Annotated in this window: 93 protein-coding genes, 3 rRNA genes and 5 pseudogenes (2 of these 101 running past the window's edge); 59 read left to right on the top strand and 42 right to left on the bottom strand. The window is 63.1% G+C overall.

The features are described from left to right. Both M1E01_RS14835 and M1E01_RS14830 read right to left on the bottom strand, forming a co-directional pair. Positions 1 to 214 carry the start of an ABC transporter permease gene (locus tag M1E01_RS14835; RefSeq protein WP_457972324.1) on the bottom strand. 653 nt of this gene lie to the left of the window's left edge, so the window shows 214 of its 867 coding nt (coding positions 1–214); the start codon lies at positions 212 to 214; its stop codon lies off the left edge, out of view. Next, positions 211 to 1,056: an ABC transporter ATP-binding protein gene (locus tag M1E01_RS14830; RefSeq protein ID WP_457972323.1), complete on the bottom strand. Its 846-nt coding sequence runs from the start codon at positions 1,054 to 1,056 to the stop codon at positions 211 to 213. Before M1E01_RS14830 ends, M1E01_RS14835 begins: the two co-directional genes overlap by 4 nt. Positions 1,057 to 1,197: 141 nt before the next feature. On the opposite strand from M1E01_RS14830, the gene M1E01_RS14825 reads away from it, so the two are divergent. From M1E01_RS14825 to M1E01_RS14800, 6 genes are all read left to right on the top strand, one after another. Beyond that, positions 1,198 to 1,989, top strand: a complete 792-nt coding sequence (locus M1E01_RS14825) for an IclR family transcriptional regulator (protein WP_457972322.1) — start codon at positions 1,198 to 1,200, stop codon at positions 1,987 to 1,989. Positions 1,990 to 2,113: 124 nt separating this feature from the next. Next, complete coding sequence (locus M1E01_RS14820; protein WP_457972321.1) at positions 2,114 to 3,433, top strand: CaiB/BaiF CoA transferase family protein; 1,320 nt, start codon at positions 2,114 to 2,116, stop codon at positions 3,431 to 3,433. Beyond that, complete coding sequence (locus tag M1E01_RS14815; RefSeq protein ID WP_457972320.1) at positions 3,433 to 4,350, top strand: hydroxymethylglutaryl-CoA lyase; 918 nt, start codon at positions 3,433 to 3,435, stop codon at positions 4,348 to 4,350. The genes M1E01_RS14820 and M1E01_RS14815 overlap by 1 nt, the downstream gene beginning before the upstream one ends. A gap of 237 nt (positions 4,351 to 4,587) precedes the next feature. Continuing rightward, the gene (locus M1E01_RS14810; protein WP_457972319.1) at positions 4,588 to 4,803 is read left to right on the top strand and encodes a hypothetical protein; all 216 of its coding nucleotides are present in this window, start codon (positions 4,588 to 4,590) and stop codon (positions 4,801 to 4,803) included. Between the two features lie 133 nt (positions 4,804 to 4,936). Next, positions 4,937 to 6,331 carry an OFA family MFS transporter gene (locus M1E01_RS14805; RefSeq protein WP_457972318.1) on the top strand — a complete coding sequence of 465 codons (1,395 nt, stop codon included), beginning with the start codon at positions 4,937 to 4,939 and terminating at the stop codon, positions 6,329 to 6,331. A gap of 1 nt (position 6,332) precedes the next feature. Beyond that, complete coding sequence (locus M1E01_RS14800) at positions 6,333 to 6,476, top strand: MFS transporter small subunit (RefSeq protein WP_457972317.1); 144 nt, start codon at positions 6,333 to 6,335, stop codon at positions 6,474 to 6,476. A gap of 42 nt (positions 6,477 to 6,518) precedes the next feature. On the opposite strand, the gene M1E01_RS14795 is transcribed toward M1E01_RS14800, so the two are convergent. Next, the gene (locus tag M1E01_RS14795; protein WP_457972316.1) at positions 6,519 to 6,836 is read right to left on the bottom strand and encodes a hypothetical protein; all 318 of its coding nucleotides are present in this window, start codon (positions 6,834 to 6,836) and stop codon (positions 6,519 to 6,521) included. Between the two features lie 242 nt (positions 6,837 to 7,078). Here M1E01_RS14795 and M1E01_RS14790 point away from each other — a divergent pair, with 242 nt between their 5' ends. After that, positions 7,079 to 7,399, top strand: a complete 321-nt coding sequence (locus tag M1E01_RS14790) for a GYD domain-containing protein (RefSeq protein WP_457972315.1) — start codon at positions 7,079 to 7,081, stop codon at positions 7,397 to 7,399. Between the two features lie 105 nt (positions 7,400 to 7,504). Here the strand turns inward: M1E01_RS14790 and M1E01_RS14785 are convergent. After that, positions 7,505 to 8,143 (bottom strand): annotated as a pseudogene (locus M1E01_RS14785) (bile acid:sodium symporter family protein); the annotation flags it as partial. Positions 8,144 to 8,342: 199 nt separating this feature from the next. On the opposite strand from M1E01_RS14785, the gene M1E01_RS14780 reads away from it, so the two are divergent. After that, entirely contained in the window at positions 8,343 to 9,005 is a 663-nt protein-coding gene (locus M1E01_RS14780) for a dihydrofolate reductase family protein (protein ID WP_457972314.1), read from the top strand. After that, positions 9,006 to 9,416: a nuclear transport factor 2 family protein gene (locus tag M1E01_RS14775; RefSeq protein ID WP_457972313.1), complete on the top strand. Its 411-nt coding sequence runs from the start codon at positions 9,006 to 9,008 to the stop codon at positions 9,414 to 9,416. Positions 9,417 to 9,556: 140 nt separating this feature from the next. Here M1E01_RS14775 and M1E01_RS14770 read toward each other — a convergent pair whose 3' ends face one another. Together M1E01_RS14770 and M1E01_RS14765 are read right to left on the bottom strand one after the other, a co-directional pair. Then, the gene (locus tag M1E01_RS14770) at positions 9,557 to 11,230 is read right to left on the bottom strand and encodes a thiamine pyrophosphate-binding protein (RefSeq protein ID WP_457972312.1); all 1,674 of its coding nucleotides are present in this window, start codon (positions 11,228 to 11,230) and stop codon (positions 9,557 to 9,559) included. Between the two features lie 120 nt (positions 11,231 to 11,350). After that, a complete protein-coding gene (locus tag M1E01_RS14765; protein WP_457972311.1) occupies positions 11,351 to 11,854 on the bottom strand; it encodes an Lrp/AsnC family transcriptional regulator in 504 nt (167 codons plus the stop codon). A gap of 93 nt (positions 11,855 to 11,947) precedes the next feature. Between M1E01_RS14765 and hisC the strand changes: the two genes are divergently transcribed. The 10 genes and pseudogenes from hisC to M1E01_RS14715 all read left to right on the top strand — a co-directional run bounded on the left by hisC (position 11,948) and on the right by M1E01_RS14715 (position 31,281). Then, positions 11,948 to 13,045: a histidinol-phosphate transaminase gene (gene hisC, locus M1E01_RS14760; RefSeq protein ID WP_457972310.1), complete on the top strand. Its 1,098-nt coding sequence runs from the start codon at positions 11,948 to 11,950 to the stop codon at positions 13,043 to 13,045. Between the two features lie 52 nt (positions 13,046 to 13,097). Beyond that, positions 13,098 to 14,514: pseudogene (locus M1E01_RS14755) on the top strand (amino acid permease). A 264-nt stretch (positions 14,515 to 14,778) separates the two neighbouring features. Continuing rightward, positions 14,779 to 15,627 (top strand): DUF3883 domain-containing protein, encoded by an 849-nt coding sequence (locus M1E01_RS14750; protein WP_457972309.1) that lies wholly within the window; start codon positions 14,779 to 14,781, stop codon positions 15,625 to 15,627. 254 nt (positions 15,628 to 15,881) lie between these two features. Beyond that, positions 15,882 to 20,594, top strand: coding sequence for a sacsin N-terminal ATP-binding-like domain-containing protein (locus M1E01_RS14745; protein WP_457972308.1), 4,713 nt, complete (start codon positions 15,882 to 15,884; stop codon positions 20,592 to 20,594). Beyond that, positions 20,591 to 22,108, top strand: coding sequence for an NERD domain-containing protein (locus M1E01_RS14740; protein ID WP_457972307.1), 1,518 nt, complete (start codon positions 20,591 to 20,593; stop codon positions 22,106 to 22,108). The genes M1E01_RS14745 and M1E01_RS14740 overlap by 4 nt, the downstream gene beginning before the upstream one ends. After that, positions 22,105 to 25,299 (top strand): helicase-related protein, encoded by a 3,195-nt coding sequence (locus M1E01_RS14735; RefSeq protein WP_457972306.1) that lies wholly within the window; start codon positions 22,105 to 22,107, stop codon positions 25,297 to 25,299. Before M1E01_RS14740 ends, M1E01_RS14735 begins: the two co-directional genes overlap by 4 nt. Then, complete coding sequence (gene drmB, locus M1E01_RS14730; RefSeq protein ID WP_457972305.1) at positions 25,238 to 27,097, top strand: DrmB family protein; 1,860 nt, start codon at positions 25,238 to 25,240, stop codon at positions 27,095 to 27,097. The genes M1E01_RS14735 and drmB overlap by 62 nt, the downstream gene beginning before the upstream one ends. 129 nt (positions 27,098 to 27,226) lie before the next feature. After that, the gene (locus M1E01_RS14725; RefSeq protein ID WP_457972304.1) at positions 27,227 to 28,864 is read left to right on the top strand and encodes a DNA cytosine methyltransferase; all 1,638 of its coding nucleotides are present in this window, start codon (positions 27,227 to 27,229) and stop codon (positions 28,862 to 28,864) included. Positions 28,865 to 29,246: 382 nt separating this feature from the next. Continuing rightward, entirely contained in the window at positions 29,247 to 30,377 is a 1,131-nt protein-coding gene (locus tag M1E01_RS14720) for a hypothetical protein (protein WP_457972303.1), read from the top strand. Beyond that, entirely contained in the window at positions 30,370 to 31,281 is a 912-nt protein-coding gene (locus tag M1E01_RS14715; protein WP_457972302.1) for a hypothetical protein, read from the top strand. Before M1E01_RS14720 ends, M1E01_RS14715 begins: the two co-directional genes overlap by 8 nt. 144 nt (positions 31,282 to 31,425) lie before the next feature. Here the strand turns inward: M1E01_RS14715 and M1E01_RS14710 are convergent, their stop codons facing one another. Continuing rightward, the gene (locus M1E01_RS14710) at positions 31,426 to 32,502 is read right to left on the bottom strand and encodes a restriction endonuclease, SacI family (protein WP_457972301.1); all 1,077 of its coding nucleotides are present in this window, start codon (positions 32,500 to 32,502) and stop codon (positions 31,426 to 31,428) included. 26 nt (positions 32,503 to 32,528) lie between these two features. After that, positions 32,529 to 33,686, bottom strand: coding sequence for a DNA cytosine methyltransferase (locus tag M1E01_RS14705; RefSeq protein WP_457972300.1), 1,158 nt, complete (start codon positions 33,684 to 33,686; stop codon positions 32,529 to 32,531). A 931-nt stretch (positions 33,687 to 34,617) separates the two neighbouring features. Between M1E01_RS14705 and M1E01_RS14700 the strand changes: the two are divergent. Further along, positions 34,618 to 35,013: pseudogene (locus M1E01_RS14700) on the top strand (zinc-binding dehydrogenase); the annotation flags it as partial. A gap of 63 nt (positions 35,014 to 35,076) precedes the next feature. Here the strand turns inward: M1E01_RS14700 and M1E01_RS14695 are convergent. Beyond that, positions 35,077 to 36,399: an ISL3 family transposase gene (locus M1E01_RS14695; RefSeq protein ID WP_457972299.1), complete on the bottom strand. Its 1,323-nt coding sequence runs from the start codon at positions 36,397 to 36,399 to the stop codon at positions 35,077 to 35,079. Positions 36,400 to 36,618: 219 nt separating this feature from the next. Here M1E01_RS14695 and M1E01_RS14690 point away from each other — a divergent pair, with 219 nt between their 5' ends. From M1E01_RS14690 to M1E01_RS14675, 4 genes and pseudogenes are all read left to right on the top strand, one after another. Next, positions 36,619 to 37,053 carry a transposase family protein gene (locus tag M1E01_RS14690; protein ID WP_457972298.1) on the top strand — a complete coding sequence of 145 codons (435 nt, stop codon included), beginning with the start codon at positions 36,619 to 36,621 and terminating at the stop codon, positions 37,051 to 37,053. 25 nt (positions 37,054 to 37,078) lie between these two features. Continuing rightward, entirely contained in the window at positions 37,079 to 37,348 is a 270-nt protein-coding gene (locus M1E01_RS14685; RefSeq protein ID WP_457972297.1) for a hypothetical protein, read from the top strand. A gap of 2 nt (positions 37,349 to 37,350) precedes the next feature. Next, a complete protein-coding gene (locus M1E01_RS14680; protein WP_457972296.1) occupies positions 37,351 to 37,908 on the top strand; it encodes an ISL3 family transposase in 558 nt (185 codons plus the stop codon). A 44-nt stretch (positions 37,909 to 37,952) separates the two neighbouring features. Then, positions 37,953 to 38,203: pseudogene (locus tag M1E01_RS14675) on the top strand (2,3-butanediol dehydrogenase); the annotation flags it as partial. A 271-nt stretch (positions 38,204 to 38,474) separates the two neighbouring features. Here the strand turns inward: M1E01_RS14675 and M1E01_RS14670 are convergent. Next, on the bottom strand, positions 38,475 to 39,347 hold the full coding sequence (locus M1E01_RS14670; protein WP_457972295.1) for a ribokinase: 873 nt from the start codon (positions 39,345 to 39,347) through the stop codon (positions 38,475 to 38,477). Between the two features lie 141 nt (positions 39,348 to 39,488). Between M1E01_RS14670 and M1E01_RS14665 the strand changes: the two are divergent. Together M1E01_RS14665 and M1E01_RS14660 are read left to right on the top strand one after the other, a co-directional pair. Next, positions 39,489 to 40,926: pseudogene (locus tag M1E01_RS14665) on the top strand (MFS transporter). A gap of 32 nt (positions 40,927 to 40,958) precedes the next feature. Next, the gene (locus M1E01_RS14660; protein ID WP_457972294.1) at positions 40,959 to 41,981 is read left to right on the top strand and encodes a nucleoside hydrolase; all 1,023 of its coding nucleotides are present in this window, start codon (positions 40,959 to 40,961) and stop codon (positions 41,979 to 41,981) included. A gap of 21 nt (positions 41,982 to 42,002) precedes the next feature. On the opposite strand, the gene M1E01_RS14655 is transcribed toward M1E01_RS14660, so the two are convergent. Further along, positions 42,003 to 43,163: an MFS transporter gene (locus tag M1E01_RS14655; RefSeq protein WP_457972293.1), complete on the bottom strand. Its 1,161-nt coding sequence runs from the start codon at positions 43,161 to 43,163 to the stop codon at positions 42,003 to 42,005. A gap of 129 nt (positions 43,164 to 43,292) precedes the next feature. Beyond that, a complete protein-coding gene (locus M1E01_RS14650; protein ID WP_457972292.1) occupies positions 43,293 to 44,990 on the bottom strand; it encodes an amidohydrolase in 1,698 nt (565 codons plus the stop codon). A 222-nt stretch (positions 44,991 to 45,212) separates the two neighbouring features. Here M1E01_RS14650 and M1E01_RS14645 point away from each other — a divergent pair, with 222 nt between their 5' ends. The 6 genes from M1E01_RS14645 (at position 45,213) to M1E01_RS14620 (ending at position 51,947) form a co-directional block, all read left to right on the top strand. Further along, entirely contained in the window at positions 45,213 to 46,247 is a 1,035-nt protein-coding gene (locus tag M1E01_RS14645) for a Gfo/Idh/MocA family protein (RefSeq protein WP_457972291.1), read from the top strand. 299 nt (positions 46,248 to 46,546) lie between these two features. Continuing rightward, positions 46,547 to 47,362, top strand: a complete 816-nt coding sequence (locus tag M1E01_RS14640; RefSeq protein ID WP_457972290.1) for an IclR family transcriptional regulator — start codon at positions 46,547 to 46,549, stop codon at positions 47,360 to 47,362. A 130-nt stretch (positions 47,363 to 47,492) separates the two neighbouring features. After that, entirely contained in the window at positions 47,493 to 48,833 is a 1,341-nt protein-coding gene (locus M1E01_RS14635; RefSeq protein ID WP_457972289.1) for an MFS transporter, read from the top strand. After that, entirely contained in the window at positions 48,833 to 49,879 is a 1,047-nt protein-coding gene (locus M1E01_RS14630) for a zinc-dependent alcohol dehydrogenase (protein ID WP_457972288.1), read from the top strand. Before M1E01_RS14635 ends, M1E01_RS14630 begins: the two co-directional genes overlap by 1 nt. Next, complete coding sequence (rhmD, locus tag M1E01_RS14625; RefSeq protein ID WP_457972287.1) at positions 49,876 to 51,057, top strand: L-rhamnonate dehydratase; 1,182 nt, start codon at positions 49,876 to 49,878, stop codon at positions 51,055 to 51,057. The genes M1E01_RS14630 and rhmD overlap by 4 nt, the downstream gene beginning before the upstream one ends. A 32-nt stretch (positions 51,058 to 51,089) precedes the next feature. Beyond that, on the top strand, positions 51,090 to 51,947 hold the full coding sequence (locus M1E01_RS14620) for a fumarylacetoacetate hydrolase family protein (RefSeq protein WP_457972286.1): 858 nt from the start codon (positions 51,090 to 51,092) through the stop codon (positions 51,945 to 51,947). A 363-nt stretch (positions 51,948 to 52,310) separates the two neighbouring features. On the opposite strand, the gene M1E01_RS14615 is transcribed toward M1E01_RS14620, so the two are convergent. The 4 genes from M1E01_RS14615 to M1E01_RS14600 all read right to left on the bottom strand — a co-directional run bounded on the left by M1E01_RS14615 (position 52,311) and on the right by M1E01_RS14600 (position 54,744). Then, positions 52,311 to 53,096 carry a GntR family transcriptional regulator gene (locus M1E01_RS14615; protein ID WP_457972285.1) on the bottom strand — a complete coding sequence of 262 codons (786 nt, stop codon included), beginning with the start codon at positions 53,094 to 53,096 and terminating at the stop codon, positions 52,311 to 52,313. A gap of 116 nt (positions 53,097 to 53,212) precedes the next feature. Next, the gene (locus M1E01_RS14610; protein WP_457972284.1) at positions 53,213 to 53,611 is read right to left on the bottom strand and encodes a type II toxin-antitoxin system VapC family toxin; all 399 of its coding nucleotides are present in this window, start codon (positions 53,609 to 53,611) and stop codon (positions 53,213 to 53,215) included. Then, positions 53,608 to 53,871 (bottom strand): type II toxin-antitoxin system Phd/YefM family antitoxin, encoded by a 264-nt coding sequence (locus M1E01_RS14605; RefSeq protein WP_457972283.1) that lies wholly within the window; start codon positions 53,869 to 53,871, stop codon positions 53,608 to 53,610. Before M1E01_RS14605 ends, M1E01_RS14610 begins: the two co-directional genes overlap by 4 nt. A 126-nt stretch (positions 53,872 to 53,997) precedes the next feature. Next, on the bottom strand, positions 53,998 to 54,744 hold the full coding sequence (locus tag M1E01_RS14600; RefSeq protein ID WP_457972282.1) for a haloacid dehalogenase type II: 747 nt from the start codon (positions 54,742 to 54,744) through the stop codon (positions 53,998 to 54,000). A gap of 44 nt (positions 54,745 to 54,788) precedes the next feature. Here M1E01_RS14600 and M1E01_RS14595 point away from each other — a divergent pair, with 44 nt between their 5' ends. After that, a complete protein-coding gene (locus M1E01_RS14595; RefSeq protein WP_457972281.1) occupies positions 54,789 to 55,409 on the top strand; it encodes a flavin reductase family protein in 621 nt (206 codons plus the stop codon). A gap of 79 nt (positions 55,410 to 55,488) precedes the next feature. Here M1E01_RS14595 and M1E01_RS14590 read toward each other — a convergent pair whose 3' ends face one another. Further along, positions 55,489 to 56,874 carry an SLC13 family permease gene (locus M1E01_RS14590; protein WP_457972280.1) on the bottom strand — a complete coding sequence of 462 codons (1,386 nt, stop codon included), beginning with the start codon at positions 56,872 to 56,874 and terminating at the stop codon, positions 55,489 to 55,491. A gap of 12 nt (positions 56,875 to 56,886) precedes the next feature. Then, positions 56,887 to 57,705 (bottom strand): maleate cis-trans isomerase family protein, encoded by an 819-nt coding sequence (locus tag M1E01_RS14585; RefSeq protein WP_457972279.1) that lies wholly within the window; start codon positions 57,703 to 57,705, stop codon positions 56,887 to 56,889. 177 nt (positions 57,706 to 57,882) lie between these two features. Between M1E01_RS14585 and M1E01_RS14580 the strand changes: the two genes are divergently transcribed. Continuing rightward, positions 57,883 to 58,668 (top strand): IclR family transcriptional regulator, encoded by a 786-nt coding sequence (locus M1E01_RS14580; protein ID WP_457972278.1) that lies wholly within the window; start codon positions 57,883 to 57,885, stop codon positions 58,666 to 58,668. 127 nt (positions 58,669 to 58,795) lie between these two features. Here M1E01_RS14580 and M1E01_RS14575 read toward each other — a convergent pair whose 3' ends face one another. The 6 genes from M1E01_RS14575 to M1E01_RS14550 form a co-directional block, all read right to left on the bottom strand. After that, positions 58,796 to 60,091, bottom strand: a complete 1,296-nt coding sequence (locus tag M1E01_RS14575; RefSeq protein ID WP_457972277.1) for a Wadjet anti-phage system protein JetD domain-containing protein — start codon at positions 60,089 to 60,091, stop codon at positions 58,796 to 58,798. Further along, complete coding sequence (locus tag M1E01_RS14570) at positions 60,081 to 63,488, bottom strand: ATP-binding protein (protein WP_457972276.1); 3,408 nt, start codon at positions 63,486 to 63,488, stop codon at positions 60,081 to 60,083. Before M1E01_RS14570 ends, M1E01_RS14575 begins: the two co-directional genes overlap by 11 nt. Continuing rightward, the gene (locus M1E01_RS14565) at positions 63,485 to 64,126 is read right to left on the bottom strand and encodes a DUF4194 domain-containing protein (RefSeq protein WP_457972275.1); all 642 of its coding nucleotides are present in this window, start codon (positions 64,124 to 64,126) and stop codon (positions 63,485 to 63,487) included. Before M1E01_RS14565 ends, M1E01_RS14570 begins: the two co-directional genes overlap by 4 nt. Then, on the bottom strand, positions 64,123 to 65,571 hold the full coding sequence (locus tag M1E01_RS14560; RefSeq protein WP_457972274.1) for a DUF3375 domain-containing protein: 1,449 nt from the start codon (positions 65,569 to 65,571) through the stop codon (positions 64,123 to 64,125). Before M1E01_RS14560 ends, M1E01_RS14565 begins: the two co-directional genes overlap by 4 nt. Positions 65,572 to 65,713: 142 nt before the next feature. After that, positions 65,714 to 66,289 (bottom strand): HNH endonuclease, encoded by a 576-nt coding sequence (locus tag M1E01_RS14555; protein ID WP_457972273.1) that lies wholly within the window; start codon positions 66,287 to 66,289, stop codon positions 65,714 to 65,716. A 395-nt stretch (positions 66,290 to 66,684) separates the two neighbouring features. After that, positions 66,685 to 67,059: a PH domain-containing protein gene (locus M1E01_RS14550; RefSeq protein ID WP_457972272.1), complete on the bottom strand. Its 375-nt coding sequence runs from the start codon at positions 67,057 to 67,059 to the stop codon at positions 66,685 to 66,687. 197 nt (positions 67,060 to 67,256) lie between these two features. Here M1E01_RS14550 and M1E01_RS14545 point away from each other — a divergent pair, with 197 nt between their 5' ends. From M1E01_RS14545 to M1E01_RS14530, 4 genes are all read left to right on the top strand, one after another. Beyond that, a complete protein-coding gene (locus M1E01_RS14545; protein WP_457972271.1) occupies positions 67,257 to 67,829 on the top strand; it encodes a hypothetical protein in 573 nt (190 codons plus the stop codon). Positions 67,830 to 67,916: 87 nt separating this feature from the next. Further along, positions 67,917 to 68,039, top strand: a complete 123-nt coding sequence (locus M1E01_RS14540; RefSeq protein WP_457972270.1) for a hypothetical protein — start codon at positions 67,917 to 67,919, stop codon at positions 68,037 to 68,039. Next, entirely contained in the window at positions 68,039 to 68,194 is a 156-nt protein-coding gene (locus tag M1E01_RS14535; protein WP_457972269.1) for a hypothetical protein, read from the top strand. The genes M1E01_RS14540 and M1E01_RS14535 overlap by 1 nt, the downstream gene beginning before the upstream one ends. 383 nt (positions 68,195 to 68,577) lie before the next feature. Further along, positions 68,578 to 70,074, top strand: coding sequence for a GntP family permease (locus M1E01_RS14530; protein ID WP_457972268.1), 1,497 nt, complete (start codon positions 68,578 to 68,580; stop codon positions 70,072 to 70,074). 131 nt (positions 70,075 to 70,205) lie between these two features. On the opposite strand, the gene xylB is transcribed toward M1E01_RS14530, so the two are convergent. Both xylB and M1E01_RS14520 read right to left on the bottom strand, forming a co-directional pair. Then, positions 70,206 to 71,606 (bottom strand): xylulokinase, encoded by a 1,401-nt coding sequence (gene xylB, locus M1E01_RS14525; protein ID WP_457972267.1) that lies wholly within the window; start codon positions 71,604 to 71,606, stop codon positions 70,206 to 70,208. After that, positions 71,603 to 72,556: a sugar-binding transcriptional regulator gene (locus tag M1E01_RS14520; protein ID WP_457972266.1), complete on the bottom strand. Its 954-nt coding sequence runs from the start codon at positions 72,554 to 72,556 to the stop codon at positions 71,603 to 71,605. Before M1E01_RS14520 ends, xylB begins: the two co-directional genes overlap by 4 nt. A gap of 223 nt (positions 72,557 to 72,779) precedes the next feature. Between M1E01_RS14520 and M1E01_RS14515 the strand changes: the two genes are divergently transcribed. From M1E01_RS14515 to M1E01_RS14495, 5 genes are read left to right on the top strand one after another with little or no spacing between them, the layout of a single operon-like run. Continuing rightward, positions 72,780 to 74,132 (top strand): ABC transporter substrate-binding protein, encoded by a 1,353-nt coding sequence (locus tag M1E01_RS14515; protein WP_457972265.1) that lies wholly within the window; start codon positions 72,780 to 72,782, stop codon positions 74,130 to 74,132. A gap of 20 nt (positions 74,133 to 74,152) precedes the next feature. Continuing rightward, a complete protein-coding gene (locus tag M1E01_RS14510) occupies positions 74,153 to 75,136 on the top strand; it encodes a carbohydrate ABC transporter permease (protein WP_457972264.1) in 984 nt (327 codons plus the stop codon). After that, positions 75,133 to 76,101 carry a carbohydrate ABC transporter permease gene (locus tag M1E01_RS14505; RefSeq protein ID WP_457972263.1) on the top strand — a complete coding sequence of 323 codons (969 nt, stop codon included), beginning with the start codon at positions 75,133 to 75,135 and terminating at the stop codon, positions 76,099 to 76,101. Before M1E01_RS14510 ends, M1E01_RS14505 begins: the two co-directional genes overlap by 4 nt. A gap of 50 nt (positions 76,102 to 76,151) precedes the next feature. Then, positions 76,152 to 77,213, top strand: a complete 1,062-nt coding sequence (locus M1E01_RS14500) for an NAD(P)-dependent alcohol dehydrogenase (RefSeq protein WP_457972262.1) — start codon at positions 76,152 to 76,154, stop codon at positions 77,211 to 77,213. Between the two features lie 26 nt (positions 77,214 to 77,239). Beyond that, a complete protein-coding gene (locus M1E01_RS14495; protein ID WP_457972261.1) occupies positions 77,240 to 78,706 on the top strand; it encodes a mannitol dehydrogenase family protein in 1,467 nt (488 codons plus the stop codon). Positions 78,707 to 78,812: 106 nt separating this feature from the next. On the opposite strand, the gene M1E01_RS14490 is transcribed toward M1E01_RS14495, so the two are convergent. Further along, the gene (locus M1E01_RS14490; protein WP_457972260.1) at positions 78,813 to 79,712 is read right to left on the bottom strand and encodes a LacI family DNA-binding transcriptional regulator; all 900 of its coding nucleotides are present in this window, start codon (positions 79,710 to 79,712) and stop codon (positions 78,813 to 78,815) included. Between the two features lie 387 nt (positions 79,713 to 80,099). Between M1E01_RS14490 and M1E01_RS14485 the strand changes: the two genes are divergently transcribed. The 4 genes from M1E01_RS14485 (at position 80,100) to M1E01_RS14470 (ending at position 84,245) form a co-directional block, all read left to right on the top strand. Further along, positions 80,100 to 81,374 (top strand): M20 family metallo-hydrolase, encoded by a 1,275-nt coding sequence (locus M1E01_RS14485; RefSeq protein ID WP_457972259.1) that lies wholly within the window; start codon positions 80,100 to 80,102, stop codon positions 81,372 to 81,374. A 76-nt stretch (positions 81,375 to 81,450) separates the two neighbouring features. Further along, complete coding sequence (locus M1E01_RS14480; RefSeq protein WP_457972258.1) at positions 81,451 to 82,206, top strand: DUF5058 family protein; 756 nt, start codon at positions 81,451 to 81,453, stop codon at positions 82,204 to 82,206. 32 nt (positions 82,207 to 82,238) lie between these two features. After that, entirely contained in the window at positions 82,239 to 82,967 is a 729-nt protein-coding gene (locus M1E01_RS14475) for a hypothetical protein (protein WP_457972257.1), read from the top strand. A gap of 48 nt (positions 82,968 to 83,015) precedes the next feature. After that, on the top strand, positions 83,016 to 84,245 hold the full coding sequence (locus tag M1E01_RS14470) for an amidohydrolase (protein WP_457972256.1): 1,230 nt from the start codon (positions 83,016 to 83,018) through the stop codon (positions 84,243 to 84,245). A 216-nt stretch (positions 84,246 to 84,461) separates the two neighbouring features. Here the strand turns inward: M1E01_RS14470 and M1E01_RS14465 are convergent, their stop codons facing one another. Both M1E01_RS14465 and M1E01_RS14460 read right to left on the bottom strand, forming a co-directional pair. Next, positions 84,462 to 85,037 (bottom strand): hypothetical protein, encoded by a 576-nt coding sequence (locus M1E01_RS14465; RefSeq protein WP_457972255.1) that lies wholly within the window; start codon positions 85,035 to 85,037, stop codon positions 84,462 to 84,464. Between the two features lie 2 nt (positions 85,038 to 85,039). Continuing rightward, positions 85,040 to 85,753 (bottom strand): hypothetical protein, encoded by a 714-nt coding sequence (locus tag M1E01_RS14460; protein WP_457972254.1) that lies wholly within the window; start codon positions 85,751 to 85,753, stop codon positions 85,040 to 85,042. A gap of 264 nt (positions 85,754 to 86,017) precedes the next feature. Here M1E01_RS14460 and M1E01_RS14455 point away from each other — a divergent pair, with 264 nt between their 5' ends. Beyond that, positions 86,018 to 86,767: a hypothetical protein gene (locus tag M1E01_RS14455; RefSeq protein WP_457972253.1), complete on the top strand. Its 750-nt coding sequence runs from the start codon at positions 86,018 to 86,020 to the stop codon at positions 86,765 to 86,767. Between the two features lie 81 nt (positions 86,768 to 86,848). On the opposite strand, the gene M1E01_RS14450 is transcribed toward M1E01_RS14455, so the two are convergent. Together M1E01_RS14450 and M1E01_RS14445 are read right to left on the bottom strand one after the other, a co-directional pair. Continuing rightward, the gene (locus tag M1E01_RS14450) at positions 86,849 to 88,438 is read right to left on the bottom strand and encodes an alkaline phosphatase D family protein (RefSeq protein WP_457972252.1); all 1,590 of its coding nucleotides are present in this window, start codon (positions 88,436 to 88,438) and stop codon (positions 86,849 to 86,851) included. Positions 88,439 to 88,537: 99 nt separating this feature from the next. Next, on the bottom strand, positions 88,538 to 88,942 hold the full coding sequence (locus M1E01_RS14445; protein ID WP_457972251.1) for a TfoX/Sxy family protein: 405 nt from the start codon (positions 88,940 to 88,942) through the stop codon (positions 88,538 to 88,540). 237 nt (positions 88,943 to 89,179) lie between these two features. Between M1E01_RS14445 and M1E01_RS14440 the strand changes: the two genes are divergently transcribed. Continuing rightward, positions 89,180 to 89,383: a cold-shock protein gene (locus M1E01_RS14440; protein ID WP_003806113.1), complete on the top strand. Its 204-nt coding sequence runs from the start codon at positions 89,180 to 89,182 to the stop codon at positions 89,381 to 89,383. Positions 89,384 to 89,527: 144 nt separating this feature from the next. Here the strand turns inward: M1E01_RS14440 and M1E01_RS14435 are convergent, their stop codons facing one another. After that, positions 89,528 to 90,028 (bottom strand): hypothetical protein, encoded by a 501-nt coding sequence (locus M1E01_RS14435; protein ID WP_457972250.1) that lies wholly within the window; start codon positions 90,026 to 90,028, stop codon positions 89,528 to 89,530. Positions 90,029 to 90,314: 286 nt separating this feature from the next. Further along, entirely contained in the window at positions 90,315 to 91,046 is a 732-nt protein-coding gene (locus M1E01_RS14430) for a FadR/GntR family transcriptional regulator (RefSeq protein WP_457972249.1), read from the bottom strand. A gap of 189 nt (positions 91,047 to 91,235) precedes the next feature. Here M1E01_RS14430 and M1E01_RS14425 point away from each other — a divergent pair, with 189 nt between their 5' ends. The 3 genes from M1E01_RS14425 (at position 91,236) to M1E01_RS14415 (ending at position 93,672) form a co-directional block, all read left to right on the top strand. Then, positions 91,236 to 91,799: a gluconokinase gene (locus M1E01_RS14425; RefSeq protein WP_457972248.1), complete on the top strand. Its 564-nt coding sequence runs from the start codon at positions 91,236 to 91,238 to the stop codon at positions 91,797 to 91,799. Between the two features lie 92 nt (positions 91,800 to 91,891). Further along, on the top strand, positions 91,892 to 93,295 hold the full coding sequence (locus tag M1E01_RS14420) for a GntP family permease (protein ID WP_457972247.1): 1,404 nt from the start codon (positions 91,892 to 91,894) through the stop codon (positions 93,293 to 93,295). A 110-nt stretch (positions 93,296 to 93,405) separates the two neighbouring features. Continuing rightward, a complete protein-coding gene (locus tag M1E01_RS14415; protein WP_457972246.1) occupies positions 93,406 to 93,672 on the top strand; it encodes a hypothetical protein in 267 nt (88 codons plus the stop codon). A gap of 27 nt (positions 93,673 to 93,699) precedes the next feature. Here M1E01_RS14415 and M1E01_RS14410 read toward each other — a convergent pair whose 3' ends face one another. Beyond that, positions 93,700 to 94,404 carry a type 1 glutamine amidotransferase domain-containing protein gene (locus tag M1E01_RS14410; protein WP_457972244.1) on the bottom strand — a complete coding sequence of 235 codons (705 nt, stop codon included), beginning with the start codon at positions 94,402 to 94,404 and terminating at the stop codon, positions 93,700 to 93,702. Positions 94,405 to 94,467: 63 nt separating this feature from the next. Further along, positions 94,468 to 95,757, bottom strand: a complete 1,290-nt coding sequence (locus tag M1E01_RS14405; protein ID WP_457972243.1) for a class I SAM-dependent methyltransferase — start codon at positions 95,755 to 95,757, stop codon at positions 94,468 to 94,470. A gap of 210 nt (positions 95,758 to 95,967) precedes the next feature. Between M1E01_RS14405 and M1E01_RS14400 the strand changes: the two genes are divergently transcribed. From M1E01_RS14400 to M1E01_RS14390, 3 genes are all read left to right on the top strand, one after another. Next, a complete protein-coding gene (locus M1E01_RS14400) occupies positions 95,968 to 96,435 on the top strand; it encodes a hypothetical protein (protein WP_457972242.1) in 468 nt (155 codons plus the stop codon). Between the two features lie 128 nt (positions 96,436 to 96,563). Further along, positions 96,564 to 98,195, top strand: coding sequence for an alkaline phosphatase D family protein (locus M1E01_RS14395; RefSeq protein ID WP_457972241.1), 1,632 nt, complete (start codon positions 96,564 to 96,566; stop codon positions 98,193 to 98,195). Between the two features lie 181 nt (positions 98,196 to 98,376). Then, positions 98,377 to 98,976, top strand: coding sequence for a hypothetical protein (locus tag M1E01_RS14390; protein WP_457972240.1), 600 nt, complete (start codon positions 98,377 to 98,379; stop codon positions 98,974 to 98,976). 7 nt (positions 98,977 to 98,983) lie between these two features. Here the strand turns inward: M1E01_RS14390 and M1E01_RS14385 are convergent, their stop codons facing one another. From M1E01_RS14385 to M1E01_RS14370, 4 genes are all read right to left on the bottom strand, one after another. Continuing rightward, the gene (locus tag M1E01_RS14385; RefSeq protein WP_400481117.1) at positions 98,984 to 99,166 is read right to left on the bottom strand and encodes a PspC domain-containing protein; all 183 of its coding nucleotides are present in this window, start codon (positions 99,164 to 99,166) and stop codon (positions 98,984 to 98,986) included. Positions 99,167 to 99,386: 220 nt separating this feature from the next. Beyond that, positions 99,387 to 101,729: a multicopper oxidase domain-containing protein gene (locus M1E01_RS14380; protein ID WP_457972239.1), complete on the bottom strand. Its 2,343-nt coding sequence runs from the start codon at positions 101,727 to 101,729 to the stop codon at positions 99,387 to 99,389. A 164-nt stretch (positions 101,730 to 101,893) separates the two neighbouring features. After that, positions 101,894 to 103,273 (bottom strand): GAF domain-containing serine/threonine-protein kinase, encoded by a 1,380-nt coding sequence (locus tag M1E01_RS14375; protein ID WP_457972238.1) that lies wholly within the window; start codon positions 103,271 to 103,273, stop codon positions 101,894 to 101,896. A gap of 116 nt (positions 103,274 to 103,389) precedes the next feature. Beyond that, complete coding sequence (locus M1E01_RS14370; RefSeq protein WP_457972237.1) at positions 103,390 to 103,647, bottom strand: hypothetical protein; 258 nt, start codon at positions 103,645 to 103,647, stop codon at positions 103,390 to 103,392. A 698-nt stretch (positions 103,648 to 104,345) separates the two neighbouring features. On the opposite strand from M1E01_RS14370, the gene M1E01_RS14365 reads away from it, so the two are divergent. From M1E01_RS14365 to M1E01_RS14350, 4 genes are all read left to right on the top strand, one after another. Continuing rightward, a 16S ribosomal RNA gene (locus tag M1E01_RS14365) occupies positions 104,346 to 105,871 on the top strand. Between the two features lie 531 nt (positions 105,872 to 106,402). Then, a 23S ribosomal RNA gene (locus M1E01_RS14360) occupies positions 106,403 to 109,541 on the top strand. Positions 109,542 to 109,775: 234 nt separating this feature from the next. Beyond that, positions 109,776 to 109,892 (top strand): 5S ribosomal RNA (rrf, locus tag M1E01_RS14355). Together the 16S, 23S and 5S rRNA genes form the textbook arrangement of a ribosomal RNA operon. 389 nt (positions 109,893 to 110,281) lie before the next feature. After that, a complete protein-coding gene (locus M1E01_RS14350) occupies positions 110,282 to 111,121 on the top strand; it encodes an SDR family NAD(P)-dependent oxidoreductase (protein ID WP_457972236.1) in 840 nt (279 codons plus the stop codon). A gap of 60 nt (positions 111,122 to 111,181) precedes the next feature. Here the strand turns inward: M1E01_RS14350 and M1E01_RS14345 are convergent, their stop codons facing one another. From M1E01_RS14345 to M1E01_RS14335, 3 genes are all read right to left on the bottom strand, one after another. Then, a complete protein-coding gene (locus M1E01_RS14345; protein ID WP_457972235.1) occupies positions 111,182 to 113,332 on the bottom strand; it encodes a putative bifunctional diguanylate cyclase/phosphodiesterase in 2,151 nt (716 codons plus the stop codon). A gap of 215 nt (positions 113,333 to 113,547) precedes the next feature. Next, entirely contained in the window at positions 113,548 to 114,984 is a 1,437-nt protein-coding gene (locus M1E01_RS14340; RefSeq protein WP_457972234.1) for a UDP-glucose dehydrogenase family protein, read from the bottom strand. After that, positions 114,981 to 115,343: the end of a glycosyltransferase family 4 protein gene (locus tag M1E01_RS14335; RefSeq protein WP_457972233.1), read on the bottom strand. 783 nt of this gene lie beyond the right edge of the window; only the last 363 of its 1,146 coding nucleotides appear in the window; the start codon falls outside the window, past its right edge; the stop codon is at positions 114,981 to 114,983. The genes M1E01_RS14340 and M1E01_RS14335 overlap by 4 nt, the downstream gene beginning before the upstream one ends.

The raw sequence follows: 115,343 nt of genomic DNA, 5'->3' as shown, positions 1-115,343 counted from the left end.
AGGGGAGGGGGAAGAAGAACGGGTCGATGACGCCGACGCGTCCCAGTAATTCCCATGCGCCGAGGACAACGGCGGCGAGGCCCAGTTGCCCCATCCGGATGGCGAAGTTCGACGTTTCGGGCCGCTTGCGCTTGGGGCGCTGGAGCGCCGCCGGACTCTGCTCCTTCCGGAGAGGAAAGCGTTGAGTTTTCTTTGAAGCTGGTGCCACGGTCATGCTGCGTCGCTCTCTTCTTCTTCCCGTGCTGATTCATAGGTCCTGGATACCTCGACCTTGAGGCGGCCCCAGATTTCCCTGTGGAGGTCGACGAACTTGGGATCGTCGCGGATGTCGAGGAGGTCCCGGGGGCGGGGGATGTCGATCTCGTAGCTGCCGACGACGGTGCTGCCCGGTCCGGCCCCGAGGATGATCACCTCGTCGGACAGGGCAATCGCCTCGTCCAGGTCGTGGGTGATGAACACGACGGCCTTGTCCGATTCCTGCCAGAGCTGGAGGAGTTCGTTCTCCATGATCTGGCGGGTCTGCACGTCGAGCGCGGAGAAGGGCTCGTCCATAAGCAGGATGTCCGGGTTGACGATCCAGGCCTGTGCAACTGCGGTGCGCTTGCGCATGCCGCCGGAGAGCTGGTGGGGGTACCGGTCGGCGAAGTTCTTCAATCCCACCTTCTCGAGCCAGCGGCGTGACTCGTCGTAGGCCTCAGCCTTGGAGACGCCGGCCATGGTGAGCCCAAGGCTGACGTTGTCGATGACCGATTTCCAGGGCAGCAGCGCGTCCTGCTGGAACATGTAGGACGCGCGGCGGTTTACTCCGTGGACCGGCTCGCCGAAGCTATGAACAGTGCCCGACGACGGATTCAACAGTCCCGCTGCCATGTTGAGGATCGTGGACTTACCCGATCCCGTCGGCCCAACGATGGAAACGAACCGTCCCGGCTCAACCTTGAGATCGATGTCCCGGACAGCGAAGTACGATCCACCGCCGGGAGTTGAAAACTCCTTGGTGCATGCGTTGAGTTCAACCGCATACTTCGAAGATTCAGGCTGTGAGGGCTGCGTCATTGCTATTCTCCCGCTAACCACATTGTGAGTTGATTATCATATAGTGAGCGCCATGCTAGCAGTAAGCTTCGTCACACTACAAGCGGTTTACAAACAGTCGGGCGCCCCGTCCTGAGAGAAGAAGGAACCTAGGATCGAGTCATGAGCCCTACCGAAAATGCCGCCGCCCCGTTGCTGGTGCTGAAGAAGATCACGTCCATCCTGGATGCCTTCTCGCTGGTGCGGCCTGAGATGAGCCTTGCCGAGATACGAGCGGAGACCGGGCTGCCGCACTCTACCGTGCAGCGCCTGGTGACCAATATGGTGCAGGAGGGAATGCTCGATCGACGTGATGACCAGTTCAGGATCGGAATACGTATGACCCACTGGGCAGCGCCCGCCCGGCAGGGCCTCGACTTCCTGGAATTGCTGACTCCCGTGGTGCGGCGGTTGCGGGATGAGCTGGGTGAAACGGTCTGCATCTTCAGGGAATCGCAAGGGAGCAGGGTGTGTGTCGCCTTGGCTGAGACCCGGCGGGTTCTTCGAAGGGCGGTCGACGTTGGCCATATTATGCCGCTCCATGCCGGTTCGGCGGGCCGGGTGTTGCTCGCCTGGAATCCCGACCTGGCGGAGAGGGTCTACGGGTCAGGGCTCCAGTCGATGACCGACCAGACCATCACGGACGCAGCAAGCCTTGATGCTGCCGTCGCGAAGACCCGTGCAGACGGTTTTGCCATCACCATCGGAGAGCGGGTTTCCGGGGCCAGCGGGTTGTCCGCTCCGATCTTCGGCCCGCAGGCTGAGCTCTACGGTGCGCTCACCGTGATGGGGCCGACCATGAGGATGCCCTACGACGTGTGCGCTTCCTGGATAGAGCCCGTGGTTGCTGCGGCTGCTGAGGCGACGCGGTTGATCGGAGGGAGTCTTCCCTCCGAAGCGGTACCCATATCGTGATTTGAGGTTCACAATATGAATCCGCGAGTGCATACTGGTTCCTGTACGACGGGGAGCTCTTCGACCTCGATAGGTGTGTACGGCGCCTGCTGGGTCCGCCGTCAGGAATCAGGAGTTGAGATTGATGAAGGTTTTCGAAACCGGCAAAATGAACCGTGGCAAGGACGCCGCGGACGAGAACGGCCACGGGATCGCTGAAGAAACGCAATCAGGCAACGCAACCAGGACAGAAGCCTCAGGCGATGGCGCCGGTCCGCTGTCCGGCGTGCGCGTCCTCGAACTGGGATCTCTTATCGCCGGCCCGTTCGCGGGACGGCAGATGGCGGACTTCGGTGCCGAAGTCATCAAGGTCGAATCCCCGAACCGGCCGGATCCCATGCGCGAATGGGGCCGGGCGCGGGTCAACGACCGCCCTCTGTGGTGGTCGGTCCAGTCCCGCGGCAAAAAGTGCGTCACGATGGACCTGAAAGCCCCACGCGGCCGGGAACTTTTTCTTGAGCTCTGCAAGGAAGCCGACGTCATTCTCGAGAACTTCCGCCCGGGCACCATGGAGAAGCTTGGCCTCGGCCCTGAAGAGCTGTGGAAGATCAATCCCGGCCTCATTATTGCTCGGGTCTCCGGCTACGGGCAGACCGGTCCGGAAGCGTCAAAACCGGGTTATGCCTCCGTCGCCGAGGCACGCAGCGGATTGCGACACCTGAACGGCTACCCCGATCAGCCGCCTCCCCGCACCGGTATCTCCCTGGGCGACAGCCTTGGTTCGCTGTATGCCCTGCAGGGGATCCTGCTGGCACTGTACTGGAGGGATGCCCGCGGGGGGACCGGACAGGTGGTCGATGTGTCGCTCGTTGAGGCGTGCTTCTCACTGCTGGAGAGCACCGTGCCCGACTACGCCGCGACCGGTATTGTCCCCGGACCCAGCGGCTCGGGGCTCAAGGGGATAGCGCCGTCGAACATCTTCCGTTCCAGCGATGGCAAGTGGATGGTCATAGCGGCCAATCAGGACTCGGTCTTCGTGCGCCTGGCCACAGCGATGGGCATGCCCGGCCTCGCGGCGGACCCGAAATATCGCGATCATGCGCAGCGGGGTCGCAACCAAGAGGAGCTTGAAGGCATCATCGCCGACTGGGCGGTCCACTACTCCGCCGGCGAGCTGGTTCGCCTGCTCGATGAACACGGTGTTCCGAACAGCACGGTGAGCACCGTTGAAGATATCTTCGAGGACCCGCAGCTCAAAGCACGGGACATGCTTGTGGAAGTGGCTGACGACGAGCTGGGCACCGTGGTCCAGCCGGGAATCGTCCCCAAGCTCACCCGCTCTGCCGGCCGGATTGGCTGGAACGGGCCGCTGGTGCATGGATCCCACAACGCCGATGTGTACCAGGGCCTCCTGAACCTCACCGAGGAAGAGTTGCAGAAGGCGCGAAGCGAAGGAGCAATCTGATGGCTTTTGCCAATGGAACCAGGCCGGTCTCGATCGTGGACGTTAGCCCGCGCGACGGCTTGCAGAACGAGAAGACCCCTGTGAGTACCGAGGACAAGGTCCGGCTCATCAAAGAGCTGATCCAGATGGGTGCTCAGAGGATCGAAGCCGTCAGCTTTGTGAATCCCAAAGCGGTTCCCCAAATGGCCGATGCCGACGCCGTGATGGCGGCGGTGCCGCGCACCGACGACGTGAGCTATATCGGCCTGGTACTGAACACCAGGGGTGCCGTCCGCGCTGTCGACGCCGGGGTGGACGAGATGAACTATGTGCTCCCGGTGACCGATGCGTTCGCCACAGCCAACCAGAACACCACTGTTTCCGCAGCGCTCGCGGCTCTGGAGGAAGTTTCGGGCATCGCTGCCGCGGCCTCCATTCCGCTCAGCGTCACAGCGGCTGTCGCTTTTGGCTGCCCCTATCAGGGTGACGTCCCGATCGAACAGACCCTCGACGTCGTCCGCAGTGCAATTGGTCGCGCGAACCTGGCGGAGGTGGCGTTGGCGGATACGATCGGCTGCGCCGTGCCGTGGCAGGTGGGCGAGACTTTCGCCAAGCTGCGCGAGGAAACCGACCTGCAGTTGAGGGCGCACCTTCACGAGACCCGCCATACTGCGCTGGCCAACACCTATGCGGCGATGGCCTCGGGCGTCGATGTGTTTGACAGTAGCGTCGGTGGCCTCGGAGGATGCCCTTTCGCTCCGGGCGCAGCGGGAAATATCTCCACGGAGGACCTCGCATGGATGCTCGGGCGTGCCGGGTTCCAGACAGGCATCGACGTGCAGAAGGCAACGGAACTGGGCCGCTGGATCTGCGGCATAGTCGGTACGGATCCGCGTTCCGGACTGGCAGGGGCAGGGGTGTTCCCCGCGGCAGCGTAGTGCTTTCACGGCACGGAATTTGTCAAGGCGAATGAGGCCAGTGGGAGCTAGGCGGCTACCTGATCCCGTTCAGGATGCGGTTTCGTCGTCGAAGGGGAAGTCACGCCTGAGGAGGCTCCCATGCCTGCGCCTTCAACAGGGCCATCTTCAGCTCCCGGCCGCCGGCTTCCTCCAGCAGCGCCCTGTCGCCGACCACTTAAAGCCCAGCACGTGGCCGTAGAACATGCCGCTGTTGGCGTGGAATTCGAGCCAGTACTCGGCGATGGTGCCGGCGTCGGCATGGGCGCCATCGAAGTCAAAGGCGGCAAGGTCGGCGTTGAAAACGGGCAGTGGTATCAGTCCGACACCAAACGACCTTTTCGGCCGCCCGCTGCGTTTATCCTGTGGCGCCCGCTTCCATTCCGCGGCAAGAAATTTGCCGCTTGTCGCGAATCTTCCGCCGCTCGCCGCTGAACGGCGGCGCCGCAGTGTGGCGTGCACCATGATTGCCGGAGGCAGCAGCGGCTGAACAAGTCGTTCGCCTTCACCCGCTGGGACATGCGCCGAACCGGTGCAGGGACATCGACGTCGTTGACGAGGAGTATTTATGAGCTGGTTGGACCGAGACCGAACCATTGCCCCGCCGGGGTTCAACCGCTGGCTCGTCCCGCCCGCGGCGCTCGCCGTCCACCTCTGCATCGGCCAGGCGTACGCGACGAGCGTCTACAAGACGGCCCTGGTCAAGCATTTCGGCGCCAGCCTGACCGAGATTGGCGTGATCTTCTCCATCGCCATTGTGATGCTGGGCCTGTCGGCTGCGGCCATGGGCACCTGGGTGGACAGAAGCGGCCCGCGCAAGGCGATGTTCACCTCGGCAGTGTTCTGGTCCGGCGGCTTCCTGATCGGTTCCCTCGGCATCTTCACGCACCAGCTGTGGCTGGTCTACTTAGGCTACGGCGTTGTCGGCGGCATCGGCCTGGGGATCGGCTACATCTCGCCGGTGTCCACCCTGATCAAGTGGTTCCCTGACCGGCCCGGCCTGGCCACCGGCATGGCCATCATGGGTTTCGGCGGCGGCGCGCTGATCGCCAGCCCCGTCTCCACGGCGCTGCTCAAGCTGTACGACCCGAACTCAGGCGCCAAGGACTGGGTGGCCAGCGGGGATGCCGTGGGCAGGCTCTTCCTGACCCTCGCCGTCGTCTACCTGGCTTACATGCTCTTCGGCGCCTTCACCATCAAGGTTCCGCCGGCGGGCTGGCAGCCGCGCGGGTTCGATCCCGCCAAGGTGAAGGCCGCCAAACTCGTCACAACGGAGAATGTCTCGGCCAGGAACGCCGTCAAAACCAGACAGTTCTGGCTGGTCTGGATTGTCCTTTTCTGCAATGTCACCGCGGGCATCGGCATCCTGGAGCAGGCCGCGCCGATGATCCAGGACTTCTTCCGAAAGTCCGACGGCGTCTCCGCGGTGAGCGCCGCCGTCGCCGCCGGTTTTGTAGGGCTGCTGTCCATCGGCAACATGGTGGGGCGCTTCGTCTGGTCCTCCACCTCCGACGTCACCGGCCGCAAGCGCATCTACATGGTGTACCTCGGCGTCGGCGCCGTCCTCTACACCGTGCTGGCGCTGGCCGGTTCCACCACCACCGTCCTGTACGTGGCGCTGGCGTTCGTCATCATCTCCTTCTACGGCGGCGGGTTCGCCACTGTTCCGGCCTACCTGCGGGACCTCTTCGGGACCTTCCAGGTGGGCGCCATCCATGGCCGGCTGCTGACCGCCTGGTCCGCCGCCGGGGTGGCGGGCCCGCTGATCGTCAACGCTTTCCTGGACGCCCAGGGCAAGCCCGGCCAGCTGGACGCCGCGTCCTACCAGCCCGCGCTGCTGACCATGGTGGCGCTGCTGGTGGTCGGTTTCCTGGCCAACCTGATGGTGAAACCGGTGGACGCACGATTCCACGAACCCCGCCCCGATCGCGGACGAGCCCACGTACCTGCCATGGAGGCCTGAGATGAGCACTGCACACACCCCCGGCGCGCAGGCGCCCGCCAAAGTATCCGCCGGCAAACTTACCGTGGCCTGGGCGCTCGTCGGGCTGCCGCTGGGCTACGGGGTGTTTCAGACTTTGACCCGCGTGGCGGCGCTGTTCGGCTAACGGCATCTTCGGCGCGGGACGTACAGAAGAGCTGTCCTGCTTTTAGCCGTTCTCCGTACCTTCTCCGGTGTCCTCCCACATGACATCCAGATTGTGGAAAGTAACGGGTCCGTCGCACAGCGCCGCCATCTTGGCAGCGAACTCCGACGTTTCGGGCCGGCCGGAATTCTCCATCGCCGAGTCAAAGGAATCGAACTCGACGATGGTGAAATAGGTTCCTGGGTGGTCTCTGTCCGCCGTGGCGACAATGTGGCGGAACGTGGCTGGAGTGCTTCCCTCGGTTCTTGAGGGCCGGCCCAGCTCCTCGATCTCTTCGATGCGGGAGGTCTTGAATTCGATGATCTGCACAAACCCGGCCATGACTGCTCCTCGGCGGTAGTGGACGCTGATGCAGATCAGGCTAGCCCCTGCGCCCGGCGGCGAACAGGGGAGAAGTGCCCCACTTTGGCGGCCCTGGATGAGTGTTGGTCCGCGTGACAGCCTGGCTCCCGCGGTGCCTGGGATGACTTATGCCGGCATATTGACTGCTTGTGGACACCGGAATACTTTCGGCCTTAACGGGGTCAGCCGCTCCGTTTCCAGATGAAGAAGGGCTAAAGACCATGCCGAAGTATCTGTTTGAAGCGACGTACGTGGGCCAGGGAATCAAGGGGCTCATGCAAGAAGGCGGCACAAAGCGGCGTGACGCCCTGACGGAGGCCCTCAAATCCGTAGGCGGATCGCTGGAGAGCTTCTACTACGCATTTGGCTACTACGACGTTCTTGGCGTTTTCGAGGCGCCGGACGATGCAAGTGCTGCAGCACTGTCGCTGCTGATCAATTCGACGGGGAGCGTCAACGTCCGTCTGAAGCCGCTCCTGACCGTCGAAGACCTGGACGAAGCCGCCAAGAAGACGCCGTCCTACCGGGCGCCGGGACAGTAGGGGAGGTTTGGCACCTTGGTGACGGGCCGCCGTCGTAATGTACGACGGCGGCCGCAGGCCCGAGGTGCGCCTACTAGTGATTGCCGCCGGAACTTGCTCGCCGTCGCGCAGGGCAGGGCTGCTGCGGCGGCGCCAGTAAGCCGCCAGAACTGCGCCGGAAACGTTGTGCCAGACGGAGAAGATGGCGCCGGGCAGGGCCGCTTCGGGGGTCAGGTACTGCCGTGCCAGCCCTGCTGCCAGGCCCGAGTTCTGCATGCCGACTTCAATGGCAGTGGTGCGCCGGGAAGGAATCGGCAGCCGGCACAGCCGGGCGGCCGCGTAACCGAGGGCATAGCCGAGGCCGTTGTGCAGGATGACGGCGGCGAGAACCAGCAGTCCGGCCGCGAAGATCGCCTTGGCGCTTCCGGAGACCACTGCAACCACCACGGTGGTGATGGCGAGGACCGAAATCCAGGGCAGGGCAGGTAGGGCCCTGTCGATGAGGTGGGGCAGGAAGAGCCGGATGACAAGTCCCAGCAGCACAGGGAACAGCACGATCTGGACGATGGACCACGCCATGGAACCGGCGTCCACCGGCATGTACTGGCCGGCCAGCCACAGTGCCAGCACCGGGGTCAGCAGCGGGGCGATCAGCGTTGAGACGGTGGTCATCGCGACGGACAGGGCGACGTCGCCCTTTGCCAGGTAGGACACCACGTTGGAAGCAGTGCCGCCGGGGCAACAGCCCACCAGGATGACGCCAGCAGTACGCCATCATGCCGTTCCTGGACCGCTCGGTGCCTGCTCTCGGGAGCTGGGGAGAGATTCAAGCCCGCGACGGCGGCGCCCGGGTGAGTGCCGCCGTCGCCCTTTCCATGGTTTCGGGGTACGCCGGGCATGGGGCTTGAGCGGTTGGGACTGATCGCCATACAGTGACTGCCTACGACACTTCAGGAGAGACGGCATGTCCCTTGTCCGCGTGCATAACTTCTCGGTCTCCCTCGACGGCTTCGGTACCGGTGAGGGCCAGCTACTGGACGCGCCGTTCGGCCACGCAGGCACGCGGCTGCTGGAGTGGGCCTTTGAGACGCGGACCTTCCGCGCGATGGGCATCCATGGGGAATCGGAAGGATCCTTCGGCGTCGACGAGGCGTTCGCCAGCCAGTGGGGACCAGGGGTCGGCGCCGAAATCATGGGGCGCAACAAGTTCGGCCCTCAACGCGGTCCTTGGGAGAACGAGGAGTGGAAGGGGTGGTGGGGCGACAACCCTGTGTTCCACACCCCTGTGGTCGTCCTGACACACCATCCCCGGCCGGTACTCGAAATGGCAGGTGGAACGACCTTCCATTTTGTTGACGCGGACCCCGCCTCCGCGCTTGAGCAGGCGCGTGGACTGGCCGGCGGCCAGGACATTCGGATCGGCGGCGGCGCCAGCACGGTGCGGCAGTTCCTCGAGGCCGACCTGATCGACCACATGCATATCGTCCTCGTGCCGATCGTGCTGGGCCGGGGCGAACGGCTCTGGGACGGACTCGAGGGACTCGAAGAACGCTTCGACATTGAAGCGACCCCTTCTCCGCAAGGGGTGGTCCATTTGGTCTTCACCCGCCGCTCGGCCCGGAGGTGAATGATGCTCGACGAGACAGACCTTTTGCAGGCGCTGCGGCGTCACTGGGAGTACTCCGGCAAGGATGAGGACATCGCCCACGAGATCTACCATGACGACGCGGTGCTTGAGTTTCCCCAGTCCGGCGAGCGGTTCGAAGGCGTGGAGAACTTCCGCGAATGGCGGCGGCAGTACCCGGCGGAACTCAAGTTCCACACCCGACGGATCACCCACCGCCAAGACCTGGTGGTTGTCGAGAACCTGATCAGCTACGACGGTGCGCCGTGGATGTACACAGTCAACCTGCTCGAGTTCCGGGATGACCGGGTCGCACACGAGCGGATCTACATCATGGACGGCTGGGATGCTGCGGGGTGGAGGAGCCCCTGGCGGGCGGAGCGGCCAGCAGATCCGCCACCGCCTGCTCCTTAGCTCAAGGTGGCGTACTGGCCCGCGGAGAGTAGGTGGCCGAGTCTTGCTGCAGCGAGCACGCACGACGGCGGCACTTGGCTGAGCGTAGTCAACAATTGTGCGGGCCGGCGCAGAAAGCAGCGATTCTCGATGGTCCGCACTCAGCCGGCCACCGCCGCCTTCGCGGCCTGCTTGGCATTCATCCACTCGCTCAGCCAGGGCGCCCGCACGCTTGACGTGATCCGGCAATCCGCCACGAAGGTGCCCTTGGCGCCGTCGTCGATCCAGTCCTGAAGCGCGGAAAGGTCCGCAAGCGAGCGGATGACCGCCGACTCGGCACCAAGCGCCCGGGCGATGCCGCTGAAGTCCACCTCGGGGATCAGCATGGGCTTTTCGGTCAGGCCACCGGAGCCGTACTGATGGATTTCGGCCCCGTAGGCGGCGTCGTTGTAGATCACGACGACGGCGCTGCTTGCCGCGGCGATGAGCGATTCGAGGTCGGACAGGCCCATCAGGAAACCGCCGTCACCGGAGGCCAGCACCAGCGTGCGGCCGTCCTCCACTGCCCGGGCTGCCCCGACGGCGCTGGCAAGGCCGAGCCCGATGGTCTGGTAAGCGGTCCCCACCATGACTAGGTCCTGCGGCCGCGGGATCCGCCAATACATGGGTGCCCAGCCCATGAAGTGCCCTCCGTCCTGGACCACCGTGCGGCGCTCCGGCAGCATGGCATCCAGGGCTATGGCAAGAAAGCGCGGGTCCAGCCGTCCGTCCGGCGTCTCGGCGGAGCCTGGGTGGTGCGCCGGTCCTTCGGCCAGACGCCTGCGGGCTTCCGCGCGCCAGGCTTCTGCCCGGTTGGTTTCCGGCGAGGCCGGGCCATCCAGCATCCGGAGGATGCTTCCCGCGGCAGACTTCGCGTCCGCGCTGACGAACAGGTCCACCCGGGGGTGCGTCGGCTGCAGGGCGGCGTCGATCTGGATAACTGTGCTGTCCGGGCCGAGCAGGTGTCCGAACCGCATGGTGAAGGGGCTCAGGCTTGCCCCGGCCACGAGGACCACATCGGCCTCACCCATGAGCCCGGCCGCGGTGTCCGTGCCGAAGCCGCCCGCGACGCCGAGGTATCCCTCGCCCTGGAGGAGGTTGAGCGCCAGGGCCGTTCCGGCGGTCAGCGCGCCCAGGCGGTCGGCGAGCTCCCGGAGTTCCGGGCCTGCGCCGGCGAGATGCGCACCGCGGCCGGCGAGGATCAGCGGCCGCTTCGCCCCGGCGAGCAGCCGGGCTACCTGCCCAAGGCCGCCGTCGACGTCGTCCGTCACCTGAGGTGCCGACGGCACCGGAAGTTCCTCGTCCGCAGCCTCGAGGGCCGCGAGGTCGTAGGGAATGGCAATCACGACGGCGGTCCGCTTGGTGAGCGCGTATTCCACCGCCTGCTGCGTGATGGAGCCCGCGGCGTCGCGGGTGACGGTGAAGGTCGCCGCGCCGAGGCCCGCGGCGATGGCCGCCTGGTCCACGTCCCAGGGCCGGACGCCGCTGCTCGGAGCGTCCCCGGTGACCAGCACGACGGGGATTTGCGCCTGGACCGCTTCGGCGAGTGCGGTGAGTGCGTTGGTGTAGCCGGGGCCGTAGGTGGTGGTGCCCGCTGCGAGACGTCCTGACGTCCGGTAATAGGCGTCGGCCGCGGCGATGGCGGCGCCTTCATGGCGGACGGGGGAGAAGCGGAGGCCCAGCTTTTCCGCGGCGTCCAGGAAGTAGACGTTTCCGTTGCCCATGACGCCGAAGACATCGGTGAGATAGCTGCTGAGAACCTGTGCCACGCGGCCGGAGACGGTAAGTGAAGTCATGCAGGAATCTTGTGAACCAAGGCCTCAGATAAGCAATAGAGCCCATTTCTTCTGGGCTATTTGGCAGTAGGGGATGAGAGAACTGCAAATATGCCCACTTGTGGTTCGCGTCACCCCCTCCTAGTTCGAAGGGCGGGATTCCTGCTCCGACAGTCTGGCAAGGAGGCCGTCGTAGCGGGGTGGCATGAGTTCCATGACGGAGATCGCTGTGCTAGTCCGTTGGATCCCGTCGATTTCAAGGATCTGGTTAGTGATGCGGTACAGGTCTTCGGTGCCGCGCGCCACCACCTTGGCCATGAGGTCCGCATCGCCGGTAGTGGCATGCACCTCGATGACCTCCGGGATCGCCGCGAGACTGTTTTCCACTGAGCCCGCGCGCGTCTGGCTGATGGCCAACGAGAGGAACGCCATCAGCTCGTAGCCAAGCGCGGCGGGGTCCAACCTCCGGCTGAAGGAGCGGAGGGCGCCGCTGCGCTCCAACCGTGCCAGCCGGGCATGGACAGTGTTCCGTGCGACGCCGAGCGTCCGCGAGAGTGCCAGGGCGCTGGCTTCCGGATCGTTGTCGAGTGCCAGGATGATCCGGCCGTCGAGGGAATCGAGGGTGCGAGAGTTCGCGATGGTCATATTTTCACCACACACAGTAGAAGTTGAGCAGAAGTCCCAATGGCTAAAGCGTATCTTGCAATGTGGGCGGGGTCACAACCATGATCGGTCCCCATGACCCGTGATCAACTCCTGGCCAAACCGGAAACCGCACTTCCCACTCTTAGAAGCGCGGTCACCGGACTTCCGTCCTACGTCCCGGGCCGGCGCAGCGGCGGCGCGGACATCGCAGCCCTCGCCAGCAATGAAAGCCACTACGAGCCGCTGCCCGCTGCCACCGCCGCGGTGACTGAAGCGGCCGGCAGGATGAACCGCTACCCCGACAGTGCCGCCGTCGAACTCCGCGAACGGCTCGCCCGGCACCTCGGCGTCACCGCCGGGGAGATCGCAGTGGGGCCCGGCAGCGTGGGCGTCCTCCAGCAGATCATCACCGGCCTGTGCGACGCCGGGGATGAAGTGGTCTTCGCGTGGCGCTCGTTCGAGGCCTACCCCATCCTGGTTGAACTGGCAGGAGCCCGGCCGGTCCGCATCCCGCTGGACGACGGCGAGGGCCACGACCTCGAGGCGATGGCTGCGGCCATCACTGCCCGCACCAAGGTGATCCTGCTATGCACCCCCAACAACCCCACCGGCATGCCGATCAGCCATGAGCGCATTGATGCCTTCCTGCGCACTGTCCGCTCCGACGTCCTCGTGGTGATCGACGAAGCCTACGTGGAATACGCCGACGCCGGCAGCGGCCCCGATTCCCTGGCGCTCTACCGCCGGTACCCGAACGTCTGCATCCTGCGCACCTTCTCCAAGGCCTATGGACTCGCCGGCCTGCGCGTGGGCTACGCCGTGGCGGCCCCGGACATTGCTGAAGGGCTGCGCCGCACCGCCCTGCCCTTCGCCGTGAGCGCGCTGGCCCAGAAGGCAGCCATCGCGTCGCTGGACGCCGGGAAGGAGATGGAAATCCGGGTCGCCGCCGTCAGGCGGGAACGCGTCCGGATGGCCGCGCAGCTGGAAGCCCAGGGTTGGAAGTTGCAGGCGAGCCAGGGCAACTTCCTGTGGATCCGTGCTGATGACCGCCTCCTGGCGACGCTGGTGGACGCGTTCGACGGCGCAGGCATCATGGTCCGGGCGTACCAGGGCGACGGCGTGCGGATCACCGTTGCCGATCCCGCCTCCATCGACCGCGTGCTCCGGATCTTGGAAGCCCACACGGCCTGAACTACCTGCTCTAAAACCCAATCCGTTCCACCTACTAATCAGAGGAATCTCCATGGAACAACAGACAACGACGTCTGCCCGCGCCCTCGGCGCGGCCCTCAAACCCCGCCAGCTGACCATGATGGGCCTGGGAAGCGCCATTGGCGCGGGCCTGTTCATCGGCTCCGGCGCGGGGCATCCAGGCTGCAGGCCCGGCGGTGCTCATCTCCTATCTCGTGGCCGGCACGCTCATCATCCTGGTGATGTGGGCGCTTGGTGTGATGGCGGCCGCGAACCCGGACAGCGGCGCGTTCTCCGTCTATACAGCCAAGGCGTACGGGCCGGTGGCTGGCGCCACGGTGGGCTGGCTCTGGTGGCTGCAGCTCGTGGTGGTGATCGCGGCCGAAGCGCTCGGAGCTGCGGGCCTGCTGGCCACGATCTTCCCCGCCCTGCCAGTGTGGCTGATGGCCTTCGTGTTCATCGTGGTGCTCACCGCTGTGAACCTCACCAGTGTGAAAAACTTTGGCGAGTTCGAGTTCTGGTTCGCCCTGCTCAAGGTGGCAGCGATCGTCGGGTTCCTCCTGGTGGGCGCAGCCCTGCTCTTCGGCTGGCTGCCGGGCGTGCAGTCTCCGGGCCTGGCCAACTTTACCCATGAAGGCTTCGCACCCAGCGGTTTCGGCGGCATTGCCACTGCTTTGTTCGTTGTGGCGTTCGCGTTCGGCGGCACCGAGATCGTGTCAGTCGCGGCAGCCGAGACGGCGGAGCCGGCCCGCAGCATGAAGAAGGCAGTGCGCACCGTGCTGTGGCGCATTCTGGTGTTCTACATTGGCGCGATCTTCGTGATTGCGGCCGTGGTTCCCGTGGGTTCGCAGGGGCTGAAGAGCCCGTTCGCCGCGGTGCTGGAAGCTGCCGGGATGCCCGGCGCCGGTACCGTCATCACCCTGGTGGCCGTGGCGGCACTGCTCTCCGCCCTTAACGCCAACCTCTACGGTGCCTCCCGGATGGCGTACTCCCTGGCCGAGCGGGGTGAGGCACCACGCATGCTCGCTTCCGCGTCCAAGGCCCGGGTTCCGGTGGTCGCGGTCCTGGCCAGCGTCGCCTTCGGCATCGTCACGGTGGTGCTGGAGATGGCCTTCCCCGAGATGGTGCTTGGCGTCCTGCTGAACATTGTTGGTTCGACGTGCCTGCTGGTGTGGACGTCCGCGCTCCTGGCCCAGCTCGCGCTGCGCCTCCGCGCCGACGCCGAGGGAACGGAGCTTCCGCTGCGGATGCCCGGCTTCCCGTGGCTCACTTCCCTTGGCCTGCTGATCCTCGCGGCAATCTTCACGGTGGGCTTCATCGGCGAGGATTCACGCCCCCAGCTCCTGAGCACGTTCGGACTCGTTGTGCTCCTGGCGGTGGCGAACTGGCTGCACCACCGTTCGGGCAAGGTTGCCGACCGCATTCAAGTGTCTTCGAACGATATCAGGCAGTCCGTACTTATCGACTGAAAAGTCAAGAGTACGACTTTCGGCATAGCCGTAAGGAGGGCGCGTCCGGTCTGGCCGGAGGTGCCCTCCTCGGTGTATGGCAACGTTTGAGTGGCGTGGACCAAGCCGCTGGCAGGCACTGTCTACGTTTCGCAGGACGACTTTCCGCTGGAGCGTGGAACGAGAAGCTAGGCCGCACCTTAGCTTTGAAGCTGAACTGCTCAAGGACAATGACGTGATGTAGCCTGACCGCAACAACATAAGGATGAAAAGACTGGGGGCAGCGTGGCAGGGAAACCGACGGATTGGTCTGAGACGGAAGTGGCGATGACCGTACGGAGCTACTTGGACATGTTGCAGCTGGAAGTGTCAGGGCAATCCTACGTAAAGAGCCATTTCAGAAAGGCGCTTTTGCCTCGGCTCTCGAATCGCTCCGAGTCAGCTATTGAGTTCAAGTACCAGAACATTTCAGCCGTGCTAATGAAGCTTGGCCTGCGGCCAATCCGCGGTTACCAGCCAGCCCAGAACTATCAACAGACCTTAGTCCCTGAAGTTCAGCGCCAGTTGGCGTCAAGGCCATCTATCATCGAGCTTGTCCTGGCCGAAGCCTTGCGAGTACCCGGGACCAGCCCCATCGGTGCCCTTGATTTCGATGGTGCCAGCGTTCCTTCGATCATTGTCCCGCAATCATCCAATGGGGCTAGTGTTCACACAGCCCGCCCCGACTACGCAGCAATTGAGGCAAGAAATCGCCCGCTCGGGCTTGCAGGAGAGCTCGCCGTAGTCGATCTCGAATACCGGAGGCTAGTCAAAGCAGGCAAAGCCAATTTAGCTCGTCGGATTGACCACGTCAGCGAGTCGCGAGGTGACGGGGACGGCTACGACATACTGTCGTTTGAAGAGAACGGCAGAGAAAAGCTTATCGAAGTGAAGACCACAAGATCTCGCGCGGAGACGCCTTTCTTTGTCACCAGCAATGAACTGAAAGTGTCTAGGGAGCACCCGGACATCTACTACCTGGTGCGTGTATACAACTTTGGAAATGACTCCGCCTGGTTTCCTCTGAGAGGTAATCTCGACGCGAGTTGCCTCCTAGAGCCGAACGGCTTCACGGCGCTTCCACGTCCAGCCTGATTGCGTAGTGGCGAGGATTTTCCCGCTGGAAGGGCATCGAAGATCAAGATCAGCTCAAGAATGGGGCAGCGTTAGGACAGTATTTTGTGTCCGCTGGGCTGCCTGGTACAGAAGGAATTACGATCGACACCAACACCTTTGGCTAAGCAGATGGCCAGGTAACTGTAGCGACTCCACGGGCAGGAATTCCGCGCCTGTTTAAGTTGCCATGGTCGATTCGGTGCGAGGGAGCACCAGCAAGGTTGGGGGAATAAATGGCAATAACAACTGCCGAATGGGTTGCAGACGAAGTTCTTGTTCGAGAAATCAACGAGCAGTTCCAAAGTGCGGTAGCAGCCTACGACGCGAAGCCGACGCTGATCGCTGAGCATGTTAACCACGAGGAGTCGATACGTACGGGGGGATACGCGAACCGGACACTTCTCGAGCTTGTTCAGAACGCGGCCGATGCGATGGCTGGTTCGGATGATGGCGGACTGAGTAGCCTCGGAAGAGTCGAGATTGTGCTCGATTCTTCTTCGAGCACACTATACTGCGCCAACTCCGGACGCCCATTTTCCAAGTCTGGATTGATCGCCATCACGCACGCACACCTCAGTGGAAAGCGAGGGGATGAGATTGGCCGCTTCGGGCTCGGGTTCAAGTCGGTCCTTAGCGTCAGTGACTCGCCACAGGTTTTTAGCCGCTCGATCTCATTCGAGTTCAATTCAACACAGGCACGGGAAGCCCTTGCCGGAATCGCGCCTGGGCAACGGTTTCCGATCTTACGCACGGCAACTATTCTCGATGCTGAAAAAGAAATTCAGGCAGATCCGATCCTAGCCGAGCTGGGAGTGTGGGCGTCGACGGTCGTAAAGCTCCCATATGCGTCCAACCTCGAACACCTCCGCGAGGAAATTGAGAACTTCAGCTCGGAGTTTCTTCTTTTTGTTGAAGCTGTTCGGGAAGTGAAGCTTCGAGTGGTAGGCCCGGATCCCTTTGAGACAAGCCACGTCTCTCGCGACCTGGGCGGGGGAGTCCTAAGAATTGAAGGCCCCTCGGGCGAAGGCAGCGAATGGATTGTCGGGAGCCGGATGCACGCTCCTTCAGCCGCGGCGAGAAAACTTGTCGGAGAAGCTGTATCGCGTGCGGAAGTGAAAGTAACGGTCGCGCTACCAGCTCAGCAGAACACGCTGAGGATTGGACAGTTCTGGTCCTACTTCCAGCTGCAGGATACGACATCAGCATCGGGGCTGTTCAATGCTCCTTGGAGCGTAAACGATGACCGAACCACTTTGCTCAAGAACGAGTACAACCGGGAAATGCTTGGAACGCTTGCGGAGATATTCGTAGGTCTGCTGCCTCAACTCAGGACGGAAACAGACCCGGCGGCACATCTGGATTACATGCCCGCGCGTGGCCGTGGCCAGGAAAGCCACGGCTTTGGCGACGAGAACTTGTCAGCGCATGTACTGCGACTGGCGGGAGCGGGTGATCTGATTCCAAATGCTAATGCCCAACTTTGCAATGGTGCTTCGCTCCGTCCGCTAGACCTAACAGTGCGCTTCGAGGAGCCGGTACATCAGGGCTGGATCATGTCGCCGAATACGGGCAGCGATGTCCCTCACTGGCGCTGTTACTCGACACCGACTCGCGCTACCCGTTTGAGGGATCTTCTCCTATACGCCACCAGCCCTAGTCTGGAGCCGAGTGCGCGTGACACTAAGCTAGCGCTGGAGCACATGCCGAAGCGGGGTCTTTTGACGTGGCTGCGGGAGTGGGCCGAGGGCAATGACGCAAAATCGGCAGCCAATGCGTTCCGCACCGTAACTAAGAATCCTGGTCTTGATGACATCGCGAACGCAAACGTGATTCCTACGTCAGAAGGCATGCGAGCACTGGCCGATAAGGACGTCGTGTTCCTCCACCGCGAAGCAGACCTTGAAATCGAAGGAGCTGTTTTCGTCGACGCCGCATTCCTGGCCGAGGAAGGCATCGAGATGCTTCTCCGCGGCCGCGGGTTTCGTGACCTCGACCCTGAAGCGATTCTCAACGCACGACTGGCGACGCTTCCGGTGGAGCCTAGCGACGATGACCTCGTCAAACTATGGGACGCCGTTTTGTCTGTCGCGGTTCCTGCCGCCGCGAAACTGATGGCTTCGTCACGAGCTTCGATCAAGGTACCGACCCGTGACGGCGGTTGGGCTTGGCCTCAACAAGTGCTCGACCTCGATATTGCGCTACCAGGGAACGTCACGTCTCGGCTCCTCGATCGGCCTCGCTGCGTTCCTGATGTCGCCCACCGACTGGGAGTAGTACAACAGCCGGTGAAGGACTTTGCGTTGGAGGACGAGCTCGCCTACGAGGCATACGTCGAAGCAACGCTCAGCGAGCTTAACGGACGACTGGGGCCGGGCGAGCGGCCAATTAGGACTATCGATTTGAGTCCCAGCGAAGGTCCGGGGCCGTTCTCGGTGCTCTTCCTGCTGCGCGACGCGGGTGTTCCAGATCAAGTTCGCGCCAACTGGACGACAGCCCTTCTTTCGTTCGCCGAAGACGAGTGGGTAGTGGAGGACTCCGATACCGGACGCACATTTGCCGTGCGATCACCCGTTCGCTGGGCAGTTGAGCAAGCGGGGCTCTTAAACACGAGCCGTGGCTACCGTCCGCTCCGAGATGTCATCGCACCTTCGTTAGTCCGTTTTTCTGGGCTGCTGCCGCTCTACAAAGGGCCACATCAAGTGTTGAATTTGCTTGACCTTCCGGACGAACTTACCGATGTTCCCCCACACGTCATGCGGGAAATGCTCGAGGGGCAGCTCTTTCCCAGGGTAGATGATGACATCCTTGTGGAGTTTGTCCTGGCCGCGAGCAGGAGCGGGCTGGAGGGTGCCAAGCCGAAGACGCTTCCGGCTCGAGTAAGGCAAACGATAGAGGCGCATGCGCCGTCTACGGTTTACCTTGCTACGACAGACGAGCAGGAGAATTTCCTTGGCGCTCGCCATCGCCCGTACTTGCGCGTCGGGCCCTCGCAGGTTGAGGAGATGGTCGCGGTCGTCGGCTGTCGCAGGTTCGAAGATAGTTTCTCTTTTTCTATGGTTGTCGAGGGACAGCAGGACTCCCAAAAAATCCTTGACGTTTACACCGGACTGCGGAACGAGTTCGGCGTGCATTTGTATGCAGCTAAAGTTTCCCGTGCTTTATTGATCGCAAAGCGCGTTACGACTGAGGACGGCGTCGAAGATCAGCCATTGAACTGGCACCGCGATGGTTTTGAACTTGTGGTCGCTGGAGACTCAGACGCGCGGCAGATCCTAGGTTTCGTGAATGAGGCCTTCGATCTGCGCCTCGACAACGCCAGGCTATTGGCCGTGCTTAAGGCAGGCCTCAACCATAGGCTGGAACTCCTGCGTCTGCAGGCGCGCGCCATCGAGTCTGACGCTGAACGTCTAGATCTGTACATTGGCCCGGACGATCTGCAGGACGCGCTGCCGACCGGCCTCTGGACGGCATTGGAGGCACAAGGACTTGTCGGTGAGGACACTTCCGTCGCCGAGCTGTTCCTCACGGTCTACGGCTCGGACTCGCTGAGGATCCTTGCCGAACGCTTCCGCGAAGAGGGGTTCTCAGACGTCCCATCGGCGTGGGCCGGAACGCCGGCAGCGATTTCGTGGGTGCGCAAGATGGGCTTCGGTCCTGAATTCGCTGGCCAGCGGAACCGGCCGCGTCCTGAAGAGTTCGTCGTCGCCGGTGCTGTCCGACTCAACAAGTTTCACAGCTACCAAAAGAGGATCAGCGAGGATTTGCGGAGAGTTCTGACCCAGCCGTCCGCGGAGGGACCGGCACAGAAGGGTATGGTCGAGTTGCCCACCGGAGCAGGCAAAACCCGTGTGGCAACAGAGACCGCGCTCAAGTTGTTCGTTGATGAGGTGCTGTCCGGAACGATCCTGTGGATAGCCCAGTCCGCAGAGCTGTGCGAGCAAGCAGTGCAGACATTTCAAACAGTCTGGCGGTATCTGGGCGATGAGCGCCCTCTTACCATCGGTCGGCTTTGGGACACCAACACGGTCCAAGAGCCTGACACCGAGCTCTCTGTCGTCGTCGCTACCGACGCCAAGATTGAAGCGATCATGGGTCGACCCGACTATGAGTGGCTCAGCCAGCCGACCGCCGTCTTTATCGACGAGGCACATCGCACGGGTGGCTCGACGCGCTACACGGCTATATTGCGGTGGCTCGGCGTCGATGGACGCAGCTGGGAACGACCTCTGGTGGGTCTATCCGCAACCCCATTCAAGGGCCGCGCGGGTGACCACAGTGGTACCAAAGAGCTGGCCGCTAGGTTCGGCACCAATCGTCTCACCGCGTTCGAGTCCGACGCGTACAAGGAGCTTGTCAAACTGGGCGTGCTCGCAAGGGTCAGGCACGAGGTGCTCCCATCCGGCGTCGAGGTTGATCTCAACGCCGCGGAACGCAATACGCTCAATTCGAGCCGCCTCATCGATCGGAACGTTTACGAGAAACTCGGCCGCAATGAGCATCGAATGCGGATCCTGGTGGAACACATCCTTGAACAGGATCCGGAGTGGCCAATCCTTGTATTTACGCCGAGCGTGTTGTCCGCGCAGGTGCTGGCCGCGTCATTGCGGTATCGCGGTGTGAAGGCTGCATCAGTCAGTGGCCAAACCGGACGCCAGGAACGCCGAAACGTTATCAAAGAATTCCAGGACGGCGAGATCAAAGTGCTCGCTAACTGTGACCTGCTGGTGCAGGGATTCGACGCACCAGGTGTGCGTGCCCTGTACATTGCGCGCCCCACCTTCAGCCCGGGCGCTTACATCCAAATGGCTGGTCGTGGGCTGCGGGGCAAAGAGAACGGCGGCAAGGAGGAGTGCCTGATTGTCGACGTGGCCGACAACTGGGGTGCGATGAACGACTTCCTCGGGTACCACGACTACGAAGAGCTCTGGAAGGAGCAGCAGGGATGATACTGGTACCAACCCTGGCAGACATTGACAAGAAATCTGCCAGTGCGGGCGAGCGATCCGTTGCTCGCTTACTTCGTGATATTGACGCTGATCCGAACGCAGTTGCTTTTTACTCCGTGGACCTGCGCTCGCACTCCTACAAGCAGCAGGCCGAGGCAGACTTTGTGGTCTTATGGCGCGGGTGCGTGGTCGTGATAGAGGTCAAGGGGGGAGGCGTCCGTAAGCATGACGGTGTTTGGTACTCCGTTGACCGGCACAGGGATTGGCACAGACTCGCGACCTCACCAATGGAGCAGGCCCGCTCGGCGGGGTTCGCGCTTCGAGGCATTCTGAAGGAGCAGGGTGTGGGATGGTTCGCCCACGAGGCCGTCGTGGTGACTCCAGACATCGATACGCCGCCGGATGCAGTCGGATGGCTACCCACGCATTGGCTCGCACGTGACGACATGACATCTACAAACCTCGCTGCGGCCCTCGATGAAGTTGCGGCCGGCGCCCGCCAGGCTCCAGCAGGGCAGAAGGTTGCTCGAATGGAAGACCTTCGGGCTCGTCTATTCGGCGAGTTCACGCGAATGCCAGTCGTTGACGCGCAACGCGGGGCGATTATCGAGGAGCAGAACCGAGCAACGGCTGGGCAGTCAAGAGTTCTTGGAGCGCTCGCGAGGAACCAACGCATGGTCGTCTACGGTGGTGCGGGGACGGGGAAATCCATGGTCCTGGTCGAGGCAGCCAAACTAGAAGCAGATCAAGGACGTTCCGTGCTCGTCACATTCCGGTCGCCTGCCTTGGCACAGTACTTCGCACCGCATCTCGACGACCGGCCAGTAGACGTGATCCCCTTCGAGAATCTCGGAACCGCGGGGCGGTACGACGTGGTACTGATTGACGAAGCGCAGGACATGATGTCCGCCGAGGCCATGGATTTGATTGACAGCGTGATTGTTGGAGGTCGAGCCAACGGGCGTTGGCGGATGTTTCTCGACCAGAACAACCAGGCGCACGTCGATGGCGTCTACGATGGCGACGTTGCTGCGCTCGTTGCTGACGAGGCCGTGGCCGTTGACCTAGACCTCAACGTGCGGAACACGAGTGCGATCGTGCACGTCGTTCAGGAGTACCTGGGCGCTGATGTTGGCGATCCGGGAATCGTGCACGGTGAAAAAGTTCAGTGGCATACAACGGATAGTCAAGTCACAATCTCGGACGGTGTGGCCGTCGCTGCACAGCTCCTCCAAGAGGGGGCTCGCCGGAGCGAGATCTGGCTCATTGACCCTGCCTCCGACAAGACGCCCGTGGCGGCCGATGGAATCACCGTAACCACCCCTAGGTCCGCCAAAGGGCTCGAAGCCGAACACGTCATCGTATGTGGCCTACCCGAACCACTCGATGACGCCGGCCTAGCTGGCTTTTACGTTGCCGTCACGCGGGCACGGGTCTCGCTACACATTGTGGCGTCCAAGGACGACAAACGGCGCCTTCAGCAACTCGTTCGACAGCGGATGGTGACACGGTGACTCTCACCCATGCACAAAGCCTGGTGCTGCAGCACCTGCGATCTGCTTACCTCGGTCCAGACGGACGCGACGACGAGGTTCTCGAGAACCTACCTAATAGGCAATACGCCGTCGGCATGCTCTTTCCTCATGAGGGTGCCGCTCCAGTCGCCGACGAGGGGGCCGCTCCTGACTTCGACGAGGTCGACGTCGACGGAGCCGTCTCTTCGTCTGGCGAAGTGGAGGAGACGGGGGCTAGCGTTCCAATCGCGGAGGATTGGCGGCCGTCATCGGTTGCAATCTCATTCGTCACTAGTGACTCTGCGGTTAGATGTGACCTCACCGGCGCGACATACACTGCTTTGGACGAGGATGGTCCGCCCCGGTGGCGGCGCGTGCCATTCCATTTCGAGGGCCTCGAGCTTGCTCAGGAACAGCCGCACTACGAAGACGTGGCCGGCGACGTGCCAGTCCAGATTGGATCTCGGTGGAGAGCATTTGGCGACGCCTTTCTTGTGACCGTCCATGTACGCGTCCTGAGCCAGTCGACTGGTGACGACCGCCTCGACGCGGTCAATATGCTTTACCAGGTCTCGCTTGCAGTCGCCCCACAGGGACAAGGGGCGATCCTCGAATACGACACCACGAGAGCATTGGATCTCGATGATGAGGCGGCCGAGCTTCGGCTCCGGTACCGGGACCGAAAAGTCTACGCCGTCGGGCATGGCATGGCGGCCGATTGGGAATTGCGTGATGGACGCTGCCGTCGGGTGTGGCTCGAACCCGTGCCCTCCTTTGTGGTGCCAGCTATTGAGACAACTGGCTTCGACGCATCGACAGCTGAGGCGCAGGCGCTGCGTCTCGATCATCTCTCGCGACTCGACGGGTCGCCGGATGAGGTTCTCGCATCTCTGGACGCCTTCGTCGACGCTTTCGGGTCTTGGGTTGCTTCGGAAGAAAATCGCGTGAGTTCGTTCGACTCCGACGCCTTGGTTGCCAGGCGGATTGTTGAGCGATCGATGGTTGCCCATGGCCGAATGGGCGAGACCGTCGCGCTTTTGCGCCGGGACGACCGATCCGATCTCCGCTCGGCGTTCGCCCTGGCTATGGTGGCCATGCGGCTGCAAATGCGACAGGCTCAGCTCAACCGAGGTGCTGAACTGACGGAGCCACGTTGGCGGCCGTTCCAGCTCGGGTTCCTGCTGGTCGCTCTTGCCTCGACCGTGGATGAGAGCCACGACGAACGCGAGCTCGTAGACTTGATTTGGTTCCCCACTGGTGGCGGCAAGACAGAGGCCTACCTCGGGCTGGCAGCGATCGAAATCTTCCGCCGGCGAATCGCAGAAGGACCGGCAGGCGGTGGAACGGCAGTACTGACCCGTTACACGCTTCGCCTGCTGACCTCCCAGCAATTTCAGCGCGCTGCCTCGCTAGTCTGTGCAATGGAGCTCCTCCGAAGGCCGGGCCAGTTCAGTGACCCCAGGGTCAAAGGAATGGCGGCCTTCACGATCGGCCTTTGGGTGGGCAATGAGGTTACCCCGGGATCCCGACGAGATGCCAAGGCGGCCATTGAAAGGCTACACAAGGCAGCACGTCCGGAGGAGGCGAACCAGTTCCAGGTCGAAAGCTGCCCGTGGTGCGCTAGTGACCTCCTGCCGAAGTCGCGGTCTGCAAAGCTACACGAGTATGGAGTCAGACTTGTCGGCCATGACGTTGTCATACACTGCACTGACAGCTCGTGCGAGTTCAGTGATGCGCTTCCGGTGGAGGTTGTGGATGAGGTTCTCTATGAAAATCCACCCACGATCCTGCTCGCGACGGTCGACAAGTTTGCGCGCCTGCAGTTCCGCGCCGAGGCAGGCCGGTTGCTCGGTCTAAATACCGCGTTTCGCCAGCCGTCTTTGATCATCCAGGACGAGCTGCACCTGCTGTCGGGCCCCCTGGGGACCACCGTGGCAGTCTTTGACGCGGTAATAAAGTTACTGCTCTCCGCTGGCGGGGCGACGCCAAAGATCGTAGCGTCGACTGCCACGATCAGGTCCTCGGATGACCAGGTTCAAGGCTTGTATGGACGAGCGGTTGCCTTGTATCCCCCGCCGGGGCTTGACGACGACAGGACGTTTTTTTCCCGGCCTGTAGGCAGCGGCGAGGGACGCCTATACCTTGGGCTGATGCCGCAGGCGCTATCGCAGATGTCAGCGACAGTTTCGGCGGCTTCGCCGTTGGTCGAGATCCCAGCCGTGCTCGATAAATTAGGGAGCTCGGGTGTCAGCCGTGACGCCTACTGGACTGCGGTTATGTACCACAACAGCTTGCGGGAGCTTGGACGGACCGGAACCCTCGTTGTCGATGACGTCAACGCGCGCCTTGAACCCAGAGCGGAGCGTCTCGGCCACGACCTCCGCACAGTCAGAGCAGGAAGAGTGCTCGAACTCACCAGCCGTCGTGGACCGGAAGAGCTCCCGCACGATCTGCGTGAGCTCAGTCGCAGTATAGAGAGTTCAGACCAAGCTATCGATATCGTACTGTCGTCCAACATGCTGTCGGTGGGAATTGACATCCCACGCCTAGCATTGATGCTTATGGTCGGTCAGCCTAAAACGACCTCCGAGTACATCCAGGCCACCAGCAGGGTCGGGCGCGGCAGGGTGCAAGGTGTCGTCACGACGTTGTTTCGCTCTAACCGTGCGCGGGACCGCTCGCACTTCGAGACCTTCCGCGGATACCACGAAGTGCTTTACCGCAATGTCGAACCGACGAGCGTGACGCCCTGGTCGCTGGCGTCACGTGAGCGCTCGCTGGCTGGCGCCGTGGCGGCGCTTGTACGGCATCTGGTACCCCCGCTAGCCGGAAACGACGCTGCTGGTCAACTCGATCTGGAGAATGCCGTGCTGAGAGGGACGATCGACACGCTAGTCGATAGATTCGTGGGACTCGTTGAGCGCGCTGACAAGGTCGAAGCGGACGACACGCGCGAGAGGGTTAGAACGCTGCTCAACGAGTGGGACAGACGTGCGAGAAATGCACGTGAGTCAGGCTCGCTATTGCTCTACGACCGGAAGAATCCGACAGACGGGGCGTTGTTCAAACGTTTCGGGCAACCGGGGGAGGGGTGGCTGGTGGCCGACTCCATGCGGTCTGTCGAACCCAATGTGGCCGTGGATGTACGTGAGCCTTTTGAGGAGGGAAGCAGTGGAACGGATCAAGCATGACTTGCGGCTGTCGGAAACCGTCTCGCCTTTCGGTGTCGGCTCAATCGTGGACGTGCGCGGTGAGTCGCTCATCGCTCCTGACACATCGTGGTGGGATAAGCGTTTCGCTCCTGAGATTCACTGCGAACGTCTCGTAGAGCGGCTGGGACCGAGCGTTCTTTGTGAGGCACCCACTCACTCAGGCCGAGCCGGGAAAGATACGCTCGGTCTCTTGTACTGGCGGTTTCCATCTTGGAGGTTCTGCGAAAGGTGCTCGCGGCTTTCGCAGCAGACGGGAAGAAATAGGGGAAAGTGGGCAAACAAGTGCTCCTGTGAGGGTTCGCTCGTCCCAATGCGTTATGTCGCGGTTTGCGAGAAGGGCAGTCACCTACAGGACGTCCCCTGGTTCATGTGGACCCATCGCGGCCATGACGTCGGAGTCACCGAGTCCGTACGCTTCTGTCGTGCCTACAAGGAGCTTCGGTTCGTGCGTTCTGCCAAGCACGGCGAAGGTCTCAAGTCGCTGCGGGTGGAGTGCGGTGGTTGCAAGCGTTCAAGGCCCCTGTCTGACCTCGTAACCAAGGACGCACTCGGCCGCGACGGCATCCGTTGCAAAGGGGTCCAGCCCTGGCAGGACCCGATGCCCGGCAATGCATGCAATCACAAGCTCTTCGCGGTGCAGCGAGGAGCAACTGGCAACTATATCGCCGAACGCATCTCAGCACTCGATATCCCTGAAGAGCGCCCCCGCTCGGCTGAAGCTGACGACGCCATCCGAAATCACATGTTTTTTGAGAAGGTCGTCGCCGACAATGGCGGACCGCAGTCAGAGATGATCGCCGGGTGGATCGCTGGCGAGCTCAGCATCACGGCTGAAGAAGTCTTAAGTGTCGCGGCCGGTGGCAGCGAGCCCGCCGATGACATCTTGCTAGATCTGAAGGACGGTGAATGGGCAGCTTTCCTAAGAAAGCTTGAGAAACCAGGACGAGACCGAAGCGAAGGCGACTTTGTAGTCGATAGCTGGTCCGTCAATGGTCATCAGGGCGTCCCTTCGACACTCGCGGCCCGGCTAACTGCCGTTGGACAAGTCAGGAGGGTGCGGGAAGTTCGTGCGCTTAAGGGGTTCCGCCGCTACTCTGGAGACGCGGAGATGATCAGTGCAGACCTCTCTATCGACGGCAAGAGAAGGCCCGTCTTCCCTGCCATCGAGATGTACGGAGAGGGGATATTCCTTCAGTTCGACGAGGAGTTCCTAACTGAGTGGGAAAACCGACCAGAAGTCCAGGCACGTGCCGGAATTCTCGTTAGCAGGCGCAACGAGACTCCATGGGCGCATCGACTTGACGTCCCCGAGCCACGCTATGTCGCTTTGCATACGATCGCGCACCTCTTGATTCGTCGTCTCGCCTATGCCAGCGGCTATTCCTCGGCATCTTTGCAGGAGCGAATTTATGCGCACTCCGATCGTCCTGACAGTACCGCCGGCATCCTTATCTATACGGCAGCCGGTGATGCCCAAGGCACGCTCGGAGGACTCGTACGTCTCGGCGATCCTGACAAGCTAGTGCCGCTGCTCCTCGCAGCCCTCGACGATGCCGACGTCTGCTCGAACGACCCTGTTTGCATTGAAAGCGATCGGCAAGGCACGTCCAGCCTGAACTTATCCGCCTGCCATGGCTGTTCGCTTGTCAGTGAGACATCCTGTGAAACCGCCAATCGACTTCTCGACAGACAATTGGTGCTGGGCGGGAGCTACGTTCCCGGCTTGCTGGATGGAGTACTGGAGGAAGTTCGGTCGTCGGGACGGTCTGGAAGATAAGCGTGGTCCCCTAGCGGCTTCAAGGCTTGGGACGTCGCCGACAGGTCCGCGACGTAGTCCGGAATGTACTCTCATCTCGACAGCCCGGAGATGACCGTTAGAGAGGGGCCTGCAAGTTAGGATGTATGAATGGCAGTAGAGAACACGGATGAGGCGCCCATTACGGTCCTCGACTTGTTCTCCGGATGCGGAGGGCTCTCCGAAGGCTTCCATCAGTTTCGTCCGAAGGATGGTACTAGACCCGTCTTCCGTAGCATTGGCGCCGTTGAATGGGAACCAGCAGCAGCGGCCTCCTACGCGATGAACTTTGGAGCCGAGTCGGGCCGCCAGCGCTATTTTGATCCGCCTGAGATCTTCTGTGGTGACATTACCGATTGGGAGCCCAAATGGAGGCCTGGCGATATTGACGTCGTAGTCGGTGGCCCCCCTTGCCAAGGATTCTCCGGCCTAAATCGCCATAAGGTGCGCGCAGACCGCAATAAGCTCTGGCAAGAGTTTATACGTGTCGTTATTGCCGTCCAGCCCCAGCTCTTCGTTATCGAAAATGTTGACAGGTTTGTTCGTTCAGTCGAATTCAGTGATCTGCAAGAACGTATCGGAAACGGTGATCTTGCTAATTATCAGCTTGTCGCCCCCCCAGGGGCCAACGAGAATGATACCGAGTCAGAGCGTGCCCGGCGCTACTTATTGAATGCCGCTGACTATGGCGCGAGCCAGGCACGCCGGCGATCCATCGTTATTGGCATAAGAACGGATGCGGGCCTTCCTGTTGGTCTTATGACGTATCCGGAGCCTTCTCATTCTCGTACTAACCAAATGCGCAAAACGCAACGAACTCAATCTGACGGTACCAATAAGAGGGAGTCTTGGCGGACGGTAGACGATGTGTTCGCAAGAACTGCTACATTGCCGCTAGCAACGACAGAACTTCCCGGCGGGCGGAAAAAGACTATTGACGGCATAACCGCCAACATTGCGGGGCCCTTCGTCACCACTGAACTCCATTTCACTAGGCGCCCAGAGCCGGTTTCTCTTGCACGCTATAAGGCAATTCCAACAGGGGGTAATCGCAAGAATCTGCGAGGTAGGTACCTGTGTCGTTTCGACGACGGTAGAGAAGTCATTCTTGAAAAGGTGGGGGATACCCGAGACAGCACAGGCAAGCTCGACGTGCTTGGCGCTTACAAGGTAGTCGCCAACGGTGAAACGACGACCAGGACGCTTTCTGTTTGGTCTCAGCAAGAGGTAATAGCCTCCGGCGCGCGAAGCCGGAGTGCCTTATATCAGGTGAAAATTAGAAACAAGACTCTCATCCAAAATGCGACGCTTGAATACTTGTCTACTCGGTCGTGGGACCAGCACGATTCAGGGACGGGCGATGTCATGGGCCGGCTGCGGTATGGGTTTCCCTCTGTCACTATTCGGACCGAATTCTTCAAACCGGAGAAGGGCCGCTACCTTCACCCGGTAGAGAACCGCCCAATTACACACCTTGAGGCTGCCAAGCTGCAGGGCTTTCCTGACGACTTTCGATGGTGCGGATCCAAGACCGAAATAGCCAAGCAAATTGGGAATGCTGTCCCCGTCCCTCTTGCAAAGAGAATAGCGGAGGCGATCTACGACTACCTTCGGCTAGTGAAAGTCCACAAGGAGGAGACGGAGAGACTTGACTCTGTGTTGGCGGACGCTCTCCGGCACTTGCCAGCTCATGGCACCATCCATACGCTTCACCCTAATAGCCTTGACGTTACTGCAGTCATGGTTTAAGTGTCGTGCCTGTCCTACGGGACAACCAGTTGGCCTAGAGTGATGTTGCCAATGCGAGGTCCTTTAGGTGTCAAGGTTCCTAGCTTGCTAGTAAGCCGTAAAGCTTGCCTGAGCAGTCAGTTGGCGTCGTCTTTAGAGCCGGGAGACATACGGGATCATCAATAGTTGCCGAGTTGGACGTAAAACCGCTAGTCCGCAAGAATTTGCTTGTGGCAAACAAAAGGATCAGAAAAATGTCAGGTTGTCTCGCAGCGAGTGAACTCAGGACTAGAACTGCGCACCCAGTCCCATTTACCCACGTGCTGGTGCAACTAGGAACTGCGAAATACCTGGCGTCGATTCCTGGGTCGGACCTTGCCGAGCGTGAAAGCAGGAGAACTGCGTGATTCCCAGGGCTAGAGGTCAAAATCAAGGTATCGGGGAGAGTCAACAACTACAGCGTGTTGCTGTCGAGTTCCTCGCCCTAGACCCTCAGAACCCAAGGCTTCCGGAGGAACTCTTAGGGCACTCTCAGGAAGAGCTGCTTACTTGGCTCAACGAAGAGGAAGTTCTGGACGAACTTGCTCGATCGATGCTTGAAAATGGGTTCTTTGAGCATGAACCACTGGTTGTTCTTTCCCAGGATGATGCGGGGAATTACACCGTCGTCGAAGGTAACAGAAGGCTCGCGGCGCTTACGATCCTGCTTCAACTTCCTTCCGCGCAGGCAGCCAACCTCACCTTCGACTTCCTGTCGCTACCGAATCAAGTGCAGCTCGATCGGCTCCGCACCGTCCCATGTTTCGTTGTTTCCGATCGACAAGAAGTGCGCAAGTTCCTGGGTTTTCGCCATATTGGTGGTCTGAAAACATGGAGCCCTGAGTCTAAGGCGCGGTACCTTGAAGCAGAAATAGAGCATGCTGTTGAAGAAGGATCCAATGATGCATTTCGCGATGTTGCTAGGAGAGTCGGTAGCACGGTCCCAGCCGTTAGGGGGCAGTACCTTGCGCTAAAGGTTCTTCGTGAAGCGCGCGAGCTTGGAATTGATAGTCGCTACATCATTCGCGAGCGCTTTGGCGTTTGGAATCGACTTCTCAATAGCCCTGAGGTCCGCCGATATATTGGTTTAGATGCAGTCAGTACGGTAGATGAAGTACGGACTGTATCCAAAACTCTTAATCCTCTCGGGCTAAGGCAGGTTATTACCGACTTAACTCCTGCCGATTCCGGTACGAAGCCCGTTCTCTGGGATTCTCGTGATGTCACTATTTATGGCAAAGTGATTTCCAATGAGCGAGCATTAGCCAGTTTGATGAAATTTGGCGACCTAGCCGTCGCTCGCCAGATTGTCGAAAGAGGCGCGGTAACAGAACGTCTCCGCACGATCACTAGGTCCATCGAGGCCATCACGCAGGACATAGACAGCTATGAAATCAACTCCGATACAGAAGCGGTTGCCGCTGCACTGGTAAGTGCGGCTCGGACTCTTAGTGCCACTATTAAAGGCAGGCTCGAAGACGACGATAATGATTGAAGCTGATATCGACCGCTACGGAGGCCTGATCCGGTCGTCGTATCTCGCCGACTATCTGGAAGTCCTAGCGCTTAGAGGTAAAAGATGCACTTTTGCTCAACTGGCTGACATGGTCAGCGATAGGTGGAACCTTAAGCAGCAGATATTAGTAACCCCGGACGAAGATCCTGAAGATGAGGCTGTTACTTTTTCTGATGGCGCCATCGCGTGTATCCGCGAGAGAAAGCAGATTCTTGGCAGCTCGTACCCTTTTGAGCTGTCCAACTCGCACATTAAGCTCATCGATGGTTATGATCTCCATAATTCATCCTATGTCGCGCTGCTGAGTATCACCATGGCTCATGCCTACAAGATTGATGCAGCTATGAATGTGGAACAGACTTTTGAAGACGTCGTTGCCGATTCTTTGGCTGGTCTTGGCCTCGCCGTGGGCAACGTAGGGGCACTTTCGAGGGCTAATTCAATGAATTTCGAACGGACGATTGATGCCCTGGGTGCAGCACTCAATATCAAGATGAACGCTAACGCTGCCGTCCGCCGGCGCCACGCGAATGATGGTGGGGTAGATGTGGTCGCTTGTTTAGATTGGGGCGACGGTCGTTCCGGACGTTGGACGCTGCTCGGTCAAGCAACCTGTGGGAGCAGCGACACTTGGCAAAGCAAGTTGGCCGAACCGAAGCCTGAAATGTGGAAGAGAATCATGTCCGAGACATCTAGTCCGAAATGTTTTCTCGCAGTACCTCATCATGTTGAGGAGAGCGCTTATCGAGAAATCAGCGAAAATACTGGACATACTGTTGTGGATCGTCCCCGATTAGTTCCATTCGTCCGGTCTTTGCCGCAGGGAATAGGCAATGTAATTCAAAGCGTTTTGGATACACCCCTGCAGACTAGCGAAGTGTGATTGCTGCACCCAAGTGGCGACCGCGAAAACGAGACACTTTGGCTGGCAGGATGCCAGACTTACCTATCTGGCGCACTGATAAGTGCGCGTGCTCCATACCCAGATACTTGAACTCGAGGGTACAACACCCAAGGCTACGAATGTCTATATACGGTCACTTGCGGTTGACCAGAGATGCGCCCATTCCCGCATAGAGTCAGGAGAGGCTTCGATTTCTTCTAGTCTTCGGAAGCTTTGAGCGATGAACTTTTCGATGTTTGCTCCGCGCTGGCTGACTGGCCAGCCAAAAATCAGATGAAGTAGTTGCTTAAAGCTCTCAAAGACGGAGACGATGACGCCTGTTTCATTGAATGCTTGTTCCCGCAGCGCGGAAATATTCAGTGGGGTATGACCTCTCCAATCAACTACGACCGCTGCAGCCCAAATGTCTGCATGACGGCAAGCCTCCGCGAATGCTAAAACTTCTCCAGCCGGAACGCGTTTACCACGAACTTCTATCGCAAGGACCGGAAAGTCATTGTCGTAGACTTGAATATCACCTGGAAAGTCTCGAGATGGGTCATTTATCTTTCGTGTACCAACGTCGTTATGGGCCACGTCCATGGCCGCAGCAACTAAGGCCTGAAGGCGTTTCGGCCTGTCGACAACATTCGAATGTAGGTACTCATCAGTTATGGCGAAGACCTGATTCATGTTCATGCTGTCGTTAGGCGGGGAGTACGAGGGTAGACTGTCTTGGTACGCAAATGCGACTCGAACATATGACGCCAGGGCGTTTCGAGCTTCTCCAGTGTCCACCTCGCTCAACTGGGATAGCTGCATAAGGAATTCCTGATGTTGACCGGGGTTTCTGACTCGGTCGATGAGGGACATGTGGTCGTATCGAAAGAATGGCTGATTATTAAGCGGCTCGCGTCCCTTCGCGCGGATCGAAAACCCGTATTTCTGGGCACCGGGGACGAGCACCGCGTGTCCCAACGTTCTTAGACTATAGGTGTAGTCGGAATACTCGGCTTTTATTGAAAGTGGATCTACGCGCGGGTCCACTGACCTAGCCAGAAGCGCGGTACCCAGGGCAGCAGCGTAGGTTTTTGAAGCCATTGCGTATGTCTGAGCCGCCGTGTCTAGCCACCTCAGGGGAAGTGATTCACCGGACTGCGCTCTCGCGACTGCAGCCGCCAACACAGCAGTAGCCTCACGTGTGTCGATCCTAATTCCCAATTTGTACTCCTAAAAAGCAATCGCAATTAAAGGGACATGCTGAATGCCAACTGTTCGGGTGGCGAATAGATTTCGGAAGTGCATACTTCTAAATGTCCCAGTTGGGTGAGAAGTGCACGAGCCACAACTTTACCCAACTCAACAGGAACAGCATTGCCCAGCTGCCGCTGGGCATCGGCACGAGAACCTACAATCTTGAACGAATCGGGAAAGGACATAAGACGCTTCATCTCTGGCAGTCGAAGCCTCCTCGCCCTCAGCTCGCCCGCCGAATTCCTGACGTTTTCCCAGTGAAAAGGGCCGACCCACGGTCCAGGCTGCGCTTGTATTGTTGATGATGGGCGATCGGGGTCAAGCCGCAATAGGAAAGTCCAGTACCTGCTCCGCCATTCGAAGGCATTCTGTCCCCCGTAACGGTCGGTGTGCCAAAGATAATTCTGTCCGGGTGGTACCTGGGCAGCAAGATCCGCGAATTCCCCCTCAACTATTTCCTCTGCCTCCGCGACCGGAGGGAGACCTAGGAGGGCCTCGCGGGCCGTGACGTAGGGGATTTTTGTGTGATCCATTTTTCGGTCACGTTCACTCCACCCTGAGTGCGTTGGCTCAGGAAAATGGAAGGCCTTGCCGTCACGCCTCCCGACAATGAAGACCCGGCGCCTAAGCTGGGGAACGCCATAATCACCTGCTAGAAGAACCTTCCACTGCGGGTTGTACCCAAGCTCTGTCATTGCGGCGAGCAGTCGGTCCAGCTGTGCACGGTGCGTTTTGTAGGTTAGCCCTTGGACGTTTTCCAAGATGAACGCCTCTGGCCTTGATTCACGTACGACGCGCACATACTCATCGAGCAGCGACGCGTTGGGGTCGCGACTCTCTCGCTTCTCCTTGATCCAAAAACCGGATTTGCTGAACGGTGTACAGGGGGGGCCTCCAATAACGAGTACAGGGTCTCCGATGGACAAACCGCCCTCTCGGAGTAGCTCGTTGGTGCTTGTGGCTCGGATGTCCGCGCAAACTGTCGCTGTCCCAGGCATGTTGGCCCGAAGCGTTGCCAGAGCCGATTCTTCGTAATCAGTGGCAACGGCGATCCGAACTGGTTGTGGCTCTACGGCAGCGGCTTGAAGGGGGGCGTCGGCCGCTCGCTCAACGGCGTGATCAAGACCGCCAGCGCCCGAGAATAAGCTCACTACGGGCAGACGATTATCACTTAACACACAAGCTCCCTAACACGTTGCTGCTTTCGCTCCCGCGAGACATAAGTCAACCGCAGTGGAGCGTAAATCCGGAGTATTCATTGTCGCAGGTGCCAACGACAAAGAAGTCCAGGAGCCAGTGGGCCGCCTCGTTCGCTGGCGCGAAAGCGCCTGATCGGACAGGAAAACTCCCCTCATCGGACTTTCGAAGCCGACGAGTCGGGAAAATCACAGGTACTGGACCGCTGGGACAGATGAAGCCAGAGTTCGTCAGGCCAGAGCAGCTTTCGCCCCGCAGCGCTGCTGAGAAGCATCCAACGCAAGCGCAAACGCGGGCCGTCTTTCTGCGTATTCTGGTCGATCTGATGAAGCTGCTTCCTCAACGTTGATTTGGGCTCCCCGCGGCTTGTGTGAGCGCATCCCCGGAGTTCCTGCAAGTGGCCCGGGACACACCTGCCTCATCAGGGTCCTCACCAAAGCCAACTGCCCAAACGCTGAACTGGCGTTGGCCGAATCTCGATGAAGTCCATGATATATAAGGGCAGCCCTGGCAGCCGTAAGCGCGTACACCTGTCGAAGCTCATCAGCTCCAGCGTCGCTCAGCCATCGGCACACATAACTCTGCGGAACGCTCCCGAGCTGGCGGCCAATATAGTCAACCTCGATGCACTCCGACTCCGCCAGCTTTTGCACAGTGTTGATTCTCAGCGTGGTCATGGACAGCTTTTCGAAGCAGCGCAGTTCGTGGGGCAGGGCACCACCGTGGAGCCTACGTCAATCAGGATGTTCTCCTCGGACCGGGTCTCAGACGCGGCCCACCGGGGACGGCGAGCTTTTGCTCGAGCGCCTCGCCGGTGCGCTGCCGCAGCGACGCCTCCGGGTGGGCGCCCAGCATCCTAGCCCCACCGTAGGTGCCGGCCAGCCGGCCCGGCGCTTCCACCTGTGCCGGCAGATGGAATTCATCGGGCTCTCCGGCGGCGGCAGGGGCCTGAGCGAGAAGATCGTGGAGGGCAGCGGCGTGAAGGCGGGCGACACGGCTCTGGTGGGCGGGTCCGGTCCCATCAGGCTGCTGACCGCCGCAGTCCTGAAGGGCATGGGTGACCACCATCGTCAGCGAACTGACCCAGGCCCGCAAGGGAGAAGGCCACGTCCAGCGGGGTTGCGGACCATGTGCTGGACCCCAGCAAGGAGGACGTCCCGGCGCGTGTGCTAGAGCTGACCGGCGGCGCCGGGGCGGACGTGGCGTTCGAGTTTCGCCGGCGTGAATGCGGTGCTGGACACCATGCTCGACGCCGTCCGGCCCGGGGGAGTGGTGGTGAACGGGCTCTTCGTGGTTGGTGGGGAATTGAGTTCGTGTCGTTGAAGACAAAGGGGCCCTTCGCATTTAGGCATGGTTGAGGGTGTTCCTCCGATAGGGTCGGTGGCCGCCGGCGGCGAGTAGGCATCTGAGTCTGTAGTTGGTGAAGTTCCGAAAGCCGCGTGCGATGCGGCGGGTGGTTTCGATGACGCCGTTGACCGCTTCGGTGGGGCCGTTGGAGGCGCCGAAGGTATCGAAGTAGGCCAGGATCGCGGCCTTCCATTGTTTGAGTGTCCTGCCGAGGCGGCCGACTTCCGGGATCGGGCAGGTCGGGAACGAGGAGATCACCTCGTTGACAAGTTCCCTGCCCCGGGCCGGAGGGGCGTGGTAGATGTGGCGGAGCTTCTGGTAGCACTGCCAGGCCAGGGTGACTTCGTGGTCCGGGTCCCCGAGGGCGAGCTTGGCGTCGAGCCGGGCGGCTTGTTTATCGGTGAGGTGTTCGGCCCCGATCTGCAGGGTCCGGCGGATGCCGAAGAGCGGGTCGCCCTTGCGGCCGCGGTGCCCGAGGGTGTCCTGCTGGACCCGGCGGCGGACCTCATCGACCATGGCCGAGCCGAGTTTCACCACGTGGAAAGCATCCAGGACGGTGATGGCTTCTGGCAGTTCGTCGCGGATTGCGTTCGCGTAGCCGCGGAACGGATCCAAGGCGGCGGTTTTGATGCCTGCCGTGAATTCCTCCCCGCGGTCTTTGAGCCAGTCGGCATAGGCCTTCCCGGACCGACCCGGGACGAGGTCCAGCAGCCTGGCGTGCACCACACCTTGGGCGTCGCGGGTGTGGTCCACGATCCCGGTGACCATGCCAGTGCCGGGCGGGCCGGTGTGGGACCAGACATGCTCATCGACGCCAAGCGCGTCCACTCCTGTTAGCCGGCCTGCCGTGGCGATCCGCCGGGCGGCCTCGGCCTTGATGGCGTCCCAGGCGGTGTGCCAGGAGACGCCGAGCTGGTGCGCCAGGGCGGAGACCGAGGTGTCGAAACGCTGCAGGCCGTCGGTCGCCCACGTCACGGCCCTGGCAGTGAGTTTTGCCCGGGGGCCGGCCAACTCGTGCTCTTCGGTGAATGTGGTTCTCGGGCAGTCAGGGTCCGGGCAGCGCCAGACCCGTTTGGCCCACAGCAGCCGCACCGGACGGCCGAAACACGGCGTGTCATGAAGCCGGACCTGCCGGCGGCCGTGCCCGATCGCGACGACGCCACAGTCCGGACAGCCGCTGACAGTTTCGGCTGTCTCGACGTGCAGAACCAGGCCGCTCCCGGCCGCGGTGACAGAGCAGACGTGGATACCTTCGACACCAAGAAGCGCGTCGGCCCGCTCGCACCAACGACCGCCCGGGCAGGAAGTAGCATTGGGCATATCAGGGTCTCTTTTTTATTTGGAAGCTTGGTCGCTACCAATTCAAAGAGGCCCTGACCTCTCTCCTCCCGCACCACGCCGCAGCGGCACCAAGACACACTCCCATCCTCGGCGTCAGAGGCCCCGACCACGCTCATCTGCGAAGGGCCGACAAAGGGGCCCGTGGCCTCGCTGGGATGAGTGTGTCTAAGCATTCAACCTGGAACAGGACCACGAGCCTTGAACGAGCCTACCGGGGTGGCAGCCGACGCTGCCAACATCCTCTTCAACCTCCCCGACTACCGAGTCATCTCCACCACCGTCACAGCTGGCCGGCGGCAGGTCATCATCGAAACCGACCAGCTGCCGGGCTGCCCGAGCTGCGGGGTCATCGCATCCCGAGGCAAGGAACGACGCTTCCAACGGCTTCGCGATATTCCGGTCGCCGGGACGGTGGATGTGCTCTGGTCCAAGTACCGCTGGTACTGCGAAGAACCAGCCTGCGACAGGCTGTCGTTCTTTGAATCCACGCCACAGGTCCCACGCCGCGCCCGCTCCACCGGCAGGCTCCGGAACCAAGTTCGTGGATGCGGTCATCCGCTCGGGCCGGGCCGTATCGGAAACAGCTGCGGGCTTCGCCGTGTCCTGGTGGATGCTTCGGGCGGCACTGAATGAAGCCTGCCTGCTGCGGCTGCCCGACGTGGACAAGCTCAGTCCGCGGATGCTGGGCATCGATGAGCACCGGTTCAGGTCAGTGCGCTATTTCCAGGACTCGGCCACGAAGGCTTGGACACGGTTCGAACCATGGATGACAACGATCGTGGATCTGGACACCGGCCAGGTCCTGGGCGTCGTTGACGGCCGTGACCACAACGGCGTCGGAGACTGGCTGTTCGCCCGCCCCCTGCATTGGCGTCTGGCCGTGCAAGTCGTGGCGATCGACCCTCCGCCGCTTTCCGCAAAGCATTGAGGATGTGGCTTCCCCGCACCGCTGTCGCAGTGGACCACTTCCACCTGATCTCGCTGGCGAACCAGGCCATGACCGAGACGCGGCAGAACCTCTCCCAACAGGTCAAGGGCCGCCGAGGCAGGGCCGTTGACAAAGCCTGGGCCCACCGGATGCTCCTCCTAGGCGCCGGCGACACACTCACCCAGAAGGCAGCCCACAGGCTGGAAGAAGTATTCACCGCCGACCATCCCACCGGCACTCTCCACGCCGTCTGGAAGGTCAAGGAACAGCTCAGGGCGCTGCTGCGCACGGGCTCCCTGGAGGACGCCGCGGCAGCGCAAGCCGAACTCGAGAAGCTGGTCAAGGCAGCTGCACGGCCAGAGGCAAACAGGCTCTACCGCACTGTTTGCAGGTGGTGGAAAGCGATCGAGGTGCTGATCATTACCGGCGCGACGACCGGCAAGGTCGAGGCGAACAACACCGCTATCAAGAACATCAAGCGCACTGCCCGCGGCTACCGCAACCCAGCCAACTACAAATCGGTTATTCTCTTGAGAAGTGCCGTCCGGACGGCGGCATGACGCTCATTCCAGGGATTCATTTCCCCACGAACCGTGAAGAGCCAGTGAACGTGGCCATCTGGGGTGCCCCAGCCAGCGTGGACATGCAGAAGCTGGTGCTCAAGGAGATTGACCTGCGCGGCACCATCGCCAACGTCCGGGACCATCCCGCCGTCGTCAAGATGGTGCAGAAGGGCAAGGTGGACCTCAAGCCGTTCATCACGGGCAGGATCGGCTGGAGAACCTGGTGGAGCAGGGCTTCGACACCCTGATCAACCATAAGGACACGGCAGTGAAGGTCCTCGTGCATCCGTAGGCGGAGCAGCCAGCCGCTCCTGCGGCGGCCGTTCCCAGTACGGAGGGAAGACGACGGCGGGATGCAGTTCTGCCGTCGTCGTTCCAGCGAGCTGCAGCTCGACGCCCTCAGCCGGAATCCGCAGGTTGAGTACGCCGAACAGAACTAAGTGGATACCGTGCGCTGACCGACCGGTACTTTTCGCGGCAGTACGAGCTGCAGAACGACGCTGGGGCTTTCACCCGCTGGAACTCGTCGTAATCCGCCGGACCTGCCGGCCGGAACATCAGACTCACTGCCGGGAGACGTCCGCCCCGGCAACCCGCCCAACGTATTCAGCCAGCGGCCCCAGCGCCGGCTGCGACGAAGGATCGCCCACCGCATCCGCCCCAACAGCATTAGCCAGCGCCAGCGCCTGGGAGTAGTCCAGCCCGGTTCGAAGCGCCAACACTAGCGCCGCACAGAACGCATCGCCGGCACCGATCGTGTTCGCCACGGTCGCGGCAGCAGCAGGTGCCTCGGCCAGCTTCCGGCCATGTTCAAACATGGCCGAGCCGTCCTTCCCGTACGTCACCGCCACCAGTTTCGCGTCGGCCAGGGCGGGGATCAGCTCGTATTCAGTCTCGTTGACGATCACCAGGTCGCACCGCTCGAGAAGCGCCGCCGGCAGGTCCATGGCCGGCGCCGCGTTCAGCACGAAGAACCCGGAGGACTTCCGGGCAGCTTCCAGCACCACAGGAAGGCCGACCTCGAGCTGGCATAGCACCGTCTCGTCCGGCGCGAATTCCACGCCCTCCAGTGAAAAACCGGCGTTGGCCCCCGGGCACACCACGATCTGGTTCTCGCCGTCGCAGTCCACCACGATCAGTGCGGTGCCGGTCGCATCGCCGTCGAGCACTGCCACGTCCGACGTGTCCACGCCGGCACCGGCAAGAGACTCCAGCATCAGGCGGCCCTGCGCGTCGTTGCCCACCGCACCGATCATCCGCGCACTCCCGCCGAGCCGGGCGGCGGCCACGGCCTGGTTGGCGCCTTTGCCGCCCGGCTGCTGCTGCAGCACGCCGCCGCCGACGGTTTCCCCGGCGGTGGGAAGCCGGTCCGCGGTGGCGATGATGTCCAGGTTGATGCTGCCGACGACGGTGACGGCAGGAAGTCGATTGCTCATGAGGAAGTCCTATCAGGTCGAGCCAGGGGCGGCTGAATTAGGAAATAGTGTACGGCATGGTTGTACTTGTTGGTCATACATGGTTGTATAACAACTTACATCCCAAGAGCAGGACCCGCCTGCAGAACAAAGGAGTTTGATGTGAACACCCCAGCCACCGCCGCCACCTCGCCGCCACCCGCCGTCGAAAACCAAACACGCCAAGACCAAACCAAACTCGGCGGCCGCCGCGCCGCCCTGCTGATCTCCAGCCTGCTGCTCGGCGTGCTGTCCTTCCAGCTCAACGCCAGCATGGTCACCCCGGCGCTGCCGCAGATCGCGGCCTCCTTCGGCCTGGGCGCCGAGGCCCCCCCCCGTGCAGTCCATGTTCTTCCTCGCCGGCGCGATCGCCGGCCCGGTCATCGGGCGCTGGAGCGACTTCATCGGCCGCCGCACCGCGCTGCTCCTGGTTTTGGTCCTGGCGATCATGGGCGCCGGCACCCTGCTCTGCATCGCCGCGCCCACCCTGCCGCTGCTCATCGCCGGCCGGTTCCTGCAGGGCGTCTCCAGCGCGGTCTTCGCCCTGGCCTACATCGTCCTCAGCGAAAACCTGAACGCCCGCGTCTTCGGCACCTCCGTGGGCATCATCGCCGCCATCAACGGGGGAGTGGGCGGCGTGGATGGCTACGTCGGCGGCCTCATGGCCGAAACCCTCGGCTTCCGGTCCATTTTCGTCGTCGTCCTCGTCCTGACCGCCATCGCCGCCGCCTGCATTCTCAAGACCGTCCCGGCCGGACGCCCCCAGGGCGTGCGCGGCGCCATGGACTGGTGGGGCGCCGGATCCCTCTCGGTGTTCCTGGTCTTCATCACCTACTTCGTCTCCGCTGGCTCGGCCGCCGGCTGGACCGCCCCGAGCACGTTGGGCCTGCTCGCCGGCACCGCTGCGTCCTTCGCCGCCTTCTGGATGATCGAGAAGAAGCGCAGCCACCCGCTCATCGCCGTTCACCACCTGCGCTCCCGCCAGGTCTGGCCCGTCATCGCCACCACCGTCCTGACCCTCGCCGGCATCTTCGCCATCATCAACTTCACCGTGGTGCTGCTCAGCCAGGACACCACGAACGGCTTCGGACTCAGCGCCTCCCTGTCCGCCCTGCTGTTCCTGACCCCGGCCGCGCTGATCGGCGTCTTCGCCGCACCCCTCGCCGGCTGGCTCGCCGACCGACGCGGCTGGATCAAGACCCTCCGCATCGGCACCGGGCTCAGCCTCGCCTGCGCCATCGCCGCGGCCGTCTTCTCCGACAACCAGCTCGCCGTCCTGATCGCCATCGCCCTCGGCATCTTCTACAACGGCTTCTTCCTCACCGCCATCAACGGACTCTCCGTCCTGCTCTCGCCCACGGAAGCCCCCGCGGCCCTGCCCGGCATCAACGGCGCCTCCTTCGGCATCGGCGCGAGCCTCGGCGTCGTGCTCGTCGCACCGTTCGCCGCCCAGGCCACCTCCGCCGGCTACGCCACGGCCCTCTGGATCTCCGTGGCCATCACGGCGGCCGCATTCATCGTCAGCCTCTTCGTCGCCGCCCCCAAGGGCGAGTCCGTCTAAATCCTCATCCAGCACCACCTGAAAAGAGAACCATGACCACGCCCACCAGCCACCCGTTCTACCTCGACTGCGACACCGGCATCGACGACGCCCTCGCCCTGGCCTACCTGCTCGCCTCCCCGCAGGCCGACGTGCGGGGGATCGGCACCGTCAGCGGCAACGTCAGTGCCGCCGTCGGCGCCCGCAACACCCTGGACCTGCTCGAGCTCGCCGGCCACGCGCACATCCCCGTCGCCCTCGGCGCGCATGACCCGCTCGCCGCTTCCTTCGGCGGCGGGGCGCCGTGGGTGCACGGCGAGAACGGGATCGGGGAAGTCTCGCTGGATCCGGCCTCCGTTTCGCTGGCACGGGAAAGCGCGGCGGAGATGCTGGTCCGGCTCGCCCACGAACACCCCGGCACGCTGCGGGTGCTCGCCATCGGCCCGCTGACCAATATCGCCGAGGCCCTCCGGCTGGAACCTGCGCTCCCTTCGCTGGTGGACGAAATCACCATCATGGGCGGTGCTGCCCTGGCCCCCGGCAACATCAGCCCGGTGGCCGAGGCCAACATCTTCAACGACCCCGAGGCTGCCGCCCTGGTGCTGGCCGCTGACTGGAACATCACCCTTGTGCCGCTGGACGTGACCATGGCAAACGTCCTGGAGGAAAGCCACCGGCAGGAGCTGCTGGCCTCTTCGAGTCCTGTGCCGCGGGCGCTGGGGGAGATGCTCGGCTACTACTTCCGGTTCTACAAGGGCCTGTTCGGCCGCGCCTGCTCCGCCATGCACGACCCCCTCGCCGCGGCACTCGCGGTGGGCGGCGTCAGCACTGCGGTTGCGCCGGTGGTGCATGTCGACGTCGACACCACCACCGGTCCCGGACGGGGACAGACTGTCTGCGACCTGCGCGGGCTGTACAAGGACTACCCGGAGCAGCCCGGCGCGCGCTGCCGCGTGGTGCTGTCGCTCGACGGCCACTTCGCGCCGCACCTGGTGGAGACGCTGCTGAGTTTCTTTGAAGGCGCCGATAAGGGAGGCACGACGGCGGCACTCGCCAGGGCGGGCTCGTTCACCTAAAGCGGGCCCGCCCGGAGTCGGCTAGCGGCGTTGTGCGACGAGCACGAATGCGCAAGACGCCAGGACGCCCGCGAGGGCGAAGATGAGCATGCCCGTGAATGAACCTCCGCCCGACTGGATCAAAGCTCCGCTGACGATCGGGCCAATGGAGAATCCGGTACCGATCATCAGGTTGGTGGTGTTCATCAGGTGCCCGCCGCTTGAAAGAGAGGACAACGTGGACAGCAGGTACGGCAGGATGAAGGTCCAGGCGAACTTGAAGATCACGGCGGCGATGGCGAAGCGGATCAGGGCCGGTGAACCGAAGAGCAACGCGATACTGACAGCCATGCCTACGTAACCGGCAACCAGATAGAGCTTCCGGCGCGGCGTCTCTCCAAGGGCTGTGGCAACGAGGGCCGACAGGATCCCGGCGACAGTAGCCAGGGAAAGAATAAGGCTGCTGGCGGAAAGGTCGATTCCGGAGCCTGCGGAGATCTGGGCTATGAATGACCAGACACCGCTGAGCGCAATGTAGAAAAGGAGCACCGCCGCCATTCCCGCTGCTGCCTTGAGGACAGGGACCCGTTTCGCTGCCCCAGCAGCAACTGGGGCCGCGGTTCGCAGCGCTTCCCCGTCGATCCGGTTGACTACAAGCAGGCACAGCACGGCGAGCCCGGCAAGAGTCCAGTAGATCGCTGCAACCCCTGCTGCCGCGAACAATGACGGGAAGACGGCCAGAATCAGTGCTCCCATGGCCAACTGGAAAACGACGAATATTCCGAACGCGCGGCTGGGGTTCGCGGTCTTGCCGCTGAGGGTCAGGATGATCACGGTGATGGAGCCAGCCGCGAGGCTGGTCACCACCCGGGCGATCATCAAGAGGCCAAAATCGTCCACAAATCCTGAGACGACGTTGCCTGCAATGACGACGGCGGTAAAGATGTAGCTCGCTGTTCTCAGGTTGATGCGGCGGAGCCATAGATAGGCCGGCACAGTGGCCAAACTGAAGGCTCCCAGCTCCAACGAGAAGAGCGTCCCCACCTGGACCGGTGTCAGGGCAAATTGCTCCACCAGTTTGCCCGCGATGACGGGGGCAATCAGCAGGACGGTATAGAGGACCGCACTGAAAACGGCGATATACGCATACGTCCCCTTATCCGAGGCGCTGGTTGCCGGGGTGGCTGTTGCGGTGATTGTCATGGTGTATGTCTTTCGGGCAGGACGAAGCGGCCAGGGCCGCCGTCGGCGGTAAAAATTAGGGCCGCCGTCGGCGGTAAAAAGGGGAGAACGCCTGCGGACCTGTAAGTCCCAGGGGCGTAGCGCATCAGGTCAAGCGCGTTGCGCGGAGTGTCCTTCGGCGGTGCACGCGGCATGTTCCGAGGATTCTGCGTCGAACACTTTGCGGCCCGCGAACCAGGTCTGACGGGTTTTGATGCGCGGGATATCTTCCACGTCGATCCCGGACGGGTTAGCACTCAGGACGATGAAGTCTGCGGACTTTCCCGGGGCCAAAGAGCCGGTGACATCGTCCAAGCCCAGCGCTTCTGCGGAATTGGTGGTGTAAATCCTGATGGCTTCAGCCAGGGAGATGGCCTGCTCGGGCCAAAGGGTGCCGGGGAATTGTCCCGTGGGATCCTGGCGGGTGACGAGGCCGTAGATTCCTTCCCACGCGTTGGGTGACACGCTGACCGGCCAGTCCGATCCGCCGGCGATGCGGGCGCCCGCGTCAAGCAGGGAGCGGTTGGGCTGCATTTTCGATGCCCGTTCCGCGGGCAGCACTGTGGCGATGGCCTCGGAGATGACACCCGGGAACCACAACGACGGTGAGATATCAGCAGTGACGTCGAGCTCGGCAAAGCGCGGAATGTCCTGTTCGTGGACAAACTGGCCGTGGGCGATGTGGTACTTCGGTGTTGTGTGTCCGGCTGCACGGACCTTGGCGACGGTATCCAGCACGAGGCGGACCGAGGCGTCGCCCGTGCAGTGAATCTTCGCGGAGATGCCACGTTCGGCCGTGCCCATAAGCCAGTGCTCGAGTTCCTCTGCGGGCATGGTGGTACCTCCGCAGTGGCACTCCGGGAATCCGACGCCGGACAGGTACGGTTCGATGAACGCTGCGGTTCCCGCCGGTGGCACGCCGTCAAGGAAGATCTTGATGAAATCCGGCCGGTGGTGTTCTGAGCGCAGCTCCTCCCTGTGGGCGATGATGCCCTCTCCGAGGGGAGTGGTGCCGAAGATAAAGTCATTGGCTTGCATGGAGGTAACCACCCAGGCATGCAGTTGACCGGAGTCGTCCAGTTCTTTCAGTGCCTGCAGTAGCTGGAGGGATGCTGCGGCGTCCTGGAATCCGGTGATGCCGTAGGAGTGGAGAATTTCGATACCCCGAGCTGCGGCCCGGGCCAGGTCCTGGGTGGAGAGGGGCTGCAGCCGCGCCACCGTCTGTTCCACCAGCACGCCCCCGGCCTCGATCAGGACGCCGGTGGCACGCCCTGAACTGTCCCGCATGATGTGACCGCCGTCAGGGTCGGCGGTGCGCTCGTCGATTCCGGCCAGTTCCATGGCGCGGGAGTTGGCCCACCTGTTGTGCTTGCTGTCGTCTTTGAGGACGGCGGGCCGCCCGCCCGTCGCGGCATCAAAGCGGGCCAGCGCCTCCACGGAATCGAGTTCGGCCAGGAGGCCGGAGCCCCAGCTTCCGCCGATAACCCACTCGTCCGGGCCCAGCCTCTTTGCGTACTCCTCGACGGCGGTGAGGAGATTATCGAGCGATTTGGTGGGCGCCTCGTTGAGCTCGAACAAATCCATTTGCCCTGCCAGCATGTGGTGGTTGTGGACGTCCAGCAGCCCTGGCATGACATAGGCGCCCTCCAGGTCAATGATCGTGGTGCCGGGACCGGCAGCAGCTTCAGCAGACGAACCGAGCGAGTGCACTTTCCCGGCCTTCACGGCGAGTGACGCGACGCGCGGATGTTCCTGGTGCAGTGTGTCGATTACGCCGTTGATCAGAAGTAGATCAGCTTTGTTGTCCATAACCTCAGTCCCTGTAGGTGGCTTGGATCACAACAATAGAGCGAGGGTCTTCCGAAAAGTTGACTTTCCGCGCACTGCTCTTGGAAATTCCGGCAACACTGGGAGCTGTCTTTGCATTCCTGTTCCAGCTTGTAGAACGTCGACCGCGCGGGACTGTCGCTGCTAAGGATAAGGGCTTAGGGCGCCTAGATTAGGGGGTACGTCGCGCAGAAGGAGAGTTCAGTGAGCGAGAAGTTGCGTTGGGGCGTCCTGGGCACTGCCCGCATCGTCCGCAAGACCATCCCGGCGTTGCAGGCAACCACAAACGGTGAGGTGGTGGGTATCGCATCCCGTACCGAGGGCAAGGCGAGGGAGTACGCCGACAAGCACGGCATCCCGCAGGCGTTCGGCTCCTACGAGGCGCTGCTCGCGTCACCGGACATCGACGCCGTATACATTCCGCTGCCCAACGCACTGCACCTCGAGTGGATCCTGAGCTCCCTGGACGCCGGCAAACACGTCCTGTGCGAAAAGCCCTTGGCCATGAGCGCCGCCGAGTGCGAGGAGATTGCGCGCAGGGCCGAGGAAACCGGGCTCAAGGTCCTGGAAGGCTTCATGTACCGGTTCCACCCGCGGTTCGAGAAGCTGCAGGAGCTGCTCGCGGCCGACGCGGTGGGAACGCTGACCTTTGTCCACGTCGGCCACTCCTTCGACGCGGGCGGTGGAGACAACATCCGCTGGCACAGCGGGCTCGGCGGCGGGGCGCTGTTCGACACGGGCTGCTACTGCATCAACGTGAGCCGGATGGTCACGGCGCAGGAGCCAACGGACATCGCGGCCTTCGGCAACTACCGCGACGCCAACGACGGAGGCCAGATCGACACCAGCATCGCCGGCATGCTCCGTTTTCCCGGCAGTGCCACCGTGCTGTTTGATACCGGGGTGAACCTCGAGCGCCGCAACTTTCTGGAAATCACCGGCACCGAGGGACGGCTCTACCTTGACAATCCGTTCGGGCTCCTGGAGGAGGACTCGGTCCTGGAGGAGCACCACTTTGGGCAGGACACCGTCTTGCACCGGATCAGGGGTGCGAACCACTTCGTGCGGATGGGCGAACACTTCGCCGACAGCGTGCTGAACGGCATGCCGCTCCGCTATGACCTCGCCGACGCGGCAAACAACGCGCGGGTGCTGGAAGCCCTTGATGCGACTGCGCGGAAACATGCGGGGGCGCCTCACCTGGCGCCACATTCCAGCGCTAGTCCAGGCGCTCGCTGACCAGGGCTGGGCCCCACCTGGCTGAGGCTGCTCTGGCACCCGCCCGGGGCCCTGCTTGGCCATGGAGGGCCAATCTCGGACTTCGCGCCGCACTTGCTGGAAGGCTGCCGTCATTCTCTGAAAGCACGACGGCGGCACTCGGCGCAGGTGCCGCCGTCGACTGAGCGCTTGTGCGGCCCCGCGCCGGGTTGGTTGACGGCGCTTCGCTCCCACCCGGCACCGGGCCTACTATTCATATATGTGAACGGACCCGTTCCTTGCAAGACATCGGCGGGTTCTGCATCAACTTGGGAGCAGACATGAACGAAGACCGGACCAACCCGACAGTGAAGTCGGCCGACCGGGCCCTGGCCGTGGTGGAATTCGTTGCCGGCAAAGGGTCTGCGAGTTTCACCGAGATCCTTGAAGCCCTTCGTCTGCCTCGATCCAGCGCCCACGGACTGCTGAACACTCTATGTTCTGCGGGCTGGCTGGACCACAACGCAGCGAACCGGCAGTATTCGCTCGGACTGAGGGCCTGGCAGGTGGGGCAGCTCTACACGGGGCACCAGACCCTGGCCAACGTTGCTAAGCCTGTCATGGACCGGCTTTCCAGTTCGCTTGGGGAGACTGTCCAACTGGCGCTCCTGGACGGGGTGGAGAACGTGTACATCGCGATCAGCCAGGCACCCAGCGGAATGAGGCTCGGCTCCTCCGTCGGAATGCGCCTCTTGGCCCATGCCACCGGAATCGGCAAGGCACTGCTGAGCATGCTCGAACCCGACGATGCGCTGCAGCGGCTCAGTTCGGTGGCGTTGCCTCGCCTGACGTCGAAAACCGTCACCGATGTCAAAGCCCTGGCGGAACTGGTTGCACAGGCGAAGGCCACCGGATTCGCACTGGATGACGAGGAATACCTCGACGGATGCCGGTGCGTGGCCGTTCCGCTAACCAGCGAGGCGGGCGGAGGAATGAACGCTGCGCTGTCGGTCACCATGCCGACAGCCCGGACGGATGAAGAATGGCCTGGAAGCATTCTGCGTCCACTAGCGGGAGCGGCGCAGGAGATCCGCGCCCTCCTTGGGGTCCGGGAGCCAGGGATAGCGCTGCCGCCAGCGCTGCAAAAAACGTCCTAATCCGCTTCATTAAGCCTTTACCGCCGCGCCCATCGCGTAATGGTTGCTGCAGCACGTGACCTGTGCCATACTCGTCCTGTTCACATTCTTGAACTCCAATTCATGCTCATGAACTCAATGAGGAGTTGCTTTGTCCAATCACGTACTGGCTCCCACCAGCGAGGCGCTGGCCCCAATCGTCCGACGAGTTACACGGCGGCTGATTCCAGTCCTGCTGCTGATGTACATCCTGGCGTTCCTTGACCGTGCCAACCTCGGCTTCGCGAAGGCTGCCTACCAGGCTGACACCGGGCTGTCGGATGCTGCCTACGCACTGGGTGCCGGCATCTTCTTCCTGGGCTACGCCGCGTTGGAAGTCCCCAGCAACATCCTGATGCGCCGGCTCGGTGCCAAGATCTGGCTGGCGCGCATCATGATCAGCTGGGGCATCGTCTCGGCGCTCATGATGTTCGCCCACAACGAATGGTCCTTCTACCTCCTCCGGGTCCTGCTCGGAATCACGGAGGCAGGGTTCTTCCCCGGCGTCATCCTCTACCTGACCTACTGGATCCCCAGCCAGTTCCGCGGCAGCGTCAACGGGCTCTTCTACTTCGGCGCACCCCTGGCCTTCATCTTCGGCGGGCCACTCTCAGGTATGCTCTTGGATCTCGACGGCCTTGGCGGACTCCAAGGCTGGCAGCTCATGTTCCTTGTTACCGGCGCCCTGACCATCGCCGTTGGAATTTGGGCTTTCTCCTACCTGGACAACGGCCCGGCCGATGCCAAGTGGCTCAGTGAAAGCGACCGGACCACCCTGATCGCGGCAATGGACGTTGAGGACGGCGTGAAGTCGGACCACTCCCCGAAGGGCGCGCTAAGGGCCCTTACCAACCCCAAAGTTTTGTACTTCTGCGTCATCTACTTCACCATCCAGATGAGTGTCTACGGTGTCACGTTCTACCTGCCCACCCAGATCGCAGAGCTGGTAGGCAGCAAGGTGGGACTCGGCGTCGGCCTCATGACAGCAGTTCCATGGGGATTCGCCATGCTGGCCACCTTCCTGCTCAGCCGCCTCGCGGACCGGACCGGAAAGCGCCGCCTCGTGGCCGCCGCTTCACTCACCGCCGCAGCAGTCGGCATCTGCGCCTCCGCCCTCACCGACAACCCCGTGCTGGGACTCGCGGCACTCTCGCTGGGCGCCGCCGGATTCATCAGCGTGCAGCCGGTGTTCTGGACACTGCCCACCGGAATGCTCGTGGGAGCAGCCGCTGCCGGCGGCATCGCCTTGATCAACTCCATCGGCAGCCTCGGCGGATTCGTGGCACCCATCGCCAAGACCTGGGCTGAGTCCTCCTTCGGCCCGAACGCCGGACTCTTCCTGCTGGCCGCAACGGCTCTGCTCGGTGCCGTCCTTCTCTACAACAGCCACCGAATCAGCAAGATCGTGGACACAAACCCGCTGGCCCAACCCACCCCTGAGAAAGTGCACTGATGCGCGTCCTTGAACTCAAAGAATTCCACCAGCTTGTGGTTGCAGACCGCGACGAACCGGCCGCCGGCCCAGGCGAAGTGGTTATCGACGTCGTCGCCACAGGCATCTGCGGATCAGACATTCATGGCTACACCGGCGAGAACGGCCGACGCATCCCGGGCCAGGTCATGGGGCACGAGACGGTGGGGCACATCGCCGCGCTTGGGCCCGGCACCGGCGGGCATGGTCTTGCCGTTGGCCAGCCGGTAACGTTCAACCCGCTCATCAGCTGCAACGACTGCGATGCGTGTAGCGCAGGGCAGCAGCAGCACTGCCCCGAGCGGACGGTGATTGGCGTGAACCCTGCCATCGTGTCCGCCTTTGCCGAGCAGGTGGTGGTCCCGGCCGGCAACGTGGTGCCACTCTCCACGGAGACGCCCATTGTCTATGGTGCGCTGATTGAACCCCTGGCCGTTGCCTTCCACGCCGTCCGCCGGGCGCGGATCGGCAGCGGACACAAGGTCCTGGTGATCGGAGGCGGCCCAATCGGCCAGTCGGTCATCCTTGCCGCCCTTCAGGAGGGCGCCCGCCAGGTCCTCGTGTCAGAAATGGATCCGGCCCGCCGTGCCCTGTGCGAACGCCTGGGCGCGACAGCCCTTGATCCCGCTGCCGCTCCCTTGGATCAACAGGTCCGGGCAGCATTTGGGACACTGGCTGACACCACCGTGGACGCGGTCGGCATCAAACCCACCATTGCCGGTGCCCTCGAAGCCACCAAGTTCGGCGGCGTGGTCTCGCTGGTGGGCATGGGATCGCCCGAGCTTGCCTTCAACGCCTACCGCGTCTCCACCGAGGAGCGGGAAATCGTGGGCAGCTTCTGCTACAACAACCAGGACTTCCGCGACGCCGCCGCCTGGGTGGACCAGGGCTCGCCCGTCCTGAGCGAACTCATCAGCCGTGAAGTTTCCATGGAAGACGCCGACGCAGCATTCGCCGGTCTCGCTTCAGCAGACGGCACCGCCGGCAAAATATTGGTCCGCCTCGACTCAGCAAGGAACAGCAATTGAGCATCGAAAACCGTATCCGCCACGTCCGCGCCTACACCCTCCGCGGCGGCGGAGCCGACTACCACGACCAGGACGCCGGGCACTGGATTGACGACCACATCGCCACACCCATGTCCGTCTACCCCGAATACCGGCAGTCCCGTCAGAGCTTCGGCCTTAACGTCCTGGGCACCTTGGTGGTGGAGGTAGAGGCCGACGACGGCACGGTGGGTTTCGCCGTCACCACGGCCGGCGAACTGGGCGCCTACATCGTGGAGAAGCATCTGGCCCGTTTCGTCGAGGGCGCACGCGTCACCGACATAGAGAAGATCTGGGACCAGATGTACCGCTCCACGCTCTTCTACGGCCGCAAGGGCGTGGTGCTCAATGCCATCAGCGCCGTGGACCTGGCGCTGTACGACCTGCTGGGCAAGATTAGGCAGGAGCCCGTTTACGCTCTTCTGGGCGGGCCCGTCCGCGATGAGCTCACGATGTATGCCACGGGAGCACGGCCCGACATCGCCAAGAAGCTCGGGTTCATCGGCGGCAAGATGCCCCTGCACCACGGGCCGGCCGAAGGCGAGGAAGGCCTCCGGAAGAACCTGGAAATGATCCGGGACATGCGCGAGAAGGTTGGCGACGACTTCTGGCTGATGCTCGATTGCTGGATGTCGCTGGACCTCGACTACGCTACCCGGCTGGCCCACGGAGCCGCGGAATACAACCTCAAGTGGATTGAAGAGGCTCTTCCTCCGGATGACTACTGGGGATACGCCAAGCTCAAAAAGCAGGTCCCGCCCAAGATGCTGGTGACCACCGGCGAGCACGAAGCGACGCGCTGGGGCTTCAAGCTGCTCCTGGACATGGACTGCGCCGACATCATCCAGCCCGATGTGGGCTGGTGCGGCGGTATCACCGAACTCACGAAGATTTCGGCGATGGCCGACGCCAACGGCGCACTGGTGGTTCCCCACGGCTCGTCCGTGTACTCCTACCATTTCGTGGTCACCCGGACCAACAGCCCGTTCGCGGAGTTCCTCATGATGCACCCGACGGCCGAGGAAGTGGTTCCCATGTTTTCCCCGATGCTGCTTGGTGAGCCCGTCCCCGTGAACGGCAAACTCAAGGTACCCGAGACCCCGGGCTTCGGCGTCGAGCTGAACCCGAACCTGGAAAAGCTGCGGCCGTACACGCACTGACAATCCCCCTACTAAGACCAAGGAAACGATTAATGGAACTCATGCGCTTGGGCGAGCCCGGGCTGGAACTGCCCGTAGCAAAGGAAGGCGAGAAGTACTTCGACCTGCGGGCCATCACCGCGGACATCGACGGGGACTTTCTCGCCAGCGATGGGATCGCCAAGGTGCGCGAAGCACTCAAGGCGGGCTTGCCAGAACTCGAAGGTGCGGCGTCGCTGCGGATCGGCGCACCCGTTGCCAAGCCGGGGGCGGTGCTTTGCATCGGTCAGAACTACGCTGCCCATGCTGCTGAATCTGGTGACGCCCCGCCGTCGGTCCCGATTCTCTTCTTCAAGCACCCCAACACCGTGGTGGGTGCCTTTGACCACGTGGTAATTCCGCCCGGAGCCGAGAAGGTGGACTGGGAGGTGGAACTGGCGGTTGTCATCGGCAAGCGCGCCTCGTACCTCGAGTCGCCCGAGGAAGCACTGGATTACGTTGCCGGTTATGCAGTCAGCAACGATGTGTCCGAGCGGGCGTTTCAGGTAGAACACTCAGGCGGGCAGTGGTCTAAGGGCAAGTGCTGCGCGACGTTCAACCCGCTGGGTCCGGCGCTGGTTCCCGCTGCGGAGGTGGGGGATCCGCAGCAGTTGCGTCTGCGGTCCGCTGTGAACGGGGAAACGAGGCAGGACTCGAACACCTCGGACATGATCTTCTCCGTGGCACACATCGTCTGGCATCTTTCCCAGTATCTGGTCCTGGAGCCCGGCGACATCATCAACACCGGAACCCCGCAGGGTGTCGCGCTTTCCGGCAGGTTCCCATACCTGCGCGAAGGAGACCGCATGGAGATCAGCATCGAGAAGTTGGGCCGCCAGGAGCAGAAGCTGGTCGCCTACACCAAGGAGTGACTGCGGCGTGAATGTCGCCGTTGCCCGGCCCCGCACGCGATATGTGGAACATGGGCAGCGGGCTGGCGGCGCCGTGGCCCACTCTGGCCAGCCAAGCGGCGGGTACCGTTCTGCTGCTTGCCAAGCCGTGGCTGGGGCGGGCCGTTGGGTGGTTGGGCGCCGTCTACATCTTTGGCATCCTATGGAAGCGGGTCACCCTGGAGTCGTTCCGGCACCCGGACAGCGAGATCACCCCGCTCATAGCCTCAGGACTTGCCTGTCTGATGCCATGGCCTTGCTCGGTCTGGCCGGACGACAGCGGCAAACGGCAGCAGGGTAAGGGCGGGGTCATTGCCCTGCCCCACCCCTTGACGGAGGCGCGACTCAGGACTGGAGTGACTGCATCACCGAGAGGTGCCCGGCGCGGTCCGCGATCAGGCACTTGGCCAGGTAGAAGGGCCGGTTCGCGTGCCTGACGTACTGCGTCAGCACGAGGACCGGGTCCGGGGCGCGCAGGTCCATCAGCTTGGCGCGACTGGGTCCCACCTGGCTGAGGCTGATTTGGCATTCGCCGGGGCCCAAAACCCTACCGAGGCGGGAGTTGAGGGCCGCGAGCAGCGTGGTGCCGCCGTCGTCGTCAAGCTCCAACGGTGCGGGGGAGGCGTTGCCGATGCTGAGGGGCTGGGCGGAGATGTTTTCCTGCAGGTGCGCGATGGGCTCGCCGTCCCGGATCAGGACGGATTCCCAGAGCCAGACCTCGCTGCCGGGTTCGACGCCGACGCCGGGGGCCGCGAACTCGGAGGCGGGCTGCCGCACCACCTGCACGCGTTTGATCTCGAGGTGCTGTCCGGAACCACCACCAAGGACCTCCTCGAAGGGGCGGATGCGTTCGATGCCGATTCGGGGGAGGGTGTCGGAGACGAACCGGCCGACGCCGCGGCGGGCCCGGATGAGGCCGTCCTCCTCGAGCAGCATGAGCGCCTCGCGGACCACGGTGCGGCTGACCTTCATGTCCGTGCCGAGGTCGGTTTCGGTGGGGAGCATGGAGCCGGGCGTGAGCAGGTTGTTGCGGATGGCCTCGGCGATCCGGGAGTAGACGGCGACGCGGAGCGGCGAGCCGGGCTGAGCCTCCACCGGCTGGGACAGGAACCGGACGGCGTCCTCGTGCACGTTATGCCTCCTCTTGCGTTTGTTCGGGGAGTCCAGCCTAACAAGTGGTGCGACGCGTTTGTTGGACAAGCCTGATTCTGATGCCACACCAGTGACGGCCTGCACCGGCTTGGACGTTACCGCGCTTTTTCTGGCGACAGGGCAGTGAGCCCTGCTTCTGCCGCTGCCGCACCCAGCTCCTGGTCGTAGGCAACCAGCACGTCCGTCTGCAGCCGGATAGCGGTGGCTAGATGGATGGCGTCGGGGCTGCGCAGCTTGCCCGGCATCGCGGCCGCATACATCAGATCCGAACGTGCGAGATCCACAAGGTTGATTCCGCCCAACACTGTGGTTATGAGTTCGGCCGGCAGCCCGCGGCGTTTTCCGGCGCAATGGAGTTCCGTGTACAGGAGCATCGAGGCTACCAGTTGGTGACCTTGGCGCACACCAGCTGACAGGTACTCGGCCACAGCCGCTGACTCATGTTCCTCGACGACGAGTTTGAGTGCCGCTGAGGTGTCTACGTAAATGATCAACGCTCGCCGCGCAGGTCGGACAGTATTTCTGAGGTGCCTGCACCGGACGTGACACGGCGTAGGACCTGGAAATCGACCGGACCAGAGGCGGGGCGGACATTTCCGGCCAGCAGCAGCCGTTCGAAGGGCGAGGCGGAAGGGGGAATCAGGGTAGCTGCCACCTCGCCGTTGTTGGTGACGTCGATGGTTTCGCCATTCTTCACGCGCTCGAGGATCTTGCTGCTCTGGTTGCGGAGCTCGCGGTGCGGGATAGTTGTCATGGCTGCCTCCGTAGCAATCGTAGCAAGGCCAGCGGCTGTTCCGGTGGACCGTCCCCAGGAGGTTCCACTGCCCCTGTTGCTGGCTGGTGGCGGGGCAGCCGTTCTACTGTGTGCGAAAGCTGGCCTTCAGGCCCCGAGCCTGCGGGCCAGCTCGGTGATGCTCGACGCGGAGAGGTCCCAATCGCTCTCCGGTGCCAGATCTGCAGCCTGGCCGGGCCCGTACTCGGTGGGGCGCGCGACGAACGCCGTCGCCAGCCCCGCCTCCCGGGCAGCATGCAGGTCGGTGTTGTGCGCGGCGGCGAGCATCACTTGGCCGGGCCGGAGATCCAAAATTTCCGCTGTCCGCAGGTAGGCCTGGGGCAGCGGCTTGTAGGTGCGTGTCAGGTCCGAGCCAATGATCACATCCCATGGCAGGCCCGCAGTCTTGGCCATATTCAGCAACAAGGAGGTATTGCCGTTGGAAAGGGGGCCCACGATGTAGCGGCGGCGGATGGCGGTCAGGCCCTCGACGCTGTCCGGCCATGGGGGCAGGCGGTGCCAGGATTTGTTCAGCTCATCCAGGGTCCGTGTGTTCAGCCGTTCTGGATTGAAACCGTGGCGGCGGAGCACGTGGTCCAGGTTTTCGCGGTGGAGCGTATCCAGGGTGGCGAATTCACGAAATCCGGAGCGGATGGCCTCCATCGCCGGCTGGTAAAGGGCGCGCCAGTCATCGGCGAACGCCTCCGCGTCGAGGTCCTGCCCACGTGCAGCCGCAAAGGCGGCCGCCTGCCGGGCGATGCCGGTGCGCCAGTCCACCACCGTGCCGAAGGTGTCGAAGAGGACGGCGCGCACCTCGCGCCCGGTTGATGGTGAACGGTATGGCTGGAACCTCATATCCTGTCTCCTTCCTGGGCTGCCCTGACCGTTAGTCTGGCAGCATGCGAACTGATTTCAGCCCCACGGCCACGTCCGCCCGGGATTTCTACCGTCTGCTCACCGCGGTGGTGGTGCCCCGGCCCATCGCCTGGGTTTCAAGCGTCTCGCCGGAGGGCGTTGATAACCTGGCCCCGCACTCGTTCTTCACCGTGGCTTCCAACAATCCCCCCATCGTGCAGTTCACGTCGGTGGGGGAGAAGGATTCGCTCCGCAACATCACCGGGTCCGGAGAGTTCGTGGTTAACCTCGCCCCGGCCGCACTCCTGGAAGAGGTCAATGCCACAGGCACCAATTTCCCACCGGACGTCAGTGAGTTCGACGCCGCCGGCCTGACCCGTGAGCCGAGCCTCACCGTGGCAGCGCCGCGCGTTAAGGAATCACCGGCGGTGCTCGAATGCCGTCTCCACTCGGTGCTGCCGATGGGAGACTCCACCCTTGTTTTCGGCGAAGTGACGCACGCTGCCGTGAGCGATGCGGTGCTGGAGGGCAGCCACCCGCGGATCGACCTGCTGGAGCCACTGGCCCGGCTGGGCCCGGACGAGTGGGGCACGCTAGGCACGGTCCACGACCTCAAACGGATCCGGCTCAAGGACTGGCCGGGGCATTTCCGCCCGCAGGACTAGGACTGGCCCAAGCTCCGCCGCCATGAGAAGGGGAAAGGGGTGGCGACAGCCCACCCCTTTCCCTTCAGATGTGCAATGGTCAGCCGAGGCCGAGCTGGACGAACAGGAACCAGACGAGGAACGGCACCACGCCGATCATCGCGATAGCCCACAGCAGCAGCGCCCGGAAGAACATCCGCTCGTCCTTGGGCTGCGCGCTCGCCATCAGCAGGGCACCGCTGGTGGACATCGGGCTCACGTCAACCACCGAGGAGCTGATCGCGATGGCCGTCACTACGCCGATGGGGGTGAGCAGCGGGTCCATGGCGATCGGTTCGACCACCGGGCTGATGACGCCCAGGGTGCCGGTGGTGGAAGCGAAGGCCGAGACTATGGCCACCACGTAGCTCGTGATGAGGGCGGCAAGGGAGCTGTTGCCCAGGCCTGCGATGCCTTCCTGCAGTTCCTTCAGCGCGCCCATCTCTTCCAGCATGCCCACGTAAGTGACGATGCCGGTCACCAGGATGATTGCGGACCACGGCATGCTTTCCACTGCCGGCTTCTGCACGCCCGGGTTCAGGACGATCAGCACCATGGCAATGACCAGCGACGCGACTCCGACGTCCATGCCCAGGACGGTGGTGAGTACCAGCAGGGAGGCGATGCCCACCAAGGTGAGGATCCGCATGGGGGTTGCGGCTACCTTCTCGGGACCGGTCTTGGTGGCGGTTCCGGTAGCTGCATGTGCCGGGGCGGTGAGCACAGCGGTTCCCGTGCCGGACGGGCCGGACAGGCCGCTTCCGGGGGTAGCGGCAGCGCCGCCGTCGTGCTTTGCGCCGCCGGTGTCACCGGCCTGGTGATGTGCGTCCCCCTTGGCCGCGCGGCGCTTCATGATGGCCTGTACCAGAACGTAGGCGATCGCGGCCAGGATGGCGTTGAAGAGAAAGCAGTAAGCGTAGAGCTTGAAGGAATCGTCTGCGGCTCCCGCACCATCCAGAATCTTGTTGGCCAGCACGCCGAACGGGTTGACCGGGGAGAACGCGCCGGCGTTGGCGCCCTGGACGATGACCAGGCCCATGGCCAGGGTGCTGATGCCGAACCGCATGCCCAGCGCCAGGCCCACAGGGGCCACGATGGCGATGGCCGCCGGGGTGAAAGCGCCGGCCGAAGCCAGAGCGGCGGTCAGCAGGAACATCAGGATGGGGACCAGAATTTTCCGGTCGCCGGCGAGCCGTTCAGCCCAGTAGGCCAGCAGGTCGATGGTGCCGTTGATCCGCACTATGGCGAAGAGCAAAGTGGCGCCGACCAGGATGAAGAACAGTCCGGCGGGAAACTGGCCGATGACGTCCTTGATGGACATGCCGGCCAGGAGGGTCCCGACGCCGAACGCGGCGACTGTGGCCAGCAGGCCGGCGTTGATCTTGGTGAAGGATCCGACGGCGAACGCCGCCACCAGGACGAGGAACGCGATAAGTGACAGGGACATGGTGCCGGCCGCCTAGGAGTTCAGAGGGGTCAGGACGCCGGCGCCGGAAAGCAGGCTGCCAGCCCCGGTGATGGCGGGCTGGTGGCCGAGCGCCTTCAGGATCTCGTACGTGGTGGCCGTGGCCGCTGTGATGACCGGCAGGCCGAGCTCGTCCTCCACCGCCTGGACCGCTGCGAGTGACGGCATTTGGACACAGGCGGAAAGCACGACGGCGTCCGCGCCTTCGCGCTGCAGGCTGCGGGCAAGCGCGGGCAGGTTCTGCGGGTCAAGGCAGCCGACTTCGAGGTTGTCCGCCACCTCGAGGCTGATGGCGTCCAGCACCGTGATGCCGGATCCTTCGATGTAGTCCACCACCATCTTGGTGAGCGGCTTCATGTAGGGGGTGATCATGGCCACCTTGAGCGCGCCGATTTCCTTCAGGGTGCGGACCAGGGCACCGGCGCTGCTGGTGACCGGGGCAGGGTGGCCGTTTGCGGCGGCGGCCTCTGCGATGACTTTCTCCGAGCCCTCATGCGCTTCGGGGCCCTGGGCCATGACGGCGACCAGACAGGCGTAAGCGATGACGTCCACGTCGGCATCGGAAACTGCCTCGGCGCAGCCCGCTGCCTTGCCCACCATGGCCAGCAGCTCTTCCCGGGTGACCTTCTTCATGCCGGCGCGGGCGGAGTGGAAGGTGTAGTTGTGGCCTGTTGCCTCGGTTTGCCGGCGGAACAGCTCGGGCAGCTCCGTTTCCATAGTGGTGTTGGAGCTCGGGACGATCAGTCCCACCCTGGAGGAGCCCGGGCGCTTGGGCTCGGGCGCGGTTTCGCAGGTGGTTTCGGCGGTGCTCATAGTTTCTCCACGTCATTGTGCTGGGGGTTCGAGGGGGAAAACCCATCTGGTGGGTTCGGTTCCCATGATGTGGGTCACGCCGATAGAATGTCAAATGGGTCACGTTCCGGCGGCCCGCTTCCGGCTGGTTAAGCTGGAGGCTGCTCGAGGAAAAAGTAGTGAAGGGACGTTGAAGCGGTGGCGACGGAACCGGGGGCTGGGGCCTCACCCCTGCTGGTCCTGCACAAGGTGGCGGAGATCCTGGACTGTTTTTCGGTTGAGGCTCCGGAGCCGACACTGCAGCAGATCATCCGGAAGACGGGTCTGCCGTCCAGCACCTGTCAGCGGCTGGTGCAGAACATGCTGCGGGAGGGCTTCCTGGACCGGGACGGCGACCGGTACCGGATCGGCATCGGGCTGGTCCGCTGGGCTACCCCCGGGACGTTCGGGCTGGACGTGGTCCGGCTGGTGAAGCCGGTCTTGCAGCAGCTGCGCGATCAGACCGGCGAAACGGCGTGCCTGTATGTCCGGGATGGATCGTTTCGGACTATCGTTGCCGTGGCCGAGACGCGCCACGTGGTGATGCGGCCGTTCATGGTGGGCATGGTCATGCCGCTGCACGCCGGTGCGCCGGGCAAGATTTTCCTGGCGTTCGATCCGGAGGCATGGGACGCCTTGGACGAGCACGGCCTGGACCGCTTTACCTCCGACACGCCGGCCTCCGTGGAGATGCTCCGGCAGCAGGCGGCGATAGCCAAGGAGCAGGGGTTCTACGCGGCGTTCGGGGAACGGAATGAAGACGTAGGTTCCATCAGCGCGCCCGTGTTCGACCACGGCGGGCGGCTCGCCTGCGCCCTAGGCCTGGGGTTCCCGACCCAGCGGATCGGGCCCGCGGACGTGGAACGGCTCGGGCCTGTAATAGCCCGCGCGGGCCTGGAAGCCAGCCGTGCGCTGGGGTATGCCGGCAGCCTATCCGCTGGTTAAGCCTGCCGCCCGTGGTCCGCGTCAACCTCGAGAACGGGGGAGAGATCCAGCGGTCCGCCGCCATTGTGGCGAGCTGGCCCTAAGTTCGCTGCCATCATCACCGTCAGTGGTCGCCGCGTCGAAATGTTCAACCAGCGGATCCCGGCCGGTCCAGACCACCGAGGCGCGCAAGTGCCCAGTCCCAGCGGATTAGCTCCTGTTCGAGGCGGACGGCTGACCCGAAAGTGTCATTGCCCAGCCTTTCGTAGAGTTTACGCTCCTGCGGCACCAGCCGGGTCAGCGCAGCCCTCGACGGTGACGGTTCCTGTCCCCAGGCGTCGCGGTGCTCAAGTAACGTCTCTTCGTCCATCAGCACGCTCTCCACATGCGGATGGACCGCCCGGAGCTGGTCCAAAATCCTGAAGCCGTGCGTATCGATATCACCCCAGTACAGGACTTCGCAATCCCGCAGCCACGCCGCATCCCGCAGCGACGTGAAGCCGTACCCGGCGCCGTACAGGGCCAAGGTGCCCGTCCGTCCAGGCAGGGCGAGAAAGTTGACCTGGTTCTCGGTCGCAATGACGGTGTGCACCGGAAGCTGCAGTGTGCTGAACGCCTCCGCCGTCACCGTGATGTCCCGCGCAGCACCCAGAGCACCAATCGCTGGGTCCAGCAGCCGAAACCGGACGAGCTCCGGCGGATGCAGGAACCCGTGCCGCGCGGCGAAACGTGCGGCAGGAGTGCGCCCCGCCGGATCGGCCAGGGCCACATCCACAATGTCCGCTGCCTCCTCCGCCGCAGTCCCACCGTCCGCCGAGTCCACCTGAGGATCCGCAGACCCAGCCCGCAGCAGCGCCACCATCTCGTCGATGACCCTCCGGTGGGCCTCGATGAACTTCGTGTGCACCCCGGGCAGGCTCAGCTGCCTCAGGTAGATGCCCGGCGACGGATTCTCCCGCAGCCACAGCGCCACCCGGGCCGCAGTCAGCGCAGCTTCGCCCAGTTCCAGGAGCTGCAGCGGCCGCTTCAGTGCCCAGCCCCTCAGCGGCGCGCCGGCCGAGGCGTCGAGCCCGGACAGCCCCGCGGCAAGCGCGCGGAACCGCTGGGAGTCCTTCGTCTTGCCGGCGAAGGCGATCTCATCTTCGGCCGTGTCGAAAACCGCCGCGGCCGGAAGCCGGTTGGAGCCAATCGTGTTCCGGCCGACCTCGACCGTCTCCAGACGGTAATGCCCTGCCCCTCCGGAAAGCTCGATCGCCCAGCTGCGGGCCGCAGCGTAGTCGCTCAACAGTTCGTTCGCCGTCGGGCGCTTCAAAGAACGACGGCGGGGATAGACGCCGGTGGGTTCCAGCAGCTCCCGCAGCAGCGCACCGCTGCTCCAACTCTTCAGTGACAGTGCCCGCAGGTCAGCCAGCGTAGTCCACTTTTTTGGAACGTCAGCCGGCACGCCGGTCCCGTTCGTCGCGGTACTCCTGGATGGTCATGTTGCGCAGCTGCGAGTCGTCGCCGTTGGTGTTCGCCACGAACCCCACGTGTGAGACGAACGGTTCGATCACGTGGATCTTCTGCAGCGGCGTGACAATCAGCAGCTGCAGCTTCATCCGCTGGAACAGCTGCAGCCCGTACCGCGCCGACTCATCGGACCCGCGGCCGAACGCTTCGTCGATCACCACGAACCGGAAACTCCGGCCGCTGTTCGCCTTCTTCCCAGCGCCCGCGGCGCTGTTCGCCCCCGATCCCAGCCCGAACTGGAACGCTAGCGCCGCCGCCAGGATGGTGTAGGCCAGTTTCTCCTTCTGCCCGCCCGATTTGCCGCCGGAGTCCGTGAAGTGCTCGAACTCTTCGCCGGTCTCGGTCCATTTCTCGGACGCTGAGAACGTGAACCAGTTCCGCACGTCCGTGACCTTGGCCGTCCACCGTTCGTCGAGCGTAGTCAGGCCCTCCCTGCCGCGGAACCGCTCGATCAGCCGCTCCACCTGCAGGTACTTCTGCTCCGAGTACTGGTCCTCGTCGCCGATGGTCCCCTCCGAACAGGCCCGCAGGTCGACGCCGAACTCGCGCACGTCCTGGTCCGACGTGTTCTGGTGCTCCAACTGGATGTGCCGGCCGGGGTTGTACTCAATCCCCGCCAGCGACTGGTTAATCTCGCCGATCCGGTTCACGATGTCCTGCCGCCGGCTGTCCAGAAACGCATTGAACGCCACCACTTCGTGGATGGTGTTCTGGTTCAGCGACTCCTTGAAGTGCGCCTCAAACCGGGGAAGGTCGTTGCTGACCAGCTGCTCCAGCAGCCGGTTGTAGTCCGGGGCGGCCTCGAGGGCGGCGTCGATGTCCGTGGTCTCGTTCGGGTACTTGTTGCGGAAGTCCGCCATTAGCCGGACGGTACCTTCCGCCGCCCGGGCGATCCTCTTGGACAGCGCATCGATCGTGTCCGTCAGCCCGGCGCGCACCGAACTCTCCGCCGTGCCGGTGTTCTTGTACGTCAGCGTCTTGTCCCCGAGCGCCGCGGCGGTGAGCTGTTCGACGGCGGCCAGCACCCCGCCGTCGTTCGTCAGCGGTGTCTCGGCGAGGATGCCGCGGCATTCCTCAATCGCCTCCGCGATGTCCCTCGCGTCCTTCTCGTTGGCGCCCAGCCGCTCGCGCAGTTTGCCGGCCTTTTCCTCCAGCCGTTCCAGCTCTTTGGTGACGGCGGACTCCTTGGTCGTCAGCTGTTTCAGCACGTCGCTGGCGGTCTCCAGCTCCAGCTTCTCGGCCTTAAGTTCCTCGATCCGCCGGGCCGTGAGCTGCCAGCTAATCTCACCGAAGTCCGCCACCGAACGCACGGTGCCCAGCTGCTGGTTCCGCCTTCCCAGATCACCCAGTTCCGCGTTGACCTTGTTCAGCTGCGCCTCCGTGATGTGCAGCTGGCCCTTAACCTCGTCCTGCTCGGCGAGGAAGCGGCTGATCTTGTCGTGGTTGTCCCAGCCGAGCACGTAGTTGCGCCGGTCCGTGAGCTCGCGCCGGTCGTCCTTCTCGTGCCTGCCGCGCCCGCCCTTGAGCTGCCCGTTGACGGTCAGCGCCTTGGGGTAACGGCGGAAGTCCTCAACGGTGTCGCAGCAGATGTGATCGAACCGGGTGGCGAGCTCATCCAGCAGGAAGTTGCGGAACGGCGTGCCCGGCTTGATGGCGATCTTCGCAGCCAGCGTCCCCGGCTCCGCCGTCCTGGCCGCCGGCGATTCCCCGATTCTCAGGTAGACCAGCCGGCCGCGCAGGTTGTTGGCGTCCACCCAGCTGCTCACCGCGGCGTAATGCTGGGCCGGCACCAGCAGGGACAGCGCGAAGCCGTGCAGCGTGCGTTCCGCGGCACCCTCCCAGGCGCCCTCGCCATCGCGGACCCGCAGCAGCTCGCCGGCGTACGGCAGCGCCGCTTCCGCGATGCCCGTTCCGTCACACAGCCGACGGCGGAGCTCCAGTTGGGGGAGCGGCAGCAGATTGGGGCGGGACTGCAGGCTGCGCAGTTCGTTGCCGATCTCGGTCAGGCGCGCGTTGAGCTCGGTGCGGGTGATGGTCAGGTCTGTCCGGCTCTCCTGCAGCTCATCGGACTGATCGGTGAGCTGCTTTTCCACCTCGCCGAGCCGGGCGCGGTTGCCGTCGAAAAGCACTTTGTCCTCAGGCGGGCGCAGCCCCAGATCCTGTGCGGCTGCGGCGTAGGTGTCGAAGCGCTGCCGCTGGGTCCGGGACTCGACAGCAAGTCTTGCCATGTCGGCGTCGATGGCCGCCAGCCGGCCGCCGCCGTTGGTGCGGATGTCCTCCTGAACGGCGGACAGCTCGTGCCGCTTTTCCGTGATGTCGGTGCGCAGCTTGGTGCTGTCCTCCCGCAGCCGCTCGCCTGTGCGTTCCAGTTCCGACTGGTGTTCCAGGCTCAGCTGCAGCTTCCGGTGCGTGAACCAGGGGTGCAGCTGGTCGCGCTGCTGGCGGGCAAGCTCGTCGTCGCGGCTCAGCTTCGCGTGCTGCGCGGCGCCCTCCCTGATCGGCGTCAGCAGGGCGATCTGGTCCTTGGCCCGGAGCACGGCGTCATGGGCTTTTTTCAGGTCGTCGAAGTGGTGGATGAGGTTGCCGATGCGCTCCCCGACGTTGTCTTCCTCCAGCATGTTGGTGCGCACGAAGGAGGTGATGTTTTCCACCTGCTTCATCGACACCGTGCGGTGGAACAGCTCCATGGCCTGGTTGCCGCTGATGCCGAATTGCCGCTTGAAGGCCCCGGCGTAGGGTTCGAAGGTGTCATGGACGGCGGCACCGGCGGCGCGGAGCTTCTTCTTCAGCTTCGCCGGGTCCTGGCCGAAGTTGGAGAAATCCGCCGCGATGGACTGGTCCGCCTCGGCGAGAGAGTAAAAGCGGCTGGGCTGGCCGGCTTCCTGGGTGGCCCACAGCGTTATGGCCAGGGTGACCGACTTGTCCAGCACGGCATTGTGGAAGACGGCGAGCACCACGGTCAGCGCGCCGGTGTTGCGGAGCGCCACCGGCCTGGAGTATTCGCCGCCGGTGCTGCGCGTGCTCTTGTGGAAGCCGCGCACGTACGACATCAGCGAGCGTTCCTTCTTCTGCGCCCCGGCCGCCTTGTTGTATTCGATCCGGTTCGCGGGCAGCAGCAGGGTGGTGACCGCGTCCACGACCGTCGACTTGCCCGAACCGATGTCCCCGGTGAGCAGGCTGTTGGCGCCGTCCAGCTGGAACGTCCGCACGCCCTGGTGGAAGGTGCCCCAGTTCAGCAGCTCCAGACGGCGCAGGCGAAAGCCCGGGGGAGTGCCGCCGTCGTCCGTTTTTTCCTCCAGGCTGAACAGGGTGTCCTGCAGTTCGGCGGTCATTTGCCGTCCTCCTCCGCTGTATCAGCCGGTGTTCCCGTGAGCGTCGCTCGATAGGCCGCCAGCCGCGTGTCGAACTCCTCCAGCCACTGGGCGTCCACGAACGCCTTGAGGATTCGCGCCACCTCGTACGTGTCTGCCTGTCCCTTGAGCTTCCGCAGAAAGCCGAGCTCTACAACTTTCTTGATGTCGGCCCGGAGCCGGTCCAGAGTGCGGGCCTCGTTGCTGGATTCCGGCCGGAACAGCGAGACCATGTCCACGATTTCCTGTTCGGTCATGATGAGCCTGACCTCGCTGCTGTTGATATCGAACTCCATCATGCGGCGGCGGAGGAGTACCAGCAGAAGGCTGACGTTGAAGGTGAGGGTGCGGCGCGCGATGAGCCGGGGGAGCGTGCCGTCGGGATCCTCGCGCGACTTCAGGAACGCGTAGCCCTCGGATTCGTCCAGGATCAGGTCCAGCCCCAGCACGGACACGTAGTCGCGGACCTGGGAGGTCAGGCCCAGCAGCGACTGCCAGAGCTTCTCGTCCCCTTCCGCGTACAGCACGCCTTTGAAGAGCCGGGTGACGACGCCGGGAAGTTCCTCCGGCGTCCGGCTTTCCGTCTCTGTTGTGGCTGGGGAAATTGCTGCCGGGTTCATGCGGGCCTTCCAAAGATGATCTGTTCGAGGGTGGCTTCGCGGATGCTGCCGTCTTCGAGTTGCCAGGCTATTTGCTGCTCGGCCTCTGGGTTGATGGTGGCCCAGTCCGACTCCGTGGCCAGCTGATAGTAGGCCACAATCTCCGCAAGCCCCTGTTCGACGGGGTGTTTGGCCGTGATCTCGGCTAGGGTGGCCTGCTCCGCTTCGGCCTCGGCCAGGACGGCGTCGATGTTGGCCTTGAGACGCTCCTTGTCCACGTGGAACTGGCTGAACAGGGCGCCGGCATCCACGTCGGCGTCGTCGGCGATTTCGATCTGGTCCTCCACCATCACCCGCCGGCTCGGCTCATACAGCGGGCGTTCGAACGGGAGGGTGATGTCCACTGACGGCGCCGCCATTTCAATGAAGTCCCCTTGCGGGGGCTGCTCCCGGGTGGCGAGGGCACCGGACTCGACGCTGCGGATGAGCTGCATGATGCGCTTGTTTTCCAGGAACACCTTGTCGTCGAGCAGCCGGCGCATCTGCTGGGACAGCTGGCGGACGGTGCCCTGGGTCTGCTCGACGGCGGGCAGCCAGTCCTGGTGCAGGTTGGTGATGGCGTGCAGGTTGTCCGTCTGGGCGAGGGCTTCGATTTGGGTGGCGCGCTGGAGGAGTTCCTGCAGCTTCCTTCGGGAGTCCGGGGACATGAGGTAGTCCCAGAAGCCCTGGAAGGTCCGGCCCTGCAGGGAGCTGGTGATGTCCTGCTGGTTGGCGAAGATCGATTCCAGCAGCTCGCCCTGCGTGCCGTCCCAGGTGGCGATCTGCTCACGGACCTGACGGTCCAGCTTGCGGAAGTTCTGTTCGACCTCGCGGAAGTCCGAGAGGAGGTCCTTGGCCAGGGCGGTCAGCTGCTGGAAATGGTCGAGGGCCTCCGGGGCCGTCATGACCCGGATGTTGCCCTCGCGAATTCGCCGCATCTCGGCGTCGACGGCGTCTCGCTGGTTTTGGAGTTCTTTGAGGCGTACTTCCGGATCCGTCTCGGACTGCTGGACCAGCCGCTCGAGGACCGCGAAGATGCTGGTCAGCCGCGACTGGGTGGCGACGAAGTCCCGGCCTCGCAGGCTCTCCACCCAGCGGACGACATCCTCCGCCGCCGCGGTGAGATCGTAGCGCGGCTCGTCCTGGCCCGTGACGTAGTACTTCCGCAGCCATTTGCGTTCGTCCGCGGCCCAGTCGTCCAGGTATTCAGATGCCTGCCGCGGGAACTTGTCTTCACCGTAGGCGTCCCGCAGGCCGAAGAGCACGTCGTCCAGGCTGTCGATGAGCTGCTGCCGGCCGAGGTTGCGCTGGTTTGGAGCGGTGAACGCCGCCATGAAAAACGAGATGGCGAGCGGGCCGTTCTGGGCGCGCAGCAGGGACCAGCCTGCATGGTTCTCACGCAGGCTGTTGATTGCGTAGTAGTCCATTCGGCCCTCCGGGTGCTGAGCGGCTACCTGCCGTCAGTTCACTCTAAAGGGAGGCGCCGACATTCTTTGTGGAGGAAGAGTCGACCTGGCAACATGTGCCTGCCAGGCAGGTGAGTCCTTCCTATGCCAACCCGGGCTAGGTTCAGGAAAGCTCTCGGCGCTCGCCGACCCGGACGGCGTCCTCGAACTCAACGTAAGCAAGCCGTCGTCGTTCCAGTCTTGCTTGCTGTGCCGGTGACGGGATCCGAGCCCCTTTCGCCCGGTTGCACCTGCTGCATGCAGCGACAAAATTCTGCAGGCTGGTGGAGCCGCCTTTGGACCAAGGGTAGAAGTGGTCGCCGTGCTCTGCAGGGCGTGAACAACGACGGCGGAAGCCCGCCTCCATTTCGCACTGCCCGTCTGCCCTTGCCATGCCTTCACGGCGCTGCTGTCGGGTGAAACGGCGGACGGGATCTCGGCGCCGTACGTCCCTGGCTTGCATCACCAATGCGGAGACGATCAGGACTGCGACCAGTGCGCCCGGCAGCAATACCGCCGGCAGCACGCCGTCGAAAGTCTGGGTGAAGACGTCAGTCACTGAAGTCGACCGTCCAACAGCGAATTTCGAGGCATTCCCCATGAAGGAGAGGATGGCAGCTGCAGAGATCCAGAGCGTCAGGACGGCCATGGCCAGCCGGAGTGATTGGCGGGTCCAGTAGATGCGTTTAAGTTCAGGCAAAGCGTCTCTCCCCACAAGACTCCGGCAAAGTGCGATCGGGCAGTCATCCTCCCGATGAAAGCGATCCTACATTCCAGTCGCGCTATGAAAGCGCCGCGCCGAAGCCTGGGCCGGGCCAAAGCTGCCGCCCACAAGACCTTCGCCGATCTTGCACGAAACTTTCGCCGATCTTGTCCGAACGGAGTCAGCATGGATTCATCAGCGGAAGGAGTGAACATCATGGCTGACGACCTTGAAACTGCCACTGTCTACATGGAAGCACTCGCCCGCTACAACGGGGACTGAATCTGGCCCCTGCCATGAGGTGAGGGCTCGAGTCTTGCCTGGTGGGTGGGCGGTGCGATGTGCACTAATCGCCGAGTTGCGGGATCCGTACAGCCGGGAGCGCCCGGTATTTAGTGCTGGGAACCCAGGACCGAGTGCGCGATCAGCATGTCCAGCCGGCGCACATCCACCTTTTTGCCCACTTTAATCTTGATGTGCCCCGCGCGAGTCCAAAGCTCCAGCTCTGCGTCGAGATCGAATTTCCCTGCATTCTCTGAAGACCACATGTTGATGGCAGAGAAGGGCAGCGAATACACCTCCACCTTTTTGCCGGTCAGCCCTTGGGCGTCGCGGACGATCATCCGCTTGGTTGTAAAAATGGCGCTGTCCCGGAATGTCTTATACGCGGCCACTGGCTGCTCGCCCGGAACCATTAGTTCCGCAACGTCACTGGGAATCGGGCATTCGTCGACGAACATCCAAGTGCTTACCGCTGCTGCCTCCAAGAGAGCTCCTTTTTGTTGGTCCTGACTCAGCGTTCAGTGTCTCAAAGTCATGCTGAGCTATGCTGACCTGCGGCCAGCGGCGTGTCGTAATGGCTAATGCTGGCCGCAAAATTGCATGGGCAGTGATGTTCTAGGAGTCGCCTCTGGCGATGTCAGACCAAACGCTACACTTTCGGCCGCACACTGTAAGCGGCAGAATGTTATCTCGAGCTAAGGAATGCACATTGCAGATCAACAAACGGACGCTAAAAGAGGACGGGTTCACCGGATTCCGCTCCTTCAAGCAGCTGGAGATCAACCGCGTTCCGCAAGCGCCCGGAATCTATGCCGTGCTTAAGCCCGAAGGTTTCGAACCGACGTTCCTCGCCAAGAGCGTTGGGGGCCGCTTCAAGAGGCGGGATCCATCCTTGCTCCAAAGCGTTCTGGAAGCGGAGTGGATCGAGGATGCGGACGTCCTCTACATCGGGAAAGCAGGCCCGGGAAGCGCCGGCAATCGCGGACTACGAAAGCGAATCCAAGAGTTCGCCGACTTCGGCCGCGGGAAACCCGTTGGCCACTGGGACGGGCGGCTCATCTGGCAGCTTGCGGACTCCCAATCACTGGTCATCGCCTGGAAGGAGCTGACAGCTGCAGAAGTGAATCCTGCCGAAGCCACCTATCACGCGGAATTCATCAGGATTTATGGAAGATTGCCCTTCGCCAACCTGGTCCAGGCGAGAGCGACGGGACCCGTAGCTGTCGCCGCCCAGCGCCTTACAGAACGCAGCTGACAAGACCTTCGCCTATCTTGCATGAAACTTTCGCCGATCTTGCTCGAACGGGGTGAACATCAACTCATCACCGGAAGGAGTGACATCATGGCTGACGACCAAGAACTGTTGGACTGGGTTTCCCCGCGCAAACAGCGGGAAATCGACAACCAGGCGGCATTTCTGCGCTATCTGCTTGAGCGTGAAGAGGCGCTAGGGGGTGGAAAATAATGAACGACTTTATTCCCCGTCCCCGTGCACCGTATGACGCGCTTTGGGTTATCAAAAACGACCTGGCGAACATCATCGCCAAATACACCGATAGGGGCGACGCTGAAACCGCCGCTGTCTACATGGAAGCACTCGCCCGTTACAACGGGGACTGAAATCTGGTTTCGCCGAGCTGAACCAGCGGCTGGTTTCGACGCGCCTGGTGCGACGAGCCCAACCAGCGGGCCCGCTTCGAAGGCTCAACCACCAGGGCGAGACCGGCCAGGGCAGGCAGTGTGACCGCGTCAACGGCCCCGGTCTTCCGGGACCTCCTCAGCCCATGATCCTCTGGATCCCCGTACGTCCGGCCGCCGCTGAGACGTAGCGCCATCCATGAGCAGACCGTCCTCTCTCGCAGGCGGGGAGCTTGTGAGAGGTCTTGGGTCAGGATAGTGTGGCGCTCGTCACTCGATGGAGCCAATTCTGCAGGCACGATGGCACCTTCGAGGAGTGCCCGGGCACACCGCCTGAGCCCTTGTCTCCGAAGGAGGGCATCAACGTGGATCTTCAACTACTACTTGCGCTGGTACTGGGCATCGCGACCATCGTCGTGCTCGTACTGCGCACCCGGCTTGACGCTTTCGTAGCCTTGCTCATAGCCGCCCTAGTGACCGGCCTCGTTGCCGGCCAGGCTCCGCTGGATATCACCCGGGCCATCACCACCGGTTTCGGCAACACCCTCGCTTCGATTGGCATAGTAATCGGTCTCGGTGTGGCCATCGGCAAGATCCTCGAGGTTTCCGGGGCTGCTCACGCACTTGCCTTGGCCTTCCTTCGGCTCTTCGGCAAAGGCAGGGAGCCTTGGGCGATGGGCAGTGTCGGTGCCCTGGTATCCATCCCGGTGTTTTGTGACTCTGGGTATGTAATCATGAACCCGCTGGCGCGCTCCATTGCCCGGGTCGAGCGCGCAGGCTATGTCACGCTGGCCTTGGCACTGGGCGCGGGCATGACCCTGACGCATCACTTGGTGCCGCCGACCCCTGGCCCGTTGGCTGTCTCCGGTCTGCTGGGCGCGGACCTTGGCGCAGTCATCCTCACGGGCTTGGCCTTCACCGTCCTCCTGCTTCCGATCGTGGTTGCTTACGCCAAGTGGATGGGTCCCAAGCTGGAAGCCTCCATCAACGAGGAAGTCCGGACCGCAGTTTATGGCCGGACGGCGCGGGTCGGGGGAGGGGCGCATCACGGTTCAACGGATACGGTCACCGCGGACGGCCCGCCCGGCGCAGACGGACCTGTTGAGGCTGAACTTCCGGAGGGTCCTGAGTTGGAATTGGGCACCCCGCCCCCGGGTGCGAAGCCGCACAGGGTCGGCGCGTTCCTCGCCTCGCTGCCCCTCTTGGTGCCGCTGTTGCTGATCGTCCTCAACACAGTCACCGGCGCTATTGACCAGAACGCGCAGGGGGTCATTGGCGGAGAGTACGAGCCGTCGGATTGGGTTGTTCCCTTCGCTTTCATCGGCAACCCCGTGATCGCGCTGATTATTGGCGTACTGCTCGCCGTCTACGTGCTGTTGCCGCGGTGGACTCCCCGGACCAAGGTCCAGGGGTGGTTTGCCAGCGCTGCTGCCTCGGCAGGCCTCATCCTGCTGATCACCGGTGCCGGCGGCGCGCTGGGGCAGGTGCTCCGCAGCTCAGGTGTGGGCGATGCGCTGGCAGAGGCCATTGCAAACACGGCCCTGCCCGCTTTCCTTGTGCCCTTCCTGGTGGCCACTCTTGTCCGGCTCGCGCAGGGGTCCGGCACGGTGGCGATGATCACCGCGGCGTCCGTCACTGCACCACTGGTGGGCACTCTCGGTATCGATCCGCTGGTAGCCGCAGTGGCGTGCACCGCCGGTTCCATGATCCTGAGCTACTTCAATGACTCCTACTTCTGGGTGGTAACCCGGTTCACCGGACTCGAAGGCACTGCGGCGCTTCGGGGCTGGTCCGGCATCACCACCGCTGTCTGGGCTGGATCAATCCCGTTGCTGTTCATCCTGAATCTCATCCTGGGCTAAGGTCCTCCACAGCAGAGGGCCCCGGGACGTGACATCCCGGGGTCCTTTGCTTGCGCCTGCTTAACTCCTGGGACCTACGCATCTTCGACGTTGGAGCGTGGGCTGGTCAGCTGCAGCGTGGGCTGATCAGCTCACACCCCGTAGAAGCTCTTGCGGGCCTCGGCGTAGCGTTCCCGGAGGCCGAAACCCCAGTCACCTTCGGGTTCATACGCCGCGTCGATGCTGCGCCTCCAGTCCGGCAGTTCTCCCGTCGCTGCCCACGCAGCCTGCTTCGCCGCACCCAGCGCAACGTACTCCCTGCTCGCCGGCACCTCCACCGGCAGATTGAAGATGCTGGCCGCTGCCTGGCGCAGGGCCTGCGACTTCGAACCCCCGCCGATGAGCACAACCTTGTCCGGCGTTCCGCCGAGTTGCCTTAGGACGTCGATGGCGTCTGCCAGTGAGTTCAGCACGCCCAGCACGGAGGCGCGGGCGAGGTTCTCCGGGGTCATGTTGCTTCTGCTGAGGCCGGCCAGGGTTCCGCTCGCGTGGGGAAGGTTGGGGCTGCGCTCGCCGTCAAGGTACGGCAGGAATGTGAGCCCGCCGGCATCGCGGTCCGCGGCCAGCGCCAGGGAGTCCAGTTTTGCCAAGTCGACGTCGAGCATGGCGGCCGTCGCGGCCATGACACGGGCGGAGTTGAGCATGGCCAGCAGGGGCAGGTGGCCGCCGGCCGCATCCGCAAAACCGGCGACTGCACCTGTGCGGTCAGGCATCGCGGAAGGTGCGGTGGTGAAGACGGTGCCGGAGGTCCCGATGGACACGACCACTTCGCCAGCGCGGAGCCCCAGCCCCAGCGCTGCTGCCGCATTGTCCCCGGCGCCGGCCGCGAGGACCGCACCGTCGATGCCCCAGCCGTTCTGCACGGTTCCGGCCTGCTCGTTTGACGCCACGACGCGCGGAAGGCGCGGAACTCGGCCGAAGAAGCGCTCCAGCAGGTCCGTCCGGTAGCTGTCCGTCACCGGGGAGAAATAGCCGGTGCCGGAGGCGTCGCTGCGGTCGGTGGTGAACTCGCCGCCCAGGGCGCCGTTTAGCCAGTCATGGGGGAGGACAACCTGGTCGACGCGGCCCGCGGCCTCCGGTTCGTTCCGCGCCAGCCACGCCAGCTTCGAGATGGTGAAGGAAGCGACCGGAACAAGGTTGACGGCGCCGACCCACGCTTCGGGGCCAAGCTCGTCCCGGAGCCTCGCTGCATCGCCTGCGCTGCGGGTGTCGTTCCACAGCAGTGCGTCGTGGACGGGTGTGTTGGAGCTGTCGAGCGCCACCATCCCGTGCTGCTGGGCGGCGATGCCGGCAGCGGCGACGGAGCCGCCCAGGCTGTCCGCGCCGGCGGACTGCCACGCCTCGCGCAGCGCGGAGGTCCAGATGCGCGGGTTCACCGCGGTGAGGTCCGGGTGGGCTACCGCACCCGCAGAGATGACGTCTCCACTTTCGGCATCGACGGCGAGGACCTTGCAGGACTGGGTGGAGGAATCTACCCCGACGACAACGCTCATTGACTATTCTCCTCATCGATTAGGTCTGTCAGGGCCTGGGCCAACGGCACGTCCACAATCAGCGTGGTGACAAAGCCGGCCTTCGCCACGGCCCGTACTGCTTCTGCCCGTGCTTTTCCGTGCGACACGGCAATTACCTTCGGGGTGCGCTGCAACTGCTTTATCGTGACGGCGATGATCTGTTCATCCAGTCCGGATTCGACCGGAACACCCTCAGCGTTGAGTAGCCGTCCCGAACATTCCGCCACAGCGCCGGCTTCCACAGCTGCCTCGCGCACCTCCGCTTCCGCGCGTTCCCAGACGGTGGAGCTACCGCTCTTCCAAGCGCCAATTGCCACCACCGCTAAGTCGAGAGAATCGGCCTTTGCAAGTGCGCCGGCGATCTCCGGCTGACGGCGCAAGCCGGCGGCCGTCGCCGGATCTTCCACCACCAGTGGTGACCACAGCGGCCACGTGAACCCGCCGCTCAAGTGCCCTAACCGCTGGATAAGCTCGAGGGGATTGCTCTCCCCTTCCGCCGGGAGGGCGCCCGCGAGTTGAACGATGTCGCACCGGGGGAGCTCCCGGACTAGCTTCGAGGCGACATCCAGGATTCGCGACCAGGAGATGCCCAAGGTCCCGCCCGCAGGGGCCTGCCGCGAGACTTCGGCGGCGGCAAACTTCGCCAGAATGCCGCGAGCCTGGTCTTCGTCGCCTGTGGTCGAATCTGCAACGATCACCTCGGGAATGCCCAACCACGACTCTATCCGGCGTATATCCGTGCTGGAGATGTTGGACGGGAAATGCACCTTGATTTCAACGATCCCGCGCTCGCGGGCCTCGGTGAGCAGCCGCGCGACCTGAAACCGTGAAATACCGTAGCTAGCGCCGATTTCTACCTTCGAACGGTTCTCCAAGTAGTACTCGCTGCTGATGCGGGCCAGGAGCTCTTCATGGGAATGCTCGGGCATGTGGTCACCTCGTCTCACATCTGATCATTTGAGTAACGCCTCTTGCTCAAACGAGTATATATGACTAGAGTCACATGACAGATGAGCAGTTAGGGCCGCTCAGATGAGCAGGTGAGCTGGGGGAGACCCGGCTGTTCTGTCCGGGCCCGAATGCCCTTCCAGTCCTGGCCCCGCCAAGCGCGACCAGGACTGGAATTCAACTTTTGAGCACAAAGGAGTTCTTATGCGACCGACCATGCGCGCTGCCTCACTGGCCGCCGGCGCTCTGTGCATCGCACTTTCTGCCTCGGCCTGCGCAGGTGCTGGCGGAGGCAATTCCGCCGGTGATCCGAACAGCATCAACGTGCTGATGGTGAACAACCCGCAGATGGAGGACCTGCAGCGGTTGACCGCGGACAATTTCACCAAGGAAACCGGGATCAAGGTCAACTACACCGTCCTGCCGGAGAACGACGTCCGGGCGAAAATCAGCCAGGAGTTCTCCAGCCAGGCCGGCCAGTATGACGTCGCCTCCCTGTCGAACTACGAGATTCCGTTCTTTGCCGCCAACGGTTGGCTGGCGCCGCTGGACAACGTGGCGAACGACCCCGAGTTCAACCAGGCGGACATTCTGCCGGCCTACACGGAGTCCCTGACCGGTGAGGACGGCAAGCTGTACGGTGAACCGTTCTACGGCGAGTCTTCGTTCCTGATGTACCGCAAGGACATTCTGGAGGCCAAGGGCCTGACCATGCCCGAAAAGCCCACCTGGGATGAGGTCGCGGACATCGCGGCCAAGGCTGACGGTGCAGCGCCGGGCATGAAGGGCATTTGCCTGCGCGGCCAGCCCGGCTGGGGCCAGGTCTTCGCGCCACTGACCACCGTGGTGAACACCTTCGGCGGGACCTGGTTCGACAAGGACTGGAACGCGCAGGTCAACTCCCCGGAATTCAAGGAAGCGGTGGAGTTCTACGTGGACCTGGTCCGCAAGCACGGTGAAGCCGGCGCCGCGCAGGCCGGGTTCACCGAGTGCCTGAACAACATGAGCCAGTCCAAGGTGGCCATGTGGTACGACGCAACGTCGGCCGCCGGTGCCCTGGAGGCCGAGGACTCCCCGGTGAAGGGCAAGATCGGCTACGCGCAGGCGCCGGTGAAGGAAACCAAGTCCTCCGGCTGGTTGTGGACCTGGTCCTGGGCCATGCAGGCCGCGTCCAAGAAGCAGGACGCTGCCGGGAAGTTCGTCGCCTGGGCCAGCTCGAAGGACTACGAGGAACTGGTCGCCGCAAAGCTCGGCTGGGCCAAGGTCCCGTCCGGCAAGCGCATCTCCACCTATGAGAATGCCGAATTCCAGAAGGCGGCGCCGTTCTTCAAGGCCGAGCGCTTCGCCATTGAGAACGCCGACCCGAAGAACCCCGGCGCACAGGAACGCCCGGCCGTCGGCATCCAGTTTGTGGGTATTCCCGAATTCGCCGCGCTGGGGACCAGTGTCTCCCAGGGGGTCAGTTCCGCCATCGCGGGCCAGGGCACCGTGGCCGAGGCGCTGGCCAAGGGTCAGGAAGCCGCAGAAAAAGTCGCCAAAAAGTACAAGCAGCCTTAACCGAACAGCAGGAGAACATCATGACTACCGCAACGGCGCGCATCTCCCGCCCGGGACACCATGCAGCCAAACCTTCACGAAATGCCGACTCACGGAACAGGCGGTCGCGGGAACGCGCCGCGGCCTGGGCGCGGCGTGCACCGCTGCTTCCGGCCCTGATCTTCCTCATCATCGTCACCCAGCTTCCGTTCGCGGTGACCCTGATCATCTCGTTCCTGAACTGGAACAGCCTGAGCCCGGACAAGACCGCCTTCGCCGGGCTGGAGAACTACGTCACGGTCCTGACCGACCCTGACCTGCGCCAGGCCATCTTCACCACCATCGTCCTCACCGTCTCCGTAGTGCTGATCAGCCTGGTCATCGGCCTGGGCCTGGCGCTGCTGCTGGATAAGAAGTTCATCGGCAGGGGACTGGCCCGGACCCTGCTGATCGCACCGTTCCTGGTGGTTCCGGTGGCCGCGGCCCTGATCTGGAAGCACGCCCTGCTCAACCCGACCTACGGGCTGATCAACGGGATCCTGACCTGGGCCTGGTCCCTCTTCGGCAACAGCACCCCGCCGCAACTGGACCTCCTGTCCCAGGCCCCGCTGGCCGCCGTCGTCGTCTCGCTGGTGTGGCAGTGGACCCCGTTCATGATGCTCATCCTGCTCGCGGGCCTGCAGTCCCGTCCCATGGACACCGTGGAAGCGGCCCAGATGGACGGCGCGACCCCCTGGGCGATCTTCCGGCACCTGACGCTGCCGCACCTGCGCCAGTACCTGGAACTGGGTGGCCTGCTCGGCGCGATCTACATCGTGCAGAACTTCGACGCCGTCTTCACCCTCACCGCCGGCGGGCTGGGCACGGCAAACCTGCCCTACGCGATCTACCAGACGTTCTACTTCGCCAATGAGTACGGCCTGGCCTCCGCCGCCGGCGTCGTGGTGGTCATCGGAACCATCATCGTGGCGACGTTTGCCCTGCGCACCGTCTTTTCACTCTTCAAGAAGGAGGCAGCACGATGAGCACCCTCACCCCCGCCGCACCCCAAAACACCCCCGGTCCCACCGCCCCCGCAGGCCCGACCGCCCTGAACACCGGTACCCGGCGCCGCGGCTTCGCCTGGTTCGGCTTCAAGATGTCCGGCGGCGGGAAGTCCCGCATGGACCCCACCCGCAACAACACCGCCGCCGGCATCGCCGCCTGGCTGCTCGCCCTGCTCTTCGCCACCCCGGTGCTGTGGATGATCCTCACCTCCTTCCACTCCGAAACCGACGCAGCCACCAACCCGCCCTCCCTCGCCGCGAACCTGACACTGGACGCCTACCGCGAGTTCTTTGGGGAAACATCGGGCGTCAGCCCGTGGCCGTCCCTGATCAATTCCGCCACCGCCTCGATCCTGTCCACGGTCCTCGTGCTGCTCCTGGCCTTCCCGGCCGCGTACGCGCTGTCCATCCGGCCGGTGAAGAAGTGGACGGACGTGATGTTCTTCTTCCTCTCAACCAAAATGATGCCCGTGGTCGCGGCGATCCTGCCGCTCTACCTCTTCGCACGGACCGTGGGCGCGCTGGATAACATCTGGTTCCTGATCCTGATGTACACGTCCATGAACCTGCCCATCGCGGTCTGGATGATGCGCTCGTTCCTGGCTGAAGTTCCGGAAGAAATGCTGGAAGCCGCCCAGATCGACGGCGCCAACCTCCTGCTCATCCTCCGCAAGGTCATCGCCCCCGTGGCCATGCCCGGCATCGCCGCGACGGCCCTGATCTGCTTCATCTTCAGCTGGAACGAACTGCTCCTGGCCCGCGTCCTCACCGGCGTCGTCGCCGGCACCGCCCCGGTCTTTTTGACCGGCTTCGTCTCCGGCCAGGGCCTCTTCCTCGCCCAGGTCTGCGCCGCCGCCGTCGTGATCTCCCTGCCGGTGCTGTTCGCCGGCTTCGCCGCCCAGGACAAACTGGTCCAGGGCCTCTCCCTCGGCGCCGTCAAATAGCCGCCGAACAAATAGCCACCAGCCCCGTCACTCTTCCAAGGAATACTTCGATGACAACATCAACCGCGCAGCCCGCAGTGCTCGGACAGCCCGGACTGCCCGCCACCATGCGCGCCGCCGTCCTGAAGCGCCAGGGCGACATGGCCCTGGAAACCCTGCCCGTCCCGGGCCTGGACCCCGACCAGGTCTTGGTGCAGGTGGCCGCCGTCGGCGTCTGCGGCAGCGACGTCCACTACTACGAGCACGGCCGCATCGGCGACTACGTGGTGGACCACCCGCTCATCCTCGGCCACGAACTCTCCGGCCGGATCGCCGCCGTCGGAACCGCCGTTGACCCCTCACGGGTCGGCAAGCGGGTCGCCGTCGAACCCCAGCGCCCCTGCCGCACCTGCACGCAGTGCAAGGCCGGACGCTACAACCTCTGCCCGGACATTGAGTTCTACGCCACCCCGCCGATCGACGGCGCCTTCGCCGAATACGTCACCATCCAGTCCGACTTCGCCTACGACATCCCGGACAGCGTCAGCGACGAAGCCGCCGCGCTGATCGAGCCGCTCTCCGTCGGACTGTGGGCCTGCGAACGGGCAGGGATCAAGCCCGGCAGCCGGGTCCTGATCGCCGGCGCCGGTCCGATCGGCATCATCGCCGCGCAGGCCGCCCGCGCGTACGGCGCCACCGAAATCTACATCAGTGACATCGCCGAGGACCGGCTCGCGTTCGCCCTGGAACACGGCGCCACCCACGCACTGAACGCCCGGACGGACACCGTCGAGGGGCTCGACGTCGATGCCTTCATCGACGCCTCCGGCGCACCCCAGGCCGTCCGTTCCGGCATCAAAGCCGTCGCGCCCGCCGGCCGGGTCATCCTCGTCGGGCTCGGGGCGGACGACGTCGAACTCCCCGTCTCCTACATCCAGAACCGCGAGATCTGGCTCTCCGGCGTCTTCCGCTACACCAACACCTGGCCCCTGGCCATCCAGCTCATCGCCGACGGCAAGGTGGACCTGGACATCCTCGTCACCGGCAAATTCAGCCTCGCCGAATCCGAAGAAGCCCTCAAAGCCGGCAAACAGCCCGGACAGCTCAAAGCCGTCGTCTACCCCGGCCGCTGACCGCCCGCCCTGAAAGGAAAACTCCCGTGCTCACCACTTCAGCACTTCCAGAACTCCCCGCCAGCCTGGGCAAGCCGTCCTATGACCGGTCGGCATTGACGGCGGGAATCGTCCACTTCGGCGTCGGCGGCTTCCACCGCGCCCACCAGGCCATGTACCTGGACCAGCTGATGAACGCCGGCCTCGCCCACGACTGGGCCATCTGCGGAGTGGGCGTCCTGCCCGGCGATGCCCGGATGAAGCAGGTCATGGACTCCCAGGACTGCCTGTACACGCTCGTTGTGAAGAACCCCGACGGTACGCGGGAAGGCCGCGTTATCGGCTCGATCATCGAGTACCTCTTCGCCCCCGACGACCCCGAGGCAGTCATCGAAAAAATGGCGTCCGACGCCGTCCGGATCGTCTCGCTGACCGTCACCGAAGGCGGCTACAACTTCCACCACGTCACCGGCGACTTCGACGCCGACAACCCCGACGTGGTCCACGACCTCCAGCCGGGCGCCGCGCCGCGCACAACCTTCGGGCTCATCACCGAGGCCCTGCGCCGCCGTCGTGAACGGGGACTGGAACCCTTCACCGTGATGTCCTGCGACAACATCCAGGGCAACGGCGACGTCGCCCGCAAGATGTTCACCGCCTTTGCCGCGCTCAAGGCCCCGGCCCTGGGGGCATGGATCGCCGGGAACGTGCCCTTCCCCAACAGCATGGTGGACCGCATCACCCCGGTCACCACTGACGAAGACCGCACGGCCATCGCCGAGGAGTTCGGCGTGGCGGACGGCTGGCCTGTGGTCTGCGAGCCCTTTGAGCAGTGGGTGCTGGAGGACAACTTCAGCCTCGGACGCCCGCCCTTTGAAAAGGCCGGAGTGCAGCTCGTGGAGGACGTGGAGCCTTACGAGCTGATGAAGCTGCGCCTGCTCAACGCCAGCCACCAGGGCATGTGCTATTTCGGCCACCTCGCCGGCTACCGCTACGCGCATGAGGCGGCACAGGACCCGCTGTTCGCCCGGTTCCTGCTGGATTACATGGACAAGGAAGCAACCCCGACGCTGCACCCGGTACCCGGCATCGATCTCGACTCCTACAAGCGCACCCTCATCGAGCGCTTCTCCAACGAGCATGTCCGCGACACCCTGGCCCGCCTGTGCGCCGAGAGTTCGGACCGGATTCCGAAGTGGCTCCTTCCCGTAGTCCGCATCAACCTTGAAAACGGGGGAGAGATCCAGCGGTCAGCGGCTATCGTGGCCAGCTGGGCCCGGTATGCCGAAGGGACGGACGAGCAGGGCAACCCTATCGACGTGGTGGACCGGCTCAAGGACACGCTTATGGCCGCCGCGTCACGCCAGAGGCAGGACCCGCTGTCCTTCATCTCGGACCGGGAAGTTTTCGGGGACCTCATCGACAACGAACGGTTCGTCACCGCGTACGGCGACGCCCTGGCCAGCCTGCATCAGCGCGGGGCCAAGGAGACTCTTCGCAAGCTGGAAGCCTGAGTCGGGCTAGTCGCTCCACCAGGCCTGACAGCCTGCAAATGGCCCCCGTCCGGAAAGTTCCGGGCGGGGTCTCCTGCTTGTGCCGTCCCCGCTGCGGACGGGCGCCTCAGCCATGGCCGCTGGCCACTGTCGTTTCCCTCGGTATGAGGACCGGCGGGAGCACTACCGATTCCGGGTCTTCGCCGTTGATCCGCCGCTGCAGCGTCTCGAAGCTGAGCCGGCCCATGTCGTTGAGTTCGGACCGGACCGAGGTCAGCGGAACCGGCAGATTTGCTGCCAGATCGACGTCGTTGTAACCGACCAGAGCGACATCCTCGCGCAGCCGCTTGCCCGCCTCGCGGATGGCGCCCATCGCACCAACAGCGGTGAGGTCATCGACGGCGAAAATGGCGGTGGGAGGGCTGGGCAGGTTCATAAGGTGCTCGCCCGCTGTCCGTCCGGCCTGCGTTCCAAACCCGGAACTGACGACGTAGCTGTCCTGTACCGGGTAGCCGGCGGCCTCGAACGTTCTCCGAAAACTTTGGGACCGCTCAAGCCCGGTGCTTGCGAGCAGGTCTCCGGCGATCACGCCGACGCGTTTGTGTCCCAGGCGCAACAGGTGTTCGGCGGCAAGCCGTCCGCCGAGCTGGTCGTCCGTGGTGACGGAAAGATGTCCATCCAACTTGCGCATGACCAGCACGTACGGGACTCCGCGCTGCTGCAGCTCAAAGGCGGCGGTGTCTCCGATGTGGGAGTCTCCGATTATCACTCCGTCCAGGCGCCGTGAGAGCAGAGCGTCCAGCCGGGCCCGACGGTGATCCGGGTCATCGAACGTATTGGCCACCACTGTGCTGTACCCGGCAGACCCGGCCGCGGCGTCGATGCTTTCATGAATCGTTGCGAGCACCAGGTCGGTAAGGCGGGGGACCAGCACCCCGATAAGCCTCGAGCTCCCCGTCCGGAGCCCCGCGGCTGCGACGTCCCGGCGATACCCCAGCATGGAGGCGAGTTCCCGGATCCGCTTCACTGTGTCTGCTCCTACGCCCGCAGGATCATCGCTCAGAGCCCGAGAAGCGGTGGAAACATGGACCTGCGCGTGGTGGGCCACGGTGGCGAGAGTGACGGCTTTCGGGCGGCCGGAAGTGCTCTGGTTGGCGATGGCGGTGCTCCTTTCGTGCTGGGGGCAAAGCCTTCCCGTTGCCGGCGTGCAAACTTACGCAATGGTTTGCGTAAGTCGTCGTAACAAGAATTTTACGACCAAGAAACCTTGACGTCCTAGGGTTTCTATAGTGTGATGTACAGCATACACCCCTCCAAAACAGGCCTTTGGCCAACGTACTTCGCAATCGTTTGCGCAACTCAGCGCTGAGTCTGGAATCGATGGCGCTGAATATCTTCTTCCAGAAGGGATCACATGTTGAACCTGCACTTTTCCGCCACAAGCGAGACCGCAGAGCGGGTCGAGGCGGGCATTACAGAGGTTTCCGCCTACAGCGAAGCCGACAGGCGCGGCTGGACCCGGGAGGTTTTCAGTGAGGCGTACCGCGAGTCGCGGCAGTGGACTGAGGCGCGGATGCGGGAGGCCGGTCTGGAAGTCCATATTGACGCCGCCGGCAATGTCGTCGGACGGCTTCCGGGCACCAACCCGAATGCTCCGGCTCTGGTCACGGGGTCCCATACCGACACTGTCGACGGCGGCGGACGCTTCGACGGCGTCGTCGGAGTCGTGGGCGCAATTGACGCCGTCCGGCAGTTGCGCCAGAGCGGCATCACACTCACCAGGGACCTTCTGGTGGTGGATTTCTTCGGGGAAGAGTCCAACCCCTACGGCCTCAGCTGCCTCGGCAGCAGGGCAGCCGCTGGAGAACTTACTGCCGCAGACCTCAACCGCACCGACTACCGCGGCGTCACTCTCGGACAGAGCTATGCGGACTTCGGTTTGGACCCTGCCTCGACGATGACCTCGCACTGGGCCCGCAGCACCCCTCTGCACGCTTTTCTGGAGCTGCACATTGAGCAGGGCCCCACCCTCGAACAGCGCCAGATGCCCATAGGCATCGTGACCGGGATCGCGGGCATCGAACGGCTCCTCGCCACGTTCACCGGAACCCCCGACCACGCCGGGACCCGGCCTATGGACGACCGGCAGGACGCCATGGTGGCGGCAGCCGAAGCCGTCCTCGCCGTGCGTAGGGAAGGCTGCGGGGCACCGAACCACGGCGTTGCCACCACCACCCGGGTCGAATCTGATTCGCGCTCGCCCAATGTAGTGCCCTCACTGGTCCGTATGACCAGTGAGGTGCGCAGCATCGACAAGGAATGGCTTTCCGGTGTGAAGGGCCGGCTGGCCGAGGAGATCCTCGGCCGGGCCCGGGAGCACGGGGTGGATGTGGAGTTCACCTGGTCGACCGACAACGAAGTAGTCCGGACGCACACCAAAGTCCAGGACGCTGCCGCCGCAGCCGTGGACGCCCTCGGCATCCCCTGGATGCCGGTTCCCAGCGGGGCCACGCATGATGCAGTCCACATGGCACGGTTGGCACCGATGGGCATGATCTTCGTGCCCTCCAAGGCAGGGAAAAGCCATTGCCCCGAGGAATGGACGGACTTCAGTGACATTGCCACCGGCGTCAGTGCACTGACTCAGACCCTCATCACCCTTGACCAATCAGAACTCAGCAGCACGTAGCTCAGCACCTCAGCGCACTGAATCCACCTGAGCGCACTGAATCAATGAGACGTCATCATTTACTACAGGAGCATTCATGAACACTGCAGTAATGCCGGGAGGATCCACAGACATCCTCTCCATCGCAAACCTTCCGGTCCTCTGGGTGTTGGCCATCGGCGTCTTCGGGGCCATCATCCTCCAGTCCGTTATCTACATGCGGGCAGCAAAGAAAGCCGGCCCCTCGGCAGGTATCTCCGAAGCTGAACTGAAGACCTCCTTTCGCGCCGGCGCCGTGGCGGCGATCGGCCCCTCCCTCGCCGTCGTGCTGGTCAGCATCGCACTCCTGACGCTCTTCGGAACCCCTGCGGTGCTCGTCCGCATCGGACTTGTGGGCTCCGCCGCCACCGAATCGGCCTCCGCCTCCATTGCGTCCGCGACGATGGGGGCGACATTGGGCGGGCCCGACTACACGCAGGCCGTGTTCGTTGTGGCGTTCATGGCCATGAGCATGTCCGGCGCCATGTGGATGATTTCCACGCTCATCCTCACTCCGTTGCTGAAAAAGGGCGATTCCAAACTGCGCCGCGTAAACCCGGCACTCATGGCGATCGTGCCGGCAGCAGCACTCATCGGTGCTTTTGCCAGCCTGGGGATCGCTGAGTTGGGCAAGACCCCGGTGCACATCATGTCCGTAGCCGTGTCCGCACTGGTCATGGGCGTCTGCCTCTTCCTCGCCAAGAAACTCTCCGCCGCCTGGCTGCGCGAGTGGGGACTCGGCATTGCCATCCTCGTCGGACTTGCCGTCGCCTACTTCGCCCACACCTCCGCCCTGGTTCCCGTGGCCGCCTAAGCAGCCTCCCCTTGAACGAAAGGAAACCCAACATGTCTCTCACAGATACCGCTGCAGGAACCGCCGCGACCATTGACGAATTTGACCGCACCACCTCACGCTGGGGCCGGATCACCATGATCTTCGCGCTGGCGCTGTCCCTCGCCGCGCCGGTCTACCTCGTCATGTTCACGGACCTGGGCATCACCTCCACGCACATCTGGACTGCGTTCTTCGCCGTGGCCGCCGCCTTCTTCGTCCTGTGGTTCGTCGAACCTGTCACCTACTACCCGGTGCTGGGCCCGGCCGCGATGTACCAGGCGTTCATGATCGGCAACATCGCCAACAAACTCCTGCCCTCGGCGCTCGTGGCGCAGGCGACCGTCGGCGCAAAGGCCGGCACGAAGCGCGGTGAGTTCTCTGCCCTTATGGCCATCTGCGGGGCCGCCATGGTCCACGTATTCTCCATGCTCCTCTTCGTCGGCATCCTCGGCACGTGGCTAGTGAGCATCATCCCTACCGACATAGTGGACGTGGCCAGGCTCTACATCTTCCCGAGCATCATCGGAGGCGTGCTGGTCCAGCTGATTGTCACGATCAAGCAGCCACGGGTCACCGTCATCGCCGTGGTCGTCGCCGCCGTCGTCCTTTTTGCCCTCGTGCCCGCCGTGCCGGCGCTGGCCAAGTCCGCGACGGGCATCGTGGTGCTGCTCACCGCGGCACTCGCCTGGTTCCTGCGGCCCAAAGGCGCCGCCGAACAACACGCGCATCCCGGCGTCTGATTCCCTCCCCTACCCTGAACCTGAGCCATTTGAACCTGATAGGAAGCTATGACCATCGAGACCACTGCCCTTGAACTGTCCGCTGCGCAGCTCACCGAAATGCATGACCTCTACCGCCATCTCCATGCCCACCCGGAACTGTCCATGCAGGAAACGCAGACGGCGAACTTCATTCTCAAGGCGCTGACCGACCTTGGCATCGAGGCCTTTCTCTGCGGAGGGACCGGCGTGGTCGGCGTGCTGCGCAATGGGGACGGCCCGGTGGTCGGTTTCCGCGCCGACACCGACGGTCTGCCGATGCAGGAGGACACTGGGCTGGAATATGCCAGCCAGGCTAGAGGCAGATTGGCGGACGGAACCGAGGTGCCGGTCATGCACGGCTGCGGCCATGACACCCACATCACAGCCGCCCTAACGGCTGCGCGGCTCCTCGCCGACAGCACCGACACCTGGGGCGGCACCGTCGTGTTCATCTTCCAGCCAGGCGAAGAAACCGCGGCGGGTGCCCGGGCCATGATCGACGACGGAATCTGGGACAAAGCGCCCAAGCCCGAGGTGATTTACGGCCAGCACGTGTGGCCAGGCCTGGCCGGAACTGTGAACATTAGCCGCGGTACGGCCATGGCCATGGCCGATTCCTGGAAGGTCACCGTGCATGGACGCCAGGCACACGGCTCGCAGCCGGAGGAGTCTATTGACCCGATCGTGCTCGGCGCGCACATGGTGGTGCGCATCCAGACCATCGTGGCCCGCGAGGTCCACCCTATGAAGTCCGCCGTGGTGACCATCGGCACCTTTCACGCCGGCCTGAAGGAGAACATCATCCCGGACACTGCGGAGTTTTCCATCAATGTCCGCACTTTCGACACGGACGTGCGCGAGCGCGTCCTTGCCTCCCTCCGCCGCATCATCAAGGCCGAAGCCGAGGCGTCAGGGGCGCCGGAACCCTCTATCACGGAAATCTCCAGCTTCCCGCGGTGCTACAACGATCCCGCCGCCGCTGACGCCCTGATCAGCGAGTTCCACCGGACACTGGGAGAGGACGCCGTCAACGAGGTGCCGCCCGTCATGGGCAGCGAGGACTTTGGGCTGTTTGCTGAAGTTATCGGCGTGCCCTCGGTGTACTGGATGTTTGGTGCCTACAGCCAGGAAAAGCTCGACGCTGAAAGCCCGCTTCCCGGAAACCATTCGCCGTACTTCGCACCCGACATCGAGCCGACGCTTTCGACCGGGGTCAGGGCGGCCATGACGTCCCTGATGTCGAAGCTGGCCCGGTAACGGGAATGCCGCCTTGCTCCGCTGGGGATTAGAATCCTGACAAGCACCGTCGGTGCCCCCCATCCCAGCGGAGCAGGTGCGGGCTGGACAGGCGACGGGAGTATGAACGTCTGAACAGCAATAAGACGGATGCGCTCAGCCGGCATGTTGCCGGATTCTCATAAGCGTTCTTGCCTGCCCCCGGGTCCTGTGCTGAGGTGCGCTATGCGCTATGCGCTATGTTGCTGCATTGAAGCCCGGATCAGTGGTTGCCGTCTCGAGGAGCCGGTCGAAGCTGCTGATGCCGTAATCGGGCGGGGTGGCTGTGATGAGGATCCACGTGGTGGTGACCACCTCAGCCTTCGGCTTGGCGTACTGTTTCGGCTGCGGTGTGGGCTGCGGAATGACGCTCAGATGCAGGCCGGACACCCCGTTCACCAGCAACGGCAGGCTCCCGCCCTCGACGAGGAGTGAGCGGAGCTCGTCCGCCGAGAGGTGGTTCGTCCTGTCCGCCGTCAGTTCGAGAATCACTTCGTTGACAGTGCCTGTAAGCCGCTGCAGGAACGCCCGCTCGCCCGAACTCTTGCCTAGGATGCCCAGCACCGTGAAAGTGGACGCGAAAATCCCGACGAACAGCATGAGGGCGCTGACGTCCCTGAGGCCGGGTGTGAAGGTCATCAGAACCAAGCACAGAACGAACCCGATGACGGCGAATCCGCCGAACATTGCGCCCGCGCCCTCGGCCGGCCTGCCCGTCCATTCCTTGGAGGTGAACCTGCAGATGTCCCGGGATTCGGTCCGTGGAGTTGGCATGATCAGTTTCCTTTCACTTCCAGCAGGGCCTCGGCCAGGATGATTGCTTCCCGCGCTTCCCTGAGACTTTCCCGAAGTCCGGGATCGGGGAAGTTGAGGCTGATGCCTTCCGCGGTGACTGAAAGATCCTCGGCGACCTTCCGGAGGTTCTCCCGCTCCAGCGCGAGCAGCCGGGACGATGCCAGTTTGACCTTGCTTTTCTCCAGCTCGAACAGGGACCGATTGATCTGGTCCCGGCGTACCCGGATCGCACGGCACACCCCCTGCACGCGCTGGGTGCGGCTGGTGAACATCTGCTCCATCTTGGCGGCGACATCATGAAGTTCCATCAGCGTGCTGTATCGCCGAGCCTGTTGGTGTGCTCCGTGCCGGGCCAGGAGCTGATTGATCAGGGATAGCCGCTGGCCCCACAGCTCCAGCCCTGCATGGTTCTGGCTGAAGAGCAGCTCCGCCGCGTCAAGGGCTTTGGACAGGGCATCCCGCCGCGGAGTGAGTTTCCCGGCCGCTGCATCCAGCCGTCCGATGAACTCGGCGTAGTTGTCGACCGGCGGCGCTGGTCTCTCATCCCTGCTCACCACGCGGATAGCGGGCGGGGCGGACTGGCTTTTGGCCGCCGTCGAACGTTCCCTTGCTGTTCCTATCCGCGGTGGACGGGGAGGCTTTTGCGGCGGGACGGCATGGGGGTCCGGACCCGAGTCAGGTGCGCCGTTGCTCATGATCAGTCATCCCCGTTCATGATCCGTCCACGGCAGCCTCACTGCCTGTGAACGAAGCAGGAGCGTCTCCGCACCTGCCTGTGATTGCCCATTCTAGAGGCCGGGACCGGCGTTGTCTGCGGGCGCCGGTGCCCCTCCCATGGTGTTCATTCAGGGTGTTCCCGTTAGGTGTTCTAGTTAGAGGCTGGCTGCACTACCTTTTTCCTATGGCCATGGGCAAGCAATGGTGCTCTGACCCCCTATAGGAATTTCTACTCAGAAGGAGTGGGAAAGGTCATGAATCGACGAACCAAAATAATTTTTGCTGCGGTCCTCGCGCTGCTGGTGGTTGGTGGGGCGGCGCTGTTTTTCTACGACAGCAATAAAAGGAGCAGGGCCGCGGAGTACAACCCGCAGATCAACCCGGCCGATTTCAGCACCAAGATAACCAACAGATACTTTTCCCTGCCCGTCGGCAAGAAACTGACGTACGAGACCACCCGGCAGGGAAGCGTCACCGAGAGGATTGAAATCGAGATCTTGCCGGAGACCATGACCATAGAGGGCGTCGAGACGGTCGTCTACCTGGACAAGGAATTCAAGAACGGGCAGCTGGTGGAGGAAACCCGTGATTACCTTGCGCAACATAAAAACGGTGACGTCTGGTACTTCGGCGAGGACGTGAAAAACTTCTGGAATGGGATGCTGATGAACCGCGCCGGCAGCTTTCTCCACGGAAAAGACGGTGCAAAAGCCGGCATCTGGATGAAGGCCGAGCAGCGTGTCGGCGATTCGTACAGGCAGGAATTCTACGTTGGCCATGCGGAGGACATCCGGGACACCGTCGCCACCGGCGAGACCGTGTCCACGAGGTCAGGCACCTACACCAACTGCGTCAAGGTCTACGACTGGACGCCGCTGGAGAAGAATGCGCGGGAGCACAAATACCACTGCCCCCAAGTCGGCGCGCTGGTTCTGACTGAGGACCTGGAGACAGGCAGCCGGTCAGAACTCGTGGACGTTGTCCAGCCCTAGCCTTCCAACAACAGATACACGCGCGGCTCCTGCAACGCCCGGCAAAGCGTCCGGGCGTTGCAGGAGAACCAGCCGTCGAGGCTACCCGCGTGCCTGCAGTCCCGGAACGCCGTCCTGGATCTGGAAGGAGGCCTTCGTCCCAACGGGGGAGCCCGGCGTCGTCACGTAGTCCAGCACCCGGAAGTCCGCCTGCAGGAAGTCCTTCGTGATGCGGGTGTTCACGTAACCGCGGTTGTCGTTGTAGAACTTCAGGTGCGGATTCCACGCCATGACGGGATCGCTGGTGGAACCGGAGCCGTTGCCGGTGGAGGTAATGGACGTGCAGACAAGCTCCGAGCCAACCACGGGCGACGCCGGATCCTTGTAGTCCACCTTGATGTCGTTGGCCCAGTTCCGGTGCACGTCGCCGGTCAGGACGACGGCGTTGCGCACGTTTGCATCCACCCAGCCCTGGGTGATGCGCCGGCGGGACGCAGCATAGCCGTCCCAGCCGTCCATGGACACGTCGTCGATCTCCGGCGCCCTGTTGCGGTCCCGTTCGGCGAAGAACACCTGCTGGCCCAGGATGTCCCAGCGCTGCGTGGAGCTCCGGAAGCCGTCCAGCAGCCACTTCTCCTGCTCCCCGCCCGTGATGCTGCGGTTCTCAGCGAGGCGCTCGGAAACATTCTTCTTCCAGCCGTCCCCGGCGAGCTGGTCGTCGCGGTACTGGCGGGTGTCCATCATGTGGAAGTTGGCCAGCTGGCCCCACTGGATGGTGCGGTAGATCTTCATGTCGAAGCCGGCGGGGACGGAGGACCTGCGCAGCGGCATGTTCTCGTAGTACGCCTTGAAGGCGGCAGCCCGGCGCCGCCGGAAACGCTCGGTGCTGTCGTTCATCTGGGCGGCATCATTGTTCTCCGGAACCTCGTCCGCCCAGTTGTTGTCCACTTCGTGGTCGTCCCAGACCACGAGCCACGGCGCGATGGCGTGTGCGGCCTGCAGGTCGGCGTCGGACTTGTACTGTGCGTGCCGCTGCCGGTAGCCCTCCAGCGTGACTGTCTCGGGGCCTTCGTGGTCGCGGGGGTTGCCGCCGCCGATGACGTACCTGTCCTTCTTGTATTCGTACAGGTAGTCGCCCAGGTGCAGTATGAGGTCCGGGTGGTCCTGCGCCAGGCGGGTATAGGCGGTGAAGTAGCCGTGCTCATACTGGGAGCAGCTGGCGAAGGCCATGGCCAGAGCCGCCGGCGTCTCATGAAGGGCCGGGCTGGTGAGGGTCCGGCCGACGGTGCTGATGTGCCGTCCGCTGCGGAAACGGTAGAAGTATTCACGCCCCGGCTTGAGGCCCTTGAGTTCCACGTGGACGGAGTGCGCGTTTTCGATGCGGGCGTGTTCGACCCCGCGGGCCACCACTTTGCGCATCGCCGAGTCTTCGGCAACCTCCCACGCGACGGGAACGCTGCGGGACGGCATGCCGCCCAGGCCGTCGTCGGCCAGGGGGTCAAGGGCCAGCCGGGTCCACAGCACGAAACCGTCCGGCCACGGCTCGCCGGAGGCGATGCCCAGACGGAACGGGTCTGAGCGGAGTCCGGCGTCGTCGGTGGTGGAGGTTGCGACGGCGGCACCCGGCAGGGCAGCGACGAGTCCGGCCCCGAGGCCAGCGGTGATAAGCGATCTGCGTGAGATGTTGTCCATGCAACTGAACCTATTCAGCGAATTTTGACGGTTCCTGTTGCCTTCGTGAACCGGGGGTGAACGAACAGCATCTTGTCGAATAAACGCGTGTGGCTCGGGTTACTTCTTTAACGTGCGCGGCTTGGAGGGCTGTGGTTCCTTGGGTGCCTTCGGCTCCTTGGGTGGCAGCCCGGCTACATAGTCATAGGCCTTCATCACCCATGCCCTCGCCCGCGTCTGGTCGCCGTCACCCTCTTCGTTCCATACCTCCGGGAGTCCGACGTAGCCGCCCATGGGCCGCTCCTCCGGCCCGAAGGGGACGGTCCGCTCCGAGCTCTCGAGTTCGGTACGGTCGGCATCGGACAGCCGGACGCCGATGGTGGGGCCGAACAGTCCGGCGAACATGTTCCCGTGCACGAAGGCGCCGAGGTTCCCGAACATCGGCTTCACCACCACGTCCGGATGATGCGGCATGGCGGAGCGGAACCGTTGCTTGTCCTCCTCGGACGGCTTGGGCATCTGCATCGTGAACACTTCCTTCGGAGCGGGTCAGGGAGACACTGGAACTGCCTCGTGACTGCCAGTGTGGCCTTCCGGACGAACTCGTGTACAGTAGAGACCGTTGTTGTGTTTGTATTTGGTAGTTCAGGCAGTACGCGCGGTCGAAAGTCCGCGTTCTTCTGAAGTAGCGGTTTTGAACATCTCACGCCGGAGGACCCGAAGGTCGGGACTTTTCCTCCACCTTCACGAAGGACAAAAATAATGGCTACTGGCACCGTCAAATGGTTTAACGCTGAAAAGGGCTTCGGCTTCATTTCCCCCGATGACTCTTCCCAGGACGTGTTCGCGCACTACTCCGCGATCAACTCCTCCGGCTTCCGCTCCCTCGAAGAGAACCAGAAGGTTTCCTTCGAAACCGAGCAGGGCCCCAAGGGTCCCCAGGCCGTCAACATCCAGGCTATCTAATTTCCTAGATACTCTGGGACCGCAAGGTTTCTAAGCAGGGCCCGTCTAAAGACGGGCCCTGCTTTTGTTTAACCTCACCGCTGACCAAGCCTGCCGAGATCAAGGCGGCCCCGTTTAGGCAGGCTCAAGCAGCAGTGGTTCGCCCTACTTGGGGCAGCGGTGCGCGGGGTTGTAGGCCGCGAACATGCCGTCCGGATTATCGCGCCAGATCCACGCGTGCAGGGCGAACGTTCCCGGGAGCGGGCCGTTGTCAAACTTCACGCCCGCAATGACCGGGCGCTTTTTGGCAGTGGACAGGAACTCAACAGCCACCAGCTTGTACTTGCCCTGCTTGTTGGGCATGTACACCAGGATTTCCGGCTTGCGCGGGTCGATCTTGTCGTCGATCAGGGAGTTCTTGGCGTAATGGAACCCCATCGCCCCCACACCCTTCTTTTCGATGCACGGGGTGACCTTCTTGTAGCCGTCCTCCTTCGCTTCGGCCAGCGAGCGGTATTCCTCAGTCACGTCCCTCAGCGTCTTAACCAGTTTGCGCTGCTGGGAAGTGAGTTTCCGGTCGTCATCGTCGTCGTCCCAACCGCCGTGTGCGGCAGCGGTGGCGGGCATGAGTCCGGTTGTCAGGACTCCGGCGACAAGCATGGACATGAGTCCCTTTTTGGTGCGATGCAACATTTCTTCCAACCCTCTGAGACCGCTATTTTTCGGTAAGGGTACGAAGCAGCAGGCCGGCCCGGCCCACCTTCGCCACGATGCCGGCGGCCAAAGGAGGCACAACCGGTGCTAGGGCCGCCCGTTGCACAGCAGAGCAAATTGGAGCGGCCCTAAGATTATGCGCTTCTCGGGAAAATGGCGCCAGAGTCAGTTGGAAGTAGTCGCTGATCGCGCTTGCCGAGATCAGGGGCACATCGGGATCGGCAGGCTCCACCAGCTATCAGTGCAGCCCCATCGCGTTCCGGACCTCGTCCAGGATGTGGTGCATGGCGGTCTCGGCGGCGGTTGCGTCCCCGCCGGCCACCGCGGCTGCCACCTCCTCGTGGGCGTCCAGGGCTTCCGGCCGCGGCTTGAACGGCATGAGTCCCTGCTGGGTCCGGCTGGTAAGGACTTCCGCCACCATCCCCTCAAGGGCGGTGAACATTTCGTTGCCGCAGCTTGCCAGCAGCAGCCGGTGGAAGGCGATGTCGGCTTCGAGGAACCCTTGAAGCTCGCCCGCTTCTCCCAGTCGGCGGAGGTCGGCGGCCAGCGCCACGAGCTGGCTGCGCTCGGCGGCGCTTGCCCTGCGGGCGGCCCCTGCGGCCGCGATGGGTTCGACGGCGATGCGGAGTTCCGTAAGGCTGCTGTACTGCTGCTCCCGGCGGTCTGAGGCGAGGCGCCACCGCACCAGCTTTGGATCAAAGACGTTCCACAGGTTTCGCTCCTGCACCACGATGCCTACACGCCGGCGCGAGTACACCAGGTTCATGGACTCCAGCACTTTCATGGTGTCCCGGGCAACCGTGCGTGACACCCCGTATTCCTGCTGCAGCCCCTCTAGGGTCAGGCGGCTTCCCGGAGGCAGTTCACCTGCGGCGATAGCCGTGCCCACAGCGTCCAATACGCGTTCGTGCATGGCGGGGGACCCGCCGTCGTTCGCGCCATCCTTGCGGTCTACTGTCGCCGTCGACATGATCCTGCCTTCCGTCCGCGCCAAAAGCGCTCTTCCAGCTTAGCCGAAAGTGGCACAAAGGTATGACCTGTGACACGCAAAGATAGTATCTGTGTGGTGAAAAGGTGATACCTTATCTCCAACGCAGTTCGAATCGGCTGCTGAACGAGCTTCTTCTCCAAGCCAAAGACGTCTTCTTCGGAGGTAAACATGCAGTACCCAGCCACGCATCTGGTGGTGATGGGCGTTGCCGGTTCCGGCAAGTCCACAATTGCGGCAGCTCTGTCCAATCAGCTTGGCTGGGCCTGGGCCGAAGCCGACGAATTCCACCCGCAGTCCAACATCGACAAGATGAGCCAGGGCATTCCCCTGCAGGATGAGGACCGCTGGCCGTGGTTGCAGCAGATCCAGGACTGGATGACCGGGAAGGCCCGCGCCGGCGAGAGCACCGTGCTCACGTGCTCCGCCCTCAAGCGGACCTACCGCCGGCTGCTGTCCGAGGCCCAGGGCCGCGTGCTCTTTATCCACCTGCACGGCGAAGCCGGCCTCATCAGCCAGCGGATGCAGGGGCGCGAGGGCCACTTCATGCCGCCCACACTGCTGCCCAGCCAGCTCGCGACCCTGGAACCCCTGACCGAGGAGGAACTGGCCGCGGGAAGCCTGCGCCTGGACATCTCCCGCTCCCCGCAGGAACTCATCGCCGAAATCCTGGCCGCCCTCACGCTGCCGGCCCGATCGGATCCCGCCTCGGGCACCGATTCCGCCTCCGAGTAAGACCCGGGCACCGCCTTCGGCTAAGACCGGGCCCACTGACCCCGCACTCTTTTCGACTCCCCAACCGCTAGAACCTGTTTCAAAGGAGAACCATGACCATCGAAGGATGGACTCAAACACTGGGCGCAGGCCCCCTGCTGCTCATCGCGGCGGCAGCGATCGGCGTCCTGCTGTTCCTGATCATCAGGCTGCGGATGCACGCACTGCTGGCACTGATCGTGGTCAGCCTTGCCACCGCCTTCGCCACCGGAATCCCCGCAAACCAGGTGGTGCCGGTGCTGATCAACGGCTTCGGAACGACCCTCGGAACCGTGGCGCTGCTCGTCGGCCTCGGCGCCATGCTCGGCCGCATCGTGGAAACCAGCGGCGGCGCCAAAGTCCTGGCCGACTACCTGATCGGCATCTTCGGCGAAAAGCGTGCCCCCCTTGCCCTGGGCCTTGCCTCCCTGATCTTCGGCTTCCCGATCTTCTTCGACGCCGGCCTCGTGGTCATGCTCCCCGTCGTCTTCGCCGTGGCACACCGCCTGGGCGGGGGAGTGCTGCGCTACGGTCTCCCGGCTGCCGGCGCGTTCTCCGTGATGCACATCTTCCTGCCGCCGCACCCCGGCCCGGTCTCGGCGTCGGCCTTCTTTGAAGCGAACATCGGCCTGGTCACCGTCGCCGGCCTCATCACGGCGATCCCCACCTGGTACGTGACCGCCTACCTGTACGGCCTGTGGACGGGCAGGAAGCTGCAGCTTCCCGTTCCGGAACTCCTCGGCCACGCCGACGCCGAAGCCCTGTCCCACCCGCCGCGGTTCCGCACCATCATTGGTCTGCTGCTCCTGCCGCTGGTCCTGATCTTCATGAATACGGGGCTGAATACCTTCGCCGCGTCCGGCGTGCTGCCGGAAAACGTCCGGGACGAACAGTGGTTCCAGGTTTTGCGCACCATCGGTGAAACCCCGGTGGCCCTGCTCATCTCCGTCCTCGTCGCGATGTTCGTCCTTGGTGCCCGCCGCGGCGTCCATAACGGCGCCCTGGAAAAGTTGCTCGAATCCTCGCTCGGCCCGGTCTGCTCCGTCATCCTCATTACCGGCGCCGGCGGTATGTTCGGCGGAGTGCTGCGCACCTCCGGCATCGGCGACGCCCTGGCCGACGTGCTGGGCAGCATCGGCATCCCGCTCATCTTCGCGGGCTTCCTGCTCTCCGCCATCCTGCGCATCGCCCAGGGCTCGGCCACCGTGGCGCTCACCACCACCGCAGGCCTCATCGCCCCCGGTGTTGCCGCTGCCGGGCTGAACGGCATGCAGATCGCCGCGCTCGTCATCGCCGTGGCCGCCGGCTCCGTGGTGGTCTCCCACGTCAACGACTCGGGCTTCTGGCTGGTGGGCCGCTTCTTCGGCATGGACGTGAAGACCACGTTGAAGACCTGGACCGTCATGGAAACCCTGATCGGTGTCATGGGCTTCACCATCGCCGCCACCATCTTCGGGTTGGCCGGTTTGGCGGGTTAGCTGCTTCTGGTGAATACGACGGCGGGAGGCTGGCAGATCTGCCAGCCTCCCGCCGTCGTTGGTTTTGAAAGTGGAGGACACTGGAAGCCACAACCAGGAAGGTGGATCCCATGATCAAGCTCCAGCAGGATGCCGAAGGCTTTATTCGGATGAGCCGGCACTATCCCGAAAGCGTCCGAGTCTCCGTCACCTTTGCCGACGGCACCGAAGAGGAGATCTCCGGGCGCCGGCTCAACAAGGCCTACGATGACGCGCTGGCCGAATACCGCGCCCAGAACCATCTCGATGCCAAGGGATTCTCCCGGGCGCCGAAAAAGAAGACTGGTTCGGGCAACAGGATCGACTTCGTCCCGGTGCATCCCGGCATGGGGGAGTAAGCCTCTCCCCTTCGGGTTTCGGCAGCCTCAACCAGTGGCGAGGGCTTCGATGACCTCCTTGGCGACGTCCTCGCTGGATTGGGGGTTCTGGCCGCTGATCAGGTTTCCGTCGCGCACCACAAAGCTGGACCAGTCCGCGCCGGTCTCCACGTTGGCGCCCTTCTCGCGCAGCCTGTTTTCCACCAGCCAGGGCGTGTTCTCGCCGGTGCCGCCGCCCAATTCCTCCGAGTTGGCGAAAACGGTGAGACGGCGGCCCGCGAAGGCAAACCTGCCGTCGTCGGACGTGGCGCTGAGCAGGCCCGCGGGGCCGTGGCAGAACGGGGCGATGATCTTGCCTGCGTCGTTCATCTCCACGAGGATCCGGCCCAAGTCCTTGTCCTTGTACAGGTCGGCCATGGGGCCGTGCCCGCCGGGCAGCACCACGGCGTCATAGGCGGAGGTGTCGACATCGGCCAGCACCAGCGGCGCGAAAAGGTCGACGTCGATCATGTCCAGATACATGCGGAAGTCTTCCGCCCGTTCCTCGCTGCCGACCGCCTCAGCCTGCAGGCTGGCCTTGTCCACTGTCGGTTTCACGCCGCCGGGAGTGGCGAAGTCCACCGTGTGTCCTGCCTGGAGCAGGGCGCGGTGTGCCACCACCAGCTCCTCGGCCCAGTACCCGGTGGGGTGCTCGCTGCCGTCCTTCATGGTGAGCTTGTCGGCGGCTGATACGACCATCAGGATGTTGGCCATGGGATTCTCCTCTTGAGTCTGTTCTTGGTGGCGGCGGGCTTAACCGGCCGGGGTCCGATGAGCTCAACCAGCGGTCCACTGCCGCAGGCGCAGCGGCGGCTCACCACCTCCGGGCTTTTGGAGCAGCACTTGGTTGACCCCGGTCAGCCCATTTTCGAACCCCAACGCGCTGGACGCCATATACAGCCGCCAAACACGGGCGCGGCCGGGAGACGTCAGCCGCACCGCCTCGTCCCAGTGCTCCTCCAGATTCCGCACCCAGGCACGGAGGGTCAGGGCGTAGTGCCGGCGGAGCGCTTCGACATCGAGCACCTCGAAGCCGCCGGCCTCCAGCGCCACCACCATCTCCGAAAGGCTCAGCATCTCGCCGTCGGGGAAGACATAACGGGGGATGAAGGAATCCGGGTCGTCCTCCGTGGGCCCGGCGTTCCATGAGATGGCGTGGTTGAGCAGCCGGCCCCCCGGGCGGAGCAGGTTGTGCAGCTGCTCCACATAGTCGGGGAGCTGTGCCCTGCCCACGTGCTCGGACATACCGATGGAGCTGATCGCGTCGAAGGGGCCGTCCTCGACATCGCGGTAGTCCTGGACGCGGATGTCCACCCGCTCCGTCAGTCCGGCCTCGGCCACCCGTTTGCGGACGAACTCCGCCTGTTCGGTGGACAGCGTGATTCCGACAACATTCACCCCGTAGCGCTCAGCGGCGTGCAGGACGAAGCTTCCCCAGCCACAGCCGACGTCCAGCACCCGCATGCCCGGCTGCAGCCCCAGCTTGCGGCAGACCAGATCCAGTTTGGCTTCCTGCGCTTCCTCCAGGCTCGTGTCGTGGCTGTCGAAGACGGCGCAGGAGTACACCATGGAGGGGCCGAGCACGAGGCGGTAGAAGTCGTTGCCGACGTCGTAATGGTGGGAGATCGCCGCAGCGTCACGCTGCTTGGAATGCCTGCGTCCGTGCTTTTCGACCCGCGCTTCCTCCGGCGGCGGCGCCGGATTCGGTCCCACCGCACCGAGCCTGACCGCGGTGGCGAGCAGCGTCGCCAGCTCCCGCGGCGTCGGCTTGCTGAAGGCTCCGGGCTCGGTGAACTTCCCGGCGGAGCTCAGCGCCGTGAAGGCCGCGAAGATGTCTCCGTGTGCCTCGATCTCGCCAGCCACGTACGCCCGGCTCAAGCCCAGCTGCCCGGGCGCCCACAACATCCGCCGCAGCGCCCGCCTCGATTTGAACTCGATGACCGGTGCATCTGCCGGACCCGCTTCCGACCCGTCCCACGCCCGCAGCCGGACAGGAACCTCCTCAGCCCGCAGGACAATGGCCAGCGCCTTGGCCAGCCGTGATGCCACACCAGATGTTTTCGCCATACCCGTCGCCTCTCGTCCCGTGCCCCAGCCCTACGGCCTGCGCCATTGCAGCCCGTGGCAATAACGTACACAACCCTCCCCGCGCCGGACAGGGAGACAACTTTGTCCGCCTTCTGAGCGCGGCGCAAACCTCTCGGCTCTGGACCGGAAATCAGGGCAGTGGGATCCTAAACGCAAAATGTCGACGGGGGAGAAGGGCTGTAGCAGACTATGGACGACTCCGCGGACACGCGCCAACGGCTGTCTGAGCGCATTGACCAAAAGCAGCAGACGATCCGTTCCTACTTGGGACGGGAGCGGCCGCGCCGGAACAAGCTTTCCAACATCAGCATCGTAGGCAGCGCGCTCGCGGCCATGCTCACCGCCGGGCCTGCTGTGGGCGGCACCGGATTCACCGAGGCGGTGCGGGAAATCTTCTCGCTGGCGGACGATTCGGTTGTGTGGCGGTTCCTGTGCCTGGCCGCCGTCATGTTCTCCGTCGCGGCCGCCCTTGCCACGAACTTCGCCAACTCCCGCGCCCTGGGCGAAAAGGTCAGCGCGGCCGAGACCGCCAATGCCCAGCTGGAAGGCCTGCAGCTGTCACTGAACTTCGGCAACCTGGCCGTGGACGAGGCCCTCAAGCTCTACCAGCAGGCCGTTGCGCAGGTAGCTTTCGTGGACGAGGTACGTGCGCCCTGATTTGGGCAACAAGCAAACGCACGACGGCGGGTGGCCGGCACATTGCCGGCCACCCGCTGGTTTCGGAAGGCACTTAAGCTTCACCTCCCCGTGTCCTTCGGTTCACCCGCGCCGTCGAGAGTGGCCCCATGACTGCTCTCACCCGCCGAAACGTCCTCAAAGGTGCCATCACCGCCGCCGGTGCTGCCGCCGTCGCGCCTTCCCTTCTTGTGCCCGCGCATGCCGCCAGCCCGTCCGCTGTCCCGCTGGTCCGCAACCGCCTGACCCTTCCGTCCGGCATTGCCACGGGCGACGTGACCGCGGATTCCGGTGTCCTCTGGTCCCGGGCGTCGGGACCCGGCCGGCTGGTGGCCAGCCTGCTGGCGGTTGACGAGGACGGGTCCCCGCTTCGCGGCGGACGCGCCTTCCGGCGTGTACTGCGGGGGAGCGCCGCCACCGAGGCCAGCGACTTCACCTCCAAGATCAACGCCGCCCACCTCCCGGCCGGCACACGGTTTGCCCTGACCATGCACTTCGAGGACACCGAGGGCAACGCGGGCGAAACCGCCCAAGGCTCCTTCGCCACGGCACCCGGAACCGGGACTCTCCGCAGCGCCCGGTCCTCCCGCCGCCAGAGCTTCGTCTGGTCCGGCGACACGGCCGGCCAGGGCTGGGGCATTAATGAGGACATCGGCGGCATGCGCGGCTATGCGGCCATGCACGCCACCCGCCCGGACTTCTTCATCCACTCCGGCGACACCATCTACGCCGACGGTCCCATCGCCGCGCAGGTCACCGAACCTGAGGGGCAGATCTGGCGGAACCTCGTCACCGAGGAAGTCTCCAAGGTGGCCGAAACCCTCAACGACTTCCGCGGCCGGCACCGCTACAACCTGATGGACCGCAACGTCCGCGCCATGTACGCCGAGGTTCCGGTCATCGCCCAGTGGGACGACCACGAAACGACCAACAACTGGTACCCCGGCGAAATCCTCACCGACCCCCGCTACACTGAACGCCGGGTGGACGTCCTGGCAGCCCGCGGCCGTCAGGCCTGGCAGGAGTACCAGCCCATAGCGGGGCCGAGCAGGGGCCTCAGCGACGGCAGCACCGGCTTCGAACCCGCCCGCATCTACCGCAAGATATCCCGCGGCCCGCAGCTGGAGATCTTCTGCCTGGACATGCGCACGTTCAAGGACCCGAACACAGACGGCAGGGAAACCAGCCTCACCCACATCCTCGGCGAGGAGCAGGCATGCTGGCTGATCAACGAAGTCACGAGGTCCAAGGCGACCTGGAAGGTGATCTCTGCAGACCTCCCGCTCGGCATCATCGTGCCGGATGGCCCGGTCAACCAGGAATCCCTCGCCAACCGCAACGCCGGTGCCCCCTTGGGCAAAGAGCTTGAGATTGCCGGCGTGCTCTCGGCGTTCAAGCGCAGCAAGGTGAAGAACGTGGTCTGGCTGACCGCGGACGTCCACTACTGCGCGGCTCACCACTACTCGCCCGAGCGTGCCGCCTTCACAGACTTCGACCCCTTCTGGGAGTTTGTGGCCGGCCCCATTAACGCCGGCACGTTCGGGCCCAGCCAGATGGACGGCACATTCGGCCCTGAGGTCGCCTTCTACAAGGCCGGCGCCTACGCCAATCAGTCCCCGCGCACGGGTGACAGCCAGTTCTTCGGCCATGTGGCCCTCGACGAGGACGACGTCTTCACGGTCAGCCTCCGCAACGCCAACGGCGCCGTGCTTTGGAGCAAAGCCCTGCACCCGGAAGCCTGACGCGGGGTCTGGAGCTGAGACTGGCTCAACCGGCGGGTGGCCGGCAACCCGCGCCGCCCACCTGCCCCGTTCATAATTGCGCCCGGAAAGAAATCCTGCACCGGACCTGCGAAGATGTTCTTGTAGTGGAAAGATCAAGTAATGGCCTGACTTTCCATTCAATGCCAGGGGGAGGCAAGCAGTGCCGGGAATCAGTTTTACCGCCATCGACTTAGCGACGGCGAACAGTGACAGCGCATCCGTGTGCGGCGTGGGCTTGGCGAAGGTGCAGGACGGCCGCCTCGTGGACAAAACCTCGTGGCTGATCAAACCACCGCCGGGCCTAGGGCACTTTGATCCTGTCAACACAGAGGTCCACGGGATCCGCGCCGAGGACGTCGCCAGTGCCGCCGACTGGGAGATGTCCATCGAGGGGATCCTGCACTTCACCTGTGAGGATCCGCTGGTGGCCTATAACGCCGCCTACAACGCCGAGGTGCTGCTGAAGGCGAGCGGCCGCCTGAACCTGGACCTGCCGGCCCAGAACTTTTACTGCGCGCTTGAGTTGGCGCAGAACGAGCTCCACCTGCCGAGGCGGAGCCTCACGCACACCCTTGCGGCCCTGAAGCTGCCGCCGGTCGCGCAGACGGAGCCGGGTGCCAACGCTGTGGCCTGTTCCAAGATTGTGCTGGCCATCGCCCGGATGCGGAAAATGGGCAGGTTTGAAGAGATCTGGAAGGAGCCGGCGGTCACTGTCGGGCGAAAGCCGCAGGGCCGCCGTCGTAAGCAGTCTTCGGAGTAGGCGGCCGCTACTTCTCCTTGGGAATGATGATCCACAACGCTATGTAGGCGAGCTCGCCCACACCAAACAGGCCGAAAAGCACGAAGCCGATGCGGACAAGAGCCTTGGAAATTCCGAAGCGCGCGGCGAGCGCTGCGCAGACTCCGGCGATCATCTTTCCCTGCCTGGGCCGAACCATGATTGCGTCCATGCCGCCAGACTAGCAGCCAGTGGCGGCGCGGTCAGCGGCCCGTTGCAACAGATTCCCCGGCCTACAAGACAAGCGCGAACGGACAGACGGGGCCCTGTCCCAGCATGCGCCAGGACCAGCTGGGACAGCATCGGAAGAACCCCGACGGCGGGCGGCCGGCGACGCTGGCAGCCCTCCCGCCGTCGAGCTTAGGGGGACCGTCCCCAGGGAGCGGAGACGATCAGGCGGCAGTTACGGTGACAGTCCGCGTCGCGAGGACCCTGCCGGTGATCCAGTGCAGGAAGTCGACGGCGATCGTGTACTTTCCGGGCGCCGGGGGACGCAGCAGCAGGTCGAACTTTTCGGCCGCACCAGACTTGATGATGCTGGTCAGCAATGGCTGTCCTACCAGCGATGGCTGAACGGCCGGGCCCGTGGGGCTGGGCGTGTTCCAGAAGGGCCGGCCGTCATGCGCAATCAGTTCAGCGATCCGTGCGGGCTTGCCGGCTGCGTCCATGAACCTGGTAAGCGTGGGGAAATAATCCACGTTCACGTGCCGCACCAGCGTGGGAAATGTACCTGGCCTGACGACGTTGGCTTTCATGGCCGAGATCGTCCACACCCGGTCTCCCCCTGGTCTGGCCGGAATGACGCCTCCGAGCAGGAAGAAATGCTTAGGTTCGAAGCGGTTAAGGCCCACGTCCTCACCGGACAGTCCCGCGGCGTGGTTCAGTTCATGCCAGCGCGGATCGATTGAGAACGGTGCGATCATGGCTTCGGTGGCAATGTCGTACAGCGGGCCTTCCGATGAGTGACGGCGTGTTCCCGGCGGGTTTGCCGGATCCGCAGGGGGATCGACGATCACCGCCCCGAACATGCCCATCTGGACGTGGAGGGGAGTGTTGACGTGGCAGTGGTAGAAGTAAGTGCCCGCTGAGCCGCGGTTTGGGTTGCCCCGTTCGGCCACTTCGGGCCGCCACTGGTAGGTGTAGTGCCCTGTCACCTCAAAGGAGGTGTGGCCGACGCCGTCATTGCGGGGATCGGGCTCAAGCCCGTGCCAATGGATGGTATGCACCCGCTTGCTGGACTTGATGGTGGCGTGGAAGATGTCGCCTTCCGTTATGCGCACGAGCGGCCCGGGGAGCTGGCGGCCTGACTTTTCGTCCTCGAAACTCCACACCTCGTGCTCGGAGCCGTCGGGGAACTCGAGTTTCCTGTTGAAGAAATCCATCTCCACGGAGACATCAGGCCGCAGCGGAAACTCGGTTTCGGGGCTGCCTTCGTGCGGCTGGTCGGAGGCGAAGTCCACCTGGCTTTGGAACGTGCGGTGGGCTTCGTCCTCCACCGTGCCGGGAAGGCCATGCTCGGGCACCGGGCCGGCAGCGAGTACCCAGTCGGACATCAACCCGCCGGGGTAGAGGCCGCCCGCCGCCGTCTGGGATGGTTCGGCGTGGCAGTGCATGGGATATTTCCAGTCAGCGTCCCTCGCGTTCCACACCTCGTCCACCACTTCCGGCGGCCGCCGGACCGGCAGCATGGCCTCCTTGCGTTCACCGGGCTGCAGCTGAACGGTGTCCTCCCACTGCTGAAGGATGACGTCACCTGCGGGGCTGACCCTGCCGTTGGCTCGCGGAAAGTCCAAGCCGTTGGCCCGCACCGTCCACACGTGGTTCCCGTGGTAGTGCAGCTGGTGGTCCACGATGCCGGCGTTGAGCATCCGCATGAGCTGGCCGGTGCGGACGGCGCCCCGCGCCGGGGACGCGCTGAAATTGCGCACGTCAGTTTCCCTTGGATGGCCCGAAGGAAGCGTGTCCTCCTCCCGATGCTTGTTGAACTCCTCATCCGGAGTGAGGGCAAGCGCCTGAAACCCCGAGTATCCGTTGAGCGTGAAATAGCGCGGCACGGCCGGAGTAGTGAGCGGGTTGACCGGCTGCCCCTGAGACGCAATGCGCGCCCAGTTCGGAGCTACGTCGTGGCACATCCACAGCCACTGGCGTTCAAATTCCGGTCCGTTTTGGCCCAGCCGCCAGGCGTTGCGCGGGTCGATGACCACCAGCCCGCCGTACAGGCCCAGCGTCCGCTCCACCGGCTCGGTGCCGGGATCGGAGAACAGGTACGTCCCGGGCGCCGGGGCACGGAACTCGAAAAGTTTCGTCCTGCCCGGGGCGATCTTCCCGCTCCTGACGTGTGCCCCCGCCGGGCCGGCGTTGTGGAAGAGCAGCTCGTGCGGCTGCGACAGGTTGTTCTGCAGCAGGATGCTGATGGTGCTTCCCGTCTCGGCGATCAGCGTCCGCTCCGGGAAGTAACTGGCCCAGTAAGCGCGTCTGGCCAGGAACTGCCGCTCGTGCGCCGGGTCCCCGCTGAAAGGCGCCGGCCTTCCGTAGGGCGGCACCGGAGCCTTAAGCGGATAGATCCGGCTGGCGACAACTTGGCCGGCTGCCGTGAACACCCGGGGGCCCATCTTCAGCGCCGGCTTAGGGTCGTTGATCCGGGTGGGCCTGTCGCCGAATCCCCGATGGTAGACGAGCGAACCGTCCACCATGGGCAAAAATCCCTCGTTGATGTGCATGCTCAGAGGGCTCATGACAGCCCCCGGTACTCATCACAGCTGAACGATGCGCTAATATGGGCAAGTCTTGTGCAGGTACTCAGGAACATGTCCCCCCCCAATAAGCGTTTGCGGACGCGCTCATCCTGCGCGGCAAAGCTGGGGAAAAGCTGGGTCGCTGGGGGAACCAAAGTGGGGGTCTAAGAGGAGTGGGCGGAGCTTGCGCTCCGGCTTTCCAAACGAAACTCAAGGTCACTAATCACAACAGCGGCCAGATCCTGCAGCGTTGCTGCCTCTTTCGGAGTGAGGACCCGGGGCTTGAAATCAAGGATGCATAAGGTGCCCAGGTTGTAGCCGTCCCGGGTGGTGAGCGGCGCCCCCGCGTAGAAGCGCAGGCCGAATTCTCCGGCTACAAGTGGGTTCGTGAGAGCCCGAGGGTCGTCGGGGGCGCTCTCCACCACCCAGACGTCGTCCTGCAGGATTGCCGAGGCACATAGTCCGGCATCTCGGTCGATTTCATTGACGTTAATGCCGTGGTGGGACTTAAACCAGATACGGTCATGGTCCACCACCGAGACGATGGCAATAGGAACGTCGAAAACCCTGGCTGCGAGTGCCGTGATCCTGTCGAAGGTGCCGTTCGGCGGCGTGTCCAAAATCCTGTAGCGGTGGACGGCGTCCATCCGCGCATTTTCATTCGCGGGAATGATGGCGGCGTCAACCTTGTGTCTTCCCCTGCTGTTGACCGCCAGGTGATCGAGTGCCTGGGCAACCTCGTAGGTTGATGGGCGCTCCTGCGGGTCCCGTGCCGTCATGGCAGCCAGAAGTTGCTGCCATTCCGGTTCCAGCCATTCCGGGATGGCCGGGTCATTGATCAGCCGGGCCAGGGCGCTCTGCAGGGGATCACCGCGGAAGACAGGCTCGCCCGTGAGACACTCGATCAGCACCAAGCCCAGTGAATAGACGTCGCTGGGTGGTCCCGTTGGCTCTGACTTCGCCTGCTCCGGGCTGAGGTAGGCCGCTGTTCCCAGCACTCCTCCGGTGTCATATTGGCGAGCGTCCGACATCAGCGCGATCCCGAAGTCCGTTAATTTGGCCCGCATCCTTGCGGCATAGTGGCTGTAATCGAAGACCAGGATGTTCCCGGGCTTGACGTCGCGATGGACCACACCATTCTCGTGGATGTAGCTCAGTGCGTCCGCAACGTCGTGGCCGATCTGCGCCGTGTGGCGTGGTGAAAGGGGTCCTTCCTGGAGCCGGTGCTTGAGGTCGGGACCCTCAACGAGCTCCATCACCAGGTAGACGCGGGGCGGTCCTGGTTCTGTCCGGTCCACCCCAGCGTCCAGGAGCGTGACCAGGTTGTGGTGGTTTAAGCGTGCTAGAACCTTCACCTCCGCGTCGTCGTCCCGAGCTGCCCCGGTAAACGCTGACTTGATGACCACCTTTACGGCGACGTCGCGGCCGAGGATTTCGTCAGCAGCGCGGTAGACGTGGGCCATTGCTCCCGAACCGAGTTGCTCCACCACGCGGTACCTGCCACCCAGTAAGGTGCCTGTTGAAATGCCAGACTGTTCGTCCATTGATTCCTTGAGTTTCCCGCGCAGGCCTGACCGGCCTGCAGTGCGTCAGTTGATGGTCAGCTTAAATGAAGCAGGAAGAGCCGGAAGAGAACGGCTCTTCCTGTGGCACGCCGGAGCTAGATGAGGCTGGGGGCGCTGGCCACAATATAGTCGGCGGCGGCCGGGCCGGTCATCGACAACTCATTTTTGTCGGGATCAATACCGAGGGCCTTCAGGCCGGCGCGGAGCGCTTCGGGGGTCTCGGGCTCGGTTCTGTTGATCAGGCTCCAGCTGGTGTAGAGGCCATAGAGCTCGTCCGGGGTAAGCCCTGTATCGGTTTCCCGGTCCGCAGTGAGAGCTTCGGCTACAAAGCGGTCAAAGTGTGTTGCAGTCATTAGTTCGCTCTTTCATGGCATGCACGTCGGTTCGCCGGTTCTGCTTCAGCGATGCGGCCCCTCGCGAAGGACGGAGCCAGTTCTTGAAACTTATGTGAGACAGACCGTTCTGTCTAGTTAGACTTCACATACGCAGGTCACGTGGCTGGCGCCTTCGACGCTTGTCGCGGGAGTGGCGGGCTGCGCAGCAAGCCGCCCGAGAGCGGGATCCTCATGCAGGGACCACATTTGTTCCCATGTCGAGGCGTCCTAGCCGTGGGGGTAGACCGATTTGCATGGCCTGTTGGACGTGTGTAAAGTAATTCGAGTCGCCGCCGCTGAAGCGGAAAAATAGCGACCGACCCCAACAAAACAGCCCAAACACGGTCGCCTATAACGGCGCGCTGACAAAGGGTGGGGACCTGCTTGGAAAGCCCAAATCGCAGAATTGCTGATTTGCAAGGCGCAGACAAGTCGGGTAAGTTTGAAAAGTTGCTCCGGAGCGATCCTGAACGTGGGTTTGGGTGGTGCCGGGTGTGTCTGTTGTTTGAGAACTCAATAGTGTGCCAAGTTTGTTGATACCGATTTTTTATTAAATTGGTTGAATTGCCGGGCTGCGCCTGCCCCTGTGGGTGTGGTCTGGTGTTTTGGCTGGTTTCAAATTTTGTGCAGCCTTCGTTCCTGTTATTTCCGGGGGTGTTGGTTGTGTCTGTTTTACTTCAACGGAGAGTTTGATCCTGGCTCAGGATGAACGCTGGCGGCGTGCTTAACACATGCAAGTCGAACGATGATCCGGTGCTTGCACCGGGGATTAGTGGCGAACGGGTGAGTAACACGTGAGTAACCTGCCCTTGACTCTGGGATAAGCCTGGGAAACTGGGTCTAATACCGGATATGACTCCTCATCGCATGGTGGGGGGTGGAAAGCTTTTGTGGTTTTGGATGGACTCGCGGCCTATCAGCTTGTTGGTGAGGTAATGGCTCACCAAGGCGACGACGGGTAGCCGGCCTGAGAGGGTGACCGGCCACACTGGGACTGAGACACGGCCCAGACTCCTACGGGAGGCAGCAGTGGGGAATATTGCACAATGGGCGCAAGCCTGATGCAGCGACGCCGCGTGAGGGATGACGGCCTTCGGGTTGTAAACCTCTTTCAGTAGGGAAGAAGCGAAAGTGACGGTACCTGCAGAAGAAGCGCCGGCTAACTACGTGCCAGCAGCCGCGGTAATACGTAGGGCGCAAGCGTTATCCGGAATTATTGGGCGTAAAGAGCTCGTAGGCGGTTTGTCGCGTCTGCCGTGAAAGTCCGGGGCTCAACTCCGGATCTGCGGTGGGTACGGGCAGGCTAGAGTGATGTAGGGGAGACTGGAATTCCTGGTGTAGCGGTGAAATGCGCAGATATCAGGAGGAACACCGATGGCGAAGGCAGGTCTCTGGGCATTAACTGACGCTGAGGAGCGAAAGCATGGGGAGCGAACAGGATTAGATACCCTGGTAGTCCATGCCGTAAACGTTGGGCACTAGGTGTGGGGGACATTCCACGTTTTCCGCGCCGTAGCTAACGCATTAAGTGCCCCGCCTGGGGAGTACGGCCGCAAGGCTAAAACTCAAAGGAATTGACGGGGGCCCGCACAAGCGGCGGAGCATGCGGATTAATTCGATGCAACGCGAAGAACCTTACCAAGGCTTGACATGGACCGGACCGCCGCAGAGATGTGGTTTCTCCTTTTGGGGCCGGTTCACAGGTGGTGCATGGTTGTCGTCAGCTCGTGTCGTGAGATGTTGGGTTAAGTCCCGCAACGAGCGCAACCCTCGTTCCATGTTGCCAGCGCGTTATGGCGGGGACTCATGGGAGACTGCCGGGGTCAACTCGGAGGAAGGTGGGGACGACGTCAAATCATCATGCCCCTTATGTCTTGGGCTTCACGCATGCTACAATGGCCGGTACAAAGGGTTGCGATACTGTGAGGTGGAGCTAATCCCAAAAAGCCGGTCTCAGTTCGGATTGGGGTCTGCAACTCGACCCCATGAAGTCGGAGTCGCTAGTAATCGCAGATCAGCAACGCTGCGGTGAATACGTTCCCGGGCCTTGTACACACCGCCCGTCAAGTCACGAAAGTTGGTAACACCCGAAGCCGGTGGCCTAACCCCTTGTGGGAGGGAGCCGTCGAAGGTGGGACTGGCGATTGGGACTAAGTCGTAACAAGGTAGCCGTACCGGAAGGTGCGGCTGGATCACCTCCTTTCTAAGGAGCACCTACGGATTCGTGCCGGCGTGTAGGCGCCGGTGGCGGGTTTGTCAGGAGTAAAGGCCCGTTGCGCAGGCGATCGTTCTGCGGCGGGTGCTCATGGGTGGAATATCAATGAATAGCGGCCGCTTGGTTCTTTTCTTCGTCTGGTACGGATGCTTTTGGGTGTCCTGGAACGGCGGGGCGGGGGAGTGGGTGGTTTCGTGTTTGGCACACTGTTGGGTCCTGAGGCAACAGGGCCGGGGTTTTTCGTGGTGGCGTGTCCTTTGGGGCGGGTGGCTGCGGGGGGTTCCGGGGTTTTGTTTGTTTCTGGTTTCCTGGCTGCACCGATCGCACGGTTTGTTCTCCCTTTGGGGGGTGTGTGGGGTGTGTGGTTTGGGGTTGTTGTTTGAGAACTACATAGTGGACGCGAGCATCTTTTATAAGAAGCAATTTCCAAGAATATGAACCTGGATCTGGCTGTGCCCTGTTTTTTGCGGGGTGTGGTTGGTTTCTGTGGTTCTCTCGAAATTTCTGATTGATCTTTGTGGTCAAGTTTTTAAGAGCACACGGTGGATGCCTTGGCATTAGGAGCCGAAGAAGGACGTAGGAATCTGCGATAAGCCTGGGGGAGTCGATAACCGGACTGTGATCCCAGGGTGTCCGAATGGGGAAACCCCGCCAGACGCGCGAGTGATCTGGTGACCCGCATCTGAACACATAGGGTGCGTGGGGGGAACGCGGGGAAGTGAAACATCTCAGTACCCGCAGGAAGAGAAAACAATAGTGATTCCGTTAGTAGTGGCGAGCGAACGCGGATCAGGCTAAACCGTTTCCATGTGTGATAGCCGGCGGGCGTTGCATGGGCGGGGTTGTGGGACTTTCTTTCCTGGTTCTGCCGGACCGGGAGGGTGTGAAGTGCTGGCATAGGTGAACGGTCTTGAAAGGCCGGCCGTAGAGGGTGTGAGCCCCGTAACCGTAATGTTGTGCACCGCCTGGAGAGTATCCCAAGTAGCACGGGGCCCGAGAAATCCCGTGTGAATCTGTCAGGACCACCTGATAAGCCTAAATACTCCCTAATGACCGATAGCGGACCAGTACCGTGAGGGAAAGGTGAAAAGTACCCCGGGAGGGGAGTGAAACAGTACCTGAAACCGTGTGCTTACAATCCGTCGGAGCAACCGCACCTTGTGTGCATAGTAGTTGTGACGGCGTGCCTTTTGAAGAATGAGCCTGCGAGTTAGTGTTACGTCGCGAGGTTAACCCGTGTGGGGAAGCCGTAGCGAAAGCGAGTCTGAACAGGGCGTTGCAGTGGCGTGATCTAGACCCGAAGCGAAGTGATCTACCCATGGCCAGGTTGAAGCGACGGTAAGACGTCGTGGAGGACCGAACCCACTTCAGTTGAAAATGGAGGGGATGAGCTGTGGGTAGGGGTGAAAGGCCAATCAAACTTCGTGATAGCTGGTTCTCCCCGAAATGCATTTAGGTGCAGCGTTGCGTGTTTCTTGCCGGAGGTAGAGCTACTGGATGGCTAATGGGCCCTACAAGGTTACTGACGTCAGCCAAACTCCGAATGCCGGTAAGTCAGAGCGCAGCAGTGAGACTGTGGGGGATAAGCTTCATAGTCGAGAGGGAAACAGCCCAGACCACCAACTAAGGCCCCTAAGCGTGTGCTAAGTGGGAAAGGATGTGGAGTTGCGAAGACAACCAGGAGGTTGGCTTAGAAGCAGCCATCCTTAAAAGAGTGCGTAATAGCTCACTGGTCAAGTGATTCCGCGCCGACAATGTAGCGGGGCTCAAGTACACCGCCGAAGTTGTGGCATTCATACGTGTTCTAAGCCTTTGTGGTTCAGGAGTGTGGATGGGTAGGGGAGCGTCGTGTGGGCGGTGAAGTCGCGGTGTAAACCAGCGGTGGAGCCTACACGAGTGAGAATGCAGGCATGAGTAGCGAAAGACGGGTGAGAAACCCGTCCGCCGGATGATCAAGGGTTCCAGGGTCAAGCTAATCTGCCCTGGGTAAGTCGGGACCTAAGGCGAGGCCGACAGGCGTAGTCGATGGACAACGGGTTGATATTCCCGTACCGGCGAAAAACCGCCCATGCTGAACGGGGGATACTAACCGCCCGAAGCCTGCCCAATCACCCTTGTGGTGTGCGGGTTTTGGTGGAGCGCGGGATCTGATCCCGGGAGGCAAGCGTATTAACAGGTGTGACGCAGGAAGGTAGCCGAGCCGGGCGATGGTTGTCCCGGTCTAAGGATGTAGGGCGAACGGTAGGCAAATCCGCCGTTCATGTGCCTGAGATCTGATGGGACCCCCGTTTGGGGGGATTCGGTGATCCTATGCTGTCGAGAAAAGCATCGGCGCGAGGTTTTAGCCGCCCGTACCCCAAACCGACACAGGTGATCAGGTAGAGAATACTAAGGCGATCGAGAGAATTATGGTTAAGGAACTCGGCAAAATGCCCCCGTAACTTCGGGAGAAGGGGGGCCCCAACCTTGAACACCACTTGCTGGTGGGAGGGGATCGGGGCCGCAGAGACCAGGGGGAAGCGACTGTTTACTAAAAACACAGGTCCGTGCGAAGTCGCAAGACGATGTATACGGACTGACTCCTGCCCGGTGCTGGAAGGTTAAGAGGACCGGTTAGCCGCAAGGCGAAGCTGAGAATTCAAGCCCCAGTAAACGGCGGTGGTAACTATAACCATCCTAAGGTAGCGAAATTCCTTGTCGGGTAAGTTCCGACCTGCACGAATGGAGTAACGACTTCCCCGCTGTCTCAACCATAAACTCGGCGAAATTGCAGTACGAGTAAAGATGCTCGTTACGCGCAGCAGGACGGAAAGACCCCGAGACCTTTACTATAGTTTGGTATTGGTGTTCGGAGTGGCTTGTGTAGGATAGGTGGGAGACGTTGAAGCCCGGACGCCAGTTCGGGTGGAGTCATCGTTGAAATACCACTCTGGTCACTTTGGACATCTAACTTCGGCCCGTAATCCGGGTCAGGGACAGTGCCTGATGGGTAGTTTAACTGGGGCGGTTGCCTCCTAAAAAGTAACGGAGGCGCCCAAAGGTTCCCTCAGCCTGGTTGGCAATCAGGTGTCGAGTGTAAGTGCACAAGGGAGCTTGACTGTGAGAGAGACATCTCGAGCAGGGACGAAAGTCGGGACTAGTGATCCGGCGGTACATTGTGGAATGGCCGTCGCTCAACGGATAAAAGGTACCTCGGGGATAACAGGCTGATCTTGCCCAAGAGTCCATATCGACGGCATGGTTTGGCACCTCGATGTCGGCTCGTCGCATCCTGGGGCTGGAGTAGGTCCCAAGGGTTGGGCTGTTCGCCCATTAAAGCGGTACGCGAGCTGGGTTTAGAACGTCGTGAGACAGTTCGGTCCCTATCCGCTGCGCGCGCAGGAAATTTGAGAAGGGCTGTCCTTAGTACGAGAGGACCGGGACGGACGAACCTCTGGTGTGTCAGTTGTACTGCCAAGTGCACCGCTGATTAGCTACGTTCGGATGGGATAACCGCTGAAAGCATCTAAGCGGGAAGCTCGCTTCGAGATGAGATTTCCATACACCTTGTGTGTGAGAGGCCCCCAGCCAGACCACTGGGTTGATAGGCCGGATGTGGAAGCGAGGACTAACGACTCGTGAAGCTGACCGGTACTAATAGGCCGATAACTTACACCACACACCCACCCCGCAAACGCCCCTTCAAAAGCGTTTGCACCCGGGGCGGGTAAAAGATCCAAGAGCGCTTGCGTCCACTATGTGGTTCCCAACCAACAAACCCGCCACCGGCAGGGTTTGCTGCCAGGGAACCCACAACTCAATAGCACAACACCACACCTGCCATAACCGGCAGGGCATGTTGTAACCACAGATTTTCCCACCCCCGCCACCGCGGGGGGACGGGTCACAGGGTTACGGCGGTCATAGCGTGGGGGAAACGCCCGGTCCCATTCCGAACCCGGAAGCTAAGACCCACAGCGCCGATGGTACTGCACCCGGGAGGGTGTGGGAGAGTAGGTCACCGCCGGACATAAATTACAGCAAGGCCCCGACACCACCGTCGGGGCCTTCGCTTTTTAACCACCCAAAGCCCCTCCCACTACACTCCCTACCGTCGATTCCCCTGACGCTCTCTCACCTCCGGCCGGTAATCCCGGGACCTCTGCCACCTCCTGCACCGCACCCCGCAAACCCTCCAGCAGATCCGGCACCAGGACGACAACAGGCACCCGGAACCCCGGCAGGAAATGGAAGAGCGCCGGCCCGGAAGCGGCAGGAAATGAGAGAGCGTCCGCCCGGAAGCGGCAGGAAATGGAAGAGCGTCCGAGGTGGAACACAACCGGCACTGGCGGCGTTGTCTGAGGGGGAGGAGATCTTTCCCGTGCAGCCCGCATACCCGTCGCACATTAAAGGACATTCATGGCCCAGCGAACCATCGTCATCACCGGTGCCAGTGACGGCATCGGTGCAGCTGCCGCACGGAAGCTGGCAGCGGCAGGGGAGCGAATCGTCGTCGTCGGGCGTTCCGCTGATAAGACAGCACGAGTGGCTGCAGAGCTGGGTGCCGATTACTTTGTGAGTGACTTCGCCGAACTGTCCCAGGTGCGTCACTTGGCTGCGGCGCTGAGGGACAAATATGACCGGATCGACGTGCTGGCCAATAACGCCGGTGGCATTATGGCTGGCCATGAGCTTACGGCGGACGGCCACGAAAAGACCTTTCAGGTCAACCACCTCGCGCCTTTCCTGCTAACCGTCGAACTGATGGACGTCCTCACCACCAGCCGGGCCACCATCATCAACACGTCGAGTGCAGCCAATGGATTCGGGCGGCTGGAGTTGGACGATCTCAACTCAGCACAGAAGTACTCGACGAACCGCGCCTACGGCACGGCCAAGCTGGCAAACATCATGTTCACTTCGGAGCTGCAGAACCGTTATGGCGCCGCCGGCATAAGTGCGGCGGCGTTCCACCCCGGCGTGGTCGCAACCAATTTCGCGGCGGAGTCCACCAGCTGGTTCCGCCACGCCTACAAGACGGTGCTCAACCGCTGCCTGCTGGCCGCGGAACAGGGCGCCGACACGCTGGTGTGGCTCGCGTCCTCCACTCCCGGCCAGGACTGGGTGCCCGGTGCCTACTACGCCAAGCGGGCCTTGACGAAGGCTAATAAGCAGGCCTACGACTCAGAGCTCGCCCGGGCATTCTGGGACCGGAGCCTAAAACTTGTGGGTGCAGGCGAGCCGGTAGCAGAGCGGTAAGAGCGGGTGCCGGTCAGGATTAACCGGTACGACAAGCCCAACCAGCGGCTGCAGTTGCCGTCAGTGCCTGATCCGCAGCCCCTCCAGCTCGTCGATGGCGTCGGCTGAGCGGAGGATGGCGATCTCCAGGCCGGCAGCCGGTTCCGGGAACGAGAACAGGTATCCCTGCAGGGAATCACACTGCCGGTCCGTCAGATACGCCGCCTGCGCCGCCGTCTCGACGCCTTCAGCAGTGACCTTTAGCCCGAGCGAGTGGGCCATGTTGATCATGGAACTGAGGATCGGAAGTTTTTCTGCGCCCGTCCGGATCATGGAGACGAAGGACTTGTCGATTTTCACCGCATCCACGGGAAGGTCCTGCAGCCGCCCGAGCGATGAGTAACCCGTGCCGAAATCGTCGAGTGCCACGCGAACCCCGGCACGGCGGAGGAGTTCCAGCTGCTCAATCAGGTGGTCGTCATGGTCGAAGAACACGCTTTCCGTCACCTCAAGCACCAATTGCGCGGAGTTCATGCCGCACGATTCCGCGAGCAGCAGCACCTCGTCGGCGAAGTCAGGCTCGCGAAGCTGGACCCCCGAGACGTTCACCGCGAGGGAGCGCGCGGGTGAAGCCGCCAGCCACGGGTGCAGCTCGCTGAAGCTTTCCTGCAGCATGTGCATGCCGACGATGGAAATGAGCCCGCTCCGCTCCGCCGTCGGAATGAAATGCGACGGCGGCACCCGCTCGCCGTCCCGGTCCCACCGCGCCAAGGCTTCCAGTTGCGTGACCTGGCCAAGCGCCGGCGACACGATCGGCTGGTAATTCACCGTGATCTCGCCGTTGTCGACGGCCAGGCGCAGGCCGGCTTCCATGTCCGTGCGCTGGACCAGCGCCGTCATCATTTCCGGCCGAAACCGGAGGTACTGGTTCTTGCCGGCGGCCTTGGCCGCATACATGGCGACGTCAGCACGGCGCAGCAGCTCCGACGCCGCAAGGACCCCTTCGCCCATTGACGCCAGGCCCAGGCTGAGGCTCGGCCGCAGCATCTCCCCGTCGATCCACACCGGAACGTTCAGCGAGTCAACGATATCCGCCGCCACGCTCTCGGCATCCGTGGACCCGGTCAGGAGAACCACGAACTCGTCGCCGCCCAGCCGCGCCACGGTATCGTCCGGGCTGACGCACGCCCGCAGTCGGCGGGCAACCTCGATCAGCATCTGGTCACCTGCGTGGTGGCCGAGGATGTCGTTGACCTCCTTAAAATCGTCCAGGTCCAGGAGGAGAACGTCGACGGCGGCACTGCACTCGCCGTGCAGCGCTTCCGTCAGCTGCTCGTGGAACAGCTTCCTGTTGGCGAGCCCGGTCAGCGGGTCTTGGAACGCCATGGCTTTCAGCTGGGCAGCCTGTTCGGCAAGTTCAGCCATTGCCTGCTTGGCCTGCTCCTGGGCTCGGCGCCTCGGCGTGACATCCCGGAAGCTCCAGACCCGGCCCACCACCCTGTCATCCACCTTCTGCGGCCGCGAATAACGTTCGAAGGTGCGCCCGTCGAGGAACTCCAGCACGTCGTGGCTTTCCGCCTCAGGATGCGCATACAGCTCGTTGACCTTCCTCAGGAAGGTTGCGGGATCGGAAAGCTGTGCCAGGACATACTGCATGACGGCCTCGTCATCACGGGCGGCGAGCATCTCCCGGGGGATCCGCCACATGGAAGAGAACTGATCATTGATCCCGGCGATCTTGCCGTCGGCGCCCACCACGAGGATGCCGTCCGCCGTCGACTCCAGCGTGGCGCTGAGAAGCGACATCGCTTCCCGCAGCCCTTCATCGGCCTCCGGCCGGTGGAACGCGGGGCGGATGGACGCAACCAGGAACGTACCCTCGTCCGAATCCAACAGCGAACTCGCCACCTCGCCGCGGAATTTGCTGCCGTCCTTGCGGCGGCCGCATGCATCAAAGGGCAAAGGAGCGGGAGAACCGGAGCCGTGGCTGCGGCGAAGGGCGGCCATATGCTGCTCTTGCCCGGCACTGAAGGCGTCGGGAAGGACGCTCCGATGATCCCGGCCCGCCAGGTCCTGCCGAACGTACCCGAACATGGTCCCGCCGGCCCGGTTCGCAAGGCGGATGACCCCGTCCTCAGCGATGACCAGCACAGCATCAGGCAGCGCATCGAAAACCGCCTGGAAGCCGGCTTCCGGGCCTTCCTGCCGGGCAGGAAACAGCGGGCCACCCATCAGGCACCCTTCGCATGAGACCGCGAATTCTTCATTGAGGAACCTCCCCCTTGGGGGAAATCATAGAGTCCCTGCCCAGGCAGGCTCTACCCCGGCAGGGAATGCTGACGCCATTCCTGGCGACTGGAACGGTCCTGTCTTGAACAGTCCTGACCTGCTCAGCCTGCGCTGACCTGCTCAGCCTGCGCTGACCTGCTCAGCCTGCGCTGACCTGCTCAGCCTGCGCTGATCCGGGCAGGCGCGGCGCCTCTAGCGGATGTGAAAGCAACGGAAGCAGCGGCAGCAGGCACAGTCACGGACGCGGCCGTGGGCCGGGCGCCGGTCCCCAGACCGCGCACTTCCCAGCCTGCCGCTTTCCAGATGGCAGCGTCCAGGACGTTGCGCGCATCCAGCACCGTCCGCCGTCGTACAAGCCGCCCGGCTGCAACCGGTGACAGCGAGCGGTATTCGTCCCACTCGGTGAGCAGCAGGATGAGCTCCGCGTCCTCCAGCGCCCTGTGCGTTGAGGGCTCGAAGCGCAGCTGGGGATAGCGCATCCACGCACTGTTGATGGCCTTCGGGTCGGTGACGGTCACGTGCGCTCCGGCCGCCGCAAGCTGCAGGGCAACGTCGAGGGCCGGCGAGTCACGGATGTCATCCGTGTCCGGCTTGAACGCCGCGCCCAGCACCGTGACTGTCCTGCCGGCGAGATGGCCGCCGCACAGCTCGCGGGCGGCTTCCACGGTGCGGACCCGCTGGCCGGTGTTGACGGAGTCCACGAGGCACATCAACCCGTTGAGCGACTCCACGCCATGCTGCACGGCCTGGGTCCTCAGGCTCCGGATGTCCTTGGGCAGGCAGCCGCCTCCGAAGCCGGGTCCGGCGTGAAGGTAGCGGCTTCCGATGCGCGGGTCCAGCCCCATCGCCTCGCTGAGTTCACCGACATCCGCCCCGGTAGCGTCGCACAATTCAGACATGGCATTGATGAAGCTGACCTTCGTGGCCAAAAACGCGTTCGACGCCGACTTGATCAGCTCCGCGGTGGCAAAGTCGCACACCAGCCGCGGAATGCCTGCGAACAGCAGGGGTGCGTACACCGTATCCAGCAGCGCGGTCACTCCCTGCGAGGTGCCACTTCCCGGAGCGAAGGCGGCGTCCCTGCCGCCTGGCACGCCGTACACCAACCGGTCCGGCACCAGCGTGTCTTTCACCGCGGTGCCCTGGCGCAGGAACTCCGGGTTCCACCCCAGCAGCACGTCCGGGCGGTCCGCGAGGATTCCGCCGATCTGGTCGACCGTACCCACAGGCACCGTTGACTTGCCGACGACGGCGGCACCGCGGCCCAGGTGCGGAAGGAGACTTTCCGTCGCGGAGAACAGGTAACTGAGGTCCGCACCGCCGGAGGTCTTGGACTGGGGAGTGCCCACACACAGGAAATGCAGCTCCGCGCCCGCGGCGGCCGCGAAGTCTGTGGAGAACGTGAGCCGGCCACAGTCATGGCCATCCCGCAGCAGCTCATCCAGGCCCGGCTCAAAGAACGGCGCATCGCCGCCGCCTAGGTGCTCCACTTTGGCGGGATCGACGTCGATTCCCACCACGGTGTGGCCCATCGAGGCGAGCGTCGCGGCGTGCACAGCGCCGAGGTAGCCACACCCGATAACGGAAATTTTCACAGTGCAGCTCCTTCGGTGGGACGGACGGCAGGGGCTCCTATGACCTCCCAGTAGTGCCGGACCAGTTCTGCGCACAGTGCAGGCCACGTCCTGCCCTGGACCGCAGCGTGCGCCGCGGTGGCGAATGCGCGGCGCTTGGCGTCGTCGCCCATCAGGTCCATGACCCGGCTGCGGAGCCCGGAGAGGTCGCCCGGTTCGTAGAGCCAGCCGGTCCGGGAGTTCTCCACCAGGTCCAGCGGGCCGCCGCGGCCCGTAGCCACCACGGGGACTCCCGACGCCATGGCTTCCTGGATCGTCTGGCAGAAGGTCTCGAATTCACCCGGGTGCACAAACAGGTCGAAGGACGCCACAGCCCGGGC

The sequence above is a fragment of the Arthrobacter sp. D1-17 genome, from assembly GCF_054130535.1.
This window is presented reverse-complemented; position numbering and strand designations above follow the sequence as displayed.

Bases quoted from the DNA above. Each gene is read 5' to 3' on its own strand.
- M1E01_RS14570 (WP_457972276.1), bottom strand. From the start codon at position 63,488: ATGACCGCCGAACTGCAGGACACCCTGTTCAGCCTGGAGGAAAAAACG.
- M1E01_RS14385 (WP_400481117.1), bottom strand. From the start codon at position 99,166: ATGGACGCAATCATGGTTCGGCCCAGGCAGGGAAAGATGATCGCCGGA.
- M1E01_RS14565 (WP_457972275.1), bottom strand. From the start codon at position 64,126: ATGAACCCGGCAGCAATTTCCCCAGCCACAACAGAGACGGAAAGCCGG.
- M1E01_RS14680 (WP_457972296.1), top strand. From the start codon at position 37,351: ATGTGGCTTCCCCGCACCGCTGTCGCAGTGGACCACTTCCACCTGATC.
- M1E01_RS14475 (WP_457972257.1), top strand. From the start codon at position 82,239: ATGTCTCTCACAGATACCGCTGCAGGAACCGCCGCGACCATTGACGAA.
- M1E01_RS14395 (WP_457972241.1), top strand. From the start codon at position 96,564: ATGACTGCTCTCACCCGCCGAAACGTCCTCAAAGGTGCCATCACCGCC.
- M1E01_RS14545 (WP_457972271.1), top strand. From the start codon at position 67,257: ATGTTATCTCGAGCTAAGGAATGCACATTGCAGATCAACAAACGGACG.
- M1E01_RS14620 (WP_457972286.1), top strand. From the start codon at position 51,090: ATGGAACTCATGCGCTTGGGCGAGCCCGGGCTGGAACTGCCCGTAGCA.
- M1E01_RS14470 (WP_457972256.1), top strand. From the start codon at position 83,016: ATGACCATCGAGACCACTGCCCTTGAACTGTCCGCTGCGCAGCTCACC.
- M1E01_RS14445 (WP_457972251.1), bottom strand. From the start codon at position 88,942: ATGCAGATGCCCAAGCCGTCCGAGGAGGACAAGCAACGGTTCCGCTCC.
- M1E01_RS14380 (WP_457972239.1), bottom strand. From the start codon at position 101,729: ATGAGCCCTCTGAGCATGCACATCAACGAGGGATTTTTGCCCATGGTG.
- M1E01_RS14600 (WP_457972282.1), bottom strand. From the start codon at position 54,744: ATGAGGTTCCAGCCATACCGTTCACCATCAACCGGGCGCGAGGTGCGC.
- hisC (WP_457972310.1), top strand. From the start codon at position 11,948: ATGACCCGTGATCAACTCCTGGCCAAACCGGAAACCGCACTTCCCACT.
- xylB (WP_457972267.1), bottom strand. From the start codon at position 71,606: ATGAGCGTTGTCGTCGGGGTAGATTCCTCCACCCAGTCCTGCAAGGTC.
- M1E01_RS14420 (WP_457972247.1), top strand. From the start codon at position 91,892: ATGACCATCGAAGGATGGACTCAAACACTGGGCGCAGGCCCCCTGCTG.
- M1E01_RS14415 (WP_457972246.1), top strand. From the start codon at position 93,406: ATGATCAAGCTCCAGCAGGATGCCGAAGGCTTTATTCGGATGAGCCGG.
- M1E01_RS14510 (WP_457972264.1), top strand. From the start codon at position 74,153: ATGACTACCGCAACGGCGCGCATCTCCCGCCCGGGACACCATGCAGCC.
- M1E01_RS14440 (WP_003806113.1), top strand. From the start codon at position 89,180: ATGGCTACTGGCACCGTCAAATGGTTTAACGCTGAAAAGGGCTTCGGC.
- M1E01_RS14585 (WP_457972279.1), bottom strand. From the start codon at position 57,705: ATGAGCACCGCCGAAACCACCTGCGAAACCGCGCCCGAGCCCAAGCGC.
- M1E01_RS14795 (WP_457972316.1), bottom strand. From the start codon at position 6,836: ATGGCCGGGTTTGTGCAGATCATCGAATTCAAGACCTCCCGCATCGAA.
- M1E01_RS14370 (WP_457972237.1), bottom strand. From the start codon at position 103,647: ATGACTGCAACACACTTTGACCGCTTTGTAGCCGAAGCTCTCACTGCG.
- M1E01_RS14715 (WP_457972302.1), top strand. From the start codon at position 30,370: ATGATTGAAGCTGATATCGACCGCTACGGAGGCCTGATCCGGTCGTCG.
- M1E01_RS14515 (WP_457972265.1), top strand. From the start codon at position 72,780: ATGCGACCGACCATGCGCGCTGCCTCACTGGCCGCCGGCGCTCTGTGC.
- M1E01_RS14725 (WP_457972304.1), top strand. From the start codon at position 27,227: ATGGCAGTAGAGAACACGGATGAGGCGCCCATTACGGTCCTCGACTTG.
- M1E01_RS14345 (WP_457972235.1), bottom strand. From the start codon at position 113,332: ATGGGTGGCCCGCTGTTTCCTGCCCGGCAGGAAGGCCCGGAAGCCGGC.
- M1E01_RS14480 (WP_457972258.1), top strand. From the start codon at position 81,451: ATGAACACTGCAGTAATGCCGGGAGGATCCACAGACATCCTCTCCATC.
- M1E01_RS14780 (WP_457972314.1), top strand. From the start codon at position 8,343: ATGTCCCTTGTCCGCGTGCATAACTTCTCGGTCTCCCTCGACGGCTTC.
- M1E01_RS14830 (WP_457972323.1), bottom strand. From the start codon at position 1,056: ATGACGCAGCCCTCACAGCCTGAATCTTCGAAGTATGCGGTTGAACTC.
- M1E01_RS14800 (WP_457972317.1), top strand. From the start codon at position 6,333: ATGAGCACTGCACACACCCCCGGCGCGCAGGCGCCCGCCAAAGTATCC.
- M1E01_RS14820 (WP_457972321.1), top strand. From the start codon at position 2,114: ATGAAGGTTTTCGAAACCGGCAAAATGAACCGTGGCAAGGACGCCGCG.
- M1E01_RS14500 (WP_457972262.1), top strand. From the start codon at position 76,152: ATGACAACATCAACCGCGCAGCCCGCAGTGCTCGGACAGCCCGGACTG.
- M1E01_RS14790 (WP_457972315.1), top strand. From the start codon at position 7,079: ATGCCGAAGTATCTGTTTGAAGCGACGTACGTGGGCCAGGGAATCAAG.
- M1E01_RS14400 (WP_457972242.1), top strand. From the start codon at position 95,968: ATGGACGACTCCGCGGACACGCGCCAACGGCTGTCTGAGCGCATTGAC.
- M1E01_RS14815 (WP_457972320.1), top strand. From the start codon at position 3,433: ATGGCTTTTGCCAATGGAACCAGGCCGGTCTCGATCGTGGACGTTAGC.
- M1E01_RS14670 (WP_457972295.1), bottom strand. From the start codon at position 39,347: ATGAGCAATCGACTTCCTGCCGTCACCGTCGTCGGCAGCATCAACCTG.
- M1E01_RS14660 (WP_457972294.1), top strand. From the start codon at position 40,959: ATGACCACGCCCACCAGCCACCCGTTCTACCTCGACTGCGACACCGGC.
- M1E01_RS14425 (WP_457972248.1), top strand. From the start codon at position 91,236: ATGCAGTACCCAGCCACGCATCTGGTGGTGATGGGCGTTGCCGGTTCC.
- M1E01_RS14485 (WP_457972259.1), top strand. From the start codon at position 80,100: ATGTTGAACCTGCACTTTTCCGCCACAAGCGAGACCGCAGAGCGGGTC.
- M1E01_RS14540 (WP_457972270.1), top strand. From the start codon at position 67,917: ATGGCTGACGACCAAGAACTGTTGGACTGGGTTTCCCCGCGCAAACAG.
- M1E01_RS14695 (WP_457972299.1), bottom strand. From the start codon at position 36,399: ATGCCCAATGCTACTTCCTGCCCGGGCGGTCGTTGGTGCGAGCGGGCC.
- M1E01_RS14410 (WP_457972244.1), bottom strand. From the start codon at position 94,404: ATGGCCAACATCCTGATGGTCGTATCAGCCGCCGACAAGCTCACCATG.
- M1E01_RS14775 (WP_457972313.1), top strand. From the start codon at position 9,006: ATGATGCTCGACGAGACAGACCTTTTGCAGGCGCTGCGGCGTCACTGG.
- M1E01_RS14630 (WP_457972288.1), top strand. From the start codon at position 48,833: ATGCGCGTCCTTGAACTCAAAGAATTCCACCAGCTTGTGGTTGCAGAC.
- M1E01_RS14375 (WP_457972238.1), bottom strand. From the start codon at position 103,273: ATGGACGAACAGTCTGGCATTTCAACAGGCACCTTACTGGGTGGCAGG.
- M1E01_RS14770 (WP_457972312.1), bottom strand. From the start codon at position 11,230: ATGACTTCACTTACCGTCTCCGGCCGCGTGGCACAGGTTCTCAGCAGC.
- drmB (WP_457972305.1), top strand. From the start codon at position 25,238: ATGTGGCCGTGGATGTACGTGAGCCTTTTGAGGAGGGAAGCAGTGGAA.
- M1E01_RS14350 (WP_457972236.1), top strand. From the start codon at position 110,282: ATGGCCCAGCGAACCATCGTCATCACCGGTGCCAGTGACGGCATCGGT.
- M1E01_RS14765 (WP_457972311.1), bottom strand. From the start codon at position 11,854: ATGACCATCGCGAACTCTCGCACCCTCGATTCCCTCGACGGCCGGATC.
- M1E01_RS14605 (WP_457972283.1), bottom strand. From the start codon at position 53,871: ATGACAACTATCCCGCACCGCGAGCTCCGCAACCAGAGCAGCAAGATC.
- M1E01_RS14460 (WP_457972254.1), bottom strand. From the start codon at position 85,753: ATGAGCAACGGCGCACCTGACTCGGGTCCGGACCCCCATGCCGTCCCG.
- M1E01_RS14465 (WP_457972255.1), bottom strand. From the start codon at position 85,037: ATGCCAACTCCACGGACCGAATCCCGGGACATCTGCAGGTTCACCTCC.
- M1E01_RS14655 (WP_457972293.1), bottom strand. From the start codon at position 43,163: ATGACAATCACCGCAACAGCCACCCCGGCAACCAGCGCCTCGGATAAG.
- M1E01_RS14640 (WP_457972290.1), top strand. From the start codon at position 46,547: ATGAACGAAGACCGGACCAACCCGACAGTGAAGTCGGCCGACCGGGCC.
- M1E01_RS14560 (WP_457972274.1), bottom strand. From the start codon at position 65,571: ATGGACTACTACGCAATCAACAGCCTGCGTGAGAACCATGCAGGCTGG.
- M1E01_RS14740 (WP_457972307.1), top strand. From the start codon at position 20,591: ATGATACTGGTACCAACCCTGGCAGACATTGACAAGAAATCTGCCAGT.
- M1E01_RS14535 (WP_457972269.1), top strand. From the start codon at position 68,039: ATGAACGACTTTATTCCCCGTCCCCGTGCACCGTATGACGCGCTTTGG.
- M1E01_RS14520 (WP_457972266.1), bottom strand. From the start codon at position 72,556: ATGCCCGAGCATTCCCATGAAGAGCTCCTGGCCCGCATCAGCAGCGAG.
- M1E01_RS14405 (WP_457972243.1), bottom strand. From the start codon at position 95,757: ATGGCGAAAACATCTGGTGTGGCATCACGGCTGGCCAAGGCGCTGGCC.
- M1E01_RS14435 (WP_457972250.1), bottom strand. From the start codon at position 90,028: ATGTCCATGCTTGTCGCCGGAGTCCTGACAACCGGACTCATGCCCGCC.
- M1E01_RS14590 (WP_457972280.1), bottom strand. From the start codon at position 56,874: ATGTCCCTGTCACTTATCGCGTTCCTCGTCCTGGTGGCGGCGTTCGCC.
- M1E01_RS14745 (WP_457972308.1), top strand. From the start codon at position 15,882: ATGGCAATAACAACTGCCGAATGGGTTGCAGACGAAGTTCTTGTTCGA.
- M1E01_RS14505 (WP_457972263.1), top strand. From the start codon at position 75,133: ATGAGCACCCTCACCCCCGCCGCACCCCAAAACACCCCCGGTCCCACC.
- M1E01_RS14650 (WP_457972292.1), bottom strand. From the start codon at position 44,990: ATGGACAACAAAGCTGATCTACTTCTGATCAACGGCGTAATCGACACA.
- M1E01_RS14805 (WP_457972318.1), top strand. From the start codon at position 4,937: ATGAGCTGGTTGGACCGAGACCGAACCATTGCCCCGCCGGGGTTCAAC.
- M1E01_RS14450 (WP_457972252.1), bottom strand. From the start codon at position 88,438: ATGGACAACATCTCACGCAGATCGCTTATCACCGCTGGCCTCGGGGCC.
- M1E01_RS14595 (WP_457972281.1), top strand. From the start codon at position 54,789: ATGCGAACTGATTTCAGCCCCACGGCCACGTCCGCCCGGGATTTCTAC.
- M1E01_RS14430 (WP_457972249.1), bottom strand. From the start codon at position 91,046: ATGTCGACGGCGACAGTAGACCGCAAGGATGGCGCGAACGACGGCGGG.
- M1E01_RS14825 (WP_457972322.1), top strand. From the start codon at position 1,198: ATGAGCCCTACCGAAAATGCCGCCGCCCCGTTGCTGGTGCTGAAGAAG.